106 protein-coding genes and 1 other annotated feature (2 of these 107 running past the window's edge) are annotated in these 115,343 nt (G+C 55.5%); of the genes, 97 read left to right on the plus strand and 9 right to left on the minus strand.

What is annotated here, in order from left to right:
• From AC2TF6_RS07065 to ispG, 10 genes are all read left to right on the plus strand, one after another.
• Positions 1 to 2,059, plus strand: the 3' portion of a protein-coding gene (locus tag AC2TF6_RS07065) for an NEW3 domain-containing protein (protein ID WP_491311606.1). 467 nt of this gene lie to the left of the window's left edge; 2,059 of the gene's 2,526 nt are visible here — the last part of the coding sequence; its start codon lies off the left edge, out of view; its stop codon occupies positions 2,057 to 2,059.
• Between the two features lie 164 nt (positions 2,060 to 2,223).
• Entirely contained in the window at positions 2,224 to 2,970 is a 747-nt protein-coding gene (locus AC2TF6_RS07070; RefSeq protein ID WP_491310468.1) for a creatininase family protein, read from the plus strand.
• A gap of 58 nt (positions 2,971 to 3,028) precedes the next feature.
• Positions 3,029 to 4,540, plus strand: coding sequence for an argininosuccinate lyase (gene argH / locus AC2TF6_RS07075; RefSeq protein WP_218228198.1), 1,512 nt, complete (start codon positions 3,029 to 3,031; stop codon positions 4,538 to 4,540).
• Positions 4,537 to 5,499 (plus strand): N-acetylglucosamine kinase, encoded by a 963-nt coding sequence (locus AC2TF6_RS07080; protein ID WP_491310469.1) that lies wholly within the window; start codon positions 4,537 to 4,539, stop codon positions 5,497 to 5,499. The genes argH and AC2TF6_RS07080 overlap by 4 nt, the downstream gene beginning before the upstream one ends.
• Before the next feature lie 24 nt (positions 5,500 to 5,523).
• Positions 5,524 to 6,261 (plus strand): PIG-L deacetylase family protein, encoded by a 738-nt coding sequence (locus tag AC2TF6_RS07085; RefSeq protein ID WP_491310470.1) that lies wholly within the window; start codon positions 5,524 to 5,526, stop codon positions 6,259 to 6,261.
• 237 nt (positions 6,262 to 6,498) lie between these two features.
• Positions 6,499 to 7,422: a hypothetical protein gene (locus AC2TF6_RS07090; protein WP_491310471.1), complete on the plus strand. Its 924-nt coding sequence runs from the start codon at positions 6,499 to 6,501 to the stop codon at positions 7,420 to 7,422.
• Positions 7,423 to 7,576: 154 nt separating this feature from the next.
• On the plus strand, positions 7,577 to 8,944 hold the full coding sequence (gene tig, locus AC2TF6_RS07095) for a trigger factor (protein ID WP_491310472.1): 1,368 nt from the start codon (positions 7,577 to 7,579) through the stop codon (positions 8,942 to 8,944).
• A 202-nt stretch (positions 8,945 to 9,146) separates the two neighbouring features.
• The gene (gene clpP, locus AC2TF6_RS07100) at positions 9,147 to 9,740 is read left to right on the plus strand and encodes an ATP-dependent Clp endopeptidase proteolytic subunit ClpP (protein WP_009674201.1); all 594 of its coding nucleotides are present in this window, start codon (positions 9,147 to 9,149) and stop codon (positions 9,738 to 9,740) included.
• Between the two features lie 12 nt (positions 9,741 to 9,752).
• Positions 9,753 to 11,018, plus strand: coding sequence for an ATP-dependent protease ATP-binding subunit ClpX (gene clpX, locus AC2TF6_RS07105; RefSeq protein ID WP_491310473.1), 1,266 nt, complete (start codon positions 9,753 to 9,755; stop codon positions 11,016 to 11,018).
• Between the two features lie 147 nt (positions 11,019 to 11,165).
• Complete coding sequence (gene ispG / locus AC2TF6_RS07110; protein ID WP_009674222.1) at positions 11,166 to 12,314, plus strand: flavodoxin-dependent (E)-4-hydroxy-3-methylbut-2-enyl-diphosphate synthase; 1,149 nt, start codon at positions 11,166 to 11,168, stop codon at positions 12,312 to 12,314.
• 185 nt (positions 12,315 to 12,499) lie between these two features.
• On the opposite strand, the gene AC2TF6_RS07115 is transcribed toward ispG, so the two are convergent.
• Positions 12,500 to 13,423 (minus strand): N-acetylmuramoyl-L-alanine amidase, encoded by a 924-nt coding sequence (locus tag AC2TF6_RS07115; protein WP_491310474.1) that lies wholly within the window; start codon positions 13,421 to 13,423, stop codon positions 12,500 to 12,502.
• Positions 13,424 to 13,588: 165 nt separating this feature from the next.
• Here AC2TF6_RS07115 and lonB point away from each other — a divergent pair, with 165 nt between their 5' ends.
• From lonB to AC2TF6_RS07325, 42 genes are all read left to right on the plus strand, one after another.
• Positions 13,589 to 15,313, plus strand: a complete 1,725-nt coding sequence (gene lonB / locus AC2TF6_RS07120; RefSeq protein WP_369994058.1) for an ATP-dependent protease LonB — start codon at positions 13,589 to 13,591, stop codon at positions 15,311 to 15,313.
• A gap of 149 nt (positions 15,314 to 15,462) precedes the next feature.
• Positions 15,463 to 17,802: an endopeptidase La gene (gene lon, locus AC2TF6_RS07125; protein ID WP_491310475.1), complete on the plus strand. Its 2,340-nt coding sequence runs from the start codon at positions 15,463 to 15,465 to the stop codon at positions 17,800 to 17,802.
• A gap of 67 nt (positions 17,803 to 17,869) precedes the next feature.
• On the plus strand, positions 17,870 to 18,508 hold the full coding sequence (yihA, locus tag AC2TF6_RS07130; protein WP_326051077.1) for a ribosome biogenesis GTP-binding protein YihA/YsxC: 639 nt from the start codon (positions 17,870 to 17,872) through the stop codon (positions 18,506 to 18,508).
• A gap of 193 nt (positions 18,509 to 18,701) precedes the next feature.
• The gene (locus AC2TF6_RS07135) at positions 18,702 to 19,394 is read left to right on the plus strand and encodes a hypothetical protein (RefSeq protein WP_491310476.1); all 693 of its coding nucleotides are present in this window, start codon (positions 18,702 to 18,704) and stop codon (positions 19,392 to 19,394) included.
• Positions 19,395 to 19,472: 78 nt separating this feature from the next.
• Positions 19,473 to 19,766, plus strand: a complete 294-nt coding sequence (locus tag AC2TF6_RS07140; RefSeq protein ID WP_317952944.1) for an autorepressor SdpR family transcription factor — start codon at positions 19,473 to 19,475, stop codon at positions 19,764 to 19,766.
• A complete protein-coding gene (locus tag AC2TF6_RS07145; protein WP_491310477.1) occupies positions 19,747 to 20,415 on the plus strand; it encodes an SdpI family protein in 669 nt (222 codons plus the stop codon). The genes AC2TF6_RS07140 and AC2TF6_RS07145 overlap by 20 nt, the downstream gene beginning before the upstream one ends.
• A gap of 304 nt (positions 20,416 to 20,719) precedes the next feature.
• On the plus strand, positions 20,720 to 21,307 hold the full coding sequence (locus tag AC2TF6_RS07150; RefSeq protein WP_009674206.1) for a hypothetical protein: 588 nt from the start codon (positions 20,720 to 20,722) through the stop codon (positions 21,305 to 21,307).
• A 410-nt stretch (positions 21,308 to 21,717) separates the two neighbouring features.
• On the plus strand, positions 21,718 to 22,119 hold the full coding sequence (speD, locus tag AC2TF6_RS07155) for an adenosylmethionine decarboxylase (protein ID WP_016423520.1): 402 nt from the start codon (positions 21,718 to 21,720) through the stop codon (positions 22,117 to 22,119).
• 141 nt (positions 22,120 to 22,260) lie between these two features.
• Positions 22,261 to 22,794 carry a hypothetical protein gene (locus tag AC2TF6_RS07160; protein WP_491310478.1) on the plus strand — a complete coding sequence of 178 codons (534 nt, stop codon included), beginning with the start codon at positions 22,261 to 22,263 and terminating at the stop codon, positions 22,792 to 22,794.
• Positions 22,795 to 22,939: 145 nt separating this feature from the next.
• Complete coding sequence (hemA, locus tag AC2TF6_RS07165) at positions 22,940 to 24,337, plus strand: glutamyl-tRNA reductase (RefSeq protein WP_491310479.1); 1,398 nt, start codon at positions 22,940 to 22,942, stop codon at positions 24,335 to 24,337.
• Positions 24,338 to 24,373: 36 nt separating this feature from the next.
• Complete coding sequence (locus tag AC2TF6_RS07170; protein ID WP_009674204.1) at positions 24,374 to 25,216, plus strand: cytochrome c biogenesis protein; 843 nt, start codon at positions 24,374 to 24,376, stop codon at positions 25,214 to 25,216.
• Entirely contained in the window at positions 25,213 to 25,968 is a 756-nt protein-coding gene (locus tag AC2TF6_RS07175) for a precorrin-2 dehydrogenase/sirohydrochlorin ferrochelatase family protein (protein WP_491310480.1), read from the plus strand. The genes AC2TF6_RS07170 and AC2TF6_RS07175 overlap by 4 nt, the downstream gene beginning before the upstream one ends.
• 81 nt (positions 25,969 to 26,049) lie before the next feature.
• Complete coding sequence (gene hemC, locus AC2TF6_RS07180) at positions 26,050 to 27,000, plus strand: hydroxymethylbilane synthase (protein WP_491310481.1); 951 nt, start codon at positions 26,050 to 26,052, stop codon at positions 26,998 to 27,000.
• A 316-nt stretch (positions 27,001 to 27,316) separates the two neighbouring features.
• On the plus strand, positions 27,317 to 28,879 hold the full coding sequence (gene cobA / locus AC2TF6_RS07185; protein WP_491310482.1) for a uroporphyrinogen-III C-methyltransferase: 1,563 nt from the start codon (positions 27,317 to 27,319) through the stop codon (positions 28,877 to 28,879).
• Positions 28,880 to 28,974: 95 nt separating this feature from the next.
• The gene (hemB, locus tag AC2TF6_RS07190) at positions 28,975 to 29,970 is read left to right on the plus strand and encodes a porphobilinogen synthase (protein ID WP_009674217.1); all 996 of its coding nucleotides are present in this window, start codon (positions 28,975 to 28,977) and stop codon (positions 29,968 to 29,970) included.
• 256 nt (positions 29,971 to 30,226) lie between these two features.
• On the plus strand, positions 30,227 to 31,330 hold the full coding sequence (gene hemE, locus AC2TF6_RS07195; protein WP_491310483.1) for a uroporphyrinogen decarboxylase: 1,104 nt from the start codon (positions 30,227 to 30,229) through the stop codon (positions 31,328 to 31,330).
• A gap of 3 nt (positions 31,331 to 31,333) precedes the next feature.
• Entirely contained in the window at positions 31,334 to 32,278 is a 945-nt protein-coding gene (gene hemH / locus AC2TF6_RS07200; RefSeq protein WP_491310484.1) for a ferrochelatase, read from the plus strand.
• Between the two features lie 98 nt (positions 32,279 to 32,376).
• Entirely contained in the window at positions 32,377 to 33,870 is a 1,494-nt protein-coding gene (gene hemY / locus AC2TF6_RS07205) for a protoporphyrinogen oxidase (protein WP_491310485.1), read from the plus strand.
• Between the two features lie 41 nt (positions 33,871 to 33,911).
• Positions 33,912 to 34,103 (plus strand): 2-oxo acid dehydrogenase subunit E2, encoded by a 192-nt coding sequence (locus tag AC2TF6_RS07210; RefSeq protein ID WP_491310486.1) that lies wholly within the window; start codon positions 33,912 to 33,914, stop codon positions 34,101 to 34,103.
• Positions 34,104 to 34,293: 190 nt separating this feature from the next.
• On the plus strand, positions 34,294 to 35,595 hold the full coding sequence (hemL, locus tag AC2TF6_RS07215) for a glutamate-1-semialdehyde 2,1-aminomutase (protein WP_491310487.1): 1,302 nt from the start codon (positions 34,294 to 34,296) through the stop codon (positions 35,593 to 35,595).
• A 290-nt stretch (positions 35,596 to 35,885) separates the two neighbouring features.
• Complete coding sequence (locus AC2TF6_RS07220; RefSeq protein ID WP_009675069.1) at positions 35,886 to 36,029, plus strand: hypothetical protein; 144 nt, start codon at positions 35,886 to 35,888, stop codon at positions 36,027 to 36,029.
• Positions 35,998 to 36,861, plus strand: coding sequence for an RluA family pseudouridine synthase (locus AC2TF6_RS07225; protein WP_491310488.1), 864 nt, complete (start codon positions 35,998 to 36,000; stop codon positions 36,859 to 36,861). Before AC2TF6_RS07220 ends, AC2TF6_RS07225 begins: the two co-directional genes overlap by 32 nt.
• 102 nt (positions 36,862 to 36,963) lie before the next feature.
• A complete protein-coding gene (locus AC2TF6_RS07230) occupies positions 36,964 to 38,475 on the plus strand; it encodes a LysM peptidoglycan-binding domain-containing protein (RefSeq protein ID WP_491310489.1) in 1,512 nt (503 codons plus the stop codon).
• A 968-nt stretch (positions 38,476 to 39,443) separates the two neighbouring features.
• Positions 39,444 to 40,211, plus strand: coding sequence for a tyrosine-protein phosphatase (locus AC2TF6_RS07235; RefSeq protein WP_491310490.1), 768 nt, complete (start codon positions 39,444 to 39,446; stop codon positions 40,209 to 40,211).
• A 148-nt stretch (positions 40,212 to 40,359) separates the two neighbouring features.
• Positions 40,360 to 41,115, plus strand: coding sequence for a YveK family protein (locus AC2TF6_RS07240; RefSeq protein ID WP_009675062.1), 756 nt, complete (start codon positions 40,360 to 40,362; stop codon positions 41,113 to 41,115).
• The gene (locus AC2TF6_RS07245; RefSeq protein WP_491311607.1) at positions 41,099 to 41,782 is read left to right on the plus strand and encodes a CpsD/CapB family tyrosine-protein kinase; all 684 of its coding nucleotides are present in this window, start codon (positions 41,099 to 41,101) and stop codon (positions 41,780 to 41,782) included. The genes AC2TF6_RS07240 and AC2TF6_RS07245 overlap by 17 nt, the downstream gene beginning before the upstream one ends.
• 84 nt (positions 41,783 to 41,866) lie before the next feature.
• On the plus strand, positions 41,867 to 43,702 hold the full coding sequence (locus tag AC2TF6_RS07250; protein WP_009675059.1) for a polysaccharide biosynthesis protein: 1,836 nt from the start codon (positions 41,867 to 41,869) through the stop codon (positions 43,700 to 43,702).
• A gap of 30 nt (positions 43,703 to 43,732) precedes the next feature.
• Positions 43,733 to 45,085 carry a flippase gene (locus AC2TF6_RS07255; RefSeq protein WP_491310491.1) on the plus strand — a complete coding sequence of 451 codons (1,353 nt, stop codon included), beginning with the start codon at positions 43,733 to 43,735 and terminating at the stop codon, positions 45,083 to 45,085.
• Between the two features lies 1 nt (position 45,086).
• Positions 45,087 to 46,310 carry a polysaccharide pyruvyl transferase family protein gene (locus tag AC2TF6_RS07260; RefSeq protein WP_491310492.1) on the plus strand — a complete coding sequence of 408 codons (1,224 nt, stop codon included), beginning with the start codon at positions 45,087 to 45,089 and terminating at the stop codon, positions 46,308 to 46,310.
• Positions 46,300 to 47,433: a glycosyltransferase family 1 protein gene (locus tag AC2TF6_RS07265; RefSeq protein WP_491310493.1), complete on the plus strand. Its 1,134-nt coding sequence runs from the start codon at positions 46,300 to 46,302 to the stop codon at positions 47,431 to 47,433. Before AC2TF6_RS07260 ends, AC2TF6_RS07265 begins: the two co-directional genes overlap by 11 nt.
• A 49-nt stretch (positions 47,434 to 47,482) precedes the next feature.
• Positions 47,483 to 48,745, plus strand: coding sequence for a hypothetical protein (locus AC2TF6_RS07270; protein ID WP_491310494.1), 1,263 nt, complete (start codon positions 47,483 to 47,485; stop codon positions 48,743 to 48,745).
• Positions 48,657 to 49,259: an acyltransferase gene (locus tag AC2TF6_RS07275; RefSeq protein WP_491310495.1), complete on the plus strand. Its 603-nt coding sequence runs from the start codon at positions 48,657 to 48,659 to the stop codon at positions 49,257 to 49,259. Before AC2TF6_RS07270 ends, AC2TF6_RS07275 begins: the two co-directional genes overlap by 89 nt.
• Complete coding sequence (locus AC2TF6_RS07280) at positions 49,237 to 50,424, plus strand: glycosyltransferase (RefSeq protein WP_217558212.1); 1,188 nt, start codon at positions 49,237 to 49,239, stop codon at positions 50,422 to 50,424. The genes AC2TF6_RS07275 and AC2TF6_RS07280 overlap by 23 nt, the downstream gene beginning before the upstream one ends.
• A 4-nt stretch (positions 50,425 to 50,428) precedes the next feature.
• Positions 50,429 to 51,436, plus strand: coding sequence for an NAD-dependent epimerase (locus AC2TF6_RS07285; RefSeq protein ID WP_491310496.1), 1,008 nt, complete (start codon positions 50,429 to 50,431; stop codon positions 51,434 to 51,436).
• A gap of 36 nt (positions 51,437 to 51,472) precedes the next feature.
• A complete protein-coding gene (locus AC2TF6_RS07290) occupies positions 51,473 to 53,266 on the plus strand; it encodes a sugar transferase (protein WP_491310497.1) in 1,794 nt (597 codons plus the stop codon).
• Positions 53,263 to 53,898, plus strand: coding sequence for an acetyltransferase (locus AC2TF6_RS07295; protein WP_491310498.1), 636 nt, complete (start codon positions 53,263 to 53,265; stop codon positions 53,896 to 53,898). The genes AC2TF6_RS07290 and AC2TF6_RS07295 overlap by 4 nt, the downstream gene beginning before the upstream one ends.
• Positions 53,899 to 54,145: 247 nt before the next feature.
• Complete coding sequence (locus AC2TF6_RS07300; protein WP_491310499.1) at positions 54,146 to 55,384, plus strand: DegT/DnrJ/EryC1/StrS family aminotransferase; 1,239 nt, start codon at positions 54,146 to 54,148, stop codon at positions 55,382 to 55,384.
• Positions 55,385 to 55,422: 38 nt separating this feature from the next.
• A complete protein-coding gene (gene galU / locus AC2TF6_RS07305) occupies positions 55,423 to 56,334 on the plus strand; it encodes a UTP--glucose-1-phosphate uridylyltransferase GalU (RefSeq protein WP_042230487.1) in 912 nt (303 codons plus the stop codon).
• A 1-nt stretch (position 56,335) separates the two neighbouring features.
• Positions 56,336 to 57,688, plus strand: coding sequence for a UDP-glucose 6-dehydrogenase TuaD (gene tuaD, locus AC2TF6_RS07310; protein ID WP_491310500.1), 1,353 nt, complete (start codon positions 56,336 to 56,338; stop codon positions 57,686 to 57,688).
• Positions 57,689 to 57,710: 22 nt separating this feature from the next.
• The gene (locus AC2TF6_RS07315) at positions 57,711 to 58,202 is read left to right on the plus strand and encodes a VanZ family protein (RefSeq protein WP_369993054.1); all 492 of its coding nucleotides are present in this window, start codon (positions 57,711 to 57,713) and stop codon (positions 58,200 to 58,202) included.
• On the plus strand, positions 58,199 to 58,894 hold the full coding sequence (locus AC2TF6_RS07320; protein ID WP_491310501.1) for a hypothetical protein: 696 nt from the start codon (positions 58,199 to 58,201) through the stop codon (positions 58,892 to 58,894). The genes AC2TF6_RS07315 and AC2TF6_RS07320 overlap by 4 nt, the downstream gene beginning before the upstream one ends.
• Positions 58,895 to 58,937: 43 nt before the next feature.
• Positions 58,938 to 59,906 (plus strand): hypothetical protein, encoded by a 969-nt coding sequence (locus AC2TF6_RS07325; RefSeq protein ID WP_491310502.1) that lies wholly within the window; start codon positions 58,938 to 58,940, stop codon positions 59,904 to 59,906.
• A gap of 71 nt (positions 59,907 to 59,977) precedes the next feature.
• On the opposite strand, the gene AC2TF6_RS07330 is transcribed toward AC2TF6_RS07325, so the two are convergent.
• Positions 59,978 to 60,142, minus strand: coding sequence for a YszA family small membrane protein (locus AC2TF6_RS07330; protein ID WP_454233609.1), 165 nt, complete (start codon positions 60,140 to 60,142; stop codon positions 59,978 to 59,980).
• A gap of 498 nt (positions 60,143 to 60,640) precedes the next feature.
• Between AC2TF6_RS07330 and AC2TF6_RS07335 the strand changes: the two genes are divergently transcribed.
• The 3 genes from AC2TF6_RS07335 (at position 60,641) to murC (ending at position 66,158) form a co-directional block, all read left to right on the plus strand.
• On the plus strand, positions 60,641 to 63,307 hold the full coding sequence (locus AC2TF6_RS07335; RefSeq protein WP_491310503.1) for a valine--tRNA ligase: 2,667 nt from the start codon (positions 60,641 to 60,643) through the stop codon (positions 63,305 to 63,307).
• A gap of 80 nt (positions 63,308 to 63,387) precedes the next feature.
• Complete coding sequence (locus AC2TF6_RS07340; RefSeq protein WP_491310504.1) at positions 63,388 to 64,764, plus strand: bifunctional folylpolyglutamate synthase/dihydrofolate synthase; 1,377 nt, start codon at positions 63,388 to 63,390, stop codon at positions 64,762 to 64,764.
• Positions 64,765 to 64,772: 8 nt separating this feature from the next.
• Positions 64,773 to 66,158 (plus strand): UDP-N-acetylmuramate--L-alanine ligase, encoded by a 1,386-nt coding sequence (gene murC, locus AC2TF6_RS07345; RefSeq protein WP_491310505.1) that lies wholly within the window; start codon positions 64,773 to 64,775, stop codon positions 66,156 to 66,158.
• 135 nt (positions 66,159 to 66,293) lie between these two features.
• On the opposite strand, the gene AC2TF6_RS07350 is transcribed toward murC, so the two are convergent.
• Positions 66,294 to 66,611 (minus strand): hypothetical protein, encoded by a 318-nt coding sequence (locus AC2TF6_RS07350; protein ID WP_491310506.1) that lies wholly within the window; start codon positions 66,609 to 66,611, stop codon positions 66,294 to 66,296.
• A gap of 152 nt (positions 66,612 to 66,763) precedes the next feature.
• Here AC2TF6_RS07350 and AC2TF6_RS07355 point away from each other — a divergent pair, with 152 nt between their 5' ends.
• Positions 66,764 to 68,602 (plus strand): SPOR domain-containing protein, encoded by a 1,839-nt coding sequence (locus AC2TF6_RS07355; RefSeq protein WP_491310507.1) that lies wholly within the window; start codon positions 66,764 to 66,766, stop codon positions 68,600 to 68,602.
• Positions 68,603 to 68,669: 67 nt separating this feature from the next.
• Here the strand turns inward: AC2TF6_RS07355 and AC2TF6_RS07360 are convergent, their stop codons facing one another.
• Positions 68,670 to 69,878: an N-acetylmuramoyl-L-alanine amidase gene (locus AC2TF6_RS07360; RefSeq protein WP_491310508.1), complete on the minus strand. Its 1,209-nt coding sequence runs from the start codon at positions 69,876 to 69,878 to the stop codon at positions 68,670 to 68,672.
• 148 nt (positions 69,879 to 70,026) lie between these two features.
• Between AC2TF6_RS07360 and AC2TF6_RS07365 the strand changes: the two genes are divergently transcribed.
• The 18 genes from AC2TF6_RS07365 to obgE all read left to right on the plus strand — a co-directional run bounded on the left by AC2TF6_RS07365 (position 70,027) and on the right by obgE (position 85,376).
• On the plus strand, positions 70,027 to 70,269 hold the full coding sequence (locus AC2TF6_RS07365) for a DUF4321 domain-containing protein (protein ID WP_009672966.1): 243 nt from the start codon (positions 70,027 to 70,029) through the stop codon (positions 70,267 to 70,269).
• 52 nt (positions 70,270 to 70,321) lie between these two features.
• Entirely contained in the window at positions 70,322 to 70,948 is a 627-nt protein-coding gene (locus tag AC2TF6_RS07370; protein ID WP_491310509.1) for a Maf family protein, read from the plus strand.
• A gap of 86 nt (positions 70,949 to 71,034) precedes the next feature.
• On the plus strand, positions 71,035 to 71,490 hold the full coding sequence (locus AC2TF6_RS07375; RefSeq protein WP_491310510.1) for an RrF2 family transcriptional regulator: 456 nt from the start codon (positions 71,035 to 71,037) through the stop codon (positions 71,488 to 71,490).
• Positions 71,491 to 72,344: 854 nt separating this feature from the next.
• Positions 72,345 to 73,034 carry a RadC family protein gene (gene radC, locus AC2TF6_RS07380; RefSeq protein WP_009672984.1) on the plus strand — a complete coding sequence of 230 codons (690 nt, stop codon included), beginning with the start codon at positions 72,345 to 72,347 and terminating at the stop codon, positions 73,032 to 73,034.
• Positions 73,035 to 73,183: 149 nt separating this feature from the next.
• Positions 73,184 to 74,215 carry a rod shape-determining protein gene (locus AC2TF6_RS07385; protein WP_009672964.1) on the plus strand — a complete coding sequence of 344 codons (1,032 nt, stop codon included), beginning with the start codon at positions 73,184 to 73,186 and terminating at the stop codon, positions 74,213 to 74,215.
• Between the two features lie 36 nt (positions 74,216 to 74,251).
• A complete protein-coding gene (gene mreC / locus AC2TF6_RS07390) occupies positions 74,252 to 75,130 on the plus strand; it encodes a rod shape-determining protein MreC (RefSeq protein ID WP_009672970.1) in 879 nt (292 codons plus the stop codon).
• Between the two features lie 2 nt (positions 75,131 to 75,132).
• The gene (gene mreD, locus AC2TF6_RS07395) at positions 75,133 to 75,660 is read left to right on the plus strand and encodes a rod shape-determining protein MreD (RefSeq protein ID WP_491310511.1); all 528 of its coding nucleotides are present in this window, start codon (positions 75,133 to 75,135) and stop codon (positions 75,658 to 75,660) included.
• Positions 75,661 to 75,738: 78 nt separating this feature from the next.
• Entirely contained in the window at positions 75,739 to 76,383 is a 645-nt protein-coding gene (locus AC2TF6_RS07400) for a septum site-determining protein MinC (RefSeq protein ID WP_009672973.1), read from the plus strand.
• Positions 76,384 to 76,446: 63 nt separating this feature from the next.
• Positions 76,447 to 77,241: a septum site-determining protein MinD gene (gene minD, locus AC2TF6_RS07405; RefSeq protein ID WP_009672982.1), complete on the plus strand. Its 795-nt coding sequence runs from the start codon at positions 76,447 to 76,449 to the stop codon at positions 77,239 to 77,241.
• Between the two features lie 7 nt (positions 77,242 to 77,248).
• Positions 77,249 to 78,403, plus strand: a complete 1,155-nt coding sequence (locus tag AC2TF6_RS07410; RefSeq protein WP_491310512.1) for an FtsW/RodA/SpoVE family cell cycle protein — start codon at positions 77,249 to 77,251, stop codon at positions 78,401 to 78,403.
• Between the two features lie 95 nt (positions 78,404 to 78,498).
• Entirely contained in the window at positions 78,499 to 79,434 is a 936-nt protein-coding gene (locus AC2TF6_RS07415) for a peptidoglycan DD-metalloendopeptidase family protein (RefSeq protein WP_491310513.1), read from the plus strand.
• Positions 79,427 to 80,302 (plus strand): site-2 protease family protein, encoded by an 876-nt coding sequence (locus tag AC2TF6_RS07420; protein ID WP_491310514.1) that lies wholly within the window; start codon positions 79,427 to 79,429, stop codon positions 80,300 to 80,302. Before AC2TF6_RS07415 ends, AC2TF6_RS07420 begins: the two co-directional genes overlap by 8 nt.
• A 142-nt stretch (positions 80,303 to 80,444) precedes the next feature.
• Entirely contained in the window at positions 80,445 to 81,608 is a 1,164-nt protein-coding gene (locus tag AC2TF6_RS07425; RefSeq protein ID WP_491310515.1) for an Rne/Rng family ribonuclease, read from the plus strand.
• A gap of 419 nt (positions 81,609 to 82,027) precedes the next feature.
• Positions 82,028 to 82,121: a sequence feature (ribosomal protein L21 leader region), on the plus strand.
• A 13-nt stretch (positions 82,122 to 82,134) separates the two neighbouring features.
• On the plus strand, positions 82,135 to 82,446 hold the full coding sequence (gene rplU / locus AC2TF6_RS07430; RefSeq protein WP_009675460.1) for a 50S ribosomal protein L21: 312 nt from the start codon (positions 82,135 to 82,137) through the stop codon (positions 82,444 to 82,446).
• A gap of 11 nt (positions 82,447 to 82,457) precedes the next feature.
• Positions 82,458 to 82,805: a ribosomal-processing cysteine protease Prp gene (locus tag AC2TF6_RS07435; RefSeq protein ID WP_009675459.1), complete on the plus strand. Its 348-nt coding sequence runs from the start codon at positions 82,458 to 82,460 to the stop codon at positions 82,803 to 82,805.
• A 4-nt stretch (positions 82,806 to 82,809) separates the two neighbouring features.
• Positions 82,810 to 83,121 carry a 50S ribosomal protein L27 gene (rpmA, locus tag AC2TF6_RS07440; protein WP_009675465.1) on the plus strand — a complete coding sequence of 104 codons (312 nt, stop codon included), beginning with the start codon at positions 82,810 to 82,812 and terminating at the stop codon, positions 83,119 to 83,121.
• A gap of 168 nt (positions 83,122 to 83,289) precedes the next feature.
• Positions 83,290 to 84,063: a Spo0B domain-containing protein gene (locus AC2TF6_RS07445; protein ID WP_491310516.1), complete on the plus strand. Its 774-nt coding sequence runs from the start codon at positions 83,290 to 83,292 to the stop codon at positions 84,061 to 84,063.
• A gap of 5 nt (positions 84,064 to 84,068) precedes the next feature.
• Entirely contained in the window at positions 84,069 to 85,376 is a 1,308-nt protein-coding gene (obgE, locus tag AC2TF6_RS07450; RefSeq protein ID WP_491310517.1) for a GTPase ObgE, read from the plus strand.
• 84 nt (positions 85,377 to 85,460) lie between these two features.
• Here obgE and AC2TF6_RS07455 read toward each other — a convergent pair whose 3' ends face one another.
• Positions 85,461 to 86,831 (minus strand): aldehyde dehydrogenase, encoded by a 1,371-nt coding sequence (locus AC2TF6_RS07455; protein ID WP_491310518.1) that lies wholly within the window; start codon positions 86,829 to 86,831, stop codon positions 85,461 to 85,463.
• A gap of 29 nt (positions 86,832 to 86,860) precedes the next feature.
• On the minus strand, positions 86,861 to 87,367 hold the full coding sequence (locus tag AC2TF6_RS07460; protein ID WP_491310519.1) for an NUDIX domain-containing protein: 507 nt from the start codon (positions 87,365 to 87,367) through the stop codon (positions 86,861 to 86,863).
• A 381-nt stretch (positions 87,368 to 87,748) separates the two neighbouring features.
• Between AC2TF6_RS07460 and AC2TF6_RS07465 the strand changes: the two genes are divergently transcribed.
• The 16 genes from AC2TF6_RS07465 (at position 87,749) to yajC (ending at position 105,438) form a co-directional block, all read left to right on the plus strand.
• Entirely contained in the window at positions 87,749 to 88,222 is a 474-nt protein-coding gene (locus AC2TF6_RS07465; protein WP_009675461.1) for an ACT domain-containing protein, read from the plus strand.
• A 54-nt stretch (positions 88,223 to 88,276) separates the two neighbouring features.
• Positions 88,277 to 89,566, plus strand: a complete 1,290-nt coding sequence (locus AC2TF6_RS07470) for a homoserine dehydrogenase (RefSeq protein WP_491310520.1) — start codon at positions 88,277 to 88,279, stop codon at positions 89,564 to 89,566.
• 35 nt (positions 89,567 to 89,601) lie between these two features.
• Positions 89,602 to 90,672, plus strand: a complete 1,071-nt coding sequence (thrC, locus tag AC2TF6_RS07475) for a threonine synthase (RefSeq protein ID WP_491310521.1) — start codon at positions 89,602 to 89,604, stop codon at positions 90,670 to 90,672.
• Positions 90,672 to 91,634 (plus strand): homoserine kinase, encoded by a 963-nt coding sequence (gene thrB, locus AC2TF6_RS07480; protein ID WP_491310522.1) that lies wholly within the window; start codon positions 90,672 to 90,674, stop codon positions 91,632 to 91,634. Before thrC ends, thrB begins: the two co-directional genes overlap by 1 nt.
• A gap of 2 nt (positions 91,635 to 91,636) precedes the next feature.
• Entirely contained in the window at positions 91,637 to 92,578 is a 942-nt protein-coding gene (locus tag AC2TF6_RS07485) for a prephenate dehydratase (RefSeq protein WP_491310523.1), read from the plus strand.
• Positions 92,579 to 92,587: 9 nt separating this feature from the next.
• Positions 92,588 to 93,469: a branched-chain-amino-acid transaminase gene (ilvE, locus tag AC2TF6_RS07490; RefSeq protein ID WP_491310524.1), complete on the plus strand. Its 882-nt coding sequence runs from the start codon at positions 92,588 to 92,590 to the stop codon at positions 93,467 to 93,469.
• A gap of 294 nt (positions 93,470 to 93,763) precedes the next feature.
• Positions 93,764 to 96,544 (plus strand): LysM peptidoglycan-binding domain-containing protein, encoded by a 2,781-nt coding sequence (locus tag AC2TF6_RS07495; protein ID WP_491310525.1) that lies wholly within the window; start codon positions 93,764 to 93,766, stop codon positions 96,542 to 96,544.
• A gap of 216 nt (positions 96,545 to 96,760) precedes the next feature.
• Positions 96,761 to 97,438 carry a BofC C-terminal domain-containing protein gene (locus tag AC2TF6_RS07500; RefSeq protein ID WP_491310526.1) on the plus strand — a complete coding sequence of 226 codons (678 nt, stop codon included), beginning with the start codon at positions 96,761 to 96,763 and terminating at the stop codon, positions 97,436 to 97,438.
• Between the two features lie 197 nt (positions 97,439 to 97,635).
• On the plus strand, positions 97,636 to 98,058 hold the full coding sequence (locus AC2TF6_RS07505; RefSeq protein WP_218228232.1) for an organic hydroperoxide resistance protein: 423 nt from the start codon (positions 97,636 to 97,638) through the stop codon (positions 98,056 to 98,058).
• A gap of 280 nt (positions 98,059 to 98,338) precedes the next feature.
• Positions 98,339 to 98,842 (plus strand): crossover junction endodeoxyribonuclease RuvC, encoded by a 504-nt coding sequence (gene ruvC, locus AC2TF6_RS07510; RefSeq protein ID WP_009671937.1) that lies wholly within the window; start codon positions 98,339 to 98,341, stop codon positions 98,840 to 98,842.
• Complete coding sequence (gene ruvA, locus AC2TF6_RS07515) at positions 98,839 to 99,465, plus strand: Holliday junction branch migration protein RuvA (RefSeq protein ID WP_009671933.1); 627 nt, start codon at positions 98,839 to 98,841, stop codon at positions 99,463 to 99,465. Before ruvC ends, ruvA begins: the two co-directional genes overlap by 4 nt.
• Before the next feature lie 18 nt (positions 99,466 to 99,483).
• Positions 99,484 to 100,491 carry a Holliday junction branch migration DNA helicase RuvB gene (gene ruvB, locus AC2TF6_RS07520; RefSeq protein WP_218228233.1) on the plus strand — a complete coding sequence of 336 codons (1,008 nt, stop codon included), beginning with the start codon at positions 99,484 to 99,486 and terminating at the stop codon, positions 100,489 to 100,491.
• 246 nt (positions 100,492 to 100,737) lie between these two features.
• Positions 100,738 to 102,810 (plus strand): SpoIID/LytB domain-containing protein, encoded by a 2,073-nt coding sequence (locus AC2TF6_RS07525; RefSeq protein WP_491310527.1) that lies wholly within the window; start codon positions 100,738 to 100,740, stop codon positions 102,808 to 102,810.
• A gap of 9 nt (positions 102,811 to 102,819) precedes the next feature.
• Positions 102,820 to 103,941, plus strand: a complete 1,122-nt coding sequence (gene queA / locus AC2TF6_RS07530) for a tRNA preQ1(34) S-adenosylmethionine ribosyltransferase-isomerase QueA (RefSeq protein WP_491310528.1) — start codon at positions 102,820 to 102,822, stop codon at positions 103,939 to 103,941.
• Positions 103,942 to 103,961: 20 nt separating this feature from the next.
• Complete coding sequence (gene tgt / locus AC2TF6_RS07535) at positions 103,962 to 105,098, plus strand: tRNA guanosine(34) transglycosylase Tgt (protein WP_042230423.1); 1,137 nt, start codon at positions 103,962 to 103,964, stop codon at positions 105,096 to 105,098.
• A gap of 19 nt (positions 105,099 to 105,117) precedes the next feature.
• The gene (yajC, locus tag AC2TF6_RS07540; protein WP_491310529.1) at positions 105,118 to 105,438 is read left to right on the plus strand and encodes a preprotein translocase subunit YajC; all 321 of its coding nucleotides are present in this window, start codon (positions 105,118 to 105,120) and stop codon (positions 105,436 to 105,438) included.
• 89 nt (positions 105,439 to 105,527) lie between these two features.
• Here yajC and AC2TF6_RS07545 read toward each other — a convergent pair whose 3' ends face one another.
• Positions 105,528 to 106,373: a phosphatase PAP2 family protein gene (locus tag AC2TF6_RS07545; RefSeq protein ID WP_491310530.1), complete on the minus strand. Its 846-nt coding sequence runs from the start codon at positions 106,371 to 106,373 to the stop codon at positions 105,528 to 105,530.
• Between the two features lie 94 nt (positions 106,374 to 106,467).
• Positions 106,468 to 106,860, minus strand: coding sequence for a TIGR04086 family membrane protein (locus AC2TF6_RS07550; RefSeq protein ID WP_491310531.1), 393 nt, complete (start codon positions 106,858 to 106,860; stop codon positions 106,468 to 106,470).
• A 120-nt stretch (positions 106,861 to 106,980) separates the two neighbouring features.
• Between AC2TF6_RS07550 and AC2TF6_RS07555 the strand changes: the two genes are divergently transcribed.
• Both AC2TF6_RS07555 and AC2TF6_RS07560 read left to right on the plus strand, forming a co-directional pair.
• Entirely contained in the window at positions 106,981 to 108,300 is a 1,320-nt protein-coding gene (locus AC2TF6_RS07555) for an SLC13 family permease (RefSeq protein WP_491310532.1), read from the plus strand.
• Between the two features lie 79 nt (positions 108,301 to 108,379).
• Entirely contained in the window at positions 108,380 to 109,069 is a 690-nt protein-coding gene (locus AC2TF6_RS07560; protein WP_009671932.1) for a DUF421 domain-containing protein, read from the plus strand.
• Positions 109,070 to 109,133: 64 nt separating this feature from the next.
• Here AC2TF6_RS07560 and spoVB read toward each other — a convergent pair whose 3' ends face one another.
• Positions 109,134 to 110,705, minus strand: a complete 1,572-nt coding sequence (gene spoVB, locus AC2TF6_RS07565) for a stage V sporulation protein B (protein WP_491310533.1) — start codon at positions 110,703 to 110,705, stop codon at positions 109,134 to 109,136.
• Positions 110,706 to 110,887: 182 nt separating this feature from the next.
• Between spoVB and AC2TF6_RS07570 the strand changes: the two genes are divergently transcribed.
• The 5 genes from AC2TF6_RS07570 to recJ form a co-directional block, all read left to right on the plus strand.
• Positions 110,888 to 111,586, plus strand: coding sequence for a post-transcriptional regulator (locus AC2TF6_RS07570; protein WP_491310534.1), 699 nt, complete (start codon positions 110,888 to 110,890; stop codon positions 111,584 to 111,586).
• 111 nt (positions 111,587 to 111,697) lie between these two features.
• Positions 111,698 to 112,930 (plus strand): protein translocase subunit SecD, encoded by a 1,233-nt coding sequence (gene secD, locus AC2TF6_RS07575; RefSeq protein ID WP_491310535.1) that lies wholly within the window; start codon positions 111,698 to 111,700, stop codon positions 112,928 to 112,930.
• Positions 112,920 to 113,840, plus strand: coding sequence for a protein translocase subunit SecF (secF, locus tag AC2TF6_RS07580; RefSeq protein ID WP_491310536.1), 921 nt, complete (start codon positions 112,920 to 112,922; stop codon positions 113,838 to 113,840). Before secD ends, secF begins: the two co-directional genes overlap by 11 nt.
• A gap of 91 nt (positions 113,841 to 113,931) precedes the next feature.
• Positions 113,932 to 114,885, plus strand: a complete 954-nt coding sequence (locus AC2TF6_RS07585; protein WP_491310537.1) for a cation diffusion facilitator family transporter — start codon at positions 113,932 to 113,934, stop codon at positions 114,883 to 114,885.
• A gap of 43 nt (positions 114,886 to 114,928) precedes the next feature.
• A protein-coding gene (gene recJ / locus AC2TF6_RS07590) for a single-stranded-DNA-specific exonuclease RecJ (RefSeq protein ID WP_491310538.1) crosses the window boundary here: on the plus strand, positions 114,929 to 115,343 show its 5' end (the start). Its footprint extends 2,048 nt past the window's final position; 415 of the gene's 2,463 nt are visible here — the first part of the coding sequence; it begins with the start codon at positions 114,929 to 114,931; its stop codon lies off the right edge, out of view.

Below are 115,343 nucleotides of genomic sequence, written 5' to 3' on the forward strand. Positions count from 1 at the left end.
CCGCCAGAAACGACCGGACATCTTGATTCCCGCTTTCCTGAACGAAGATTCCACTCACGGTCATCACCGGGCCATCAACGTTCTGACGGTACGGGCGTTCAAAGACGCGGGCAATCCGGCTATTTTCCCGGAGCAGCTTAAAGAAGGCCTCGCCGTATGGCAGCCGAAGAAACTGTACCTGCCGGCCACGGACAAGGATTACGATGTCGCCCTTCCGGTCGGGGACTATAACGAAATTTACGGAGCTTCCTACTCGCAGCTGGGGGAAGAATCGCGTTTTATGCACAAAAGCCAAGGCATGGGCCGCCATGTAGATGAAGGTCCCGGAAACTCCTATTACAAGCTGGCAGGGACCGCCGGGGACAACAAGACAGCCGTTTCAAAAAGCAGCTCGCTCTTCGACGGCATGTCCTTTACGTTCGAAGATCTTGCCAAAGAGCTGGACACCAAAGGCAAAGATAACAAGATCGTTAAAGATCTGAAAACCCTGCAGCAGGATGCCAATGAAGTCATTGCCGCCTATCCTAAATTCGCGAACGTCGCACGCGAGGTTCATGAAATGAAGGCGGACGTGAAGTCAGCGATTGAAAATGTGGAAAAATCCACTTTAGATTCTTCTATTAAAACCGATCTCCTTCATAGGCTGCAGGTGAAAACCGATCAGCTTAACAAAGCGAGCATGGAAGCGGCCTCTCTGACGGTTAAAGTGAAGCCCGTATCGGGCGAGCTTGTAGCCGGACAAACGGCGAAGGTGGCAGTCACCGCACACAGCGGCGGCAGCGTGGATATCTCGGACATCGCGATGAAGCTGAATGTTCCCGAAGGCTGGACAGCCAAGCCGGCGGGCAACGCCGAGTTCAAGAAACTGGGTTACAACCAGACGGTCAAAACCGAGTTCGAAGTGACCGTTCCGGCGAAAGTCGCCGACTTCAACCCGTACGCCCTGCCGCTCATCAGCGCTGATGTTACATACACAGCCTACGGCACGCAGGCAGCGGTCCATGCGGTACCGGACAACGCGGTTGCCGTTCTTCCGGCAACGTCCTTGACCCTCAGCCCGGAAGCGGCCGTGTTCAACACGCTTAAGCCGGACGAAGCCGTACCGGTTAAAGTAACCGCCCGCAATTACGCGCCGGGAGCTTCCAAAACGACCGTTGCGCTGAAAGCTCCGGAAGGCTGGACGGTCGAGCCCGCTTCTCAGGACGTAAGCTTTGCGGCGAAGAACGAAACGAAAGCCATCGAGTTTACCGTAAAAGCGCCGAAGGGCGTGAAACCGGGCAAGGTGGACATTTCCGCCGTGGCCAAAGAAGGCCAGACCGACACAAGCCGGACGGTGCAGGTCATTACGTACCCGCATATCGGCACGACTTATTACGTGAAACCGGCGACTTTAACGATTCAAGCTTTTGACCTTAACGTATCGAAGGATCTTAAGGTCGGCTATGTTTCCAGCGGCTTTGACAATATCGACGCCGTTCTGCGCCAGGTAGGCGTTAACGTGACGAACCTGGATGCGAAAGCGATCCAGTTCGGGGATCTGTCCCAATACGATACGATCGTGCTCGGCATTCGCGCTTACGCGTTCCGTCCGGAACTGATTCCGAGCAACCAGCGTCTGCTTGATTACGCGAAAAACGGCGGCAACCTGGTCGTTCAGTATCACAAGCCGGAAGACAAATGGACGCCGGACCTCGCGCCGTACCCGATCAAAATCGGCCAGCCGCTCATTCAATGGAGGGTAACGGACGAGAATTCGAAGGTAACCATGCTGGCGCCGGATCACAAGATCTTCAATACGCCGAACAAAATTACGGACGCCGACTGGCAGAACTGGATTCAGGACCGTTCGGCCTACAATCCGGCTGAGTGGGGCAAAGAATACACCGAGCTGATTTCCAACGGCGATCCGGGCGAAAAAGAATTTACGGGTACATTCCTCTCCGCCGATTACGGCAAAGGCACGTATACGTACAGCTCGCTTGTCTGGTACCGTGAAATGCCGAGCCTTGTTCCGGGTTCCATCCGGATGTTCGTGAACATGATCAGCTTGAAGCAGTAAGCTTGGCAATTGAACTTATACCGTTCTTTTATTTCAAAAGCCTGATGATTCACTCCTTATTTAAATGAAGAAAGACCGCAGCGGGGGATCTTCCGATCCTCCGTTCTATCGCGGTCGGCTTGATCCGGCAGCAGGAACAAACCAAAGAAACCGGAGGGGACAACATGAAGGCCCTAGATATCCACGGAAGGCATGCCGAGTTCGCTTTCAGGAATGCCGCCTTTGCAGTCGTTCCGCTGGGAAGCTTCGAGTACCACGGTCCGCATTCTCCGCTGGGGACGGATTTTTTTCTCGCCCAAGGCTTCGCGGGACTTATTGACCCGGGGTTAAAACCCCTCGTTTATCCGGCCATTCCTTACACGGCATGTCCGGGCAAAACAGGGGATTATCCCGGCACCATATCCATCGATCCGGCCGTGTTTCACCGGTATTTGAGCGATGTGCTGGAAGGCATCTGCCGTTCGGGATTCAGACGAATCGTGCTGCTCAACGCCCATGACGGCAACATTGGAGCCTCCAGGACGGTTGCCGAGGAAGTAACTTCCCGCTGGAAGGATGCAAGCTTTCTCCTGATCAACTGGTGGCAGCTGGCTGCTGCGGACGCTCCGGAAAAGCTCGGATTTTTTCAAGGGACGACAGGAAGAGGACACGGCGGGCCTTACGAAATGTCCGCTGTCAAAGCGTTCCGTCCCGACCTGGTTCATGTATCGGAAGAAGATGCGGAATTGACTCCGCCTCCTCCGCTTTCCCCGATGCCTTACGTATTGGTGGAAGGCACGCCAGAAGGCTGGGAGGGCTACACGGGCCACATCCGTCAGACTTCTCTTCAAGCGGGCGATTGGATTGTAGGCGAGGTCACGGCCAACATGAACGCCCTCATTGCGAACTGGCTAGGCCGGCCCGCTCCCTGAACCACACCGCTTGCCTGTCATAAACATATAGAAAGTACCACTAGGAGGAATGGACCGCATGAGAAACCGCGAACAGATTTTACAGGAAGAAGGCGCCGTCTTTCCCGGGCTGACCTATACGGAAGCTGTGCTTAAACCCGCTTTCAATGAAGCGAAAGCAAGTCTTCTCGGCCCGATGATGGCAATCAATAAAGCGCACCTGATTATGCTTAAAGACCAGGGGCTCGTTACCGAAGAGGAAGCGTCGCAAATTGCGGACGCGATCCGCGGACTGGATCTGGAAGGGCTGCGTCAAGCCGAGTACACGGGACAGTTCGAGGACCTGTTCTTCCAGGTGGAAAGCGACCTGCTGGAAGCGGCCGGAGACATCGCCGGCAATCTCCATCTGGCCCGCAGCCGCAACGATATGGGCATCTCGATTTACCGGATGGTGCTAAGGGAGAAGCTCCAGACGACGATCCGGGGGGCGCTTGCCCTCAAAAGCCAACTGCTGGCATTCGCCGAGGAACACGCCGAAACGATCATGATCGGCTACACGCACACCCAGCAGGCGCAGCCGACAACGCTCGCTCATTACATCATGGCGGTGGCGGATTCGCTCGACCGCGATGTGCGCCGTCTGCAGGCCGCCTACGCCAACTGCAACCGCAGCAGCATGGGCTCCGCCGCTTTGACCACTTCCGGGTTCAATATCTCCCGGGAGAGAATGCAGGAACTGCTCGGCTTCGACGAGCTGATCTATAACTCCTACGACGCCATCGGCGGGGCCGATTATGTCGGTGAGATTGCGACGGCCGTACAGCTGGCCGCCATTAATCTCGGCCGCTCTTCCCAAGATTTCCTGCTGTGGTGCACACAGGAATTCGGTGTTCTGCGCGTAGCCGACCCATACGTCCAGATTTCGTCGATCATGCCGCAGAAACGCAATCCGGTCTCGTTCGAACACATGCGCTCGCTTCTTTCGAGCTGCGTGGGGAACACCCAGACCGTCCTGACGATGATGCACAACACGCCGTTCGGCGACATCGTCGACACCGAAGACGACATGCAGCCGTACGCGTGGAAAGCTCTGGCTGTCCTCGATCAGATGTACCGCCTCCTATCCTGCGTCATCGGTACGATTCACGTGGACAAGGATGTGCTCCGCAAGCGGACGGAAGGTAGCTTCGCCACGGTGACCGAACTTGCCGATACTCTGGTGCGGACCGACAACCTGTCTTTCCGCAAAGCCCACCACATCGTCAGCGGAGTCGTGAAACGCGCGGTATCCGAAGGGCTGGCCGCCAACGAAATATCGCTGGCTATGGTTAACGAGATTGCCCGTCAGGTGATCGGCCGCGACTTGTCGATTACAGAGGAAGCGTTCCGCAGCTCGCTGGACCCTGTCCATTTCGTCTACATCCGCACCCTGCCCGGAGGACCTGCCCCGGACGAAATCCGCAGCACGATCGCAGACCGCCGCAGCCGTCAGCAGACCCAGGAAGCCTGGCTCCGGGATTCGCAGAGCAAAACGGAAGAGGCGCTGTCGCACCTGGATGCGGCGCTTGAAGGATGGAGCTCCGGTCAATGAAGGGGAGCAGCATTCCGCTGCTTGCCGTAGACGGCGGTGGAACCAAGTGCCTGGCTGTTTTTACCGATAGGCAGGGAAAAATAGAAGGAACCGGCCGGGGAGGTTCCTGCAATTACCAGACGACAGGCACGGAAGCCGCCGTAGATGAGCTGGTGAGGGCCATGAAGATCGCCAGGGAGGAACTCCGCGAGCCTCTCGCTCCGGACGAAACGCTGCGCGTCGAATGCGCGGTCTTCGGGATGGCGGGGCTCGATACCGGCTACGACCGGCAGATCATTGAAGGTCTCGTCCGTGAAGCTCTCTCCAGGGCGGAGATTCAGGCGGACCGGGTCGTCGTGGAGAACGACGGACTTGCCGCGCTGCTCGGAGCGACGGACGGCAAGCCGGGCGTCCTGCTTATCGCGGGCACCGGCTCCATCGTTTACGGCGTCAACGGGCAGGGACGCAGCGCCCGGGCAGGCGGCTGGGGCTACAGGGTCGGGGACGAGGGGAGCGCCTACTGGATCGGCAAACAGGCCCTCACCGCTATCCTGCAGACCCTGGACGGCAGGCAGGGACCGACGATTCTCGCCCGCAGAGTCCTGCCCTATCTCGACCTCCGTTCGGAGGAGGAGCTGTACAACTGGGTGTATTCGGCCGACTACCGGGTAGACACCGTTGCGGAACTGTCGCTGCTTGTCAGCGATTCCGCTCGGGAGGGAGACGCATCCTCCCTGCGTATTCTCGAAGCCGCCGCGGATGAGCTTTTTTACGGGGGGCGAGCCGTTATCGAAAAGCTTGGAATGAAAGACACTTCCTTCACTTTGATCCTCCAGGGAGGGGTTCTCCAGAATAATGAGTTTGTGCGGAGCCGTTTGACGAAAAAATTGCGCGAATTCGCCCCTTCATGTAATCTGGAAGAAATAAAAAAAGAACCGATTTACGGAGTGATCGCCCAGGGACTCAGCCTGCTGCCGTAAATCCGGGGGAGGGTGGGGGACGTTATGAGGAAAACGCTGCTCTTTGTGTTTGCGCATCCGGACGACGAATCGTTTGCCTGCGGAGGCACGATGGCCAAATATGCGGAGCGTGGACATGCTGTCCATCTGGCCTGCGCCACATCCGGCTGCAAGGGCAAAACGGGGGAGTACACGTTTACCTGCAGGGAAGAAATCGCGATGTACCGGGAAGGGGAGCTCCGCCGGGCCGCCGCCGTTCTCGGCGTCGAGCGGGTTCACTTCTACCGTTATCCGGACGGAGGCCTGGCCGAGGTCCGTGAAGATCTCCTGGCCGCCCGCGTGGCCGCGACGATTCTGGACCTGCAGCCTCATCTTGTCGTCACGTTTCCCCCGGACGGAGTAACGGGGCATCCCGATCATATCGCCATCTCCAAGGCGGTGCTGCGGGCGGTCGAGGAATTGGACGCGGACGGCGGGGCGGCGCCCGACCTTTATTACGCGTCCATTCCGAACTATTACGACCACTGCGGGGACTGCGGCCCGTCCGAGTGCTGCCCCATTACGGCACGCGTGAATATTTCGGAATTCCGCAGCCGTAAGGGAGAAGCGCTCCAGGCGCACAAAAGCCAGGTGTATTCCGTGGACCGAGCCTATCCCGGCGTCATGCACGGCGACTATTCGGTGATCGGGCGCTACGAATACTTCACGCTTGTGCGGCGGGGCGGACAGCCAACCGGATTAAACAAATGCGCCGGTGAAATTCCGGTCGTTGAACTGGTCTGATATTCTTTTTATTAAACAGCTCAATAAACGAGGTCAGCTTTCCTTCGACAGGAGGCTGGCTTTTTTTACGTGTCCGGCCTTACGGAAAGACGCCGGGAGCAGCGAGGGCGGGGGGACCCGCCCAAATCCCGTTCTTTGATTTCCTCCCGCTAATCCGGTACACTTTATGGATGATCTTTTGCAGGAGGAACTGCGGGAGAATATTTCAAAATCAGCCGGGACGAGTCCGGCTTCGAGGTGGAACCTTTGACTCATTCCTACGATAATGTAGTTTTATTTCCCAAAACGGCCGCTTCCTACGAGAAGCAGATGACCCAGCTGCTGGAGCAGGAGCGCTATGAAGAGGCGGTCCGCCTGCTTCGTTATCTTCTGCAGTTCGCCAGGGACGACGCGGAGAAACAAGCCCAGTGGAGAGCTCTTCTGCAGTGGCTGGAAACGATGTTCCCGGAAACTCTGTACGACGATGCCGTCATGCAGGAGGGCGGTGAGGAGGAGGAATTTACCGAGGAAGACCTTAAGCGCCAGTCGGTGGCCGGGAAGTCCGCGGAAGGCCGGCAGTATGTCGGGCGTCTGCTGGACATGCTTGAGGACGGTACGGATATGGAGCGTCAGATGATCGCTCTGGAGCAGCTTGCTTTTGCGGAGGACGACCGGATCGACGAGTTTGTAAAAGAGTGGCTCCATACGGCCCCGAGCCATCCGTTCGTCCAGTTCAGAGCCCTGCAGATGCTGAAGCAGCGGGGAGGCAAAGGCCCTGTCGTGCTTGCGCGCGCGCAGAACAAAATGGTGCTCCGCATCGAGGATACGCCCCTGAAGCTCGAAGAATTTCCGGACCGGATACGCGAAATGGTATACCGGGTTCAGCAGATCAGCGAGTCGGAGCAGCCGGACTTCGGTTTTTTCGCCGAGCAGACCTGGCTGGAATTTCTCAAAACGGTGTACGGCACGGAATTGTACACGTCCATGAGCAGCTGCCGGGAAGAAGAGGTGGACGTCTGGGCGAGCGCTTTGCATACCGTTCTTCACGAATCTTTATTCGGGAGCGCGGACAGGGAGCATCTGCGGGAGCAGTACGGAATCACCGCTTCCATGCTGCAGGCGTGGGGCGAAGCTTACGCTTGTCTGCAATCTTTTATCCAGGCTTTGTACACGGGCGGCTAAAATAAAGCCATTCCAGTCATTCGCTTGAAAAAGCAAGGGTTTGTGGTATACTAGAATGGTTATAATGGCCACTAAAAGGCTTACGAGCTTAATTATGAGGTCAGAACGTGAAAAAATACTTGTCAGGGTACATTTTTGGAGGGGAAAGCATAAAATGAAAGCAAGCTGGGAAAAAATAGAGAAGAACACTGCAGTTCTTGATATCGAAGTGGAAGCGGAGCAAGTTGCCGACGCTCTCGACAGAGCTTTTAAGAAAGTCGTAGCCAAAGTAAACGTTCCGGGATTCCGTAAAGGTAAAGTACCGCGGTCCATCTTTGAAAAGCGCTTCGGCATCGAAAGCCTGTACCAGGATGCGCTGGACATCATTCTGCCGGAAGCTTACATGCAGGCCGTTCAAGAAACGGGCATCGAGCCTGTTGACCGTCCTGAAGTGGACGTTGAACAATTCGGCAAAGGCCAAGCTCTGAAATTCAAAGCGAAAGTAGCCGTGAAGCCGGAAGTGGAACTCGGCGACTACAAAGGCATCGCGATTCCTGCAGCGGACAGCGCGGTAACTCCGAAGGAAATCGACGAAGAGCTGGAACGCCTGCAGCAAAGACACGCCGAGCTTGTCGTGGTTGAAGAAGGCGCGGCGGCAAACGGCGACATCACGATCATCGACTTCGAAGGTTTCGTGAACGGCGAAGCGTTTGAAGGCGGCAAAGCGGAGAAGTACTCCCTTGAGCTGGGCTCCAACAGCTTCATCCCTGGTTTCGAAGAGCAAATCGTCGGCATGACCAAGGACGAAGAGAAGGACATCGAAGTGACATTCCCGGAAGAATACCACTCCGAGCAGCTTAAAGGTCAAGCGGCTACTTTCAAAGTGAAGCTGCACGACATCAAGCGCAAAAACCTTCCTGAGCTTGACGACGAGTTCGCTAAAGACGTAAGTGAATTCGACACGCTCGAAGAGTACAAGCAGGACATCGCGAAGAACCTGGAAGAGAAGAAGAAGCAGGATGCTGAAGTTCAGCGCGAAACAGCTGTGGTCGAGAAGGCCGCTGCCAACGCGAACGTTGAAATTCCGGCTTCCATGATCGAAACCGAACTCGACCAAATGGTAAGTGAATTCGAAAGACGTCTGCGCATGCAGGGCATGACGCTGGATCTGTACTTCCAATTCTCCGGCCAGAACGTGGACGTGCTGAAATCTCAAATGAGAGAAGACGCCGATAAACGCGTTCGCAACAACCTGGTTCTCGAAGCGATCGCGATCGCAGAGAAAATCGAAGCGACGGACGAAGACGTGAACGCCGAGCTGGACCGTCTTGCCGAGCAGTACCAGAAATCCGTTGAAGAGCTTCGCTCGATCTTCGAAGCTAACGGCAGCCTGGAAGGCATCAAACAGGATCTGGCTGTTCGCAAAACCGTAGACTTCCTGCTCGCCAACAGCACGGAAGAGAAAGAAAAGCCGGCTAAGAAAGAATCGAAAGCTAAAAAAGCAGCGAAAGAGGAAGCCAAAGAAGAAGAAGCGGCCGAGTAATCGCTTCGCCTTCCCAGGCACTGCACGATCCCGACAAAAGCTGTATAATAGGACACATACAAAGGCACGTAATCCAAAGCGTGCCTTTGTTTTACCCGAAAACAGCCGCGGAAGCGATATTTAGCGGGATTTATCCTAAAAATGACTTTACCTTTTAAACATGGTAAAATGAAAAGTAAGTACCCGCAAAGGAGTTGGTCCAATGAGTCTTATCCCTATGGTTGTGGAGCAAGAAGCCCGTGGTGAGCGTTCCTACGACATCTATTCTCGTCTGCTCAAAGACCGTATTATCTTTATCGGCAGCGCGATTGATGATGATGTGGCTAACCTTGTCATTGCCCAACTGCTGTTTTTACAGTCCCAGGACGCAGAGAAAGACATTCACGTATACATTAATTCTCCGGGTGGCTCGGTAACGGCCGGACTCGGAATTTACGATACGATGCAGCACATCAAGCCGGACGTGTCGACGATTTGCGTAGGCATGGCAGCGAGCATGGGTTCCCTGCTTCTGACGGCCGGTGCACCCGGTAAGCGTTTTGCCTTGCCGAATAGCGAGGTTATGATCCATCAGCCGCTGGGCGGTGTCCGGGGGCAGGCGTCGGACATCAAAATTCACGCCGACTGGATCATCAAAACGAAGCAGAAGCTGAATAATATCTATGTGAAGCATACCGGCCAGCCGTATGATAAAATAGATCGCGATACAGATCGCGATAACTTTATGAGCGCGGAAGATGCGAAGGCGTACGGATTGATCGACGAAGTCATCACTCGAAGCGACCTGAAATCTTAAAGGAGTGATCCAATGTTTAAATTCAACGATGAAAAAGGTCAGTTGAAATGTTCTTTCTGCGGAAAGTCCCAAGATCAAGTCCGTAAACTCGTTGCGGGTCCAGGCGTTTATATCTGCGACGAGTGCATTGAATTGTGCACGGAAATCGTGGAAGAGGAGCTCGGGCACGAGGAAGAGCTGGATCTCAAAGACATTCCGAAGCCGAAAGACATTTGCGGTATTCTCGATCAATATGTAATCGGCCAGGATCAGGCGAAGAAATCCCTGTCCGTTGCCGTTTACAATCACTATAAGCGGATCAACTCCCAAAGCAAGCTGGAAGACGTGGAACTGCAGAAGAGTAACATCATTCTTGTAGGTCCTACGGGAAGCGGGAAAACCCTTCTTGCCCAGACGCTTGCCAAAATTCTCAACGTTCCTTTCGCCATCGCCGATGCGACTTCCCTTACGGAAGCCGGCTACGTGGGCGAGGATGTCGAGAACATTCTCTTGAAGCTGATCCAAGCAGCCGACTACGATGTGGAGAAAGCCGAACGCGGCATTATCTACATCGATGAGATCGATAAAGTAGCCCGCAAGTCCGAGAACCCGTCGATTACACGCGACGTGTCCGGCGAAGGCGTACAGCAGGCCCTTCTGAAAATTCTGGAAGGTACGGTCGCTTCCGTACCGCCGCAAGGCGGACGCAAGCATCCGCATCAGGAATTTATCCAGATCGATACGACGAACATCCTGTTCATCTGCGGCGGCGCGTTTGACGGCCTGGAACAAATCATCAAACGCAGAATCGGGAAGAAAGTCATCGGCTTCAGCTCCGATGGTCTGAAAACCGATTTGAAGCCAGGCGAGTACCTCTCCATGGTACTGCCGGAAGACCTGCTGAAATTCGGACTTATTCCGGAGTTCGTAGGACGTCTGCCGGTTGTCTCCACGCTGGAACCGCTGGACGAAGCCGCTCTCGTTCGTATTCTCACCGAACCGAAGAACGCCCTCGTGAAGCAGTATCAGAAGATGCTGGACATGGATAACGTCAAGCTGGAATTCGATGCGGAATCGCTGGATGCTATCGCTAAAGAAGCCATTAAGCGTAACACCGGCGCCCGCGGTCTTCGTGCTATCATTGAAAGCATTATGCTTGATGTGATGTTCGACGTGCCGTCCCGCACGGATGTAACGAACTGCACCGTTACGAAAGATACGGTTCAGGACAAATTGACCCCTATTCTTTCCTCTGAGGAAGGTCAGGATGTCAACAAGAAGAAAGAAGAAAGCGCCTGATCTCGGTTGAGATAGGAGCTCATACTATAGAGTAACCGACAGCCTCCAAGCTGCCCGGCCTTGGCTGCCCGCTTCATCATTTGAGGCCGGTGCGGCTTTTGCCGGTGCGGCGCGGAGGATGTTTGGTTCATGGGAGAGAAGACACGTATGTTTCACAGAAAAGATACGAGACCGGTTCGTGTCGGAGATTTAACGATCGGCGGCAGCGACGAGGTTATCATTCAAAGTATGTGTACGACGAAAACGGCGGACGTCAAAGCGACTGTAGCCGAAATCCACCGGCTGGAAGAAGCCGGCTGCCAGCTCGTTCGTGTGACCGTCAACAATATGGAAGCGGCGGACGCCGTCAAGGAAATCAAGAAGCAGATTAACATTCCGCTTGTATCCGATATCCATTTCGATCATCGCCTCGCACTGGCGGCCATTGAGAACGGCATCGACAAAGTCCGGATCAACCCGGGTAACATCGGCCGCCGTTCGAAAGTCGAAGCCGTTGTGAAGGCTTGTAAAGAGCGGGGAATTCCGATTAGGATCGGCGTAAACGCGGGTTCTTTGGAAAACCACCTTTTGGAGAAGTACGGATATCCGACGCCTGAAGCGATGGTGGAAAGCGCCTTGTTCCATATCGGCATTTTGGAAGAGCTTGATTTCCACGACATTATCGTGTCCCTGAAGGCGTCCGATGTGCCGATGGCTATCGCCGCGTATACCCAGGCTGCTCAGGCATTTAATTACCCGCTTCACCTCGGCATTACCGAAGCCGGAACACTGTTCTCCGGGACGGTGAAGAGCGCTGCGGGGCTCGGTGCGCTGCTTAGCATGGGCATCGGCTCCACGATGCGGATCTCGCTCAGCGCGGATCCGGTCGAGGAAGTGAAAGTCGCCCGCGAGCTGCTTAAAACGTTCGGCCTCATTACCAATGCGGCGACGCTTATTTCGTGTCCGACCTGCGGACGCCTGGACATCGACCTCTTTTCCATTGCGAACGAAGTCGAGGCCTACATTGCCAACCTCAAGGTGCCGATTAAAGTTTCCGTACTAGGCTGCGCCGTGAACGGACCGGGCGAAGCCCGCGAAGCCGATATCGGAATCGCCGGAGCGAGAGGAGAGGGCTTGCTTTTCCGCTACGGAGAGATGGTCCGCAAGGTACCGGAAGCCGAGCTTCTGAACGAGCTGAAGAAAGAAATCGACATCATTGTCCACGAATTCAACCGTACGGGTGAAATTCCGGGACGCCGCCAGCATCAAGAACGTATCGAGCTCGCTCAAAAGCAAGCTCAAGCTCAGCATTCCTGATGCATAAAGGATTCCCCGGCTAAGGCTGGGTTCAGCCAACCGGCATACTCCGCTTATAAAATCAAAAGTCACGATCCCCTAAGGATCGTGACTTTTTTTGTTGGAGCTTAATCCTGCAAGTTACCGGGGGGACTTTTGTCCTTCACAAAAAATTGGTTTCTCCTGAAGGCGAAGCGGGCTGTCCGTCATTTTGCCGGTGCGGAACCGTTGTTCTGGCTGCTGCCGGGCGCGGGGCCTAAATCTCCATGGGCGATATAAGCGGCAACGGCATCCCGGATCGCCGCTGCGATTTTTTGCTGGCCTTCGGCGCTCGTCATCCGTGCCCGGTCATCCGCATTTGTGATAAACCCGATCTCCACGATGACCGACGGGCTCTGGGCTCTTTTCAGAAGGTAATATGTTTTACCAAGGATGGGGAGATGCCGGGTTCCAGAAATGGCGTTCAACCGTTCTTGGATCTGAGTGGCAAGAAAAAGGGAACCGGCCCTGTTTTGATGCAGCACATAGGGGCCTTTTTTGGAACGGCTGAACGAAGAATTCACATGAAGCGAAATGAGCAGCTTCGGTTTAAGGTCGTTGGCCATCTGCATCCGCTGGGCAAGGTCCCGGATATGACGGCTGCGGTTATTAAGCCATTTGTTGTCGTCGCTTAGAGCGTAGTCCTTGTCTCTGTTCAAAACGACCCGATAGCCGGCTTCCGTCAGCAGCTGATAAGTCTGTTTGGCTACGGCCAGGTTAATGTCTTTTTCGAGCAGATCGCCGTGAACGGCCCCGCCGTCAATGCCTCCGTGTCCGACATCAATCAGCACATCGGGCGGATTTATATGGCTGTTGGTCCTGGAAGCGGATTTGGGAGGCTGCGCGTTGAGTGGGGAGTCGGGTGTCGTCGCCGGTTCCATTATATCGGGCAGCGATTCCGCATGGGCTTTTCCCGTAGTAAGCGATTTTTTGGCGTCGGCTGCAAGATTGGATGCCTGCAAGGCGGTACCGCTGGTATGAGGTTTGGTTTCGGCAAGCCGGTTTTGTGTTCCGCAAGCCACGGCAAGCAAAGAAAGGCCGGTTATGCAAGCGGCCAGACAAGAGCCCGTTACTAAGCGTTTGGTAAACATCCGGTCCATCCTTTCCGGAGAAGGTTAACCGTAGTTTTCTACGACGGCCGTCCTCTCATTCATGATTAGCCGAGAAAACATTTGGACGGCATGATTATTCCTTCACAGGAGGGGAATACTGCCATGTATGAGATCGGACCGGAAAGGACTGAAGATAAAATGGATATGAGCTTTAGTATGATTTTAATGTTGATTCAGGTGTTTTTTGCAGTTGTCATCGGGATGTACTTCTGGAATTTGCTGCGCAACCAGCAGACCAACCGGTCTGCCATCGATAGAGAATCAAAGAAAGAGCTGGAGAAGCTGAGAAAACTCCGATCCGTTTCGCTGACCAAGCCTCTGGCGGAAAAAACGCGGCCTTCCAGTATGCAGGATATCGTCGGGCAGAAGGAAGGGCTTAAGGCGTTAAAAGCCGCTCTGTGCGGTCCCAATCCCCAGCATGTGCTCATATACGGCCCTCCGGGTGTAGGGAAGACGGCCGCGGCTAGGGTCGTCCTGGAAGAAGCGAAGAAAAATCCGCAATCGCCTTTTCGCAATGAAGCGAAATTTACGGAAATCGACGCAACCACGGCCCGTTTCGACGAGCGGGGTATTGCCGATCCGCTGATCGGCTCCGTTCACGACCCCATTTACCAAGGCGCCGGTGCAATGGGCGTTGCCGGAATTCCGCAGCCGAAGCCGGGTGCCGTTACGAAAGCTCACGGCGGTATCCTGTTCATTGATGAAATCGGGGAACTGCATCCGATTCAGATGAATAAATTGCTCAAGGTGCTGGAAGACCGCAAAGTGTTTCTGGAAAGCGCCTATTACAATTCGGAAGACAACAACATTCCGAACTTTATCCATGATATTTTTCAGAACGGGTTGCCTGCGGACTTTCGTCTCGTCGGCGCGACGACGCGCACGCCGAATGAAATTCCTCCGGCCATCCGTTCCCGCTGTATGGAAATCTTCTTCCGTCCGCTCTTACCGGAGGAAATCGGCGAGATTGCGGCCAATGCGCTGGCCAAAATCGGGTTCCCGGCGAACGAATCCGCCATCGATGTCGTCAAACGCTATGCGACCAACGGCCGTGAAGCGGTCAATGTGATTCAGCTGGCGGCCGGACTCGCTCTGACGGATAAGCGCGAAGAAGTGACCGCGGCGGATATCGAGTGGGTCGTCAACAGTTCCCAGATCCAGCCCCGACCGGAACGCAAAATCCCTTCGGAGCCGCAGGTCGGCTTTGTAAACGGGCTTGCGGTATACGGTCCGAATTTGGGCACGCTATTGGAGCTGGAAGTTATCGCAATCCCCGCCGCCCGTCCGGGAAGCGGTTCGTTCAACATCACCGGGGTCGTCGACGAGGAAGAGATGGGCGGCGGTTCCCGCACGCTGCGCCGCAAAAGCATGGCCCGCGGGTCCGTAGAGAATGTGCTGACGGTTCTGAAGCGCATGGGGCTGCGCACATCGGACTATGACCTGCACATTAATTTCCCCGGCGGTACGCCGATTGACGGACCGTCCGCGGGAATCGCCATGGCAACGGCAATCGCATCGGCCCTTCACCAGATACCCGTGGACAACAAGCTCGCCATGACCGGCGAGATGAGCATACACGGGAAAGTGAAGCCGGTCGGCGGCGTTGTCGCCAAGGTGGAGGCCGCCTTCCAGGCGGGTGCGACGCGCGTGCTTATTCCGAAGGAAAACTGGCAGGAGCTTTTCGCGGATCTGCCCGGTGTCGAAGTTATCGCGGTGGAATCGGTCGAAGAAGTGCTTTCGCTTGCCCTCGGCCTCCAGATCGCCAGCAATGTCATTCCGATGCCTGCGGCGGGTGAGCAGATGATGCCGGGCACGATGCCGTTCCTGCATGCGGGGCCGACCGATGGATCGGAATCCGCCAAATCGTAACATTTCCGTCTCCGGGCAGAAGCGGCTTTCGGCAGGGAGAAATTCCTTTCCGGGGGCCGTTTTGTGCCCAATTGGTGTTTTGCAGACAATTTTGTTAAAATGTTATCTACAGCATTAGCCCACCAGTAAAAAAGTGGAGGTGTCGGAACATGGGGCCTAATAAAACGCGGATACGCCGCCTGCCGTTATTGCCTCTCAGGGGACTGCTCGTATATCCGAGCATGGTACTGCATCTGGACGTAGGCCGGGAGAAGTCGGTCAAAGCCTTGGAAAAAGCAATGATCGAAGACAGTATGATCCTGCTCTGTTCCCAGGCCGAAGTGAATATAGAAGAACCTGCCAAGGAAGATATTTACCGGGTGGGGACCATTTCGAAAGTGCGTCAAATGCTCAAGCTTCCGAACGGAACGGTTCGCGTGCTGGTAGAAGGAGTCGTGAGGGCGGAAATTGCCGAGTATATCGCCAACGACGAGTTTTACGAAGTCAACGCGAAAGAGCTTCCCGAAGAAGAAGTGAACGACGCCGAAATCGACGCACTGATGCGTACGGTGCTCAATCAGTTCGAGCACTATATTACGCTGTCCAAAAAAGTAACGCCGGAAACATTGGCTGCGGTATCCGATATTGATGAGCCGGGGCGACTTGCCGATGTCATCTGCAGCCATCTTTCCCTTAAAATCAAAGACAAGCAGGACATTCTCGAAACGGTGGACGTGCGAAGCCGTCTGGAGAAGCTGCTTAGTATTTTGAACAACGAGCGCGAAGTGCTGGAACTGGAACGCAAAATCAGCCAGCGCGTGAAGAAGCAGATGGAGAAGACACAGAAGGAATACTATCTGCGGGAACAGATGAAGGCGATTCAGAAGGAACTCGGCGATAAAGAGGGCCGGGCCGGAGAGATCGAAGAACTCCGCAGCCAGCTTGCCGCTTCGGAAGTGCCTGAGAACGTTCAGGAAAAAATCGAGAAGGAAATCGACCGTCTCGAGAAGATGCCTTCCACATCAGCGGAAGGAAGCGTTATCCGCAATTATATCGATTGGCTGCTTGCTCTCCCGTGGACGAAGAAGACGGAAGACGATCTGGATATCCATAAAGCGGAAGAAATTTTGAACGCCGATCATTACGGACTGGAAAAACCGAAAGAACGCGTGCTGGAATATTTGGCCGTTCAGAAGCTGGTCAAGAAGCTGAAAGGGCCTATCCTCTGTCTCTCGGGTCCTCCGGGAGTAGGTAAAACGTCCATCGCCCGTTCGATCGCGAAATCGATGAACCGCGAGTTCGTCCGTATCTCGCTCGGCGGGGTACGGGACGAGGCCGAAATCCGCGGCCACCGCCGCACGTATGTCGGAGCTATGCCGGGGCGCATTATTCAGGCCATGAAGACGGCGGGCAGTGTGAATCCGGTGTTCCTGCTCGATGAAATCGACAAAATGGCGATGGATTTCCGCGGAGACCCGGCTGCCGCGCTTCTTGAAGTGCTGGACCCGGAACAGAACAACACGTTCAGCGACCACTTCATCGAAGTGCCGTTCGATCTCTCTAACGTGATGTTCATTACGACGGCCAACGCGCTGCACAACATTCCGCGGCCTCTGCTCGACCGGATGGAAGTTCTGTACCTTCCGGGCTACACGGAAATCGAGAAGCTTGAAATCGCCGACAGCTACCTGCTGCCGAAGCAGAAGCGCGATCACGGGCTCGAAGACGGCCAGATGGTGATGAACCGCGATGCTCTTCTTCAGGTGATCCGCGAATATACCCGTGAAGCGGGCGTCCGCAATCTGGAACAGCAGCTTGCCGCGATCTGCCGCAAGACCGCCAAGAAGATCGTCTCCGATCCCGGCCGGACGGTCGAGGTTACGGTGGACACCGTGAAAGACGACCTCGGTCCGCCCAAATTCCGCTATAATATGGCGGAGGAGCAGGATCAGATCGGTGCGGTCACGGGTCTGGCCTGGACGGAAGTGGGCGGCGATACGCTGGTCATCGAAGTCACGGTCATGCCGGGCAGCGGCAAACTGACGCTGACGGGCAAGCTCGGCGACGTGATGAAGGAATCCGCCCAGGCGGCATTCAGCTACACCCGCTCGAGAGCGGAGCAGCTCAAGATCGCGCCGGATTTCCATGAAAAGAATGACATTCATATTCATATTCCGGAAGGCGCGATCCCCAAAGACGGACCGTCGGCAGGGATTACGATGGGAACGGCGCTGATCTCCGCGCTGACGAACATCCCCGTGTCCAGCCAGGTGGCGATGACCGGCGAGATTACGCTGCGCGGCCGCGTCCTTCCTATCGGAGGACTGAAGGAGAAGGCGCTGGCCGCACATCGTGCGGGAATCCGCACCATCCTTCTGCCGAAGGACAACGAGAAAGACATCCGGGATATTCCCGAAAGCGTCCGTAACGATCTTACGTTTATTCCGGTCGCTCATATGGACCAGGTACTGGAACACGCGCTCGTCAAGGAAGTGGATCTGAAGGCTTAAGCCGGTCGGAGATCTTCCTGTCTTCCAAGCGGAGACCGGGCGCATATCGATGAAAAGAGTGTGAAACATGAAGGTCAACCAGGCTGAATTTATTATCAGTGCGGTGGGACCGGGACAATACCCTGAGGATGCCTTGCCGGAGATTGCTTTGGCAGGGCGTTCCAACGTGGGTAAGTCTTCGCTCATCAACCGCATGATTTCCCGTAAAAATCTGGCCAGGACAAGTTCCCAGCCGGGCAAAACGCAAACCCTCAATTATTACCGCATTAATGACGACTTATATTTCGTCGATCTTCCCGGTTACGGCTATGCCAAAGTTTCCAAAACGAAACGTGCCGAATGGGGCAAGTTTATCGAAAATTACTTGCTGAAGCGGGAACCGCTTAAAGCGGTTATGCAGCTGGTCGACCTGCGTCACCCGCCGTCCAAGGACGACCAGGCCATGTATACCTGGCTGAAGCATATGGATGTGCCGGTAATTGTCGTTGCGACCAAAGCGGACAAGGTGCCCAAAGGCAAATGGCAGAAGCACGCCAAGATCATCAAGGACGATCTGGAGTTTGACCGTTCGGGTCCCTTCATTATTTTCTCGTCGGAAACGGGAATGGGGAAGGACGAGCTGTGGGAGATTCTGGAGTCCGCGATCGGTTGGGGACAGCCGCAGCCGGATAGCGAAGCTTTGCCGGAATCGGCTCCTTCTGAATAATATCCGCCGTCTACCGTTAGCTTGCGGGCTGCAGGGCGGGAACCGTCTCTTTACGGAGACGGTTTTTTGCTGTCTGCGGAAAGGGGAAAAGAAGGGGAAGCAATCTCTTGACGAAGAGGAGTAAATCTTGTATTCTTTATTTAGACATTTATCTAAATATCTAATTAAGATTAATAAAGGGTGTGCATCGACCGTGAACCAGACTACTGATTTAAAGCGGCTTCAGGATCACCACATCCGTTTGTCCCAGCTGATGTCTCCGCTCTACCTCCTGATACCGCTCGTCTTCTGGGCGTTTTTCGACTATCAGGGAGTGGGCGTAACCGTAAAACCGGTCCTGCTGGGCGCAGCGGGCTGGATAGCGGCTCTCGCTCTCAGAGGGCCGGTAAGTCTTCTTGCAGCCCGCATGCCCGGAGAAAGAGGGCGCCTGCTTCTCGTATCGTCATCCGGACCCTTGGAAGAACTCGTCCGCCTGGTTACGCTGCTCGCAGCGGGTTTGACGATCGGCTCCGCGGCTTCGATAGGCATTGGCTGGGCCGCTATCGAGATTGTGTATACGCTCGTAACCCTTTTCGCGGTAGCCTCCCTCTCCAAACGCACGGATGAGAAAGCGATGCAGGCCAAAGCCATGCTGGAGGCGCAGGGGACGTACGGGGCCCATCCGGCATGGGGGCTCATCGAGCGGGTCTTCGCCAGCGCTTACCACATCGGCGCTGCCTTGTGCATAGCCCGTTATCCCTGGTCGGCCGTGATTCTGATTCCGCTTCATTCCCTGCTCAACCTGGCCGTACTGGCAGCCGCCAAAAAATCGCTGGCTCAGGCCGAAGCCATCGCCGCTTTTGTCGGAACGACGGTACTTGCGATCGGCTGGCAGCTCTACCTGTAACCCGAAGGCTGCCGCGGCATGATATCTGCCGTTTTCCAATCAGAATTCAAACAAGTTTTTCATGAGGAGGTGAGGGTGGTGAACGATACCTTTAAAGCCCTGTCGGACCCGACGCGGAGACAAATCCTGAAACTGTTGAAAGAAAAGGATTTATCCGCGGGCGAAATCGCCGACCATTTTCAAATGTCCAAACCGAGCATCTCCCATCACCTGAGCGTCATGAAGCAGGCTAAGCTGGTGCTCGACGAACGCAAAGGCCAAAGCATCATCTATTCGCTGAACACGACCGTTATCCAGGATGCACTCGGATGGCTGATGGATTTTACGCATAAAGACGAAGGAGGAAATCAACATGACAAACGCGATTCGTAAAAAGGCACGCTGGACGTGGAAAGACACCTTGCTGCTTATCATTGCCGCCGCGCCCATTCTCTACGCTATAGGGGTCTACGGCAAATTGCCCGAGCTAATGGCAGTCCACTTCGGAACGGGCGGGGAAGCCAACGGCTATCAGAGCAAAGACTCCTTCCTCATTCTGATGTCTGTGCTAAATCTGGCTCTGCCTCTGCTGATGAAGTGGCCCCCGTCTCTCGATCCGAAACGGAATAATTACGAAAAATTCCAAGGGTTTTACGATCTTCTCCGAATTTTAATGACCGTTTTATTAAGCGGTGTCTTTTTCATTATAATCCTGACCAATCTTGGATACGATGTACCCATCAACTTCTGGGTTCCGCTTGGCGTCGGCGCTCTTTGGATGGTGATCGGCAACTATATGGGACGCGCGCGCCCCAACTATACGTTCGGAATCCGGACTCCCTGGACGCTGGCCGACGAGGAAGTATGGCGCCGGACCCACCGCATGGCGGGTCCCATCTGGATGCTGGCGGGAATCGTGTTTATCGGAGTGTCGCTGTTTCCGTCGGTCGTTCCCGCCTGGTTCGGAATTGTCGTTATTTTGCTGAGCGTGCTCGTCCCGACCTTGTATTCGTTCATCAAATACCGGCAGCGAAAAAATTAAATTTTCACCAAAGGTTAATAAGTAGCAAGCGCGGATTCCGCGCTTTTTTTGTTTAATCGGAAGCATGAACGGGTAAAAAGCCGTATGGAAGACTATTTTGAGATGTGTGCATGGAAAGCGATGAGTTTTCAAGGCAATTGGAGACTTTACGGTGCTGATAGCCATTTTTTTCAGGCAGGAGAGCGTTTTTTCCGGTTTTCGCCGGATTTTCATGCATCGTACGCAGGAATATTAAGTCTTGATGTAGTATAATATGAAGTAGGCAAGATCAAAGGCGTTGAAAAAATAGAATTGAGGGATTTCCATGGCACAGAGGTTAGCGACTGAATATGTCAAAACCCGCCTGCAATTAACGGAAGCCGAAATGTCCAAATTTGTCCAAATGTTTGCCGATCAGCAAATCACAGCTCAGGTCAAAGTCATCGAGAACGGAAACCAGGAGTTTGTCTTTCAGGAAGAAGCGGGAGAAGAGATCGTTCTTTCGTTTGAACGCGTCGGTAAGCAGTATATTAGCTCGGGATCCTGCCGTGTAACGAGTCTGCGTTTGACTAATCTTATGCGCAAGGCGATAGCCGAATTCAAAGGTTCAGCCATCGTTAAGCGGATATACGCTACGTTTGTGATGATGTATACCTACGAGAACGGGAAAGTCGTCAAAATCGTCGAGATCAAAGGACAGCATACGAACGTCGTCTATGAGTATCACGATACGCTCGGCCAACTGGAGAACCTTTTCCGCCGGACGGAGATCGAAAGGGAAATCGGCATGATCCAGGATCAGATCAACCATCTGCTGGATATGCGCAACGAAGTTCCCTGCCCTTCGCTCAAGCGTGATATCGACGACCGACTGAAAATGCTGACCCGCCGTTTGTTCGTACTCGAAGCGTAGGATTTGCTCAAACCCGGCAGTAGGCATATTATTTTACGTGCAAGTTAAGCTCTATATACAGAAGCGAAGAGCCTGTCCGCAGGCTCTTTTTTTATTTTTTTGTGAAGAGAAAAAAAATGGATTCGTCCGACCCGCTTTGGCAGACACGAAGCGGCGTACCGTTACATAGTGTATTACGGACAGAATCGCAAGCAGAGCATTCCGAAAATGAATCTTGCGAATGTGAAAAAAACTATTGCATTTCTGTTCAATAGATGTTATTTTTAATTTCGTTGAAAACAATATAGGAACCAGGATTCACTCAGGACATTGAATGTTGCGAGAGATTATTCCCTCGGGAAGTGAATGACGTAGGTCCTAGCGGATGAAATGCGAGAACAATTTTATTCCTAGGAAGGGGGAACCGGAAGATGGAATATTCAACTTTCGGAAGACACGTTGCTGTAGATACTTGGGGAGTAGATTTTGAACTTTTGAACAATGCAGAGTGGCTGCAAGCCCAAATGGTAGACGCAGCTGAAGCGTGTGGAGCAACGGTCATGTCTGTTCAGTCCAAGCAATTTGAGCCACAAGGTGCCACAGTACTAGTACTGCTGTCTGAGAGTCATCTTTCCATTCATACGTATCCTGAGAGAGGTTTTGCCGCGCTGGATTGCTACACTTGCGGTGAAACGGTAGATCCTCAATTGGCTATCGACCACATGATCTCGCTGCTTAAGCCGGAGAAGGTCTATGCCAAGAAACTGGTTCGCGGAATGGGCGAGTTTGAAGTCGAAACGCCGGAAATCAAGCAAGCCGTATTGGCTAAGTAAGTTCGTTGTTTTAGTATACAAGATAAGCGTTTATATAAGTAAGGTAACCACGGAGTCCGCATTCCGTGGTTATTTGTTTGTCAGGCCTCTCATACAATGGTACGGGTCTTCTTAACCGGGACCCGGAAGGAGAGAGGTGCCGTGCGAAGCCAAATCAAATCGAAGCTCATCCTGTTTGCGCTGGCAGCCGGGCTGGTTGCCTGGCCGCTTACCGGCTTATATGGCTATGTGACGAAAGGCTCGGATAAGCCGGATGCGGAGCGTCTTTTGTTCCAGGTTTCTTTGTTCCAGATCGAGCTGCTGAACCGTTTTCTGCAGGATGCCGCACGTTCGGCCGATACGCGGGAACTCGATTCGCTTAAACAGGCGCTGTACACGGCCAGTTATACGCACGAGAGACTCGTACTTGCGGAAGGGAGCGAGAAGCTGCATACGCTGGGCAGTTTGCCTCAACTGATGCAATACATACTGAGGCTGCAAATAGGCGGAGAGCGCGCCCTGAAAGCGGATGAGCAGGGTGTCCTGCAGGAATCCGCCAAGCTCTACGGGCAGCTTTACGAGGCCTACGGGAAGCTTATGACCTCCTCGGGGAGCGTCGTTACTTCGCAAAGCGAAGCCGTGTCGAAAAATGATGAAGCATTAAGAGAACTGCTTGAAAAAAAGCTGCTCCAATAATCGGTATATCTACAAGAAACATAGACCACACTAGGCATAGCGGCTTCCGGCAGCATTCAAAATTTAGTCAAAATATTTGTCGGTTACGACGGTCGGCTATGTTATAATAATTATTGTTAGCTGCAAAGAAAGGTAGGTGTGCCCCATGCATATTGTCGTCGTCGGATTAAATTACCGGACAGCTCCCGTCGCGATTCGCGAGAAGTTTACTTTTACGCAGGAAGAGTTGTCGCAAGCGCTCGTGGAGCTGAGGCAGACAAAAAGCATACTGGAATGTGTTGTCGTGGCCACTTGCAACCGTACTGAAATCTACGCCGTGGTCGATCGTGTACACATTTGCGGGCACTACATTCGCAAGTTTATGGAAGAGTGGTTTGAGATTCCGCGGACGGAATTCAATAACCATCTGTATATATATGAACATGACCGGGCCATTGAGCATTTGTTCCGTGTCGCAAGCGGTCTTGACTCGATGATTATCGGCGAAACGCAGATTTTGGGGCAAGTGAAGGACGCATTTTTGGAAGCCCAGCGCCTTGGAGCCACGGGCACGATATTTAATACGCTGTTCAAACAGGCCGTAACGATGGCCAAGCGCGCTCACTCGGAGACTTCGATCGGAGAAAACCCGGTTTCCGTCAGCTATGCCGCCGTTGAGCTGGGCAAGCGGATTTTCGGAAGCTACGAGGGTAAGAAAATTCTGATCGTGGGCGCGGGCAAGATGAGCGAGCTGACGGTGAAGCACCTGTACGCAAGCGGCGCCGAACGGGTTGACGTCGTCAACCGCACATATGAGCGGGCTTTGGAGCTGGCCGGCAAGTTCAACGGCCACGCGTATCCGATGGAGCAGCTTTACGAACGGCTGGCCGAAGCGGATATCGTCATTTCGTCCACGGGATCGAGCGATTACGTGCTGACGAAGAAGCAGCTCCAATCCGTGCTGCCCAAGCGGAAGTCCCGTCCGTTATTTATGATGGACATTGCGGTTCCGCGCGACCTTGATCCGGACATCAGCGATCTTCCGGATGTTTTCCTGTACGACATCGACGATCTGGAGGCTATCGTGGACAGCCATCTCAAGGAACGGAAGAAAGAAGCTGTCAAAATCGAGGAAATGATCGGCGCCGAGATTGCGGCTTTCGACCAGTGGACGAAGACGCTCGGAGTGAGCCCGGTTATTCACGCGCTCCAGGCCAAAGCGAATATGGTGCATCAGGAAACGATGGAAAGCTTGTTCAAAAAGCTGCCGGACCTGGATGAGCGCGAGATGAAAGTGATCCGGAAATTAACCAAAAGCATTGTTAACCAGATGCTGAGAGACCCGATTCTGGCTATTAAAGAAATGGCTGCGGAGAAGAAGGGCGACGAGGCGCTTGAAATGTTTACTAAAATGTTCGCTTTAGAGGAACTTATGGCGGAGCAGGCACAAGCCGAAGCTTTGGAACAAACCAAAGCGGAAGCGGTCCAGACGGCTGCCCAGAAGCATGCCAAAGAAGAGCTGACCGGCGGTTTTACGATGCAGCCGGCGCTTGCACGCTCCTGATTCCCGGTTCTCCGAGATAGAGGAAGGAGAAATGCCGTGTTCACTCGCAGCTTTCTGTACGATGCGATAATTTATTTATATGCCCTGAGCCTGCTGTTTTACTTCTCTGATGTTGCGCGCGCGAATCGGAGTGCGAAACGGATGGGTACGGGGCTGCTTTCTTTTGTATGGGTTTTGCAGACGGCCTATCTGGGCTACAATTTATATGAACACCTGGGACGATGGGTGTTCTCCATGTTTGAGACACTCTTTTTATTTTCCTGGGTGCTCGTTACGGTATCGCTCATTATGAGCCGGTTTTTCCGGATTGAACTTGTGGTCTTTTTCGTCAATTTATTCGGGCTTGCCGTATTGGCCTTAAATTTCTTCAGCGATTCCAATGTCTCTCCCATGATTGATTCCTGGAACGTCAACGACGAGCTGCTGTTCATTCACGTATCTCTCGCTGTCGGCAGTTACGCGGCCTATACGATCTCAGCCATTTTCTCGGGCATGTATTTGTTCCTGCACCGTAAGCTAAAGCAGAAGAGCTGGACGAATACGATGAAAAGGCTCCCTTCCCTGGAAAAAATCGAACGTTACACGTATGTGAGCGTCGTTATCGGAACACCGCTGCTCATGCTGGCGCTGGCTCTGGGAGTCGTGTGGGTGCTTATCGAAAAGAACGTCAACGTGCTGTTCGACTCGAAAGTCATCAATTCGCTGCTGGTGCTTTGCGCGTACGGGTTCTACCTGTTCCAGCATCATTCGCTAAGCATGTCGGGTCCGAAGCTGGCGAAGTGGAATTTGGCGGCTTTTGTCATCGTGCTGCTGAATTTTATCCTCTCCAACGTGTTTTCCGGGTTTCATAACTGGCAGCAGACGGGGGTTGGAGGATGAAGGAATATCCGGCGATGCTGAGGCTCGAAGGCAAGCGCTGCCTCGTTGTAGGCGGCGGAGCCGTAGCCGAAAGAAAAATCGCTTCCCTGCTGGAAGCGGGCGCGCTCGTTACGGTGATCAGCCCTGAGGCTGCCGCGGCCGTCGAGAAATGGGCGGAAACCGGCCGGATAACCTGGCTCCGCGAGCGCTACGGAGAAGCGGGCTATTCTTACACAAAAGATAGAGAAGGTTCGGATAAGGACAGGCAGGGAACGGAGGCCTCCTTATATTCGGACCTCTCTCCATATCTTATTGTTTTTGCGGCGACGGACAATCCGCAGGTCAACGAGCGGGTTCGGGCCGATGCCGACAAGGCGGGTAAACTGGTCAGCGTGGCGGACAAGCCCGACAGCGGAAGTCTGGTCGTGCCGGCCGCGGTAAGGCGCGGCAAACTTACACTGGCCGTATCGACGTTCGGAGCAAGTCCCGCGCTGTCTGCTAAAATCGGCCGGGAGCTGCAGGAGAGGTACGGACCGGAGTACGAGATCTACCTCGACTTTCTGGCGGAGCTGAGAGAGCTCGCCCGCAGCCGGGTCGGCGATATGCCTCTGCGGCATGAGCTGCTCCGAGAGCTTCCGCACTGGCGTGTCCTGGACCGTGTCGCCGCCGGTACATACGAAGCGTGGAGAGCCTCTCTGCTGAGCAGGCTGCAGGCGGCGCAGGATTCGGAAGAGATTTTTGCCGCGATATGGATGGAAGCGGATCGGCAATAGAGCCGGCACCCGTTTACGGGACCGGCATTGGAATTAAGGTAACATCTTCATGGCTTCATAGAAGAAACGGAGGAATTACGTATGCGTACGATCGTTGTGGGCACCCGTCAGAGCGCACTGGCCCTCACTCAAACGAATCAGGTTATCGACGAATTAAAGGAACTGAGCCGGCAATACGGCATAGAATGCGAGTTTGAACTTCGCAAGATTGTGACTAAAGGGGACCGGATTCTGGACGTAACGCTGTCCAAGGTTGGAGGCAAAGGACTGTTTGTCAAAGAAATCGAGCAGGCGATGATGGACAAAGAAATCGACATTGCCGTACACAGCATGAAGGACATGCCGTTCGAGCTTCCCGAAGGGCTCATGGTCGGCGCGGTGCCTAAGCGCCAGGACCCGCGTGATGTGCTCATCACGAAAGGGGAGAAGTCGCTGGACGAGCTGCCCCAGGGCGCGCTCGTCGGCACGAGCTCGCTGCGGCGCTCCAGCCAGCTGCAGCACAGCCGCCCGGACCTGCGCATCCAGCCGGTCCGCGGCAACATCGATTCGAGGCTGCGCAAGCTCGAATCGGAAGGTTTCGATGCGATCGTACTGGCCGCTGCCGGTATGCACCGGATCGGCTGGCAGGATCGCATCAGCGCCTACGTTCCGCCCGAAGTGTGCGTGCCTGCCGTTGGGCAGGGCGCGCTGTGCATCGAATGCCGGGCGGACGACGAATTCGTCTTGAATCTGCTGAGCAAGATTCAAGATGACGATACGGCGCTCGCGGTCAGAGCCGAGCGCAGTTTCCTCGGCAGACTCAACGGAGGCTGCCAGGTGCCTCTCGGCGCCTACGCGACCGTTGAGCGTACCGGCGGCACGGAGCTGTCGCTGACGGCGATGGTCGGCTCGCCGGACGGTGCCGAGCTGCTGAAGGAAACGCTGCGGGGCAGCGATCCGGAAGCGCTCGGCAGAGAAGCCGCGGAGAAGCTTATCGCCCGCGGCGCGGACCGCATTCTGGCCGAAGCGTACGAGAGCGGCCAGATCGAATAGTTGTACGGCGGCTTAGCGAGTGGCGTCGGCGGGTGTATATCTGCCGGGCCGTATAGCTCCGTACGCGCGTGATTTAACCCCCGGCCGCCGTGGATATGACGTCTGCTGCGAGCTTGGTCGGCGCGGTTTTGCTACTACAAATAGAGGCCGTCTGAGAAATGCGGCGGCTTTTGCGGAATAGCGGCTTAGGGATAGAGGTACGAACAGCAATAGCGGGAGAAAGCTTCCGATTGAGAAGCGGCAGAAGGACCACGGGAGAAAGAAAAGGTGGCCTTCTCCCGCAAGGGGATGGAAGCAGCTGAGAGGGAGTGGGCGAGTGGAGAGAGGGAAAGTTTATTTAGTCGGCGCAGGACCCGGCGATCCGAAGTTAATTACGGTTCGGGGACTCCAGGCGATTGAGCGGGCCGACGTGATTGTCTACGACAGGCTGGCGAGCCCCAGGCTGCTCAAACACCGCAAACCGGATGCGGAGCTGGTGTTTGTAGGAAAGCTCCCGGATAAACATATGATGAAGCAGGAAGACATTAACCGTCTGCTCGTTGATCTGGCCCTCCAGGGCAAGATCGTGACCCGTCTGAAAGGCGGCGACCCGAGCGTATTCGGCCGTGTCGGGGAAGAAGCCGAGCTTCTGGCCGATCATGAAGTTCCGTTCGAAATCATTCCCGGTATTACTTCCGCCATAGCGGTTCCCGCTTATGCAGGCATCCCCGTCACACACCGGGATTTCACTTCTTCGGTCGCCATCGTAACCGGGCATGAATATCCGAACAAGACTTATACGAAGCTCGATTGGGAGCATCTGGCCAAAGGAATCGGCACGCTCGTGTTCCTGATGGGCGTAGCGAATCTGGAGCAGATCAGCGAGCAGCTGATCCGGTACGGAAAGCCTGCCGACCTGCCGGTCGCGCTGATCCGCTGGGGCACATGGACGGAGCAGCAGACGCTTATCGGCACGTTGTCCGACATCAGCGCCAAGGCGAAGGAAGCCGGTTTCAAGTCACCGGCCGTCATTATCATCGGCGAAGTGGTCAAACTGCGCGAGAAGCTGGCCTGGTTTGAGAAAAAGCCGCTGTTCGGCAAACGCGTGCTCGTTACGCGGGCGCGCAGCCAAGCCAGCGAGCTCGTTGCGATGATCGAGGAGCTTGGAGGGGAGCCGGTCGAATTTCCGGTGATCAAGCTCCAGCCGCCGAGCAGCCCGGATGCGCAGCGTCTGCTGGACGAAGCGCTCCGCGGACTCGCGGATTACAATTGGGTCGTGTTTACGAGCACGAACGGGGTGGAGTTCTTCTTCCGCCGCATGCGGGAGCTGCGCCTTGATATACGCGGTCTGGCCGGCGTGCGGATCGCGGCAGTCGGACCCAAGACCGCGGAAGCTCTGGAATCCCGGGGGCTGCTCGTCGAGACGCTTCCCGGGGAGTTCCATGCGGACGAGCTGCTTGCGGAGCTGGGAAAAGCGGTCCGCTCGGGAGAGCGCGCATTGCTGCCCACCGCGGACATCGCCCGCAACGCACTTCCACAGGGCTTGCGTTCGCTCGGTCTCGAAGTTAACGAAGTGGACGTTTACGAGAACGTACCCGAAGTCGAAGGCGGCGAAGACGTGGTCCGGCTGCTGGAGGAAGGGCAGGTTCACATCACGACGTTCACGAGCTCCTCGACGGTCACGAATCTGATCGGAGCGCTTCAGAAGCTCGGGGTCCAAGACCCCGTATCCCTGCTGAAAAACACGGAGATCGCCTGCATAGGTCCGAAGACGGAAGCGACGCTGGCTCATTACGAGCTGGCGGCCGCCTATATGCCGCCGGAAGCGACCATCGCGTCCCTCGTGGAAAGCATTGCCGCAGGCCGGGCCGTTAAAACAGGAGAGCCTGCGGGCTCTTGACTCTACTAAACTTTTCGTTATGCGGCGGGAGCGGCCGTGCTCGAAGTTTCGGGGGCCGCTGCCCTGCCGGCATGGATTAAAAGGAGGAAGTTATCATGAGTTTCCCATTAGTGCGCCACCGCCGTCTGCGCGGTTCGGCTGCAATCCGCAACCTTGTGCGTGAAAACGCGTTGTCCGTTAACGATCTGATTCAGCCGGTTTTCGTGGAGGCCGGTCATAATATCAAATCCGAAATTCCTTCTATGCCGGGCGTTTACCATTTTTCTCTGGACCGTCTGGAAGAAGAAATCCGCGAGATTTCCGAGCTGGGTATCCAAGGTATTCTTCTGTTCGGTGTTCCCGAGACGAAAGACGCGGTCGGAACGTCGGCTTTTCATGAGGAGGGTATCGTCCAGCAGGCATCGCGCCTGATCAAGAAGATCAACCCGAATCTGCTCATTATTGCGGATACCTGCCTATGCCAGTTCACGGATACCGGTCACTGCGGCGTTGTGCATCATAACCCGGAAACGGGCTGCACGGATATCGCCAACGACGAATCGCTGGAGCTGCTCGTTAAAACAGCCGTTTCCCAGGCGAAGGCGGGCGCGGACATTATCGCTCCGTCCAATATGATGGACGGCTATGTGCATGCCATCCGGGCGGGACTGGATGCGGAAGGTTTGGAACATGTGCCGATTATGGCTTACTCGGTCAAATATTCTTCCGCTTACTACGGTCCGTTCCGTGAAGCGGTGGATTCGGCGCCTCAGTTCGGGGACCGCAAAACCTACCAGATGGATTCGGCGAACTCCCGCGAAGCTCTCCGCGAAGCCGAGAGCGACGTTCTGGAAGGCGCGGATTTCCTGATGGTCAAACCTGCGCTTGCATACATGGACATTCTGCAGCTGCTCAAGCAGAACTTCGATCTTCCGCTCGTCGCTTACAACGTAAGCGCGGAATATTCGATGGTAAAGGCTGCGGCCCAGAACGGCTGGATCAATGAAAAAGAAATCGTGCTGGAGACGCTGCTTGGCTTTAAGCGTGCGGGAGCCGATATTATTTTGACCTACCATGCCAAGGATGCGGCGCGCTGGCTGAAAAACGTTTAACCGAGGTACACCGTACCTTCTTTCTCCGCAGGAGCCCGGCCGGGAAACTGCGGAGCGTTTTTTATCCGGGTAAAAAGGTCGGGAGCCGGCAGACGCAGCCGTTTACATTCGAAACGGTACCTCCGGGAAATGCGATTTCAATTCTCCTTAATGAAGGGAAGAGCACGGAGGAAAGCCCGCAGCCGGCGGCTTTGTCAAACATTTGTCGGAAGTCGGAGCGCGGTTCCGGTTGTGACCGGGGTATAATTAGGGCATAATGGTAACAAATCATGACAGGGTCAGGAGAAGGTGTCTTGTGATAAATAATGACCGTTTTATTCGAGCCTGCCGCAAGCAGGAAGTAGACCGGCTGCCCGTGTGGTATATGCGTCAAGCCGGACGCTATGATCCCGAATACCGCAAGATCAAAGAAAAATACTCGCTGCTTGAAATATGCGAACAGCCGGAACTGGCTGCTGAAGTCACGTTGATGCCGGTAAAGAAGCTCGGTGTGGATGCGGCTATTTTGTATTCCGATATTATGAATCCCGTAGCGTCGCTCGGCATTCAATTCGATATTGTTAAAGACGTGGGGCCGGTGATCGAGAATCCGATCCGTTCCCGTGAAGATGTGATGAAGCTGAAGCCGATCGACGTGGAAGGCGACTTGTCCCATGTCATCGAAACGATCCGGATTTTGGACCGCGAGCTGACGGTTCCGCTCATTACGTTTGCCGGAGCGCCTTTCACCATTGCAAGCTACTTGATAGAAGGCCGTCCTTCGAAAAGCTACATTCGCACGAAAGAACTCATGTACGGAAATCCGGAAGTATGGCACGCGCTGATGGATAAGCTCGGAGACATGGTCATTACATATTTGCGGGCTCATATCGCGGCAGGCGCGAAAGCGGTTCAACTGTTCGATTCCTGGGTCGGCGCGCTTGCACCGGAAGATTTCCGGGTGTTCGTCCTGCCTACGATCCAGCGGATTTTCCGCGAACTCGGCGATCTGAAGCAGCCTAAGATTTATTTCCCGGGCGTGAGCTCGGGCGAACTGCTTCCTCTGCTTGGCGACCTCCAGGCGGATGTGATCGGCCTCGATTGGCGCGTATCCATTCCGGAAGGACGGAGAAGAACCGGAGGACGCTTTGCCGTCCAGGGAAATCTCGATCCTTACCTACTTACGGCGCCCATGTCGGTCATTCAGGAACATGCGAAGCGCATTATCGATCAGGGGATCACGGAGCCGGGTTATATTTTCAACCTGGGTCACGGCCTGTTCCCGGAAGCGTCTCTGGATAAATTAAAGGAACTCACTGATTTCATACATGCCTATTCTGCCGAGGCGCTGGCCGGGCGGAACGCGGGCAAGGGGGTCTGAACCATGAGCAGGAAGAAAGTCGGCGTACTGGTGATGTCTTACGGCACTCCTCAGAGCATGGAGGATATCGAAGCTTACTACACGCATATCCGGCGGGGCAACAAGCCGAGTCCGGAACAGCTGCATGAGCTGACCAGCCGTTACGAAGCGATTGTCGGAGGTGTTTTTCCGCTGCGGGAAAATACGGACAATCAGGTGGCGGGTCTGCAAAATGCGCTGGCTTCCGAGCATGACGACGTGGAATTCGTCTGTTTCCAAGGCTTGAAGCACGCACATCCGTTCATCGAAGACGGCATTGAGCAAATGGCTCAGAGCGGAATTACCGAAGGAGTGGGCATCGTTCTCGCTCCTCACTATTCGACGATGAGCATCGGCAGCTACAACAAGCGCGCACGCGAAAAGGCGGCCGAGCACGGCATTGCCATGACGTTTGTCGACAGCTACCATCTGCATCCGAAGCTGCTTCAAGCTCTGACCGAGCGGGTGGAACGCGCGCTGGGCAAGTTCGGAGAGGAGAACCGTTCCTCCGTCCGCGTCCTGTTCTCGGCGCACAGCCTGCCGGAGAAAATTCTTGAGCTGGGCGATCCGTACCCGGAGCAGCTGCTTGAAACTTCGCGCGCGATCGCGGACAAAGCCGGCATCGAGAACTGGCAGTTTGCGTGGCAGAGCGCGGGGCAAACGGCTACCCCTTGGCTTGGCCCGGACATCCTGGATGTACTGAGTACTCTAGCGAAGGAAGACGTGAAGCGCGTACTCGTGTGCCCGATCGGATTCGTTTCGGATCACCTGGAAGTGCTGTACGATCTGGATATAGAGGCGCAGCAACTCGCCAAGGAAATCGGCCTGCACCTTGAACGTACGGATTCGCTTAATACCGACCCGCTGTATATGCAGACGCTCAGCGATGCCGTATGGAAGCAGTACGGCGAACTGACGAAACAAGCTTAGAGCAAGACGACAAGGGAGCGCAGACATTCGGATGCGCCTCTTTGCGATTTTATAATCCGGTCGGCCTTAAGATGCCGTCCGGGCGGAAAGGACGTTGCATGATGAACGAGGCCCGTAAAGTAATCGTTGTCGGAGGAGGCATCACCGGTCTCACCGCCGCTTATTACGTGAATAAGCGATTGAAGGAGGCCGGATGTACGGCGGATGTTACCCTGGTTGAAGGAGCGGAAAAGCTCGGAGGCAGAATCCATACCCTGCGTAAAGAAGGATTCGTCATCGAGAAGGGCCCGGATTCTTTCCTGGCCCGGAAGCTTCCGATCATTGAGCTGAGCCGCGAGCTCGGGCTGGAAGGGGAGCTCACGGGTACGAACCCGGAGGCGAAGAAGACCTACATCCTGCGGGACGGCACCCTGCACCCGATGCCTGCGGGACTGGTGCTCGGCATTCCGACGGACATCGAACCGTTTATGAGAACGGGTCTCGTTTCCGCGAAAGGCAAGGCGCGTGCGATGATGGATCTCGTGCTGCCCAAGAAGGAAGACGACAGCGACGAATCTCTCGGCCATTTCCTTCACCGGAGACTGGGCAAAGAAGTGCTGGACCAGATCGTCGAACCGCTGCTGGCGGGCATCTATGCAGGCGATACGTATGCGCTCAGCCTGCAGTCGACCTTTCCCCAGTTCGGCGAAATGGAGCAGCAGTACCGGAGTCTGATCTATGGCATGATATCGAATCGCAAGAAATCCCAGCAGGAGGCTTTGAATTTGCCTGCTCCCGGCCGCAACTCCACCTTCCTGACCTACAAGAACGGCCTGCAGACGCTGGTTGAGCGGCTGGAGGAAGTACTGCGGGAGGAAGGGGTTACAATCCGGACGGGCACGAAAGTGACGGAACTCCGCAAGGAAGGGGACCGCTACGAAGTCGGATACGAAGGCGGACAGCGGGAAACGGCCGACAGCGTCATCCTGACCCTGCCGACCTATCACTCCGCCGAGCTGCTCGGCGATCACCCGGCCGTCGACAAGCTGAAGGCGATCAATTACGTGTCGGTTGCGAACGTAGTGATCGCTTACCGGGAACAAGACGCGAACGTCAAATTCGACGGATCGGGCTTCCTTATCCCGAGATCCGAAGGACGCTCGATCACGGCATGCACCTGGACGTCCACCAAGTGGCTTCATACGGCGCCGGAAGGTCACGTCCTGCTTCGCTGCTATGTCGGCCGCTCGGGTGAGGAAGACTGGGTGCATCTTACGGACGAAGAAATCGTGGCAAAAGTCCGCAAAGATGTTGCGGAACTGATGGGCATCACGGCGGAGCCTCTGTTCTACGAAGTGACCCGCCTGTACCGGTCGATGCCGCAGTATCCGGTCGGCCATCTGGATCATGTCCGGGAGCTGCGTAGCGATCTCTCCGTGCGTATGCCGGGCGTGTACGTGACGGGCGCGGGCTTCCACGGCGTGGGTCTGCCGGACTGCATCCGGCAGGGACGGGAAGCGGCATTCGAGGCCGCGGATCGCTTGACGGGCGCAGCTGACGGATCGGCGGCGAAAGCTTCGGCGGAAGGCACGAAGACGGCTGCGAAGGTCTAGTCGCGGAAACTAGTGCCGAGGGCGATGGGGCAAAAGCAAAAGTGATCGCGAGTGCCTTGGTTAAATCCAAGCATACGACACCTCACGTGACGCTTATGGACGAAGTCGACGTCGCGCAGTTCGCTCCGCTCCGCATTAAAACGAAACCGTTTGCCGATAAGAAGCAAATGCTGACTAATCTCAAAGCGAACGCGCGCGGCGCGGCGGCAGCGAATGCCGTGTGCCTCTCTTAAAGCAATCGCATGCGGAAGCGTGTATAATAGAAACAACTGACAAGCAGAAGCCGGACCGCCTTTGTTCGTTTGAAGCGTTCCGGCTTTTGTCAAGACGGGAGGCGGCGGGCCGCGGTTTAACCGCATCCGCCTGACGGTGCCCGCCCGATTAAGTTTACTGATAACTGAAACCAGGAGGTATCCGGCTATTATGGAACTGAATCACAAACGCAACGATACGAAGTCCGCGGCTGCTTTTGCTGAAGCTAAACAAGTGATCCCCGGAGGGGTGAACAGCCCGGTCCGCGCTTTTAAATCGGTCGGTCTGACTCCGGTGTATATGGAGCGCGCAAGCGGCTCGCGGGTGTACGACATTGACGGGAACGAATATATCGACTATATCGGTTCCTGGGGACCTCTTATTCTCGGACATGCCCATCCCGAAGTGATCGAAGCCGTGAAATCGACGGCGGAAAAAGGAACGAGCTTCGGAGCGCCTACGCTGATCGAGACGGAAATGGCTAAGCTGGTCGCGGAGCGCGTTCCTTCCATCGATATCGTGCGCATGGTGAATTCCGGTACGGAAGCGACGATGAGCGCGCTGCGTCTGGCTCGCGGTTTCACCAGTCGCAACAAGATTTTGAAATTCGAGGGAAGCTATCACGGCCATGCCGATGCGCTTCTGATCAAAGCGGGCTCGGGTGTAGCGACGCTTGGCCTGCCGGACAGTCCGGGCGTGCCGGAATCGGTCGCGCAAAATACGCTGACGGTTCCCTACAACGATTTGGAGACCGTCAAGGTAGTGTTTGAAAAATTCGGCGAAGATATCGCCGCTGTCATCGTTGAACCGATTGCGGGCAACATGGGCGTCGTGCCCCCTCTGCCCGGTTTCCTGGAAGGACTGCGCGAGGTGACTTCCAAATTCGGCGCTTTGCTTATTTTCGACGAAGTGATGACCGGCTTCCGCGTCCATATTAACTGTGCGCAGGGATTGTACGGCGTGACGCCGGATCTGACCTGTCTGGGCAAAGTAATCGGCGGCGGGCTGCCCGTCGGCGCTTACGGCGGACGCAAGGACATCATGGAGCAGATCGCTCCAAGCGGTCCGATTTATCAGGCGGGTACGCTGTCGGGAAATCCGCTCGCGATGGCGGCGGGGTATACCACCCTTAAGCTGCTCGGACAGCCGGGCGTCTATGAGGAACTCGAACGCAAATCCGCCCGGTTGGCGGAAGGGTTTCTGGCCAATGCCAAGGAAATCGGTGTGCCCAGCACGCTGAACCGTGTCGGGTCGATGGTGTGCCCGTTCTTCACGGAGCAGAAGGTAGTCAATTACGACACGGCCAAAACGTCCGATCTGTCCGTATTCAACCGGTACTTCGGCCATCTGCTGGATCTGGGTGTCTCGGTAGCCCCGTCCCAGTTCGAGGGGATGTTCGTTTCGGCCGCCCACACGGATGAAGACATCGAAGCGACCATCGAGGCGAACCGCGAAGCTTTGAAACGGTTGTAGGCTTTAGCCGGCTGTTTTGCATGGTGTTTGTCCTGTTGTACGATGAATCCCCGGTCTGTCAGGACCGGGGATTTTTTTGTGCGTATTGGTGCGGACGCAAGGAACGGCGATTGGGCTTGCATCCGGCTGCGCGAGATAGCCTCGCGAGACAGCCTGCATCTCCTGCCGTGAAGCGGGCCGATGGCGTTAATACAAACGAGGGCCTGTTCCGGGCCTGCTTGTTTTCTTTTAAAAGGCGGAGATGATAAAATGGGAAAGACTTTCGATGACGAACGGAGCTGTTTATTCGTATGAAACGCTATTATTTCTTCGATTTTCCGATTGATCTGATCTTTATCGTGTTCGTATTTGTCGTGCTGCTTGCTGCTTTGGCAGTCGTGCTGCGGAAGGGAGGGCGCTATCGTGACGGGCAGAAGAAAAGGGGAATGGATTGAGCTGACGCTGCCGGGCGATGCGTGTGCATGGGAAGAGGTCCACGCGGTACTGCCGGTTCCGCTTAAGCTGTGGCGCAAGCTGGAACGCGAAGGCGGAATCCGCCGGCAGGGGAAGAAAGTTCTGCTGAAGGTATTTCCCGATGAGCCTTCACCCGTGCCCGGGGAATGGACCGACCTGCAAGTCTTGTTCGAGGACGACTACCTGCTTGTCGTTAACAAACCGGCGGGGATGGCGGTTCATCCATCGGAGCCGGGGCAGCGAGGGACACTGGCGAACGCGGTGGCCGGCTATTACGAATCCACGGGCCAAAGCTGCGGCGTCCGCCACATTCACCGGCTGGATCAGGATACAAGCGGAGCCGTGCTGTATGCGAAGTACGAGCTGCCGCACCTTCTGCTCGATGAAGCGATGCGAGAGAAAGCGATCGGGCGCATGTACGCGGCCGTCTGCGGCGGACTGCCGGCGCCTCCGGCCGGAACGATTTCAGCCCCGATCGGAAAAGACCGTCATCACCGGGCGCGCCGCCGGGTGTCTCCCGGAGGGGATGCGGCGGTGACCCATTACCGTACGGTAGAGAGCTTCAGAGACGCGGCCCTGCTGGAGCTGCGCCTCGAAACCGGGCGGACGCACCAGATCCGCGTACATATGAGCCATATCGGCCATCCGCTGCTCGGAGATGCGCTGTACGGCGGACGGATGAACGCTTTCGGAAGGCAGGCGCTGCACGGCGCACGCCTTCTATTCCGTCACCCGGTCACCGGCGAGGAGCTGGCTGTCGATGCTCCTTATCCGGATGATTTCCGGGAGCTTCTTGCGGCATTGAACGACTAAATGCGAAAATGCAGTCATGCCGTCCTCCTTCTATCATATACATAGTAAAGAACGGAGTCCCGCGATAAGGCGCAGCTTTACTAGAGGACAACCGAAGGGAGGATGGCAACGTTGACGGAAGAGCAGAACGGTCTGCGATTCGACATCTACGAACGCGTACATTTGGCGGATGGAGCCGCCAGCATACGGGATTTGGACGATGTGGAACTGATTCCCCGCATAGAGGTGATTCCCCAGCAGGAACAAGCTTTGTTGAAAGGCAGCCTGCTGCTGAACGGAAGCTATCTGGATGAGCAGGAAACGAAACGGTCGCTGGAGCATTCCATTCCGGTGGAGATTACGCTGCCGCTCAGCCGGGTGCATCGGATCGAGGATATTTTGGTCGATATCGAAACGTTTGATGTGGACGTACTGAATTCACGGAGCTTGAATGTGACCGGGGTTCTTTCTCTGCACGGGGTGGAGATGGCTTATGAAGCCGGCGGCTGGAGCGAAGAGGACGATGAGGTTGTTTTCGTGCATGAAACGGCTTCCGCCCCGCAAAATGCTCCGGCAGAGCAGTGGAGGGAACCTGCCGGTGGAGCCGAAGAACTCGAACTTCGCCAGCAGACGGAATATGCGGCTGCGGCGGACGGGCAGGCGAGGCTGCAGCCGCCGACGACATCGGCCCAGCCCCAGCCCCAGTATCAGGCCCAGCCTCAGGCTCCGGTTTATCCGGGCAGCGCGCACAAGGCCGATAACCCGTGGCTGCGCGAGACGCGGACAGAGCAGCCCGAGGTCCAGGCTGCGGCGCCGTCCGGGCCGGCGCCAAGCGCCTGGGACCGGCTGGCCGCGCCGAAGTCCCCTCCGCCGCAGGCGGATTCGTCCGCTTCGTATGCGGACCGGTCTTTCGGCGAGCTGACGATGAACCAGCTCTCGTCCGAGCGCTCTTACCGCAGCGCGGGCGAGGAAGAGGCGCAGGAGCAGCGCACGCCGTCTGCGGCTGCGGGGCAGCAGCCGCTTGCCCAGGCGGCGGACCCTGCTTCGGCTTCCCCGGCGGAGCAGGAGGCGGCCGGTCAGGCGGAGCGGGAGGAACCGGCTCCGGCCTTCGGCGTCGAGGCGGAAGTTATCGAGCCCGAGAGAGAGCAGGTGATTGCTTCCGCTCCCGCCGAGGAGAGCTTAGAGGTATTCGCCAATGAAGAGCCTGCCGTGCAGGAAGAAACGAAGGAACTGAAGGTGGCGTTCGGAAGCAAGAAGCAGCAGGACTCGCCGTCGTCCGGAGGTTCCGGTCTTCAGTCGCTCTTTGCAAACGGTGCAGGCAGCGGTGCATCTTCTTACGAACGGACCGAAAAGGATGAGCGGGAATACGCCTCGGCCGCGGGTTCGGAAGAATCCAAAGCGGATGCCTTGGAGTGGAAAAAACTTTTTATCCAAACGGAAAAAGAGGATCAGCAGTTCCGCAAAGTGACGATGTGCATCGTTCAGAAGGAAGATTCACTGGATCTTATCGCCAAACGGTATGAGATCAATCCGAGGGAGCTTCAGCTCTACAACCGGCTGGAGGATCAGGAAGTCAGCCCCGGCCAAATCCTGTATATCCCCGGGAAAGCCGTGTTTACTTCCTCTGACCAATAATCCGGCAAGCAATCCGGCAAGTTCCGATAAGTTCCGATCGCACAGATGAACAGAATAATTGGGGTTGAAAGAGAAGCCGCCGCGCGCGGCTTTTTTCTTTTGGCCGGCGGGAAGCCGGGCGGGCTTTTGGACACTAAAAGGAAAGTACAGGAGAACCCCCTAAAAATTTGAATGGAAACGCTTGCAAAAAACAGCTCTTGAGACCGTGTCGGATTGGGCTGAAAGAAGGAAGGCGCACGCCTCCTTGTGTCCAAAGTCACTGACCGGAGGCAAATATAACCTGAACCGGCCGAAAAACGGCGGTTTCCGCGGGGTTGAGTCTTCACGGGAGAGCCCAATGTCGACTTTTCCGCATGCAAAGCTCATGCCGGACGGGAATTTAGTAGCGGTATTGCCCGGAAGACTGGGACGAAAAAACGAGTTTTGTCCCGGTTTTCGGAAGAGGTAGGTACAGGCCGGGACTATTCCAAGTAAAATTGTGGGAATTAAATCCGGTTCCTTTTCAGCCCCTAAATCCATCCCTAAGACCTAGGTTAGTTACCCCGTCCCACCCTTAAATCCGAAATTGAGCCGAACGGCTTTCCCTGGGACCTGTCTTTGGTATCAACTGTTAAAAATTCGTTTACGACCCCCCGAAAGCCCGCGGAGCCAGTCTTTTAAAAGCATTAGGGGGCTTCTCGGGTGGAAAAAAAGCATGAACGGACTGTGACCTTGTAGAGATAAAGGTCTGATTCGTTGTACCTTGCAAGCGGCAGAAGAAAGCATTTTAACCGTAAAATACTGCTTAATAATTATAAATAACTGGAAAAAGAGATAAATAAAAACAAAAACAAACAGGAAATCCAGCTCATACTTCGCTTTGTAAAATAAGCAAGAGTAACTACATGAATTTATAACTATACACCCTCATGCAATCCATACGTTTTGTGACATAATTTTAGTAACATTCGGATCTGGAGGGAAAATGAATGATCGATATCCATACACACATCCTTCACGGTCTGGATGATGGGCCAGGCAGCCTGGAGCAATCACTCGAAATGGCGCGAATGGCGGTGTCGAATGGAATATCGACGGTTTTCGCTACGCCTCATCACCGGACGAGCCGCTATTTCACCCCCTCCGCAGACATTGAAGAAGCGGTAGCCGGGCTGAATGCGTCCTTATTGGAGCATGGCATTCCGCTTCACGTTAAAAGCGGCCAGGAGATCCGCGTTACCCCGAATCTGATCAATGACTGGTATGAGGATACTTTGCTCACGCTTGGGGGAACCCGTTATCTGCTGATTGAATGTCCCGCTTACTCCCTTCCTGCGGAGCTGGCCGAGATCTGCCATGAATGTTCGGTTTTGGGACTCGTGCCCGTAATTGCGCACCCCGAGAGGAATGCGGAGGTTGCGGGAGATCCGGACAAGCTGCTGCAGCTTGCGGAATGGGGAGCGGTATTTCAGCTCACCTCGGATTCCATCCTGGGCACATTCGGCTCGAAAGTACAGTCGCTCGCCTATGAGCTTTGCTCCCGCCGGTTGATTCATCTGGTTGCGTCGGATGCGCACGATCTGGTCCGCAGGCCGTTCAGGCTGAGTGAAGCCTATGAGAAGATAGAGGCGAAGATAGGCGGGGATTACGCGGAATACTGCCGCCGGAACGCCATCCGGGTAGCGAACGATCTTCCTTTGGAAAAAAGGGAGCCGGTCGCAGGCAGGCCCCGAAGGATTTTTGCGATGTTCCGCTGAATGTCGCACCTCTGTGCTTTAAGGTTACAAAGCGGCAATTAACCATTGTTTTAATGCGGTGAAGCATGTAGAAAAGCAGCTTGCTGTTCGCAGGCCCTCATCGGGCCGCGTCATACGGGTACCAAAGGAAAGCGAGGGATTCAGTTCGGTGAGTATAGATTTTGAAATTAAACGGTATTTGGCTGTCCTCCGTAAAAGGCTCTGGCTTATTCTGCTGATCGTGGCGGCGGGCTGTCTGATTACCGGCGTCGTAAGCAAATATTACTTAAAGCCCGTTTACCAGGCTTCCACGAAGCTGATCGTCAACTCCCCAGCGGATAACCAGGGAATGCTGCGGCTCGATATGAATGCGATCAACACGAATATTTCCCTGATCCACACTTACAAAGAAATTATCAAAACGCCGGCGATTATGGATCTTGTCGTCAAGGAACATCCGGAATACGGAGTTACCTCCGACGATCTTATGCGGCGTATCCAGTTCAGTTCGGTCAGCGATACGCAGATTTTTACGCTGAGCCTTGAAGATGCTTCCTACTCCAAAGCGGCTCAGATGATTAACACGGTGGCGCAGATGTTCCAGAAGCAGATTCCGAACATTATGAAAATCGACAACGTCTTCGTGCTCCATGAGGCGGACCCGGCCAAAACGCCGGCGCCGGTCAAGCCGAATGTGCCGCTTAACGTGGCCATCAGCTTCCTGGCTTCGCTCATGTTCGCGATCGGACTCGTTTTCGCACTCGAATATTTTGACGATACCCTGAAAACGGAGGAAGACGTGGAACACTATCTCGGCCTTCCGACCCTTGTAGCGGTCCCTGAAATACGGGCCGGAGATATGAAACCCAAACGCACCCCGATCGGGAAGAAAGTAGGTGAAGCATCCGGTGTCCCTATCCAATAAGCAGAGACCGATTATCGCTCACAGCAATCCCATGTCGCCGATATCCGAAACGTACCGCACGCTGCGGACGAACATTCAGTACTCCGGGGTGGATGGAGAAATCCGAACGCTGATGGTCACCTCCGCAAGTCCCTGGGAAGGGAAGTCCACGACCATCGACAACTTGGCCGTCGTGTACGCCCAAACGGACAAAAAGGTGCTGCTGATCGACGCGGACCTGCGCAAACCGACGGCTCACCGCACGTTCGGCCTCTCGAACCGCACCGGATTGACGGATGTGTTGACGCGCCAGGCCGAAGTGGAGGAAGCGCTCAAGGAGACGGATATCCCGGGCCTGTACGTCATGACCTGCGGCACCGTACCGCCTAACCCGTCCGAGATTCTCGGTTCCCGACGGATGACGGATCTGCTGGAGCGGCTCAAACAGGAGTTCGACGTGATTCTGATCGATACGCCTCCCGTCCTAGCCGTCAGTGACGCTCAGGTCGTGGCGACCCAGTGCGACGGCGTCGTGCTCGTCGTTAACGCGGGCGGAGTCAAACGCGAGCTGGTGCAGAAAGCGCGGGACAGCCTGCAGTTCGTCCATGCAAGGATACTGGGCGTCGTGCTGAACAAAGTCGCCCGCAAGGACGCCAAGATGAACACGTATTACGATTACAGCAGCTGATTTGCTTGGGAAACGGCGGCTGCATCCATTTAGATTCATCATCCTTTTATCAAAATGGTTTCCAACACTAAGGGAGGGGAAAAGATGAGTTATTCTAAACGGACGCCCATGCTTGTCCTGATTGACATGATTATCGTATGGGCGAGCATTTATCTGACTTTCCTGGCGCATTTCCGGGGCGGCATCCCGCAGGAAGTCATGAGTGTCATTATGCTCTACACACTGGTATCCGGTATCTCGCTGGCGTGCGCGATGTTCTACTTCCAGCTCTATAACCGGATCTGGCAGTATGCCAGCGTCGGTGAAATGGTAGCGATCGCCAAAGCGGTCATCGTCTCCTGTCTGATCTCGTATGCGGTGACGTCGTTCCTATCCGCCGGTGAGATCACGCTGTACATGTTCCTCCAGAATCTGAACGGCATCCTGCTTATGCTGGGCGGTTCAAGGTTTGTCTGGCGCGTGTTCTGCGACAATTTTTACGGCAGCTCAAGGTCCCGGGGCGGCAAGCCCGCCCAGCGGACGCTTGTCGTCGGGGCCGGGAGCTGCGGAGTCATGTTCGTGAAAGAGCTTGCGCACAACGACAGCTTCATGATGAAGCCGGTCGCCTTCGTGGATGACGATCCCTACAAACAGAAGCTTCAGCTTCACGGCATACCGGTCATGGGAAACCGCCTTGATATTCCCCGGATCGTGGAAGAGCAGCGGATCGACGATATTATCATCGCGCTGCCTTCGGTGTCGAAGACGCAGATTTCGGACATTATCAATATTTGCAAAACGACGAAAGCCCGTCTGAAAATCATTCCGCACATCCAGGAATACATCCAGGGTAAAATGGCGGCCAACCAGATGCGCGACGTGCAGGTGGAAGACCTGCTGGGGCGCGATCCCATCCAGACGGACTTACAAAATATCGCCGATTACGTACAGAACAAAATCGTGCTGGTCACCGGCGCGGGCGGGTCTATCGGCTCCGAGCTCTGCCGCCAGGTAGCCCCGTTCAAACCGGCCCGGCTGCTCCTTCTCGGCCACGGCGAGAACAGCATTTACGGCATTGAGATGGAAATGCGCCGGCTGTTCCCGAATCTTCCGATCGAAACCGTGATCGCCGATGTGCAGGACCGGACCCGCATTGCGGACGTGTTCCGCGAATTCGGCCCGCAGGTCGTCTTCCACGCCGCAGCGCACAAGCACGTGCCGCTCATGGAGCGCAACCCGTCGGAGGCGATCAAGAATAACGTATTCGGCAGCAAAAACGTAGCGGAATGCGCGGACGAATTCGGCGCGGAGCGTTTCGTGCTGATTTCCACGGACAAAGCCGTCAACCCGACGAGCATTATGGGGACGACCAAACGGATCGCGGAAATGTTTATTCAGAGTCTGGATAAGCACAGCAAGACGAAATTTGTGGCCGTCCGCTTCGGGAATGTACTGGGCAGCCGGGGCAGCGTGATCCCGAGATTCAAGGACCAAATCGCCCGGGGAGGCCCGGTGACGGTGACCCACCCCGAGATGGTGCGCTATTTTATGACCATTCCGGAGGCGGTGCAGCTCGTGATTCAGGCCGGAGCTTTCGCCAAAGGCGGCGAAGTGTTCATTCTCGACATGGGCAAACCCGTTAAAATCGTCGATCTGGCGACCGACCTTATCCGGCTTTCCGGCTATGAACCGAACGTCGATATCGATATCGAATTTTCCGGTATCCGCGCGGGCGAGAAGCTGTACGAGGAGCTGCTGACCAGCGAGGAAGGCATGTCTTCCACGATGCACGACCGGATATTTATCGGGAAGCCGATGAATATCAACCGGACCGAGCTGGAGTTCGAAATGCGCCGGCTTGAACGCGTGCTCGGCAGCGATCCCGAAGAAATCCGCGCGCTGCTTCAGCATCTGGTGCCGACCTACCGCAATGTTTCTTAAAACTCAAGCAGGAATGGAATTGAAACCGGGATGAGTATGAATACAACCGCGAAACCACTTACACAGCGTTCTTTATCGAAAATGCTGATGAAAAGCAGCTCGCTGTCCTTCCTGGTCAACGTGGGGGGAATCGGCATCGCGCTGATTCTGCAAATCCTGTTGGCCAGACAACTGGGCGCCGTCAGCTATGGCTACTATTCGTTCGTCACCACGGTAGTGACGTTCCTTGTTTTCCCGACGAAGCTCGGGTTCGACACCGCCATCGTCCGCTACGTTGCGTCCTACCGGGCGCACGGGCAGTGGGCGGAGGTGAAAGGCCTGCTCCGCCGGGCGAATCAGATCACGGCGGGACTGTCGCTGGCCGTAACGGTCATTTCGCTCCTCGTCGTGCTTCTGATGAGCGGAACCATGAACGGCGAACTGCTCTACACCTACATAGCCGGCCTGCTCGGCATACCGGTGATGGCCCTGGCCCTGCTCCGCCAAAGCTCCCTTCAGGCGCTGAAGGAGATGCTGCACGCGCAGCTGCCGGAGAAAATCATCCGCCCGGTCGTGTTCATCGCGCTGCTGTTTCTCTACAACGCCATCGCAGACACGAAAGCCGGAGCGGGAGAAGCCATGCTGCTCTTCCTGGCCGCCATGGCCGTGTCCTACGCCATAGGCGCATGGGTGCTGAAGCGCAGGCTGACTCCGAAGATCCAAGGAGCGGACACCGCCTACAACACCCGCGAGTGGGTGAACGTCTCCCTGTCGCTTATGTTCGTCTCGGGCATGTACCTCGTGCTGGGCCAGCTTAACGTGCTGATGCTCGGCTGGATGGAGGGGACGACCGAGGCGGGGATTTACGGGGCGGCCATCCGGATCGCGACGCTCGTTTCGTTCGGTCTGACGGCTATCAACATGACGGCGGCTCCTTTCATCTCGGAGTCCTACGCCAAGAAGGACGACAAGCAGCTCCAGCATGTGCTCAGCCTGAGCAATTTGGCGGGATTCCTGTTTGCGGGCGTCATCTATGTCGCCTTCCTGTTTCTGAACGATCCCATTCTCGGCCTGTTCGGAGAAGAGTTCAAACGGGGATCGCTGGCGCTGCTGATTTTGTCCACCGGCCAGCTCGTCTCCGCTTTCAGCGGGCAGACGGGCACGCTGATGACGATGACGGGGCAGCAGAAAACACTGGGCCGGATTTTGGCCGGTTCCGCCGTGCTGAACATCGTGCTGAACCTTGCCCTGATCCCCGCCTTCGGCATGCTGGGGGCCGCTATTACGAATCTGCTCTGCACCGTCTGCTGGAAAACAGCCATGGTGATCGTTATCCGGCGCAAGCTTAATATCTCGATCGGGATGTTTGCCTGGATAACCGCCAACAAAAAGCGAGGGAACTAACGTGAAACATATATTGCTTGCGGGCGTGCCCCATTCGACGAACCTGGGAGACGGTCTAATCGCGTTGACCGTCAACCAATTGATCCGCACCTGCGGGGAATATACCGTCACCAACTTTGATTTGACGGCCGGTCTGTACAGAGAGACTCCGGCCCGCAGCGGTTCCGTTCAGCGAACGGATGGAGGACCCGCTCTAACCCGCGACTACAAGCTGAACGAAGTCAGCGTGAAAAAAAAGCTGACGCCGGATTTTCTGCGCTACATGAAATCGTACTCGGTCCATAAGCGCAAAGACGCCGTGCTCGGCGAGCAGATCCGCGAACTTGTCACGCAGGCGGATGCGGTGCTGATCGGCGGAGGACATTTGTTTATCGACACGTACTTGTCGTTTCCCATCGCCATGCGCCGACTGGTCCGGGAAGTGAAGAGACAGGGCAAGCCGCTTCACGTCGTGTTCGTCGGCATGAGAGGGCCTTGGAGCTTTCTGGCCCGGAAGTGGTTTACCGATATTTTGCATTACGCCAAAACGATTTCAGTCCGCGACGAAGATTCGCTGGCTTATTTACTTTCCATTGCCCCGTCTCTGGCCCACAAAGCCGTGGCTTTATCCGATCCGGCGCTCGTTACCCTGGAAGCATTTCCGGGAAGGCATGCAGCCGGGGGCGCAAAGTCCTCTTCCGTCCATACCGTCGGGCTCGGCATCATGGACCCCAACGAAATGAGGCGGCATTCCCCTTACGTATGGGAACGGGACGATTGCGCCGATTGGTGGTACAGTCTGGCGAAAGGGGCGACCGACGGCGGCAGCCGCGTCCGGGTCTTTACGAACGGGGCGGACACCGACAACGCCTTCGTGGAACGTTACGTCAAACCGCGGCTGGCCGGAATGCCCGGCGTGGAATTCGCCCCTTATCCGGGCGATGTCGGGGATCTGGTCGAGAGCATCCGGGACTGCGATACGGTAATCGCCCAGCGCCTGCATGCGTGCATCCCGGCCATCTCCTTCGGCAAGCCGACCTACGGCATTGCCTGGGACAAAAAGCTCGCGAGCATTTTTAAAGATCTGGGCCTCTCCGGGCACGTGCTTGATTTCCGTACGGATCCCAAAGCAGTGCTTGCCGGGCTTGTCCCGGAGAAGAACCGTCACGAAGGCTCCGTACGGATCGTCAACCAGAAAAAACGGGAGCTTGTTACTTACGTCGGGAGGATTCTGCATGAAGCCTAAAACGAAAATTCTTCACGTCGTCGGAAAAATGCATCCCGGCGGGATCGAAACGCTATTGATGAACCTGTACCGGACGATAGACCGGGACAAGTATGAGTTTCATTTTGCCGTACAATTTGAGGAAAAAGGATTTTACGATGACGAGATCATCGAGCTGGGAGGCCGTATTTTCAGACAGCCCCATCCGAAAAAAGGGCTGCGCGCCTTCCGCCGTGCTTTCCTCGCCAACTTGAAGGAACACGGGCCGTATCAGGTCGTGCACAGCCACATCTACCAGTTCAGCGGCTACGTGCTGAAGCTTGCCGGAGAGATGAACGTGCCGGTCCGAATCAGCCACAGCCACAACACGCACGACAGCAAGCGGGAATCGTGGCTGCGTAGCCTCTACCGCAAGTACATGCGGGGACTGATCCGCAGCAACTCCACGACGATGCTCGGCTGCTCCCGCTCCGCCTGCGAAGCGCTTTTCGGGCCCGACTGCTGGCGGGACGAGCGGGTCGTCGTGTTCCCGAACTCGATCCAGGTCCAGCCCTACGGGCAGCTGGAGAGAGACCGCTCGGCTTACCGCAGAGCGGTCGGGGTCACGGACCCTCATGTGCCCGTGATCGGGCACATCGGAAGATTCAGCGAGCAGAAGAACCACCGGTTTCTGCTCGAGATCTTTGCCCGCTTCCTGCGGATCCGTCCGGACGCCCGGCTTGTGCTGATCGGGGACGGACCGCTGCGCAGCGAGATGGAAGCCCGGGTCCGCGAGCTGGGAATCGCGGACCATGTGCACCTGCTTGGGGTGCGCAAGAACATCCCCGAGCTGATCGGAGCCTTCGACCTGTTCCTGCTGCCTTCGCTGTACGAAGGACTCGGCATCGTGGTCATCGAGGCGCAGGCTGCGGGCGTTCCGTGCCTCATCTCCGATCAGGTGCCCGCAGAAGCGGACCTGAACCTGGGGCTGGTCAGCCGGCTGTCCCTGAACGAATCGGCCGATACGTGGGCCGGGGCGATCCGGGAGAAAACCGCCGGATCGCGGCTGGACTGGCCCGTCCGGCTGGAGGCGCTGCAGGAGTGCGGATACGACATTCAGACAAGTGTGCGGAGACTGGAGCGGATGTACGCTGCGGCGCCATAGCCCCGCAACCGGGCTGCCGAAGGGAGCGCCTCCCCTTCGGAACCTGTTCGTGATCGGATATGTACTCCTTATGCTGCTTCTGGAAAAAGGAATTTTTCTGCTGGATGAGCGCATGGGAATCATTTCTTTTTTCGTGCTGCTTCTGCCGCTTTTCTGCATGATCCGTTGGCCGGATCAGCCGTTCCTGCTGTATATCGGCTTTTGCGTGATGCTGATCGGGAAGTTCGTTTATGCGCTTACGGCGACTCCCTTGGCCGGACCCGACGAAAATCATTATTACGAGCAGGTCGTCACGTACCTGGGACTGGGTGATTTTCTGCATTACGCCTTTGAGCATATTTCGACTTATCTGTTCAATTCATCGGCATACCCGATTTTCGGGCTGATGTATATGCCGTTCTTTAAATTTCTCGACGTGTCCGATCCGCTTGTCATCATTACGTACAATTCGGTGATGCTGATCTGGATCGCTTATCTGATCTATGCGCTGAACCGATCGTTTTTCGGCTATGAGCAGGCAAACCGCCGAATGTATGAAGGCTGGATCATTCTGGGGCTGTTCGTCAGCCCGTCGTTCATGATAATGACTTCGCTTTTTGCAAAAGACGTCACCTGCGTGGCGCTCGGCCTGTACTGCACGCATCTGCTGCTGAAGCGGAAGTATGTTTTGTTCCTGCTCGTGATGTTGTACGCAACCGGCCTGCGCGATTATGCCATCGTGTACACGCTTTGCTTTTACCTGCTGTTTACGAAAAGATTCAAAACCGCGGTCGCCATGCTGGTCGTATCGGCCGGCGTGCTCGCCGTCAAAATCGGCGGACTGGGCATCGTCAATGCGGTATTGCTGACGGCCTTCCTGTTCCTGAGCCCCAATCCCGTTAATCCGGAAAATTGGGAAACGAACGTGATGTACCGTTCCATGGAAGCCGTCGCGATGCTCGTGGCGCTTGCTTTTGCGGTGCTGATGTTTATCCGATATAAAGAGACGAGGGCGTTTTACGGAATTGTCGTGGTGCTGCTCTTCGCTTATGCCTGCACGCTGGTGCTCGTCGGCTACATGACCGTAACGGGACGCGATCTGGAATACGGCGTCGGCACGATCGGGGATAACATGGTGCGCAAGAAGCTGCCCATTCTGCCCCTGTTGTATATGTTTCAAGCTTATACGGCAGGCTGGACGCTGAAATGGCTAAAGTCTATCCGCGACAAAAGGAGAGGAATTCATGAGAGGCCGAGACCGGTTTCACAAATTCAAAACGGTGCTGGACATCGTCATCCGCATTCTCCGTCTCTTCCCGAGGCCGGCGCTTAAATACGCCTGGACGCTGACCGATCTTCTGCCGGACACGGCGGGAGTGGCGATGCGGTACTGTCTGCTGAAGTGCCTGACGCTGAGCTGCGGGGACAATGTCTTCGTCGGCCGGTCGGTGGAGATCAAATACTGGGAGCGCCTGCGGATCGGCAGCAATGTCAGCATCCACAAGCAGTGCTACCTGGACGCGTGCGGCGAGATTCAGATCGACGACGAAGTGTCCATCGCGCACCAGAGCTCGCTGATCTCCTTCCAGCACAGCTGGGAGAACGAGTCTCTTCCCATCCGCGACAATCCGGTCGTCTGTTCCAAAATCCACATTCACCGGGATGTCTGGATCGGCTGCGGATGCAGGGTCTTGGCGGGCGCAAGCATCGGGAGCCGTTCTATCGTCGCTGCGGGAGCGGTCGTAACCAGACCGGTTCCCTCCATGACAGTGGCGGCGGGTGTGCCGGCCAAAATCATTAAGTCAATCAGAAAAGAGGGTCACTATGAACGTTCTGTGGGCACATGATCATACGTTTTACTTTACGGATTCGGGGAAATTTTACTCAAGCGGCAAGCTGCCTTACGCCGTATGGGAGAGGTATCTTTCCGTATTCGACTCTCTCACGGTCGTGTCCCGGGGCAAGAGAATGACCTCCGCCCATGAAATGGAGAAGAAAAGCTTGTCGAGCGGAGCGGGCGTCAACTTTATCGTCCTGCCCTCCCTCAGCAATCCCGTTAATAAAATTACGAAAAAAGGCTACGTCGAGCGCGTGCTGACGGAAGCGGTCATGAAAGCGGACGCGGTGATCGCCCGGCTGCCGAGCGAAATCGGCTCCGAAGCGATCGCCATTGCCAAGAAGCTGGGCAAACCGTTTGCGGTCGAAGTTGTAGCCTGCGCCTGGGACGGTTTGTGGAACTACGGCAGCGTGCAGGGCAAGCTGTACGCACCGATCGCCACGTGGAAAACGAAGTCCGACGTCAAGGAAGCCCCCTATGCCATCTACGTCACGGAGCAGTTTTTGCAGAAAAGGTACCCGTGCCCGAGCGGCCGCACCCAATCGTGCTCGAACGTCGAGCTTCCCGAAATGGGCGAGGACGTGCTGCAAAGAAGGCTGGAGCGGATCCGCAGCATGAAAACGCCGGTCACGATCGGTTTGATCGGTTCGTTAAACGGCAAAACTAAGGGCATCGACACCGCCCTGAATGCCCTGGCGCGGATCAAAAGCCAGCTGCCCCCGTTCAAGTTCCGCATTCTGGGGGACGGGGACAAGTCGCGATGGATCGCGATGGCGGGCAGCCTCGGGCTGCAGGAGAACGTCCAGTTCGACGGCGTCCTTCCAAGCGGAAGCGCGGTGTTCGGCTGGCTGGACAGCGTGGACATCTACATCCAGCCGAGCTTCCAGGAAGGACTTCCCCGGGCCACAATCGAAGCGATGGGAAGGGGCTGTCCCGTCATCGGCTCGACGGCCGGAGGCATTCCCGAGCTTCTCGATCCGGGCTGCCTGTTCAAGCCGGGCCAGGATAAACAATTGGCCGCTCTGCTTACGGGAACGGTTATCAACCGGGACTGGATGCTGGAGCAGGCGAGCCGCAATTTTGCCAAAGCGGCTAATTTCACCAAAACGAAGCTGGACCGCGACCGAAGCGAGTTCTGGCAGTCTTTTCATCAATATGTAAGCAGGGGAGTGTAGGCAGGTGTCCATTCTGATCACCGGATCAGCCGGTTTTATCGGCTATCATTTGGCTTTAAGGCTGCTGGAAAGCGGGGCGAAGGTAGTCGGTTACGATAATCTCAACGATTACTATGCCGTAACGCTGAAACAAGACAGGCTGAAGCAGCTTCAAAATTACCCGAATTATCATCATTATACGGCCGATTTATGCGACCACGAGCAGCTTAACCGGGTGTTCGGCGAGCATGAAATCCGGGTGGCCGTCAATCTGGCCGCTCAAGCGGGCGTAAGGTACAGCCTCCAGAACCCGAGGGCTTACGCCGATTCGAATCTGACCGGATTTTTGAACGTCCTGGAAGCGTGCCGGACCTACAAAATCGACCATCTCATCTACGCGTCCTCCAGCTCGGTATACGGCGCCAATACCAAAATGCCGTTCTCGACGGACGACCCGGTGGACCATCCCGTCAGCCTGTATGCGGCTACCAAAAAAGCGAATGAGCTGATGGCTCATTCTTACAGCCACCTGTACGGAATACCGGTGACGGGGCTGCGCTTCTTTACGGTATACGGACCGTGGGGGCGCCCGGATATGGCGTATTTCTCTTTTACCCGCAACATTCTCGAGGGCAAGCCCATTCAAGTGTTCAATGAAGGAAAAATGCGGCGCGACTTTACGTATATCGACGACATCGTCGAAGGTATTGTGAGGCTGCTGGACCGCCCGCCCGCGCCGAATAAGGACTGGGATAGGGAAAATCCCGACCCGAGCACGAGCTATGCGCCTTATAAAGTGTACAACATCGGCAACAATTCGCCGGTGGAGCTCATGACCTTTATCCGGACGCTGGAAGAGAGCCTGGGTACGAAGGCGGACATCGAGATGAGGCCCATGCAGCCGGGTGACGTACAGGCGACTTTCGCGGACATTGACGCTCTTCAGAGAGATGTCGGATTCCGCCCGTCGACGCCTATTTCGGAAGGGCTCCGCAAGTTCGCCGACTGGTATGTCGGGTATTACGGGGCTTAAAGCAAACGCATCTTAGACGGAAAGGGGAGGCTTCGCTTGAGCAAAATCGCCCATATTTGTACGTCGGCTATCTCTCACAAAATTTTGGCGGACAAAATGTCCGTCCTGCAGCAGGCCGGGCATGAAGTCCATCTGATTTCATCCTCGGAAGGCTACGATGAGCAGGCGATGAAGAACAGCGGACTCAAACTGAAGTTCGTGCAGATGAACCGCAAAATACGTCCTGTGGAAGATGTGCGTTCGATCCTCCGGATGAGAAGGCTTATCAAGCGCGAAGGCTATGACATCGTCCATACCCATACGGCCAAGGCTGGGATTATCGGACGAGCCGCCGCCTGGCTGGCCCGCACTCCGGTCATTATGCACACGAGCCACGGCCTGCCGTTCTATGAAGGCCAGTCAAAGACGGCTTATACGATTTACCGGACACTTGAAAAAATCGGCACGTACTTCTGCGATGCGCTTGCTTCCCAGAACCGGGAAGACATGGCGAAGCTTCAGTCGTTGAACGCGGGCAAGATCGTGTACTACGAAGGCAACGGCGTCGACCTGGACAAGCTGGACAAGGCGGCCGGCAGTATCAGCCGGGAAGAGCTGGAGACGTTAAAGGCGACTTACGGCGTCCCGCAAAATAAGACCGTTCTGCTCATGGGAGCGAGAATGGAGCCGGTGAAGGATCATCATTTTCTGCTGGACGCGCTCGCCCTGTTGAAAAGCCAGGGGGTCACGGATTTCGTGTGTCTGCTAGCCGGCAAAGGTCCGCTGGAAAAGCAAATTCTCGAACGGATCGCCGAGCTCGGCCTGCAAAAAGAAGTGCTGCTGATCGGGCACCGTTCCGACCTGTATGCCTTTCTGAAAATGGCCGACATCGTCGTGCTGACTTCCGAGAAAGAAGGAATTCCGCGTTTTCTGATGGAAGCGATGGCTTTTTCCAAACCCGTGGTCGCAAGCGATGTGCTCGGTACGCGGGAGCTGGTCCGGCATGAGGACACGGGCTTGCTCGTTCCTTACAAAAATACGGGGGCGCTCGCCAAATCCTTCCGCACCCTCATCGAGAACAAAGCGTACGGCACCTTGCTGGGACAAGGCGGACGGCGCAGAATCGAACAGGAATTTACCGAGCAGATTGTCGTCAAAAGGCTGGAAACGATGTACAAAGAGCTCCGTGCGGGAGAAAGAGAAAAGGGCCGCATCGGAAGATGGCTTGGGCATACCGTCCTGCGTACGGCGGATCTTGCTATCGCACTGCCTCTGGTGCTCCTGCTGCTTCCGGTCTATGCGGTCGTCGGGCTTCTTGTCCGCATGAAGCTGGGTTCGCCGGTGCTGTTCAAGCAGAAGCGGCCGGGACGATTCGGACAGCCGTTCCACGTCTACAAGTACCGGACGATGACAGACAAGAGAGATTCATCCGGGAATCTGCTTCCGGACGAAGTTAGGCTGACCGCTTTCGGCAAGCTTCTGCGCAAGCTAAGCCTGGACGAAATTCCGCAGCTTTTGAACGTGATCAAGGGCGATATGAGCCTTGTCGGCCCCCGGCCGCTGCTTATGGAATATCTGGAGTTGTATACCGACGAGCAGAAGCGGCGCCACTGGGTACGCCCCGGGATTACGGGGTGGGCGCAGGTGAACGGACGGAACGCGATTTCGTGGGAAGACAAGTTCAAACTCGACGTGTGGTATGTCGACAACCGGTCCTTCCGCCTCTATGTCAAAATTCTTCTGCTGACCGCCGTTAAAGTCGTCCGCAGGGAAGGCGTGTCGCAGGAAGGGCAGGCCACGACGACCAAGTACACCGGAAGCGCCGCATCCGGTATCGGAAGCCCGTCGTGAGGAGACTTCTCCTGATCGGCGACGGGGGCCACGCCAAGGTCGTGCGCGACATTGCGCGGGCCGGCGGGCAGTACGAGCTTGCCGCCGTGCTCGACGACCGCTATGCGGTCCCGGCCGCCGGGGCGGACGGCCTGCCCCGCGGACCGGTTGGGCTGGCGGACCGCATGCTCGCGGAAGACGAAGACCTGCACGTCTTCGTCGCCATCGGCAGCTGCGCGATCCGCCGCAGGGTCGCCGAATCGCTCGGCGCGGAGCCCGGCCGCTTCGCGCTGCTGATCCATCCCCGCGCCGTCGTGAGCAGGGACGCGAGCCTGGCGCCCGGCACAGCCGTGATGCCGGGCGCGGTCGTCAACGCGGGGGCCCGGATCGGCGCCCACGCGATCGTCAACACCGGCGCCGTCGTGGAGCACGACTGCGTGATCGGCGACTACGCGCATGTGTCGCCGAACGCGGCCCTGGCCGGCGGTGTCGCCGTGGGAGCGGGGGCGCACATCGGCATCGGGGCCTCCGTGATCCAGGGGCTCGCCGTCGGCGAGTGGAGCACGCTGGGCGCCGGAGCGGTGGCGGTGCGCGATATCCCCGCCGGATGCACGGCCGCGGGCGTGCCTGCCCGGGTGATTCGGCAGGCATGAGCGGCTGAAAGGTGCGTTGATTCACCCGTCCGGGGCGGCGAGCGAGCTGCCCGGCAATCAGCCGATATGCGGGTGACCAACGTCGTGCTGCACCGCGGCGTGCGCCGGGAACTGAGCTGCGCTCGGTGTTACCCGGATTTAGCGAAATGATTCGTATTTCATTCAATAAATCGTAATCCCTCAGGTACATAAACACGCTCTTATTCCATTTGACCGAATGACCGGATCAATCAAAGGAGGACCGAATATGGCTGCTCAACTTCAAACTCATGCTTCACCGGCCCGCGCCGCACAGCTTCAAACAGGGGCCGCCCCCGGAACAGTGGATGGTCTGCCGGGAACCGGCCGGAGCCGTATTCTCCTGTCTCCTCCGCATATCGGCGAGGAGGAGCAGAAGTTCGTCCGCGAAGCGTTCGAGACGAACTGGATCGCTCCGCTCGGACCGAACGTGGACGCGTTCGAAGCCGAGCTGGCGGCCTACACCGGCTCGAAGGGAGCCGTGGCCCTCAGCTCCGGCACCGCCGGTATCCACGAGGCGCTGCGTCTCCTTGGCGTAGGCCCGGGCGACCGCGTCCTGTGCTCCTCGCTCACGTTCGTCGCCAGCGTCAATCCGATCGTGTACCAAGGCGCGGAGCCTGTGCTGATCGACTCGGACGAAGCGACCTGGAACATGTCGCCGGCCGCATTGGAGCGGGCTCTCGCCGAGTCGAAGCGGGAAGGACGGCTGCCCAAAGCGGCGGTCGTCGTCAACCTCTACGGCCAGAGCGCGGACATGGTGCCTCTCCTGGAACTGCTCGACGCCTACGGCGTTCCCGTTGTCGAGGATGCGGCCGAGTCGCTCGGCGCGACCTGTTCCGGCAAGTCGAGCGGAACGCTTGGACGTTTCGGCGTCTACTCGTTCAACGGCAATAAGATCATCACGACTTCCGGCGGAGGCATGCTGGTGTCGGACGATCTGGAAGCCTTGGAGAAAGCCCGCTTCTGGGCCACGCAGGCAAGAGATCAGGCTCCCCATTACCAGCACAGCGAGGTCGGCTACAACTACCGGATGAGCAACATTCTCGCCGGTGTCGGTCGCGGGCAGCTGCGTGTGCTGGATGAACGCGTGAACGCCCGCCGGGCCGTGTTCGACCGGTACCGCGAGGCGCTTGGCGGCATCGAAGGCATCGCGTTTATGCCCGAGGCGCCATACGGCCGCTCCACGCGCTGGCTGACCGCATTGACGGTCGATCCGGCCGCGGCAGGCATCACGACGGAAGAGCTTATCGCGCGCCTGGCCGTGGAGAATGTGGAGTCCCGGCCGGTCTGGAAGCCGATGCATCTGCAGCCGCTGTACGGCAAGTGCGCTTACTACTCGCACGAAGAGGGAACAAGCGTGTCCGACCGCCTCTTCGAACAAGGGTTGTGCCTGCCTTCCGGTTCCAGCCTCAGCGAATCGGATCAGGATTTTGTCATCGGCATTCTGCTTCATGCTTTGAACGCTTAGAGCCACCCGCAGTTAACGACCATAAGGAGGAATGAATCATGAAAGTGCGTAAAGCGATAATTCCGGCGGCAGGTCTCGGCACCCGGTTTCTGCCAGCTACGAAAGCCCAACCGAAGGAAATGCTCCCGATCGTGGACAAACCGACGATCCAATACATTATCGAGGAAGCCATTTCGTCCGGCATCGAAGATATTCTGATTATCAGCGGACGGGGCAAGCGCGCGATTGAAGATCATTTCGACAAGTCGTTCGAACTGGAAGAAACCCTGGACAAAAAGGGTAAACACGGAGAACTTAAACAAATTCAGGCCATCTCCGACATGGCGAATATTCATTATATCCGGCAAAAAGAACCGAAAGGCCTCGGTCACGCCATCTGGTGCGCCCGCAGCTTCGTCGGCAACGAACCGTTCGCCGTTCTGCTCGGCGACGATATCGTGCAATCCGAGGAGCCCTGCCTGAAGCAATTGCTCCGCATTCATTCCCGCTACTCCTCGTCCGTCGTGGGCGTGCAGCGGGTCAGCGACGAAGACGTTTCCAAGTACGGTGTCATCGCGCCGAGAGGCTCCTCCATCGAACCGGATGTCTTTTTCCTGGAAACGCTCGTGGAAAAGCCTTCGCGCAAAGCGGCTCCTTCCAATTATGCGATTATGGGACGCTACGTGCTGACTCCGGAAATTTTTGAAATTCTGGAAAATCAGGCGCCGGGAGCGGGCGGCGAAATCCAGCTGACGGACGCGATCCGCAGGCTGAACGAGCAGAAGCCCGTTGTCGCCTACAACTTCTCGGGCGTCCGTTACGATGTGGGGGACAAATTCGGCTTCATTAAAGCCACCCTCGACTTCGCTCTGCAGCGCGAGGATTTAAAGCAGGATTTGCTGGGATACATTCAATCGGTTCACGAGCAGCACGCTGCGCTTCACAATCCTATCAGTAAGGTGGCGAAGTAGAATGGAAAAAATTACAGTAGTCGGCAGTGGTTATGTAGGGCTTGTTTCCGGAACTTGCTTTTCTGAAATCGGCAACCGGGTCATCTGCTGCGACGTCGATCCGTTCAAAATCGCGATGCTGCGCAAAGGCGAGATTCCGATTTACGAGCCGGGTCTCAAAGAACTGGTGAAAAAAAACGTCGATGCCGACCGTCTGTTTTTTACTTCCGAAATCGGCGACGCCATCGAAGCGTCGGACATCATTTATATCGCGGTCGGCACACCGATGGGCGATAACGGCGAAGCCGATATGCGCTATGTGCACGAGGTTGCCCGAACGATCGGCCAGCATTTGAATAGCTACAAAATTATCGTGAACAAAAGCACGGTTCCCGTCGGAACCGGTGAGCAGGTCCAGCAGATTATTATGGAAAACCGGAAAAACCGCTTTGTCCAGTTCGACGTCGTTTCCAATCCCGAGTTTTTAAGGGAAGGTTCGGCCATCGAGGACTGCATGAACATGGAGCGCGCCGTCATCGGCGCCACGAGCGACAAGGCGGCCAAGCGGATCGCCGATCTTCACGCCCCTTTCCGCACCCGCATTTTCCAGACGAATCTGGAGAGCGCGGAAATGATCAAATATGCGGCCAATGCTTTTCTGGCCACCAAAATTTCTTTTATCAACGGAATCGCCAACGTTTGCGAACGTGTCGGCGCCGACATCACCTCCGTTGCCGCAGGCATGGGTCTGGACAGCCGAATCGGCGCGAAGTTTCTGCAGGCGGGCATCGGTTACGGGGGAAGCTGCTTCCCCAAAGATACTTTTGCGCTTTCTTATATCGCCGAAGAAGCGGGATTCGATTTCTCCTTGCTGAAATCGGTTATCGCAGCCAACGACGAACAGCGCTTTGTTGTCGTGGACAAGTTGAAACAGGCTCTGGGTTGTCTGGAAGGCAAAAAGATCGGCGTACTCGGACTTGCCTTCAAGCCGAACACCGACGATATGCGCTACGCCCCTTCCTTGACCATCATTCCGGAACTGGTCCGGCTCGGCGCCTCTGTACGCGCCTACGATCCTATCGCGATGCAGGCCGCGCGCAATCAGATCGCCGAGTATTACGAAGATTTCGAGACGCTTGAAGAAGCATTGGAAGGCTGCGATGCCTGCCTCATTTTGACGGAATGGAGCGAGATCGTCGAAATGGATCTGACCCGGGTGAAACAACTGCTGACGGCTCCGATTATCGTGGACGGGCGCAACTGTTTCTCCGTCCGGGAAATGAAAGAGCGGGAGTTCGTCTATTATTCCGTCGGGCGTCCCGCCGTCACAACCGGCAGCGCAAATGCCAGTGCGGCCAAAACTGTCTCGCTCTAAGCTTTTATGGATTTTGCCTGTATTGCTGTGGACGCTGCTCGTCTTCCATTGGTCTCATCAATCGTTTCGCGAGCAGAGCATACAGCCTTTATTGCATAAACTTTTCACAAAGGAGGAGATTCATGCCTATATCCCGCAGGTGACGGTGCGCTACCATCATACGATTATTCGGGCGCAGTCCGATCCGATGCGGTTCATCGAATTTATTTTCCGTAAAACAGCCCATCTGGTTGTTTATGCCGTACTTGCCGCACTTGCGTATCAAGCTCTTTCTCTCTGGGGGAGCCGGCGGAGGAAGCGGGCACTCTTTTCCCTGCTGTATGTCGTCGCGATCGCGATGGGGGATGAATGGGTTCAATCGGCCGCAGCCATGCGTACCAGCGCAATACAGGATGTTGTCTTAGATACAGCCGGAGGCTTGGCGGGACTATCAGCAGCCGTGTGGGCGGCGCCTTGGGGGATTCGGCTTTGGCGGACAAGCATCCGGATTAAAAGGCGGGAGGCCGGGAGATGAACAAACGACGCCGCTTGTTCCTTTGGGTGGGGACAGGCATCCTTATAGCGGGAATGGCCGGGAGTTTTGCGGCCGTCCGGATTTCGGATGAAATGATCCGGACGGCGGCCTCCTTAAGTATTGGGGAGGCCGCCGACGAAGCTGACGCTGCGGGCAAGGAAGCGCCGGAAGGCCGCCCGGTTCCGGGTGGCGGGGCGCCGGCTTCGCCCGGTGCGGATGGACAGGACGGCTCCCGTCCGCAGGAAGCTTTCCCGGCCGTAAAGGCCGCGCCGGGCAGCGGGAAAGCTCCTGCGTCTGCGGCGCCGTCCGCCCGGCCGGACCCGGGGCAGGCCGGACATCAGGCAGCCGGATCGGCGGAGGAGGGCAGCGACGGACGCGGCAGCGGAAGCGCGAAAAGCCGCCCCAAAGACCCGGCAGCCATACCGGCGGAACGGGCCGAGCGCCTAAGCGGGGAGATTTCCTGGTCGGATCGGATGAAGATTACATCCGTTCTGCTGAAGCGGCTGCAGGCAAGCGACATCAAGCAGCTAAGCCTCCTGATGAAGGACGGCGTGTCACGCGAGGAAAAGAAAAAGGCGAAAGCGATCATCATGGCCAAGCTGAGCGAAAGCGAGTATAACGAGCTGATCACCATTGCAAGCAAATATGGCTTGAGCAAAGGCAAGTCGTATCAGCAATCCGTTAACGAGTGAGCTGCGGTTTTGTCAGAACGCCCGCCAAGAGGAGAGTGAGATTGTGAAAAAGTTAAATAAAGCGCTCGTGGCCGCACTGCTGCTGGCTCTGCTGTCCCCGGCTTTCCAGCCGGGCCAGGCTAATGCGCAAGCGGCGGTGAATCAGAACGCCCGCGCGAGTTTTGATCAGCTTGCCAACAATGTATGGGGCTTCCTGAATGAATATCTGCTCCCGATTCTTACGGGCGGCAATCAGAAGTTTCCTGTCCCTAAGCCTGAACCTAAGCCAGACCCGAGGCCTGTCCCGACGCCGGTTCCAACACCTGTTCCAACACCTGTTCCGGATTCCGGTAACGGGAAGGGCCAGAACAACGGCGGCGGTCAAGGCAACGGAAACGGCCAGGACAAAGGCCAGGACAAAGGCCAGGACAAGAACACCGACAAAGGCAACCAGGCCGGCGGTAACGGTAATGGTAACGGGCAAGATAAAGGCAACAACGGAAACAACGGAAACAACGGAAACAATGGAAACCAAGGCAACGGCCAAGGGAATGGCCAGGGCAATGGTAACAACGGCAACGGCAACAACGGCAATGGTAACAACGGCAACGGCAACAACGGTAACGGTAACAACGGTAATGGCAACAACGGTAATGGCAACAACGGCAACGGCCAAGGAAACAACGGCAATGGTAACGGCAATGGTGGCAAGGACCGCGATGACCGTTACGATTCCATCAACAAAGAAACGATTCGGAAGCTGAATGCGCTGAAATCGGCGTGCCAGCGTGACCTCGTTTCTTACGCGATGCAGTTTTCCCGGGCTACGACAACGCACCAGAAATCTACTCTTTATAAGGAAGCTTCCGAGCGCTTCGCTCAGTGCGTGTCCGATTTCAGGGATATTGTGGGCAGTGCCCAGAATGCGCTTCAGAATGAAGGATTCAGCACCGACATTATCAATCAGTATCAGCGTGAGTACGATCTTCAGATGGAAACAGGCCGCATGCTGCTTGACACCATTGTGAAGTAAGGAAGGTACGGCCGGTGACGCATCCAGCGTTGCCGGTTTTTTCCGTCTTGTTTTTTGCAAACCTACTATTATTAATAGACGTCCAGAAGAAAACCGAGATAGGCGAGAAAAAGAACGAACAAGAGAATGACATCGAGGCCGTTGGGAAAAATCAGCGTGCGGACAAATTGAATGCAGATGAGCGGGAAAAGCACGCCCCGAACGGTGTTCCGGGTATTCCACCACCATTTTTGCATGAGTATCCCCCTCAAATAATAAAAATTTCCGTTACCAGTTTATGCGGGCGCCCCCTTGGATATGATGAGTAGTAACCCTTTTCGTATTGAAAAGATTGACGTTTTTGGTCCGTTTGGTTTATCATAAAGTGTAATTTAACGGTTTGCTTTACAAACATTTTTCATTACGTTGAATCGACGTGGATGGGGAGTAGTAGACGGCGAGCCCTTCAGAGAGTGGAATTGCAGCGCTGGAAGGTTCCACAGGGAGATAAAAGGCCGTTCGAAGTCGCCCCGGAGTTGTTTGCGTGAGCACTTATCCGCTTTAAGGCGGTAAAGTCTAGCGTGAACCGGCCCGCACCGTTATATGCGTCTCAAGTGTCACGTTCCGCTCGTTTCGGGAGCAGGCGTGAAATGAAGGTGGTACCACGGAAGCACATCCTTTCGTCCTTTGCGGCGAAGGGATTTTTTTGTTAGCTGGAGCAGCTGCGCAAGGTACTTGAATGGAGGAAATGGACTATGGCAGAAACAAGCGATAAAAACTCGGTATCCATGCCGACAACCTACGATCCCTCGCAAAGCGAGAAAAAATGGTACGATTACTGGATTTCTAACGGATTTTTCCGTGCCGGGCAGCGTCCGGACGCGGAAACCTATACGATTGTAATCCCGCCGCCGAACGTAACGGGGTTACTGCACCTGGGCCACGCGCTCGATTTTACGCTGCAGGATATTCTGGTGCGCACGAAGCGGATGCAGGGCTATGACGCGCTCTGGCTTCCGGGCTCCGACCACGCGGGTATCGCCACACAAACCAAGGTGGAGCAGAAGCTGCGAGAAGAAGGGCTTTCCCGCTACGACCTCGGACGGGAGAAGTTCCTGGAGAAAGTGTGGGAATGGAAAGACCTCTACGCCGAAACCATCCGCGAGCAGTGGGCGAAAATGGGCTTTTCCCTCGATTATTCGCGTGAACGGTTTACGCTCGACGAAGGTTTGTCCAAAGCCGTGCGCGAAGTTTTCGTGAGCCTGTACAACAAGGGCCTGATTTACCGCGGCAAATATATCATCAACTGGGACCCGAAAGCGCGGACCGCTTTGTCCGACATCGAGGTTGAATATAAAGAAATCCAGGGCAGCTTGTACCACCTGGTGTATCCGCTCAAAGACGGAAGCGGCTCCATTACGGTAGCGACTACCCGTCCGGAAACGATGCTCGGCGATACGGCCGTTGCCGTTCATCCGGAAGACGAGCGTTACAAGCATATGATCGGAAAAATGCTCGTGCTGCCGGTGGTCGGCCGTGAAATTCCGGTTATCGCCGACGAGTACGTCGAGAAAGATTTCGGAAGCGGCGCGGTTAAAATTACACCGGCGCACGATCCGAACGACTTCGAAGTGGGCAAGCGCCACGACCTGCCGCAAATTCTCGTGATGGACGAATCCGGCACGATGAATGCCAACGCGGGCCCTTACCAGGGGCTGGACCGTGCGGACTGCCGCAAGAAAATCGTCGCCGACCTGCAGGAGCAGGGGGTCCTCGTCAAAATCGAGGAACACGTCCACCAGGTCGGACACAGCGAGCGCAGCGGCGCCGTTGTAGAGCCTTACTTGTCCACGCAGTGGTTCGTGAAAATGCAGCCGCTTGCCGAACGCGCCATTGAAGCGCAGAAGAACGGCTCCGGCGTCAACTTCGTTCCGGACCGTTTCGAGAAGATCTACCTGCAGTGGATCGAAAATGTACGCGACTGGTGCATTTCCCGCCAGCTTTGGTGGGGACACCGCATTCCGGCGTGGTACTGCGCGGACTGCGGCGAGGTGACCGTCGCTCAGCAGGACGCTCATGCCTGCGGGCACTGCGGAAGCGAAAATATCCGTCAGGACGAAGACGTCCTCGATACCTGGTTCTCCTCCGCGCTTTGGCCGTTCTCGACACTCGGCTGGCCGGAGCAGACCGAAGATCTGCAGCGCTACTATCCGACGAATGTCCTTGTCACTGGCTATGACATTATTTATTTCTGGGTAGCCCGCATGATTTTCAGCGGCCTGGAATTTACGGATCAAGTTCCGTTCAAGGACGTGCTGCTGCACGGTCTCATTCGCGACTCGGAAGGCCGCAAAATGTCCAAATCGCTGGGCAACGGTGTCGATCCTCTGGAAATTATCGAGAAATACGGCGCGGATGCGATGCGGTATATGCTCTCGACTTCGAGCACGCCGGGACAGGATTTGCGCTTCCGCATCGAGCGCGTGGAGCAGACACGCAACTTCGCGAACAAGATCTGGAATGCTTCGCGTTTTGCGCTGATGAATCTCGAAGGATTCACGGCTGCGGACATCGACCTGAGCGGCAAGCTCGGAACGGCCGATCGCTGGATTCTGCACCGTCTGAACGAAACGGCACGCGATGTAACGCGTCTGATCGACCAATACGAATTCGGCGAAACCGGCCGTCTGCTGTATAACTTCATTTGGGACGATCTGTGCGACTGGTATATCGAATTCAGCAAGCTCTCCCTGTATGGGGAGGATGAAGCGGCCAAGAAAACGACGAAATCCGTTCTGGCCTATGTGCTTGACCGGACGCAGCGCCTGATTCACCCGTTTATGCCGTTTATTTCGGAAGAAATCTGGCAGCATCTGCCTCACGAAGGCGATACGATCACATTGGCCGCCTGGCCGGTGTACGATGCGCAGTTCGAAGCGCCGGAAGCGGTGCGCGAAATGGAACTGCTCATGGACATTATCCGCGCCGTGCGCAACATTCGTGCGGAAGTGAACGTTCCGATGAGCAAGAAGATCGAGCTGCTCGTCAAGCCATCCGGCCAGGACGTGGAGACGATTCTTTCCCGCAACGAAGAGTACCTCCGCCGTTTCTGCAGCACCTCGGAGCTGAGCATTTCCGCGGAACTCGCGTCGCCCGATAAGGCGATGACGGCTGTCGTGACGGGAGCGGAGCTGTTCCTGCCGCTCGCGGGACTTATTGATATCGCTCAGGAAGTGGCCCGTCTGGAGAAAGAAATGCAGACGCTCATCGGGGAAGTGACCCGGATCGAGAAGAAGCTTTCCAACGAAGGTTTTATCGCCAAAGCTCCAGCCAAGGTCATAGAAGAAGAGAAAGCGAAAATGGCCGACTACGCGGATAAGCGCGACAAAGTCGTTGCCCGTCTGGCCGAACTGAAAGCCTAAGCCTGCATTAATATCGCGGTGCACCCCGTCCGGTTTGACGAGGAGCACCGCGATTCACATCAATCAAAGGGATGATAGTCATGGAACAACACACAGAAGCGGCTTCCCCGTTCAAGACTTATACCGAAGCAGTGAACTGGATCACCGGACTCGTGCCGGTCGGCATCAAACCCGGACTCAAACGAATGGACCTGTTGATGGAAAAACTCGGTCATCCTCACCGGAGACTGAAGTTCATACACGTCGGCGGCACGAACGGCAAAGGCTCGACCTGCGCCTTCCTGACGAAGGTGCTTATCCGCAGCGGATACGATGTCGGAACCTTCACGTCCCCATATCTCGAAAAGTTTACGAACCGTATACAGTATAACGGTCAAGATATTGAAGAAGAGGCTCTCCTGCTTCTGGCGAACCGTCTGAAGCCGATCGCCGACGAACTGGCGGAGACCGAACTGGGTTCCCCGACGATGTTCGAAATTTGCACGGCGCTGGCGCTCTTGTATTTCGGCACTGTCACGTTCCCGGATTATGTCGTCCTGGAAGTGGGGCTCGGCGGCCGTCTCGACTGCACCAACATCGTGTCGCCGGTCATTTCCGTTATCACGAACATCGGCCACGATCATATGGATATTCTCGGCGATACGTTGGAGCAGGTGGCGCTTGAGAAGGCGGGCATCATCAAGCCCGGCGTGCCCCTGGTTACGACCGTGGAACAGCCCGAGCTTGCGGAACTGTTTATCCGGGACGCCAAGAGCAAACGCACGACCGTTTATCTCCTGGGCAAGCAGTTTACTTACGAGCCCGTATCGACGGAGCTGGACGACCAGAAGCTGAACTTCACGGGACCGTTCCGTTCGATCGAGAACGTGCCGGTCTCCCTCAACGGGGCGCACCAGCTGAAAAATGCCGCCGCGGCATTGATGACGCTCGAAGTCCTGCGCCAGTATAACGCGCTCATCGTGGACGACGAAGATCTTTTCGCCGCCATGAGCGAAACGCAGTGGCCCGGCCGCCTTGAAATGGTTTCCGACAATCCGCGGATTCTGCTGGACGGAGCCCATAATCCCGAGGGGGCGCAGACGCTGGCCGCCGCCCTGAAAGACACGTATTCCTATAAGAAACTGCATTTGATGGCCGGCATGTTGTCCACGAAGAATCAACCCGGCTATTTCAGGCATATACTACCAATGGTGGATACGCTTATCCTTACGGAACCGGATTTTCATAAAAAAGAAAGTGCGTCCCGTCTGGCCGACCGGGCCCGGGAGACCCTCCGGGAACTGGACGTGAACCGGGATATCGATATCGTGGTGGAACCGGATTGGAAGAAAGCCCTGGAACAATTGAAGCAGCGAACGGGACAGGATGATCTGGCGGTCGTATCCGGCACGCTCTACTTGATTTCTGATGTTCGTTCTTGGCTCTTATACACGACCGACTCTGAAAAAGGATGGTGAGAACGACATTGAATACCCCAGAACACGTACATTTTATCGGCATCGGCGGCTACGGTATGAGTGCGATCGCCAAAGTGATGCTGGAAATGGGCTACCAGGTGTCCGGCTCCGATCTGGCCCAGCAGGAACTGACGGAAAAGCTGAGGGCCAAAGGCGCCCGCGTCTATATCGGGCATGAAGCCCAGAACGTGAACGGAGCGGACCTCGTGGTCTACTCCACGGCGTTGTCCAAGGACAATGTGGAAATGGTCGCGGCCGGAGAGCAGAACATTCCGGTCATTCACCGCTCGCAAATGCTGGCGAGATTGATGAATGAGCGCAAAGGGATCGCGGTAGCCGGAGCGCACGGCAAAACGACCACCTCTTCCATGATCGCGCTTGTGATGGAGCGCTGCGGAACCGACCCGACGTATATCATCGGCGGCGAGATCATGAACATCGGCTCGAATGCCAAAGCGGGCAAAGGCGACTACGTCGTAGCCGAAGCGGACGAGAGCGACGGCACTTTCCTGCAGTATCATCCGACGCTCGCCCTTGTGAATAACATTGAAGCGGATCATCTGGAAAACTATGACGGAGATTTCGAGAATCTGAAAAAAGCCTATGCCCAGTTCCTCAGCCAGGTGAGAGAAGACGGCAAGGCGATCATCTGTCTCGATGACGAATATTTGCGGGGCATGCTTCCGCAGATCAAAAGCGAGACCCTTACTTACGCCATCGACCGGGATGCCGACTATGTGGCGACGGACATCGAGCTGGGCGACCGGAAAGTGTCCTTCAGCGTCCGCCGCGGCGGCGAGACGCTCGGCAAGCTGCGCTTGTCGGTTCCGGGCCGGCACAACGTATACAATGCGATGGCTACGCTGATTACGTGTCTGGAATCGGGCCTTACCTTTGACCAGATCGCGGAGGCGATCGAGGAGTTCCGCGGCGCCAAACGGAGGTTTCAGGTGCTGGGCGAAGTGAACGACATTCTCGTAATCGACGATTACGCCCATCATCCTACGGAAATCGAGGCGACGATCTCTGCGGCCAAAGCGACCGGCAAGCATCTTATCGCGGTGTTCCAGCCCCAGCGCTATACGCGTACGTTTTACTTATTCGAACAGTTCAGCCATGCGTTCAAAGAGGCGGACGAGGTGCTGATCACCGACATCTACTCACCCGCGGGGGAGAAGCAGATCGAAGGCATCAGCTCCGAGAAGCTCGTCGAACTGATCCGCAAGAACAGCAATCCGAACGTCACCTACATTCCGACCCGCGGCGAAGCGGAAGTCTATTTGACGGACCGCGTTAAACCGGGTGATCTCGTCATCACGATGGGAGCCGGAGACATTTGGAAAACGGCGGACGGTCTCGCCAAAACGCTTCGCGCCCGCTATGAGGCGGAATAAAGAAGTTTTTTCAACATAACATAACAAAATAGACTGCACGCCGCAGTACGAAAACCTTCCTCAGCCTGCGCTGACGGGAGGTTTTTTTATGGGGAAAATAAGAGTATGCCGGGAAGCGCTTCGGGAGTTAAACGCCTAGTTGCTTTTCTTTCTCAGGCTCCCTAGTTCCGTAAAATCATTGGTTATCCCGATCAGCTCCTGCGTTTTGGTTTTTACTAGAACGTATGTAGGGTAAGACGTGATTTTAAATTTATCCATAGGCGGATTGTAAGAGATCACGTCAATACCGAGCCCTTTAAACTGCTCCTCCGTCAAAGGAACATGGGGATTAAATACGTATAGAGTAGTGGATTGGTTAGAGTTTGTCAGGTTTGACGTAAAAGCGATAAAGCCCAAGACAGCGAGTATACTTGCAAGCAGCGGCAAAGAGTTTCTTTTGTTGTTCAGGGTCATGATTCGGCTACCTCCGTTTATTCACTTCACACGTATACCATATACCAATATTTAGTGAAACTCCACTCTAGTAAAATTTACAGAGGCCCGGACATATTTTTCCGCTTCCGTTCATAGGCTGATAGCAGAACGCGGATAAGGAGATGGGTCGTATGAATAAAGCGAGAATTTCTTACCGTATAGACGGAAACGACCGGACAAACCGTAAAGAAGATAAATCGGGCGGCAAAATTATTCCTTTAACGAAAGAAGAGTTTTCGGTTTCGGAAGCTCTTTGGAGAGACGCGGAGGCGGATCGAGCGAAAAAAGCCCGGCAAAACCGGAGGGACACGGAAGCGGGATCCCGGAACCGGGAAGGACTGAATGAATATACGGCCGACTTCGGTACATGGCAGAGTCCTTATGATGCCGAAACGGAACGGATCGCCAAGCTTATCCGGGAATCCGAACCGGGTTACCGGGGAGATTCCGGTTATTTTGAGAGCACGATTAACGAACGCTTCAGGGAAGAAAAAGAAAGAAGACAGGAATACGAGGATTTGGACCGGACCGCGTATATGGAACGCAGAGACGAAGAAGCAGCCGCACGGCAGTTGAGGGACTTTGAGGGGCCCTCCGAGCAGGAGGACGAATATACGGATGACCGGTTTCGGGAGAATCCGGCCGCAGGGCGCGGCAATTCAGGTGAACGGGAACGCGAGGAACGCTATCCGCTTCCGCCAAACCTCGGCTGGCCGGAGGATCCCAGCGGCTTTATCGATCACGGGACGGCCTCCCTGCCCGGCTATAACAGCCTGCGCGCCGCTGAAGAAGACGAGCGGGAGGATGCCGGCTATGCGCGTCCCGTAAACGGCGGCGTACCGGTGCCGGATACGAGGGAGAGAAGGACGTCTGGAGAGAGGGATTACTATGAACGGCAGCTTGCGCAAGCGCCTCCTCCCGGGCAGAACCGGAGCAGGAACCGGAACGAGTACGCGTACTATGAGGACGAGCCGCCGGGATACCGCAGGGAACCCGTCTACGAGGATCCGTATAACCGCCTTCATTGGGAGGAACCCGAAAAGTCGGGCGTGCGCATTTCCCGGTCCGACCGCGGAGGCTTGCTGCGCATCGCCACATCGGTTGCGGGAGCGATGGTAACCGGGGCGGCCTTCGGCTATTTTGTCCTTTCCATGTTCTCGGGAGGGGCGGAGAAACCCATCACGATCGACGCGGGTCCGGCCGCGACCGCCCAGGCCCAGCCGAGCCCCGGGGCTGTCACGCCGCTGAAGCCGGATGCCTCCGCCCCGGCCGCTTCGGCTCCGTCCGCGGGCACGGCCGCCGTCGCTGCCCCGCCGGTCGGAGGGCCGACTGCGGCGGCCTCCATCCCGGCGCGCTCCTACACCGTGCTGCAGAACGGCATCTTCAGCACGCCGCAGAGCGCGGAGACCGCCCGCGCCGACGCGCGGGGCAAAGGCGCCGCGGCGGTAGCGGAACCCGGCACGAAGACGACGGTGTACGTCGGATTGGCCGGGAGCAAGGAGGACGCCGCGAAGCTGAAAGCCGCCCTTGCCGCCAAGAAAATCGAAGTCTTCGCGAAGCCGCTCGATCTTCCCGCTGTCGGCAAGGTGTACTGGAAGAGCGGCAGCGCCCAGCCGCTCGCGGATTATCTCGCGCAGGGCGCGAAGGTCGCCGGCACGGCCGGCAGCCTCTCCGCCGCGAAGATAGCGGAGGCTTCGCCGGGCGCGATCGACGCGGCTTCGCTGCAGCCGCTCGACGCCGCCGCCAAGGCGTGGGCGGCTCTGCAGCCGGCGGTAGCCGCGGGAATCCCCGACGCGGCCAAGCCGCAGGTCGAGGAGATGAACGCGGCTCTCGCCAAGGCGGTCGCGAAGCTCGGCGAGTACGGCAAGTCGCCGTCCGCCCCGCTTCTGGCCGAAGCCCAGGAGGCGCTGATGCAGTACGTCGTCGCCGAGAAGCGCCTGATGCAGCAGCTGACGGCCGCATCGGCGTAGGCGTAGGCGCAAACCGCCGCTCCATCACGCAAAAACACGGCCTGCGAATTCGCAGGCCGTGTTGGTTTTAGGGCTGAAGCTTGGAATAACGGTCCATCATGACGGCAATTTCCGCCCGGGTTATGTAACGGTTCGGTTTGAATTCCGTCGGGCTTGTCCCGTCGACGATACCGGCCTTCGTCAGCGTATAGACGGCTCCGGCGCACCACATGGAGGCCGGAACATCGGAGAAAACGTCCTGCCCGGCCGGCGGCGTTAGAGCCGGTGTGCCTTTCATTTCGCGAAGCCGCTGAAGAATGGCGGATACCTCGCCGCGGGTGATCGCTTGGTTCGGTCGTACGGTAAGATCCGCGTAGCCGTCGAGAAGTCCGAGGCGGACGGCTTTTGTCATCACCGGATAGGACCACTGGGTGGATTTCAAATCGCTGAAAGCGGGTGCGGGTGCGGAATTTCCCGTCCCGAGCAGGCCGTCGAAACCGAAGACGCGGTCCATCACGGTTACGAATTCCGCGCGTGTCAGCGCCCGGTTAGGCTCGAAATTGTTTCCGATGCCTTCCATCCAGCCTTTGTCTTTGATGCGCAGGATGGCTTCGCGTGCCCAGTGCCCGGCAGTATCCGGGAAAACCGGCGGCTGGTAAGAGACGACCCCGTCGGCGATCGCTTTTGCCATTTTGGTGCGGAACGCCGGATCGGCCAGTAAATCCGCTTCTTTTTTGTTGCTCAAAAAGCCGGTTTCGACAAGGATGCTCGGGATTTTTCCTTTGCGGACGACATAAACCGCGCTCGGCACCAGGCCTTGATCCTTCAATCCGGTTTGAGACAGAACGGAGCTTAACACCTTTTGAGCCAGCAGCTTGCTGGAAGGTGTAAGGGCTTCCATTTCCGGACTGGCGGGATAATCGTCCTGGGGATAGCGGCTGTCGTAATACAGCACTTGCGATCCGTTTGCGGTCGAGCTCGGATTTGAATTGGCATGCACGGATACGAAAACGTCCGCGTTCTGGGCATTTGTAAATTGAACTCGCTCGTCAAGGGACAAATAACGGTCGTCCGACCGGGTCATCACGACTTCGACGCCCTTCTTCTTAAGCTCGTCGCGGAGCTTCAGAGAAACGTCGAGGTTGACCGTTTTTTCATTGAGACCGTTTACACCGATGGCTCCCGGATCTTTCCCGCCGTGACCGGGATCGACGACAACCTTGTAGGCCATCGCCTCGTAAGGAAAGACCAGCAGAAGCGCGAGGGTCAGCCCTGCTAATTTTGTAGTTTTTTTCATCGTGTTTTCCCCTCCCGTTTCCAATTGTACAGGTACTTTCCAGGTTAGTAAGCCGGAAATATGTTACAATTTGTTGTTTTTTCGGATTGATGCGAAACCTGCCGCTCCGTATAATAAGGGAGAAACAAGGGAAGAGAGAGGATAACGGATGAAGAAAAACGGCTTCACCCTCGTTCTGTTTTTAGTGATCGGTCTTGTCGTCGGCATCATTGTTGGACAACTGCTTGCACCGGTCAAAGCATTGGCGTTCCTGACCAAAACGACGGATATCGTCTGGCAGCCCAAAGCGGACCTGCAGGTCATCCAGTACGATATCCTTTTGCAGATTAAACTGAATTTGTGCAGCATTATAGGCCTCGCGGCCGCTTTCTGGCTGTACCGCAAGGTGTAGTCCGTGAGAAGACGAAAGTAAATTTTGAAGAGAAAAGTGGAGGCATATTGCTATGAGCCAATCCGGAAGCGCGCCCTATGAGCAGGGCATTAAACTGATTCTCGCATCTTCTTCGCCAAGACGGCAGGAGCTGCTGAAAGGGATGGGGCTGGATTTTAAAATTATCGCCAGCGATGCGGATGAAACCGTGGAGGAGAGCCTGAGTCCCCGGGAGATCGTCGAGACGCTTGCCGTGCGCAAAGCGGAGGCGGTATCGGCCTCTTTACCGGGTTCATACGCCCCGGACAGAACCGTCATCATCGGGTCCGACACGATTGTGGTCCTAGGCGGGGAAGTGCTCGGCAAGCCTAAGGACGAGCGGGACGCTCTCCGCATGCTGTCCGCTTTGCAGGGCCAAACTCACGAGGTATTCAGCGGAGTCGCCTGCCTGAGCGCGGACCGCAGGAACGTTTCGGTGAGCCACCGCCGGACGAAAGTCACGATGAAAGCGATGGACGAGCAGCGGATTCTCCGGTATATCGGGACGGGCGAGCCTTCGGATAAGGCGGGGGCATACGCGATTCAAGGGATCGGAGCCACATTGATCGAGGGAATAGAAGGCGACTATTTCAATGTCGTCGGTCTTCCGGTGTCTCTTCTGAGCGAGATGCTCGAGCCTTTCGGCATCCGCGTCATCTAAGCAGATGTCCCCGGCCCTGAACCGTTTTCATTAAGAGCCGATTCTGCTACAATAGAGAGAACATCAGGAGAAAGGAGGGCTATGTCATGAACAGCGAGTTTACGATTGCCGTGCACAGTCTGGTGCTTCTTGCCCATTTACCGGAACACATGGCTTCGAGCGATGATATTGCTTCCAACGTTTGCACCCATTCCGCGCGCATCCGCAAAATTATGGGCTGTCTGCGCAAAGCCGGATTTGTTCGCACGAAGGAAGGATGCGGTGGCGGATTTATTCTCAATCACGACCCGGATGAGATTACGCTCGGCGACATTTATCAGCTAACTTCGCTCGGCACCCTCAAACCGAACTGGTGTTCGGGAAACCGGGGAAATGAATGTCTTGTTTCTGCGAACATGCAGAATGTGATGGACAACATGCTGGATGGAGCCGAACAGAATATGATTCAATATTTGAAAGGCGTGACGATCGGCAGCATGCTCCGTACCTTGAACAAGACGGAGAAGAAAACCGCCGATGCCGAGAAGAATCTGATTTCCTGAAGCGGCGCCTGCCTTTGCTAAGCGTTCAAGGACATGCAGGCGCCCTCTTTATTGTAACGATACATGAGGAAAGACACCCGGTGCTGCGGGGGCGGCGCGGACTAAGCTTTCACAAGGCGCGATTTCTCCCGTCAGGAGACGCTTTGCCGGTCCGTCCGCCTGTCTTCTTGGGCCTTGGACGCCGCCGCTTTCCTTGCCGTTTCCTCAATCGCCGAGTCGGTTAAATGGCTAAGCTTGATTTTACCCTTTCATGCACCTCGATTTCTTTCCGCTTTCGGGCCCTTGCGCTCTTGCTTTTTTACTCTCCCATTCCCTTTCCTTCTTCATGAGTTTACTGCTTGCCGCTTGTCTCTCCCGCATTCCGTTTTAATTTTCCTTCTCCGCTGACGCATCTTGTTTTCCGCTCCGTTCTTTCCTTTACTGCTGCCTTCCCTAGTACACCGCTTTTTAATTCTGCTGTTAGAAAAATCCTTCTAAGCCCATCTCCAGAACCGGAAACCCGTCTTAAGAATTTTTACCTGCGAGTCATCTTTTGTATTTTTTGTCGAGGTATGCAGACTTTTTTGGGACCTGTATCGTCCTATTTAACAGTCCCTCTGACCTTTGTATGGTTTAGTGCGGTTTTATATGATGACCGCATAGGTATAAACGAATGATCTCTGCCGATTTTCCCAGGCATTTCCGTTCGGGTCACCCCGCTTTTATTGTTTGGGGATGCTCCAGTTGAACCGGGCCGCAGAGTGGCCGAATGAAGACGGCAAAAGCCCGGCAGACGGCGCTTTTCGGACGTTCGACGCCGGTTTTAAAGGAAATGTTGGAAATTGGCCTAAGAACATACCGGAAGAGGGGAATATATGATATCATCAATTGTCACCTTGCGTGAAATTCCGCCGGAAGAGAGACCCCGCGAAAGAATGATGCAGCTCGGGGCTTCATCGCTCAGCAGTGCCGAACTGCTGGCTATCCTGGTTCGTACGGGAACATATTCCGAGTCTGCTTTGGCGCTCGCACAGCGGATTCTTTCCGAAACGGGAGGACTCCGGGGGTTAGTCGAAGCCAGCCGGGAAGAGCTTGTCCGAATCAAGGGGATAGGCGACGCCAAGGCGCTCCAGGTTATGGCCGGAATCGAGTTGGGAAGACGGATTTCCCGGACCCGCACGGAAGAAATCACGACGGTGCGCTCTCCGTTTGATGTTTTCGATCTGCTTAAGGACGAACTGCGCTATTTGCAGAAAGAACACTTTGTTTGTTTGTTCCTCAATACGAAAAACCACATCATCGGACGCGAAACGCTGTCCATCGGAAGTTTGAACGCCTCCATTGTGCATCCGCGCGAAGTTTTCCGCGCCGCGATTCAGCGCAGCAGCGCCTCCATCGTTTGTGTACATAACCACCCCAGCGGGGATCCAACGCCAAGTCCACAGGACATTGAACTTACGCACAGGCTGACAGAAGCCGGTGATATCATAGGGATCGAAGTCCTCGATCATATTGTCATCGGAGATGACCGCTATGTCAGTTTGAAGGAGCATGGTCATATGTAATATAATAAAGATTATGTTCGTGGAAAGACCCCTAATTTCGACAATGACTACGAAAACTATGACGAAACAATAAACCGTCGGTATTTTTCTGCTGCCATTTAAGCAGTTAATCAGAGAGAAGATGGATTTTGGGAAGGAGCCGTTTTATTATGTTCGGAGGTTTTACAAAGGATTTAGGTATCGATTTGGGTACTGCCAATACATTGGTGTATTTGAAGGGCAAAGGAATTATCGTGAGGGAGCCGTCGGTAGTCGCCATCCGTACGGATACGAAAACCATTGAGGCCGTCGGCGATAACGCGAAGAAAATGATTGGACGTACGCCGGGCAACATCCGCGCCATTCGTCCCATGAAAGACGGCGTAATCGCGGATTTCGAAACGACCGCCACGATGATCCGTTATTTCTTACGTCAGGCACAGAAGGATCGTTTCATGTTCCAGCGCCATCCGAATGTCATGGTATGCGTACCGTCCGGCATTACGGCGGTCGAGAAGCGCGCCGTGGAAGACGCGACCAAGCAGGCAGGCGCACGTGACGCTTATACGATCGAAGAGCCGTTCGCGGCCGCAATCGGCGCGGATCTTCCGGTCTGGGAACCGACGGGAAGCATGGTTGTGGACATCGGCGGCGGTACGACCGAAGTGGCCGTTATTTCCCTCGGGGGAATCGTGACGAGCCGTTCCATCCGCATCGCGGGCGATGAGATGGACGAAGCCATCACCCAGTACATCAAACGTACCTATAACCTGATGATCGGCGAGCGCACGGCCGAAACGCTGAAAATGGAAGTGGGCTCCGCCCTGCCGATGGAACAGCCGGAGTTTCTTGAAATCCGCGGCCGCGATCTCGTGACAGGTCTTCCGAAGACGATTTCCGTCACTTCCGACGAAATTACGGAAGCGTTGACCGACACCGTGAACGCCATTATCGATGCGGTTAAAGTGACGCTGGAGAAATGTCCTCCCGAGCTGGCCGCCGACATTATGGACCGCGGGATCGTGTTGACGGGCGGGGGAGCCCTTCTGCGCAATCTCGATAAACTGCTTGCAGGCGAAACCGGGATGCCGGTTATCGTCGCGGACAATCCGCTTGATTGTGTAGCCATCGGGACCGGCCGCGCCCTGGACCACATCCATCTGTTCAAAGGTGCCAAATCCGGCGCCAAATACAGACGCTAGTCTGACACTGTGCCGACGTGAGAAGGTGTTGAATTGTTGAAATTCATGGGGAACAAGAGGCTGATGGTTCTGCTTGTGGGTCTCATTTGTTTTTTCATTCTGATGGGACTTACACTTAGCGGACGGACGAAATTTTACTGGCCGGAAAAATTTCTGAAAGATTCGATCGCCTGGACGCAGAGCGTATTTTACAGACCGGCAGCGGGCGTGGCGGGCTTCTTTGAAGACGTCGGCAAGCTTAAAACCATCTATGACGAGAATCAGATCTTGAAAAAAAGACTGACCGACTACGCACTCGCTACCCAGCAGCTGAACGCGCTTGAAGATGAGAACAAACGGTATAAAGAAGCTCTGGGGTTCACGGAGCGCCAGAAACAAGTGTCCAATTATAAATACCGGATTGCCGACGTGATCGCGGCAAGTCCCGACCCTTATAACGGGACCATCACCGTAAATCTGGGTGAGAAAGACGGCATCAAGCCCAATATGGCCGTTATTAACGTGGACGGTCTTCTCGGCCGGGTGCTCACCGTAACGGAATTCACCTCCAATGTGCAGCTTCTTACGGATTTGAGCGATACCAACAACAAGGCGCCCGCTATTTCCGCAACCGTCAAAGGCAAGGAGTACAAATCCGCCGAAGGCCAAGGTTCTTACGGGATCATTGAGTCGTACGACAAAGAAAAGGGCCTGCTCGTGATGAACAAAATCGATCAGAACGACAAGCTTGCGGTCGGCGACACCGTCATTACCTCCGATATCGGCAAAGTATTCCCGAGCGGTATTCCGGTAGGTACGGTCGTTTCCCGCGAGCCCGGGGATTTCGGGATTACCCAGAAAGCGATGATCAAACCTTTCGCTGACTTCAGACATATCCGGGAAGTCTTTATCATCGAAATACCCGAGGTGAAATAGCCATGGTACGCAACTCGCTCTGGCTCATTCTGTTCTCGCTGCTCATATTGGAAGGATCGCTCATTCATTGGCTGATTCCGGATTCTTGGCAGCAAAGCGTCCGGATTTCTTCCAATTTCATGCTGATCATTATTTTGTATATCGGACTTTATTTAAACCGGCATTCTGCCCTGCTGTATGGCCTCGGTTTCGGGCTGCTTCACGATTTCGTCTATTTCGGACACATACTCGGCGTCTACTCCTTCGGATTCGGATTGGTCGGCTACATAGCGGGGCTTCTTCCCCGCAGGCAGACGAACCTTATTTTCATGACTTTGATGACGATGGGAGTCGGCGTTCTTATTTTCGAGATTATCAAATTCGGAATCAACCGTTTATTTAACATCGTAACGGTGAATTTTCAGTTTGCGTTTACCCATATTATGCTGCCGAGCGTGCTGCTCAACATGCTGTTCGCCCTGGCGGTATACATTCCGATGCGCAAGCTTATGGAAGCCCTCCAAGGCCAAGGATCCAGAGCGGAACATTAATTTTGACCGTTCTTTTTCACCCGGCAGGAAAACCCGGACAGCAGGCCGAATTGTATGGGGTGGGAGGTTGGAACGTTTATGACGACGGCAGGTAAACATCATGTGATTATAAAAGGAGTCAAAGACGGCCTGAACTTTCTTCTCGACGATTCATGCGAGCTTGCGACTGTCCTGGAAGAACTGCGGCACAAGGTGGAGAGCACCCACGACCGCATTCTGACCGGACCTATCGTGCGTGTTCAAGTCAGACTCGGTAAGCGCAGCGTCAGTGACGAGGAGAAGGAAGAAATCCGCGCCATCATCGGACAGAAGGGCAACCTGCTCATTCAGTCCATTGAATCCGATGAACCGGAGCCGCTTGTCGGAACGGCTGCTCCCATTACCATGCTTAAAGGGATGGTCCGGTCGGGACAGACACTTAAACATGAAGGCAATCTGCTGTACATGGGGGATGTCAATCCCGGAGGCACTATACTGTGCACCGGCAGCATCTACATCATGGGTTCCTTGCGGGGAATGGCACATGCGGGTGTGGACGGGGACGAGGCTGCGATCGTTGCGGCATCCCATATGCGTCCCACTCAACTGCGCATTGCCGGCGTAATCAGCCGGCCTCCGGATGAATGGGGATTCCAGGAGGCATTTATGGAATACGCCTATATCAAAGACGGGCGTATGGAAATTGATAAATTGAACGGTCTGCACCGTATGGTGCTTGCTTAATAGCCGGATGGCCTTTTGCAAGCCGGCAGCACGCCATTATCGTAACGCTGAGGAGTGAATACCATGGGAGAGGCAATCGTTATCACTTCCGGAAAAGGCGGCGTCGGCAAAACGACCACGTCGGCCAATGTGGGGACAGCACTCGCTCTGCAGGGCAAGAAAGTATGTATGGTCGATACCGACATCGGACTGCGCAACCTGGATGTGGTTATGGGGCTGGAGAACCGGATCATTTATGACCTGGTTGACGTTGTGGAGGGACGCTGCAGGCTTCCTCAAGCGCTGATCAAGGACAAGAGGTTCGAAGAACTGTATCTGCTCCCGGCCGCACAAACCAAAGACAAGCATGCCGTTTCCCCGGAGAGCGTCAAGGATATCGTGCTGGAATTGAAAAAAGATTTCGATTTCGTCATCATCGACTGCCCTGCCGGAATCGAGCAGGGCTTCCGCAATGCGGTGGCCGGAGCCGACAAAGCGATTGTCGTTACGACCCCCGAGAATGCGGCCGTCCGGGATGCGGATCGGATTATCGGTCTGCTGGAGAACGAGAAAATCCATGCTCCGAAACTGATTATTAACCGTATTCGCCAGAACATGGTCAAAAAAGGCGAAATGCTCGATATCGACGAGATCTGCTCCGTACTGGCCATCGACCTTCTTGGAATCGTGCCGGATGACGAACATGTCATTAAGGCGGCGAATTCCGGAGAACCGACCGTGATGAATCCGACTTCACGGGCAGCCATCGCTTACCGCAATGTCGCACGACGCATACTGGGTGAATCGGTCCCGCTTATGCCGCTTGACGAAAAGCCGGGTATGCTGGCTAAATTGAAAAAGTTTTTTAAATTAGGATGAGTGCGATATGCTTGCCAAATTAAAAAAATTAGATTTGACCATCATTTTTTTGTTGATGGTGTTTATGGCCATTAGTTCTCTGCTTGTTTACAGCGCGGATATTGATGATCCCACGATTTCGGTGAGCTGGAGCAAAATGATCATCAGCTATATGATTGCTTTGATCGCCTTGATGGGAGCCAGTTTTCTGGATTACCGGCTTCTTGTCCGATTTGCTATTTATCCGTATGCGATTAGTGTCATCCTCCTTGTAGTCGTTTTGAAATTCGATCAGAAAATCAACGGAGCAAGCGGTTGGTTTCAGCTGCCGGGCGGGTTCTCGTTTCAGCCCGCGGAGTTAATTAAAGTCGCTCTGATTATTGCTTTAGCGGCGTGGCTTCATAAACGAAGGGGAGAAGATCTCAGGCTTTTACAAGATATAGTTCCTATGGGGCTTATCACGCTTCTTCCTTTCGGTTTGGTTTTTATCCAGCCTGACTTAGGAAACGCCATCATTCTTATCGGAATTTTGATTGGTATGGTCTGGATCGGGAATATCAAGTATTCCCACGCGCTATTTGCTTTCATTGTGTTGGGCGGAGGGTTGTTTGCTTTTTTCTACTTTTATTCGATGTATCCGAAAGAAATCAGCGGTTATCTGGTCGAACACTTTCATTTTAAAGACCACTGGTTTCAAAGGATCAATACATTTTTGGACCCTTCACAAGCAAGCCGGGATGAACGTTACCAGATGGAAAACTCGCTCCGCGCTATCGGTTCGGGCGGGCTAACGGGTGAAGGTTACTTGAACGGAAGCTCTATCCACTCCAACTTTATCCCTTACGCTTATTCGGATTCGATTTTTGTAGTGGTAGGTGAGGAATTCGGCTTCCGGGGAGCTGCCGTTCTCCTGATGCTTTACTTTTTCCTCATCTACAGGATGATTCTGATCGCGATTCAAAGCAAAAACCGAAGCGGCTCTTATCTGGTAGTCGGTGTCGTAGCCATGTATGTGTTCCAGATATTTGAGAATATCGGCATGTTGATAGGCTTGATGCCTCTGACAGGTATCACGCTTCCGTTTATCAGTTACGGCGGAAGTTCCTTGTTAATCAACATGCTCAGTATCGGTATGGTGCTGAGCGTTAAAATCCACGATATTGCCATAGAAGACGATAAATAAACAGGCCCATGAGGCCTGTTTTTTGTATGCTCATATTTCGTACAAGCCGCACATATGCTGTAGTAAACAAGCCCCGCCTCACAGGAGGTTAAGTCATGGAGAACAAGCATAACGTGCGCCAGCGCAGACTGGAAAAAATCAGGAAGCTGCAGGAGAGTCCCCCTGGTAAAGCTCCTCGGCACCGGCAGTCAAGAGAACTTTTGCCCTTCGGGAATCCGGCTTCGGAGGCGGAACCGGCGCCTGACATGCTGCCTTTAGTCCGCCGGGGTCAAGAGTTTGACGACAGATGGAACGACCCCGAATATGTATGGAAGCAAAAAATGCAGCGCGAGCTTCAGCTTCCCGGCGCTTACTATGCCCGGAGACCCGGCGCTATGGATCCGGAAGATGGGGACGGGGGCGGATACCACCCTCGTATTCCTTACCGTATCCGGTTTCTGCGGCAGCTGGTCGCAAGTGCCATGCTGTTCGGTCTTATCTGGGGCATGTTTCAGCTTCAGCATCCCTTGATTGAACGTGGGAAAGGGATTGTCGCGACGGCCCTGCGTGAGCCGCTCGATTTTCAGCAGTTGTCGGCCTGGTATCAGAAAACGTTTGCCGGGGCGCCTTCCTTTATTCCGGCTTTTCATTCGGATGAAGAAAATCCGGCTGTAAAAGCGGATGCCCAGAAACGCTCCTATTTTGTACCTCTAAAGGGAAAAATCCACCAAACCTACACGGCTGACAAGCCTTTCGTAAGCGTGGCGGCCGAACCCCATACCCCCGTGTACGCACTTGATGCGGGACAAGTCACCTTTGCGGGTCCAAAAGACGAGACAGGCTACACGATCATCATCCGCCATCCGGGGGGCCTGCAGTCCGAGTACGGGCAGATCGAGCAGTCCCGCGTCGAGGTCAACGACTGGATCAAAGGGGGCGAAGCGATCGGTCAAGTGTCCAGAGACAGCAAGAGCGACAAAGGGCTTCTCTATTTTGCCGTCCAAAAGGAAAGCCGTTACGTCGATCCGGCGAGTGTGATCCCGTTTGAATAACCGGCTGCAGGTACGTTTCCGCTTTCATCCCCTTTTTACAATGGTGATGCTGCTTTCACTGGCGACCGGACATTTTTTGGAATCGGCCACGTTGTTTGGCATCGTTTTTCTCCATGAGCTCGGCCATTTCGGAGCCGCGGCCGCTTTCGGCTGGAGGGTGCGGGAGGTTCGCCTGCTGCCGTTCGGAGGCGTACTTGTCGTCGACGAGCTGGCATCCGTTCCTCTGCGGGAAGAAATGATCGTCGCGCTGGCGGGACCACTCCAGCATCTCTGGCTGATCGCTCTCGGCTTCCTCTGCCGCTTTCTCGAAGCGGGGGACCCGGAATGGTGGTCCTATTTTATCGAAATCAACGCGGTTATCGCCTTGTTTAATCTGCTGCCGATTTTGCCGCTTGACGGGGGAAAACTGCTGCAGGGGTTGCTCAGCCTGGGCTTGCCTTACCAGCGCACCCTGGTGTGCACAGTCTGGGTGTCTATCGTACTCGGATTGATGATGACCGTTATCGCCATTTGGCCAGCGGGGACGGGACAGATTCACATGAACGTTCTTATCGTCGGCTTGTTTCTTCTCTATCAAAATTGGGTGAGCCGCAGACATCTGCCTTTTTATTTTCTCCGGTTTTTGATGAACCGCGAAGTGAATGCGGAGCGCCTCATGCAGAAGGGAACGCAAGCAAGGCCGATTGCGGTCGCAAGGCAGCGGAAGGTCGGAGAAGTGGTGAAGCTTTTTATGCGTGAAAAATATCATCCCGTCTACGTGATGGGCAGCCGGGGAACGATCGAAGGGATCCTCCCGGAGCAGCAGGTGGTCGATACTTATTTGACGCACCAAAACCGTTCGTGCACGGTTTCCGAATTGCTGCCTTGAAGGGCGGAAACGGATCGGCTGCAGTTTCCTAACCTGTTCACCCCGGTGTGCGGGGTTTCGGTGTCTCGCTCACTTTCCTGCTTTTATTCAGTAAAGTGCGAAACTTCTCTCCTTCATGTACAATAATGATGGGGTGAACGCCATGAAACAACTGATCGTAAGCTGCGAGGCGGCTTCGCTTCAGGCGGCTCTGCTCGAAGATCGCAAGCTCGTGGAATACGAGGCTCAGCATCCTAGCGAGACGCAGCGTGCCGGAAGCATCTACATCGGCCGTGTCGTAAACGTACTGCCTGGCATGCAGGCCGCATTTGTAGATATTGGATTGGATAAGAACGCTTTTTTATACATAGATGACGTGCTGCCTGTCAACATGCAGAAGCAGCCTAAGACGAAACCGCCTATCGGAGAACTTCTTCAGCCGGGCCAGCGTGTGCTTGTTCAGGTCGTCAAAGAACCGGAAGGATCCAAAGGGGCGCGTGTCACGACCCATTATTCCATTCCGGGCCGCTGGCTGGTGTACATGCCCGGGGCGGGGTACACGGCCGTCTCCCGCAAAATCGAAGCGGAAGACGAGAAAGTCCGCCTGAAGCAGGTGGCGGACAGCCTCCGCTGCGGAGAAGAAGGACTCATCCTCCGCACGGTTTCCGAGGGGCGCAGCGATGAGGAACTGCGCCGCGACCTGCTCGATCTCCGCGAGCTGTGGACGGTGATCGAGCAGAGGGCGGAGGCCGGCGCCGCGCCGGCGTGCATCTACCAGGATCTCGAGCTGCTCCCGCGCCTTGCGCGGGATGTGATCACGGAGGACGTGCTCGAGATCTGGGTGGACGACGAAGCCGTCCGCGCGGAGCTGCAGGGGCTGCTGCGGCAGCGCAGCCCGGAGCTTGCGGCGCGCGTCCGCCTGGACGGCGGCGATGTCCCGCTCTTCGAGCGGTTCGGCATCGCCGAAGAGCTTTCCCGCTCGCAGCGGCGCAAAGTGTGGCTGCCGAGCGGAGGCTATCTCGTCATCGACCCGACGGAGGCGCTGACGGTCATTGACGTGAACACGGGAAGGTTCACAGGGACTTCGTCCCTGGAGCAGACCGTGTTCCGCACGAACATGGAAGCGGCCGCCGAGATCCCGCGGCTGCTGCGGCTGCGCAATTTGCGCGGCATCATCATTGTCGATTTCATCGACATGGAGCAATCCGCGCACCGCGACCGCGTGCTGGAGTGCATGGCGGAGGCGGTCAAGAAGGACCGCTCCAAAACGATACTCCTCGGCTGGACGAAGCTTGGCCTGCTGGAAATAACGCGCAAACGCAAATAGGAATCCGCAGCATTGATCCTCTCGTGTACGCGACATATCGGCTGCCGGGCCTGAAGGCTGCACGATGTACAAGCACTCTGTACAAGTATTCTGTACAAGCAAGCAACACCATCTAACGTTAAGTCTTTAGCATGACAACGGCCGTTATCCGGAGCTCTTAAACCGGATTGATCCGGTAATCGGCACGGCATGCGGCACAGGCACGGATAAAAACCGGACAGCGGGAAACTTTCGCTGTCCGGTTTGTTTTACGTACGGCTCAAGCTTCCGGCATCGAACGCAACATTCCAAGACTTTGCCGATCAGAGATATAATCAGTCAGGGAGATAACAAGAGAGCATCGCCGTCCTGAGCTGTTGAATAAAACGTTGCAAAGGATGAACCCTTTTGCTATACTACTATGAGTGCGTTGCTTTAGGCATGCGCTGTAACCGCACGGATCGGGTTTGTGAAGCACGGGCAGAGGCTCTGCCGCTGAACGTCACCTGGATATTGGCGAGTCTGAGACATGAGGAGGTGCAACGAAATGTACGCAATTATTGAAACAGGCGGCAAGCAATACAAAGTACAACAAGGCGATGTTCTTTACATCGAGAAGTTGGAAGCCGGCGCAGGCGATGTGGTCACTTTTGACCGTGTTCTGGTTGTTTCTGGCGACAACGGTCTTCAAGTAGGAGCTCCAGTCGTAGAAGGTGCTAAAGTTTCCGGCAAAGTCGAGAAACAAGGCAAAGGACGCAAAATCATCGTTTACAAGTACAAGGCGAAAAAGAACTACCGTCGTAAGCAAGGTCATCGTCAACCGTACACGAAAGTCGTAATCGAGAAAATCGAAGCTTAAGAGGCCATCAGATGATCCACGTTACGGTTTCAAGACGGTCTGAACAAGACCCGACGATAGAAGCGTACCAAGTCGAAGGCCATGCGGAATTCGACGTTCCCGGCAAAGACCTTGTCTGCGCCGCGGTATCGGCCATTACGGTCGGGACGGTCAATTCGATCGAAGCGCTAACCGGGGTTGTACCGGGTACAGAGATGGAGAAAGGTTGGCTTGACGTTATCCTTCCTCTTGATTCGGAACCGGCACAGATGGCTCAGGTTCAGCTGATCATCGAGTCTATGATCGTGATGCTTCATACTATTGCAAGTTCCTACAGTGACTATATAGCAATTCATACAGCCTATAATGAAGGAGGTTGACACCATGTTGAAATTGGATCTTCAGCTGTTCGCATCCAAGAAGGGTGTAGGTTCCACAAAGAACGGTCGTGACAGCATTGCAAAACGCCTTGGCGTTAAGCGTGCAGACGGTCAAACCGTTACCGCAGGCAGCATTCTCGTGCGTCAGCGCGGAACGAAAATTCACCCGGGCAACAATGTGGGCATCGGTTCCGATGACACACTGTTTGCTAAAGTGGAAGGCGTTGTTAAGTTCGAGCGTTGGGGTCGTGAGCGCAAGAAAGTTAGCGTCTACCCGGTAGAAACCGCTCCAGTAGCGGCTACTGTAGAAGCATAAGTTAAAAATTCATGCATGTACAGCCCTGGCGACGTAATGTTTGCTGGGGCTTTCTTGCTTTTTAGAGGCATCCAACCGGAACCTTCAGCCATTTATGCACGGATGCGTTTTGGGACCGGAAATGGTATAATGTGCTAATGGGAAGTCGGAAACGGAGCGTATGCGTACATGGGGAACAGGTTGTGGATACCGGCAGCCTTGCTGGGTCTGCTCGGTTTGATAATGCTGGCTGCCGCGCCTTTGACGGCAGGACTTCGTCTGGCTGCGGGGGCCGTTACCGCCGCAAGTTTTGCAGCGGTTCTGTACATCCGGCACCGGATGAAGCTTAAGGAAGCGGAAGAAGAGCGTGCGCGGATTCAGCAGCTTGCTCAGCAGGAGATGCTTCTGACGATCAATCATCTTCGGCACGATTGGATGAACGATATCCAGGTGCTTCTTGGATATATTCAATTGAAGAAATACGATCATCTTCACGGGGTGGTTGCCGGTGTGATGGGAAAGCTCCAGCATGAGAGCTTTATGGCCAAGCTGGGCGATCCGGGTCTGATCGTGTTTCTGCTCACCGCGAAAGCGGAAGGCAGGCACATGAAGCTGGAGGTCGAGCTTGACCAGGAGGTCAACATCCGTAAGCTGGCGCTGGACGGCGACGCCGTCTGCAAGTTGATTCCCGAGCTTATCGAAGGTTTCAAACAAGCGTCTGCTGGAGAAAATGAAGAAGGCGGCATACTCAGCATGCAGCTCGTTCCCGAAGAGGATTCGCTGCTGCTCGATTTTGTATATCAGGGACCGTATAACCGGAGCCTTCTGGAAGAGGCTTTGTCGCTCGCATTGGAATCGGGGACAGGCCGTGCCTTGGCTGCGGTTGTGGAACAGAATGACTATCAGGAACAGGAGGCGGCCCTCGCCCTGCGGCTGCCTTACCGGACATCAGTTGAGGTGTGATGCACATGTTTGTAGATAAAGCGAAGATTTATGTAAAAGGCGGCGATGGAGGCGACGGTCTTGTCGCGTTCCGCCGCGAGAAATATGTACCCGAAGGCGGCCCTGGCGGCGGTGACGGAGGCGATGGCGGCGATGTGATCTTCCGCGTAGACGAAGGACTCCGGACGCTGGTCGATTTCCGTTACCAGAAGCATTTCAAAGCCAAACGCGGCGAGAAAGGCCGCAACAAATGCCAGCACGGAGCCAATGCGGACGATATGGTCGTTCGCGTTCCTCCCGGCACGCTTGTCATTGATGACGACACCGGCGAGATTGTTGCCGACCTGACGCGTCATCAGCAGGAAGTGGTCGTTGGGAAGGGCGGACGCGGCGGACGCGGCAATATGCGCTTCGCAACGGCCAAGAATACCGCTCCGGAAATCGCGGAGAACGGCGAGGAAGGCCAGGAACGCTGGGTGGTTCTCGAGCTTAAAGTGATGGCCGACGTGGGCCTCGTCGGATTCCCGAGCGTGGGCAAGTCGACGCTGCTATCCGTCGTGTCGGCGGCGACTCCGAAGATCGGCGCCTACCACTTTACGACGATTACGCCGAACCTGGGCGTCGTCGATCTCGGCGAAGGCCGAAGCTTCGTCATGGCCGATCTGCCGGGTCTTATTGAAGGCGCCAGCCAAGGCGTCGGGCTCGGCCACGAGTTTCTGCGCCATGTGGAGCGGACGCGCATCATCGTGCACGTGGTCGATATGGCAGGCACAGAGGGCCGCGACCCGTATGAGGACTGGAAGAAGATCAATGAGGAAATCAAGCTGTACAACGCCAAGCTGGAAGAACGTCCTCAGGTGGTAGTCGCCAACAAGATGGACATTCCGGAGGCCGAAGAAAACTTGGCCGCATTCCGGAAACAATTGGAGGAAGACGGCAAATCCGCCCAAATCTTCGCCATCTCGGCCGTCACCAAGGAAGGCATTCAGCCCCTCTTGTACCGCGTAGGCGATATGCTGGACGCGATTCCCGACGCTCCGCTTCTTGAAGAAGTGCAGGAAGTCGAAGAACGCAAAGTGTATCGGATGGAGAAAAAGAACGAATATGACAACGATTTCGTTATTCGCCGCGAGAACGATATATTCGTTGTAGAGAGCCCGAGCATCGAGAAACTGATGAAACGGACCAACTTTACCACGGAAGAAGGCGTGCTTCGCTTTGCCCGAATTCTGCGGAATATGGGTATCGATAAAGCGCTTCGTGAACGCGGCGCAGTCGACGGCCAGACGATCCGTCTGAACGATTATGAATTCGAATTTGTAGAAAAATCTTAATGGAAAACCCCCTTGCCGGCAGGCATGGGGGTTTTTGGCGTTGTGCTATTTATTCAAACGTTCAGATCGTTCAGCTTGTTCGGGTTATTTATAAACGCTTCTTAATCTTTTCAAAGCGTTTTTGGCGTTCGGATAGCGGAAAGGCAGGTCGAAGCGGCTCGTCTGCTTCAGCACGCTTTTGCGGTGAGTGAACGCCTCGAAGCTCGCTTTACCGTGATACCCGCCCATCCCGCTGTTCCCGACGCCTCCGAAAGGGAGGTACGGCGTGGCGATATGGAGGATCGTATCGTTGATGCAGCCTCCGCCGAACGAAATCGAGTGGATGATCCTCTGCTGGATTTCTTCGCTTTCGGAGAAAGCGTACAGGGCGAGCGGCTTCGGTCGGGCGTTTACTTCCCGGATCACGTCCTCCAGATTGCGGTAGGTGAGGACCGGAAGAAGCGGACCGAAAATTTCCTCCTGCATAACCGGGTCCTCCCAGCCGACTTCGCCGATAAAAGCGGGCTCGATCTTAAGAGACCGCTCGTCCGTTCTTCCGCCGTATACCAGCTGTCCGGCTTCCATCAGGCTCTTAAGCCGGTTGTAGTGGCTGGCATTAATGATGTTCGGGTACGGACTGCCGTCCGCAAGCGGATCGCCATAGAAGGCGTCTACCACTTCCTTCATCTGCTTCAGCAAATCGTCCTTCACGCTCTCATGGACGTATAAGTAATCCGGAGCGATGCAGGTCTGTCCCGCATTCAGCGTTTTGCCCCACGCGATGCGCTTGGCCGCGTGCTTGATGTTGGCGTCGGCATGCACGATGCAAGGGCTTTTGCCGCCCAGTTCCAGCGTGACAGGAGTCAGATGCTTGGCGGCCGCTTCCATGACGATCCGTCCGACCCCGACGCTTCCCGTGAAAAAAATCGTATCGAACTTCTCCGCGAGCAAGGCATTGCTCGTTTCGACGCCGCCTTCGATAACAGCCACATAGGCTTCGTCGAAGGTCCGACCGAGAAGCCGGGCGAGCAGGGCGGAAGTATGCGGCGCAAGCTCGGAGGGCTTCAGGACCGCGCAGTTTCCTGCGGACATGGCCCCGATCAGGGGCGAGATTGCCAGCTGGAACGGATAGTTCCACGGCGAGATAAGAAGCGCAATGCCGTAAGGCTCCGCATAAATGCGGCTCTGCGATCCGATATGCGTAAGGGGCGTTTTAACCCGCCGCGGCTTGCTCCAGCGCTTGAGATGTTTAAGCACATGGTTGATTTCTTCAAGCAGAATGCCGATTTCCGTAGCGAAGGCTTCAAAGTCGGATTTTCCGAGATCAAGCCTCAGCGCTTCCATAATCGCGTCCTCATGATCCCGGATCATGGCTTTTAACCGGCGCAGCTGTTCCGTGCGGTAGTTCAGCGGTTTGGTCGCACCTGTTGCGAAAAAGTTTCTCTGTTTGTCCAGAAGCGCGTGTATCCGATTCAAGGGGCTTCGTCCTTTCCGAGTCTGCTGACTCAGGTTCTTTCGGGATCTTGGAGCGGGGTCCAGCTCACTTCGGGAATACCGGAGGAGCCGGGAACAGCCGTTCCGATCCATGTATGGGGAGTGTCTCCGTAAGACAAATAATGTTCAAGCGCATAGCGGAAAATAAACGGAAGCTCCCGGTTCAGAATCTCGGTGCGGGGAATCCAGTGCAGATCGCCCTCGGAGGTCCGGATTCGGGGAGATACATCCGTGTGTCCGACATAAATAAACTGCTGCCGGATATCTTGATCTTTTAACCTTATTAGAATGTACTGCAAACGGAGTCCCGAAATTTCGTCCTCGCGTATTCCGGTTTCTTCCTCGATTTCACGCAGGCATGCTGCCCGGGGGCGGGCCATTTCAAAGGTTTCCAGATGGCCGCCTACGGCCGCCCACATACCGGGCGAGAGCGTCCTTTTCATGGATCGTTTCATCATAAGCAGATCGCCTTGGGCGTTGAACAAAAGAGCCGCGGATATTAATCGCAACGTGATCAAAACGTGTCGCCTCCTTGCTGATTTTCAGCTTACCATAGGGGGAGAAGGACAAGCAAACCCCCGCCCGGAAAGCATTTTGACGCGTTCCGTATCTGAGCGGCGCTTTCTTTTTTCAAACGGATGACAGAAAAACCGATAATAAGAGGAGGCCTGAAATTTTTCCGGCTATAACGAAGAACTAACGCAGATCATCTTGCAAAATCAGCGCCTGCGTGCCCGGTCGGATCGAAGCTGCGGCGGGGAAGTTTCTCATTTTGAAACCGGTGAAAGCAGGGCGAAAAGGAAGGATGCCATTTTCCTATTGCCGAAATTTGTAGAGTTGAAGTATAATGTCCTCTATATAAGAACAAACGTCTTTCTGGAAAGGACGGACTTTCTGTGATGGAACCTAAACAGGCCGCCGGTTGGAGCGAGTCCGGCTTTTATCTCGTAAACGAGCAGATTTTGCCCGAAGGCATTCTGAAAACGGTGCAGGCCAAAGAACTGCTGGCCCGGGGAGAAGTAAAAACGATCCACGAGGCGGTTGAGCAGGTAGGATTGAGCCGGAGCGCATTTTATAAGTACAAAGACGGCGTATTTCCCCTGAACAAGCTGGACAAAGAGCGCATTGTCACCATCTCCATGAATTTGGAGCACCGCTCGGGCATTTTGTCCCGGGTGCTGGCGCTTATTGCCGGACAGGAAGGGAATGTGCTGACGATCAATCAGAGCATTCCGCTGCAGGGAATGGCGAACGTGGTCATTTCCGTGGAAACGTCCCTAATGGGCGATAAAGCGAAAGAACTGGTTCAATTGCTGGAATCGCAGGACGGGGTCAAAAAAGCCGCCGTGATCGGACAGGGAAGCTCGATTTAACGTAAAGCTAGAAAACAGAAAAAGAACAGCACGTATACGGGAGGAATTGTGACTATGAAAAAACCTATTAAAATCGGCTTGCTGGGACTCGGAACCGTCGGAACGGGTGTCGTCCGGATTGTGGAAGGCCACCGGGAAGATCTCGAGAAGCAGACGGGCTCCACTATCGTAGTGGAGAAGGTGCTGGTGCAGGATTTGAGCAAACTGCGCTCCGTTACCGTCGACCGGGACAAACTTACCGACCAGCCTTGGGATATTATCCGCAACCCTGAAATCGACGTTGTCGTCGAAGTGATGGGCGGCGTTCAGGACACGAAAGCGTACATTCTGGAAGCGCTGGAGCAAGGAAAGCACATCGTGACCGCGAACAAGGATCTGATGGCCATGCACGGTCCCGAGATTCTTGCCAAAGCCGCCGAAAAAGGCTGCGATGTATTCTATGAAGCAAGCGTGGCCGGGGGAATCCCGATTATTCGTACGCTGGTGGAGGGCTTCTCTTCGGACCGGATTACGAAAATCATGGGGATTGTTAACGGAACGACGAACTATATCCTGACCAAAATGAGCCAGGAAGGCGCCGCCTATGCGGACGTGCTCAAAGAAGCGCAGATACTGGGCTATGCCGAGGCCGATCCGACTTCCGACGTGGAAGGGCTGGACGCCGCCCGTAAAATGACCATTCTCTCTACGCTGGGCTTCCATTCGGAAGTGGCGCTGACCGACGTGAAGGTCAAAGGGATCTCCAAGGTCAGCAAAGAAGACATCCAGTACGGCAAAAAGCTCGGCTACGAAGTGAAGCTTCTCGGCATTGCGGAAAAGCATGACGAGCATATTTCCGTATCGGTCGAGCCGACGATGGTCAAAACGTCGCATCCGCTCGCTTCAGTCAACGGAGTGTTCAATGCCGTGTACGTGTACGGCGAAGCCGTAGGCGAGACGATGTTCTATGGGCCGGGTGCCGGTGAAATGCCGACCGCGACTTCCGTCGTGGCGGATCTCGTGGCTGTCGTACGCAACCTGAACCTGGGTGTAAACGGCCAGCACAGCACGGCGCCTTACTTGGAGAAGAAACTGAAAACGGACGAGCAAATTTCTTCGAAATATTTCGTGCTTCTCCACGTGGAGGACAAAGCGGGCGTTCTTGCGCAAATCACGCAAATTTTCGCCAAGCACGAAGTCAGTCTGGAGTCCGTGTTCCAGCATCCGAACGAGCACAATCCGAAAGCGGAAATCATTATCATTACCCACGACGCCAGCCAGGCCGGCATGAATAAAGTTCTGGCCGAATTCGAAAGCCTGGATGTCATCCAGACGATCCAGAGCGTTTACCGCGTCGAAGGCTAAATTTTATATTTAAAGAAAAGAGGCTGCAGAAGAAAATGAGATATATGGGCTTGCTGCATCAATATAAATCTTACCTCCCGGTTACGGAAAAAACCCCGCTGCTTACCCTGCACGAGGGAAACACTCCGCTTATCCGCGCGGAAAAATTGTCCGAGGAACTGGGGCTCGACCTTTACGTTAAATATGAAGGGCTGAACCCGACGGGTTCGTTCAAAGACCGCGGCATGGTGATGGCCGTGGCCAAAGCGATGGAGGAGGGCAGCTCCACGATCATGTGCGCTTCCACCGGCAATACGTCGGCGGCCGCTGCCGCCTACGCCGCTCGCGGCGGGCTGAACTGCATCGTGCTTATTCCGAACAACAACATCGCGCTCGGTAAGCTGGCGCAGGCCATCATTTACGGGGCGAAAGTGATCGCCATAGAAGGGAATTTCGACCGGGCGCTGGAGATCGTCCGCGAAATTACGGCGAAGCAGCCGATTACGCTCGTCAATTCCGTCAATCCCTACCGGATTGAAGGCCAGAAGACCGCCGCTTTCGAGGTGTGCGATCAGCTCGGAAAAGCGCCGGATTATCTGGCGATTCCGGTCGGCAATGCGGGCAACATCACGGCGTACTGGAAAGGCTTTAAGGAGTATCAGGCGGCAGGCAAATCTTCTTCCCTTCCTAAAATGATCGGATTTGAAGCGGAAGGCGCCATGGCGATCGTCAAGGGAGAGCCGATCCTCAATCCGGAAACCGTGGCGACCGCCATCCGGATCGGAAACCCGGCCAGCTGGGACGGAGCCGTAAACGCGGCCAGCGAATCCGGCGGGCAGATCAACTATGTCACGGATGACGAAATTTTGGCGGCTTACCGCAAGCTTGCTTCGCAGGAAGGCATCTTTGCCGAGCCGGCATCGGCGGCATCCCTTGCTGGCGTCATCAAGCTGAAGCGGGAAGGACACTTCCGGCAAGGACAATCCGTCGTGTGCGTGCTGACCGGCAACGGCCTTAAAGATCCGCACAACGCCATTCAGAGCGTAAAAGCCGAGCCGCTCGTCGTGGAAGATTCGGAAGCGGCCGTGATGGACGCGATCCGGCAGTTGGAGCAGGTGGGCAGCTAATGGCTCCCGCTGCGGTACGCGTCCGCGTTCCGGCCAGCACCGCCAATCTGGGACCGGGCTTCGATGCGCTCGGCATGGCCCTTGATTTGTACGCCCGGATTGAGATGAGTGAAGCGGACCGGACACAGATCGAACTTTTCGGAAGCAACATGCAGGGAATTCCGACGGACAAGACGAACCTGATCTATAAAGTGGCCCGCACCTTGTACGACCACGCGGGTCTGCCCATGCCGGAGCTGAGTATCCGCATGGACAGCGACATTCCGCTCACGCGCGGCCTGGGCAGCAGCGCCTCCGCCATCGTCGGAGCGCTTGCCGCGGCAAATGCGCTGAGCGGAGCGGACCTTCCGCCGGACGAGCTTTTCCAGATCGCCTCCGGTATGGAAAAGCACCCCGACAACGTCGGCGCCTCGCTGTTCGGCGGCATTATCGCGGCCTACTGGGACGGCCATGAGGCGAAGCACGTGCGCATCGAGCCGCACGAGCGCCTGGAGGCGCTGGTCGCCGTGCCGGCGTTCCAGCTCTCCACGGAGCATGCGCGCCGCGTGCTGCCGGATCAGGTGCCGATGAAAGACGCCGTCTTCAACATCGGCCACTCGTCTCTGCTCGTCGCGGCACTTGCCTCCGGCGAGCTGGGCATGATCCGGCACGCGATGAAGGATGCGCTGCATCAGCCGTATCGCGCGGCTCTCGTTCCCGGGATGGAGAAGATTCTCCGGGAAGCGGCCGATCACGGCGCGCTGGGAGCTGCGCTCAGCGGCGCGGGACCTACTCTTATCGCATTCGCCGATAAGAGTGAGGGAAGGCAGGAGGAACTGGAAGCGTTCCTCCGGGAAACGTTCCGCGCCGAAGGAATCGAGGCGGAAACGAGATGGCTGAAGCCATCCCGCGAAGGCGTCCGCGTCTGGAAGCTGGCGGGCGGGGAACCGTCCTTCGAGGAATTTGCGGGAGGAGCGGAATAGCGATGGCGAAGAAGCAACGGATTGCGATGCTGGGACCGGGCACCTTCTCGGAAGAGAGCGTGCACCATTTCCTCGGGAGGGACCGGTACGAATATGTGCCGTTCAAGCTTATCTCCGATGTATTCCTGGCGACCGCTTCGGGAGAAACGGATTACAGCGTCATTCCGATCGAGAATACGATTGAGGGTTCCGTTACCCTGCATATTGATTGGCTCGTCCACGAGGTGGATTTGCCGATGCAGGTGGAATGGGTTTATCCTATAGATATGAACCTGATCGGTCTGCCTGGCAGTGCCCATCGGGCGGCCGATGACAAGAACGGCTTGGCGAGACTGGAGAACGGGGAATTGGCAAGCTCCCCGCCCGTCTCTTGGTCGAGCATTACCAAAGTGCTGTCCCATTCGGTCGCGCTTGCCCAATGCCGCAAGTTTCTGCGTACATACATGCCGCAGGCCGAGATCGAGCAGACGGGTTCCAACGGGGAGAGCGTCCGCCTTGTCAGCGAGCTGGGAGATCCGAACGTGGTGGCGATCGGGACGACAAACGCCGCCGGCATGTACGGAATGGAGCTTCTCGCGTCGAAAATACAGGATAACCCCGACAATTCGACCCGTTTTATTTTGATCGGGCGTGAAAAGCTTGACTTGCCGGTCTCCGGCCATACAAAGACGACCATTCTGGTCACACCGCCCGAGGATTATCCGGGAGCGCTGCACCAGGTGCTGTCGGCCTTCGCCTGGCGCCGGATCAACTTGTCGAGGCTGGAATCCAGGCCGACGAAACGCAAGCTCGGCAAGTACTATTTTTATATCGATGTAGAAGGCTCACTGGAATCGGTTCTCGTCCGCGCCGCATTTGAAGAAATCGAAGCGATTGGCTGCCAGGTGCGGATTATGGGCTGCTACCCGACGTACCAGTACGAAACCCAAACCCCGGAGGTGTAAGAACGAATTATGGCACAGCAGTGGATTTACCTGGATGGAAGCTTCGTTACCAAGGAAGAAGCCAAAGTATCCGTCTACGATCACGGTTTTTTGTACGGGGATGGAATTTTTGAAGGCATCCGCATTTACGGCGGCAACATATTTAAATGCAAGGAGCATCTCGACCGCCTTTACGATTCGGCCAAATCGATTATGCTCAACATTCCATTGAGCCATCAAGAAATGCAGGACGCGCTGGTGGAGACGATCCGCCGCAACGAGCTTCGTGACGGGTACATCCGTCTCGTCGTTTCCCGCGGTCCCGGCGACCTCGGACTCGATCCGCGCCGTTCCCCGAAAGCCAGCGTCATCATTATCGTCGAGCAGCTGTCGATTTATCCGGAAGAAGCTTACATCAACGGTCTCAAAACCGTATCGGTCTCAAGCCGCCGCAACATTCCCGACGCGGTCAATCCGAAAATAAAATCGCTCAACTACTTGAATAACATTCTCGTCAAAATCCAGTCCAACCTGGCCGGCGTAGGCGAAGCGATCATGCTGAATTCGCAGGGATATGTAGCCGAAGGTTCTTCGGATAACATTTTTATCGTCAAAAGAGGCGTCGTATTCACACCGCCTTGCTACATCGGTGCGCTGGAAGGCATCACGCGCGCGGCGATCATCGAGATTTGCGAGCGCAAGGGCTATACCTTGAAGGAAGAGCCGTTTACCCTTCATGACGTGTATGTGGCCGATGAAGTGTTCTTTACGGGCACAGCCGCCGAAGTTATCGCGGTTCGCGAAGTGGACGGCCGTATTATCGGGGAAGGCAAAGCCGGCCCGATTACGACGAAACTTTTGCAGGAATTCCGCAGCATAGTGACTGTCGACGGGGTTAAAGTTTACGAATAGGCCGTCACGTACGGTTCGTTTCATTTCATGACCGGTGCCGACTTTTTATCGGTTGGACCGTTTTTTGCCAAAACGACTCATTAAACTCTCAGAAAACCGTTTCCGGGGAAGGGGCACTTCCTGCGGCAGCGGTTTTTTTTATGCCCGGAATTGCTGTATTTGCGCCTGTCCTCCGGAATTTTCCGTGGCTTTTTTTCGTCCGGGGATGTCAAATGCCCATGGGTCTGCATAAGATGTAATGTCAATCGGATTGGGGAAGACGGATATGTACTTAGAAGAAGGAGGTAAGACCCGTTGAAAATCCATATGGTTAAAAAAGGGGATTCGCTGCATAAAATCGCCCAAAAATACAACGTCGATCTCGATAAAGTGATCGAAGCGAATCCTCACATCGCGAACCCGCACCAAATCAACGTCGGCGAAAAGGTGAAAATTCCGGGAACGCCGACGAAACCCCATCACCATGAAGGGCAGCATCATGAAGGACAGCATCATGAAGGGCACCATCACGAAGGTCAGCATCATGAAGGGTATCATCATGAAGGGCACCATCACGAAGGTCCCCATCATGAAGGGCACCATCATGAAGGGCACCATCACGAAGGGCACCATCATGAAGGGCAGCATCACGAAGGGCAGCATCATGAAGGGCACCATCATGAAGGGCACCATCATGAAGGGCACCATCACGAAGGGCACCATCATGAGGGGCACCATCATGAAGGGCAGCATCATCTGGTAAAGCACATTGTGCAGCAGGGAGATACGCTGTGGAAGCTCTCGAAGGCATGGGGAATTCCGCTGAAGGAAATGATTGAGGCCAACACCCAACTGAAAAACCCGAGCGTACTGATGACCGGTGAAACCGTCTATATTCCGAAAAAGGGTCACAAAAAGCAAGAAGGCGTTCAAGGGTATCAGCCTCATCACGGAGGGACAGCTCACGGCAAGAAGAATACTGCCCCGATCCAGCCGGCAGTCCCAGCACCCGAAGTAGTGGAGCAAAAGCCGGAAGCCGTTCAAATTCCCGAATTACCGGAAATTAACCAAATAACGAAGATAACGGAAATTAACTTAAATCTGGCGAAGGTGACAGAGCACAAAGAGGAAGTGAAGATCGAACTTCCCGTACAGCCTATGCCTCAGGTACAGCTGCCGGTTATCGAGCAGCCTCCCGTGCAGCCGGCTCCGCAGCCGCCGGTGCCTGAATACCAGCTGCCCCAACTGGTGCTGCCGCAGATCGAGCTGCCGTCTTATACACCGCAGCCTCCGCCCCAGCACCCTTGCGAGCCCGTTGTTCCGGCTCCTTATCCCGCTTATGTAAAAGAGGCGGAGGCTTTTCCGGACTGTGGAGGTTATCCGGAAATCCTTCCGATGATTCAGCCATGCCCTCCTTATGCGCCTTTTGTGTCTCCATACGGGCATCATCATGATATGTGGAAAAAAGAACCATGTGGATGCGACGGTGAACTGCCTGTCCCGTATGGCCATCACGGAGCATACGAAGGAGGCTGGGGACATCCGCAGACACTGCCGTATCCGAATGTGGAGATTCCCCAGGGCATTCCGTCCTATCAGGCAATGGTCGCTGCCGAAGAAGAATTCATCCAGCCGACCGGGCATATTCAGGTACAGCCCTACCCGTCCCAGCCGTGGTTTCCGAACCAGCCCGGTTTGTACGGGGGCGCGGGAGCCGGCCCGGATTTGAATACCCCTTACACGGACGGAGCCTATTGTCCGGAAAAACCGGTATTCGGACAGCATCCGGGCTGCCCCGAGCCATACGCGCCATTCGGCCATGGGGGCTTTGAGCATGGAGGTCACGGTCACGTAGGCGGATGGCCGCAGAGCTACGAGCAAGGAGGCGTCTGGCCGCAGGGCTTCGCGTCCCCGCAGGAGGCGGAGCAAGCCGTGTATGCGGCTGGCGGCTACGAGCATGGGGGCGCTTGGCCGCAGGGCTATGCGCCACAGCAGCATCCGGAGCATGGCCAGTATGCGCCCGGAGGCTACGAGCATGGGGGCGCTTGGCCGCAGGGCTATGCGCAGCAGCAGCCGGAGCAAGCCATGTATGCGGCTGGCGGCTCCGAGCATGGCCAATACATGCCCGGAGGCTCCGAGCATGGAGGCGCCTGGCCGCAGGGATATGCGCCGCAGCAGCAGCCGGAGCAAGCCATGTATGCGCCCGGAGGCTACGAGCATGGGGGCGCTTGGCCGCAGGGCTATGCACCGCAGCAGCAGCCGGAGCAAGCCGTGTATGCGGCTGGCGGATCCGAGCATGGGGGCGCCTGGCCGCAAGGCTTTGCGCCGCAGCAGCAGCCGGATCATGGCCCATACATGCCCGGAGGCTACGAGCATGGAGGCGCCTGGCCGCAAGGCTATGCGCCGCAGCAGCATCCGGAGCATGGCCAATACATGCCCGGAGGCTACGAGCATGGAGGCTATGAGCATGGAGGCGGATGGCCGCAAGGCTTTGCGCCGCAGCCTTACGGGCCGCAGGCTTTTACGGCCGGTCTGGCGTCTATCCCTCCAATGACGGGCAAGAAAGATTGCGGCTGCGGCTGCGGGGGAGCCAAGAAAGGGCACGGTCGGGCACCGGAAGCGGCTAACTTCCAAGCATTCCCGTCCGGCTTCGCTCCTTACGCCGATGGCGCGCAGCAATCGCCGTACACGCCGTTTACAAGTTACGGCCAGCCAGATTGGGAACGGATCTGCCCGCCCGCGTTTCTTGCCCCGTACGGCTACGGGAGCGAGCAGGAAGGAGCGGTGAATCCCTACGTCCAGTTTCCCCAGCCCGCTTACGCCGTTTCGGGTCCGCAGGGTCAGGAGGGCGCTAACCGTATAGAGGGCCTCCGGGAATCCGCACAGGGAACCGGAGAAAACGAAGCCCGGATTCATCTGGTCGATGAGGAAGAGGAACTGGGCTCCTTCTTCGAACCTGAGGCCAGGGCCAAGAAAACGTCCGCTCCCAAGAAGGCCAAAATTTCCAAGAGCTCCGCACGCACGGTCATCCGCAAAGCGGGCCGCAGTGCGCCCAAACAGGCGGTTAGTGCAAATGTTCCTTGGATGAATGTTTAAGACCTTTGCTCACAGGCTTTGTTGTATCAAGCAATAGTGAGCTTCCGCTCCGGCGATTCCTTCTGGGACGCCGGAGTTTTTCTTTTATGCCTACAACGATTAGGTCTTGGAATTTCCGGCCCGCAGCCTCGCATCCAGCCCGCTGGAAATACATGTATAAGCTTTTCGGCGGGGGGAACAATAAGGGAAAACAGAGGATAGAAGGGGATTGCCGTGATGGTTTTCAACTTGCTGAAGCAATTGAAGAAAAAAATCCGTCTTAAACGCAAACGGCTGATATTCGGCAGTTACGTTCTGCTTGCCGCAGCCGCATACTTGCTGGTTGCCTATGAATTCCCCAAACCGGCTTACCGGGAAGCCAGCGCACCGCTCGGACAAGCTGCCGCGCCGGAAATCGATCAGGTTCTGAAAGCGCAGCAGGAACAAACGCTGCGGCAAATCCGCTCTGAAGGCGGTCAGCGGCTGACTTATATACAGCGCTCGTATGTATGCGGAGAGGAACAGCAGGAGCTGGGGCTGAAATCCGCGGAGGAGATTACGGCTTTGAACGGAGAACATCCCGACTGGATTTTAAGCTTGAATTCCGGGGGAAGTGTCATCTTTACCCAGCATATCGACGATTTGTCGCCGAAATGCAAACAGAGCGCTTACTTCGGCGTAGACGAGAGCGGTAACTTGTCTTTGTTTGACGGACTGCCGGCCAATGATAAAGTGATCCGTACTTTTTTCCAGCTCAATATCCAATACCTCGAAAGCACCCTGCCCAAAGAAACGGTCCATCAGCTTCACGAAGGAATACGGGTGTCGGATGTGGCGGAGTTCAACAGTGTCTTGTCCACATTCAGCGATTATGCCGTACAGGAGAGCGAAAAGGCGATGTCGCCCAATTACTAAAGCTTTTACGGGACAGGCCGGCATTTTCAACAAATTCTTTAAAAAGGCTCCGCTCTAAAGGTGGATCTTTTTTTACGAATATATATTTTGTAAAATTATATTGTACACAATGTAATAGTGTGTTATTATTCGGTTATACAACGAAGCGCCTTCTGCGGCGCCTCCACTTCAAACTTTTAAAGGGATGGTGTTTGACCATGGAACATTTATACACAGCGGTTGCAACGGCTCAAGGCGGACGGAACGGGAAAGTAACTTCGGATGACGGCGTGCTGAACTTGGAGGTCAAAATGCCGAAAGAGCTGGGCGGTCCGGGCGGAGCGGTTACGAATCCCGAGCAGCTTTTTGCGGCGGGTTATGCGGCCTGCTTCGACAGCGCCCTGAACCTTGTGATGCGGCAAAAACAGATCCGTTCCGAAACACAGGTGACGGCTCACGTCACGATCGGTAAGGACGAAGAGGACGGGGGCTTCAAGCTGGCTGTCGAACTCAAAGTGAGCATTCCCGGGGTGGAAATGGGAACGGCTAACGAGCTGGTCGCCGCCGCACACCATGTCTGCCCTTACTCGAAGGCTACAAGGGACAATATCGACGTGTTTATCGATGTTGTCCAAGCGTAAATGAACAGCGAAACGAGACGGCTTCCGCGAGGGAGCCGTTTTTATTGTTGCAAGCGCGGCAGGGTACTTGCGGGACTTCCGTTTAGTTCAGGATTGGACCGAAGATGTTCCTGAACCCACCTGTAATTCAGCCGGTGGACAGACCGCGAACAAGACGGTGAATATTTGCGGCTTGTCCCGCCTTTAAACACGCTATCCCTTTCGGCGAGAATTTGCTATAATGGAAATCGATACATATGTTCGCTTTTTGGGGCATACAGGGGATGGGAGAGAACTTCTTTTGCGTATTCTGGGAATCGACCCGGGCATTGCGATCGTCGGTTTCGGGTTTATCGACAAGACCGGCAGCAAACTAACGCCCGTTCAGTACGGCTGTATACAAACCGAAGCCCATACCGATCCGGGTCTTCGGCTGAAGCAGGTTTACGATGCGGCCTGCCAGCTCATAGACAAATATAAACCCGACGCGATGGCCGTCGAGAAGCTGTTCTTCAACCGGAACGTCACGACGGCCTTTACCGTCGGCCAGGCGCGCGGCGTGATTATACTTGCAGCCGTTCAGCGCGGAATACCCGTCGGCGAATACACGCCACTCCAGGTTAAGCAGGCCGTTGTCGGCTATGGCAAAGCGGAGAAAATCCAAGTGCAGGAGATGGTCCGCATGTTTCTTAAGCTGTCCGCGATACCGAAGCCGGATGACGTGGCCGATGCGCTCGCCGTAGCGATCTGCCACGCGCATTCATCCACGCTGCACGATAAAATCAAAGAGGTTACCAAACGATGATTGATTTCTTAAGAGGCAAACTAGCTGCGCGTGAAACGGAATACGTCGTTCTCGACGTGAACGGAGTCGGCTACCGCGTTTTTTGCGCCAACCCGTACGCGTTCGGATTGAAAGAAGACGCCGATGTCACGCTGTATACTCACTACCATGTGCGCGAAGACGCACACCTGCTGTTCGGCTTCCCGACAAGGGAGGAGCAGATGCTGTTCCGGCAGCTTATCGATGTCAGCGGCATCGGTCCCAAAGTCGCGCTCGGCATTCTTGCCGGAGGCCGCCCGGAAACGGTAGTCGCGGCTATCCAGCAGGAGAATATCGCTTTCCTTACAAAGCTGCCCGGTATCGGCAAGAAAACCGCACAGCGGCTTATTTTCGATTTGAAAGAAAAGCTGGGCGCACTGCCGGTTACGGAGCGCGATCTGGCTGTATCGTTCGGCTTAGTGGACCCGTCGGATGAATTCGGTACCCAGGGAGTCTGGGGCGAAGTCAAGCAGGGTCTGCTCGCGCTCGGCTACACGGAAGCGGAAGCGGACCGCGCGTGGTCCCGCATCCAGCCGAAAGTCAAGGATACCGATCCTGCCGATGTCATCATGAAACAAGCCCTCCAGGCTTTGTTTCAAATGTAAGTTTTGGGGGAGATGACGATGGAAGACCGCATTATATCCGCGAATTTGATGATGGAAGACGAAATCGTGGAATTTTCCCTGCGCCCCCGGTACCTGGCGGAATATATCGGACAGACGCAGGCGAAGGAAAATCTTAAGATTTATATCGAAGCGGCCAAAATGCGCAAAGAGGCGCTTGACCACGTTTTGCTTTACGGACCTCCGGGGCTCGGAAAAACGACCCTGTCGAATATCATCGCCAACGAGCTTGGCGTCAATATCCGCACGACGAGCGGCCCCGCTATCGAGCGGCCCGGCGACCTCGCTGCGATTCTGACGAATCTGCAGGAAGGCGACGTGCTGTTCATCGACGAAATCCACCGCCTCCACCGGACGGTGGAGGAAGTGCTGTATCCGGCGATGGAGGATTTTGCGCTCGATATTATCATCGGCAAGGGGCCGAGCGCGCGTTCCGTACGGCTGGATCTGCCGCCCTTCACGCTGATCGGCGCGACGACTCGCGCAGGGCTGCTGTCGGCTCCGCTGCGGGACCGCTTCGGCGTAATCAGCCGGCTGGAGTTCTACACCGTCGACGAGCTGTCGTATATCGTCAGCCGCACCTGCGACATCCTCCAGGTGCAGATCGTCGGAGAGGCGTCGCGTGAAATCGGGATGCGCTCCAGGGGCACGCCGCGTATCGCGAACCGGCTGCTGAAACGGGTCCGCGATTTCGCCCAGGTCAAAGGAGACGGGATCATTACCGTCGATCTGGCCCGCGAATCGCTCCGGCACATTCAGGTGGACGATCTCGGCCTTGACGAGATCGACCACAAAATGCTGAGAGCGATCATTACTTCGTTCCGTGGAGGTCCGGTAGGACTCGATACGATCGCAGCCACCATCGGCGAGGAAAGCCAGACCATCGAGGACGTGTATGAGCCCTATTTGCTGCAAATCGGCTTTTTGCAGCGGACTCCTCGCGGACGGATGGTCACGCATCAGGCGTACAGCCATTTGGGGCTGCCGATTCCGGAGCAAAATTCTTAACTAATCTTATGCCATTTTTCCGATCAGGTTTTTTCCAGCCTCCGATAGCTGCTTCCGTGCAGCTTCGGGGACTTGAAAAAGCCTTTTTTAATGCCGATATAAAGAATGGAGCAGAGAATCGAGCTTGGGCTTATTTGGAATTCTCACAACTTATCGTTGAAAGCTGCGTCTAATAGTTGATAGAATACTAGAGTTGGATTCATTTACCAGACCCATATCCCAAAACGGAAAGGATTGTTTGCACCTATGAAAAACAGCCGGATAAGCTGGAAAGTGGTCACGGCCGTCTTGCTGGCGCTGGTGCTGGCAGCGGGATTGTTCGGCAGCGCCGCGCTCCCGCTACAAGCAGCGGTTCCGAAACTCGATACGATTCGGGTCGGCCTTTTTATCGAACATGAAAGTTACCGCACCTCCGAGCAGGTGGTCACCCTCTCATCGGACAAAGGCTTTAAGCTGGGAGTGCGCACCCCCGCCGGGGTTGTGAACCTTGCGGCGGAGGGCGGCGCGACCCTGAAAGCCTCCCTGGACTCTTACGGGGTCCGCGTGCTGGAAACGGCGAACTGGAATGAAGCGAAGGCGGCTTACGACAAGCTCCAGAGCTCGCCTTCCGACCGCGCTTACATCATCAGCCGCTCCAAAAAAGGAGCCGCCGTGTATCAGGTATACTACGGCAGCTACGCGGCGAAAGAAACGGCGAGTACGGCAAAAGCCAAAGCGGTCAAAGCGACCGGCTCCGCGCAAGCGGTTCTGTCCGGACCTCTGCATTGGTCTGCCGGCACGTACGCCACGGCCGCCGAAGCGGAGAAGCAGGCCGAGGCCGTCTCTCGTGCGGGAGCGGACGCCGACGTCGTTCTGACGCCGGATGCTTCGGGACAAGCCGGGTACAGTGTATGGGTAGGCGGCGAGGCGGACGAGGCCGGGCTGGCCGCCGTCAAAGCTGCTTTGCCGGGTGTAGCCCTGCAGCCGGCCGATACGGCATCGGCGTATCTGATCAAACGGGCGGACGCCACAGCCGCTGCAGCGGCGGTTCCCCATTATTTCTCGGGTGCAGGCTCGCAGAAAACCTGGATCGACGGCAACGGTGCCGGAATCAAAGTAACCGAAAAGTCGAATCAGGTCTACCGGGGCAGCATGGAAGTCAGCCGCTACAACGGCAAATTCGCACTCGTTAACGAGCTTCCGTTCGAAGAGTACTTGTACTCCGTGGTCAGCTCCGAGATGGACGGCAGCTTTCCGCTGGAAGCGTTGAAAGCCCAGGCGGTCGCCGCGCGTACGTTTGCGATTAAAAAAGGAATGAAATACGGCATCGCGCACCTCAGCGATTCGACGACCGACCAGGCTTACAGGGGAATGCTCCGCGAAGCCGAGATCGTCCGTCAGGCGGTCGATGCGACTAAAGGTGAAGTGCTGGTGGACAAGTCGGGGATTATCGGAGATCCTTTGTACTCCTCCAATTCCGGCGGGCAGACCGCCGACGCTTCCGAAATCTGGGGCAATGCGGTTCCCTATCTGAAAAGCGTAGCCAGCCCCGACGAGGGAGCGGCTAAAGGCAAACCTGTCTGGTACCGGGTTGCTCTGCTTTCCGGAGAGACCGGCTATGTCAGCGGCACTTACCTGAAGAAAACGGGCGAGAAGAGCGCGGCCGGTCTTGAAATAGCCGCATCCACGCAAGGAGGCGTAAATGTCCGCACGTTGCCGAGCACGGACAGTGCCAGCTCCCCGGCAGTCGCCCAGCTTAAGGACAAGGAGCGTGTCACCCTGCTGGAACAGGTAACGGAGTCAAATTCCTACAGCTGGTTCAGGGTGTACGACCGCGCCCAGATGGAGAAGCTGCTCGCAGGCGCGGGAGTGAAGCTGAACGGACCGCTCCAGTCTCTGGAGGTAAGCAAAAGAGGCCCGTCCGGACGCGCTACCGAGCTGAAAGCAAACGGGGAAGTGGTGAAGGTCAAATACCCGAACGACCTGCGAAATGTTTTGGGCGGCCTGCCCAGTACCCTGTTTGAAATTGAGGAACCGGGAAGGTATACTATAGTTGGTGCAGACGGTAAACCGGCCGCTCAAACGGCGGGTTCTGTCCAGGTTATCGGGGGAACCCAGGCCAAACCGCAAAAAGCGGGGGCCGACCTGTTCGTCATGGGAGCGGACAGCCAGGTGCGCAGCGTCGCATCGGGCGCGGCCGGCTTCGTGATCCGCGGGACAGGCAACGGGCACGGACTCGGCATGTCCCAATGGGGAGCCAGAGGTCTGGCGGAACAGGGGAAAACCTACACCGAAATTTTACAAACTTACTATACCGGAGTTTGGACGACTAAGGAATGAGAGACATAAATGGACGTACAAGATTTTGATTACGATTTGCCGGAAGAATTGATTGCCCAGACTCCGCTCCTGGAACGGACGCAGTCCAGGCTGATGACGCTCGACAAGCAGTCGGGCGCCATCGCTCATCATACGTTTGAACAGTTGGCCGATTATTTGAAAGCCGGGGATCTGCTCGTGATGAATGACACGCGAGTCATTCCAGCCCGGCTTTTTGGCGTGAAGGCGGACACGGGGGCCAAAGCGGAGCTTCTGCTCCTCAAGCCGCTGGGCGAGGACCGCTGGGAAGCTTTGGCCCGTCCCGGCAAGCGGATTAAAACCGGCACCGAGCTGCTGTTCGGTGTACAGCCGGAGACGGCTGCGGACGGTACGCCGGTCGTTCCGAAGCAGGCTCCGCTTTCGGCGGTGGTCGAAGCCGAAGGCGAGATGGGAGCGCGCACCGTTCGCTTCCGTTACGAAGGTATTTTTAACGAGATCCTGGATAAGCTGGGAGAAATGCCGCTGCCTCCTTATATTAAGGAACAGCTGCCCGAGAAGGAGCGCTATCAGACGGTCTATGCCCGCCATGCGGGTTCCGCTGCCGCTCCGACCGCCGGCCTGCATTTTACCGGCGATTTTCTCGACAAGCTGAAAAGCCGGGGCATCCGTCTGGCCTTCGTGACTCTTCACGTCGGGCTTGGGACGTTCCGTCCCGTATCCGCCGACAAGGTGGATGAGCATGAGATGCATGCCGAGTACTATGAACTTCCGCAGGAAACGGCGGACCTCATCAACGAGACTACCGCCGCAGGCGGCCGCATCGTCGCGGTCGGCACGACCTCGACGAGAACGCTGGAAACTGCGGCCCGCCAGTCGCGGTCGGCATCGGAAGCGCAAGGCGGCTCCGTCCATACGGACAGCGGGAAGCCTTACATTCGCGCTTGCAGCGGGTGGACCAGCATTTTCATTTATCCGGGCGTGGAGTTTCAGCTTGTCGATGCGATGCTGACGAATTTCCACCTGCCTAAATCGACGCTGCTGATGCTGATTTCCGCCATGGCCGGCCGGGAGAGCATTTTGAACGCTTACCGCGAAGCCGTGGAGCGGAAGTACCGCTTTTTCAGCTTCGGCGACGCGATGTTTATTTATTGAATCCAGAAGGGAAGACAACTATGGCTGCGGTTACTTATGAACATATCAAGACCTGCAAGCAGACCGGGGCAAGGCTCGGTCGCGTGCATACCCCGCACGGTGTGATCGAAACGCCGGCTTTCATGCCGGTAGGCACCCAGGCGACGGTAAAAACGATGAGCCCGGAAGAACTGAAAGCGATGGACGCTCACATTATTTTGAGCAACACGTACCATCTCTTCCTCCGGCCGGGCCATGAGCTTGTGAAAAAAGCAGGCGGCCTTCATAAATTTATGAACTGGGACCGACCGATTTTGACGGACAGCGGGGGCTTTCAAGTATTCAGCCTGAGCGATATCCGTAAAATTACGGAAGAAGGCGTGCAGTTTCGTTCCCACCTGAACGGGGACAAACTCTTTATCTCGCCGGAGAAAGCCATGGAAATCCAGAACGCGCTCGGCTCCGATATTATGATGGCCTTCGACGAATGTCCTCCCTACCCGGCGACCTACGAGTATGTGAAAGACTCCCTGGAGCGTACGACCCGATGGGCGGAACGCTGCCTGAAGAGTCATGCCCGTCCGGGCGATCAGGGACTGTTCGCCATCGTGCAGGGCGGCATGTACGCCGATTTGCGCAAGCAGAGCGCGGAGCAGTTGACTTCCATGGATTTCCCGGGGTATGCTATTGGAGGATTGAGCGTAGGCGAGCCTAAGCACCTCATGTATGAGATGCTGGAATGCACGACACCGCTGCTTCCGACCGGGAAGCCCCGCTACCTGATGGGAGTGGGTTCACCCGACGCACTGATCGAAGGCGCTATCCGCGGCGTGGATATGTTCGACTGCGTACTGCCGACACGGATTGCCCGCAACGGCACCGTGATGACGAGCGCCGGACGTCTCGTTATCCGCAACGCGAAACACGCCGACGATCTCGGGCCGCTTGATCCAGAGTGCAGCTGCTACACGTGCACGAACTACAGCCGCGCCTATATCCGTCACCTGATCAAGGCTGACGAGACCTTCGGCATCCGGTTGACGACGTACCACAATCTGCACTTTTTGCTTGAACTGATGAGGGGTGTCAGACAAGCCATCCGCGAAGATCGCCTCGGCGATTTCCGGGACGAGTTTTTTACAAAGTATGGTCTTCACGACAACGACAAAGGTTTTTAACTGAAGGAGGATCTCCACGATGTCCAATCTGGCCGCAGCAGCCAATGCTAGTCCGTACGGAAGCTTAGTGACGTACATTCCGCTTATTCTGATGTTCCTGGTTCTTTATTTCCTGCTGATCCGCCCGCAGCAGAAGCGGACGAAAACCCGCAACATGATGCTGGCTAACTTGAAGAAAAACGACAAGATCGTTACTATCGGAGGCCTGCACGGCACGATCCTGGAGATTACCGATGACATCATCGTTCTGCGCGTTAACGATGCGACCAAAATGACATTCGACCGTTCCGCGATTAACACCGTTGTCACGAGCAGCGCGGTTGCAGAAGAGAAAAAATAAGAGCGAATCACATACAAAAAAGGCGAGTTCCTCGACCGGCCGGTCTAAGGAACTCGCCTTTTTTACGTATCCGCAACTTATTTCACCAATTATTCGCTGACTTCCTGCTTCTGGAGCCTGCGCTGCGGCAGAAGAACTCTGCTGAAGAACGGACGCTCTTCGCTGATGCTCAGGCCGAGACGGGCCGCGAACACACCGAGAAGGACACCGCCGCACATGTCGGTCAGCCAGTGGATTCCCAGGTAGAAGATCGAGAAGATAATCACGACGCAGCTGAGGAGGGAAAACCATTTCCAAAGGCGGTTCCGGGAACGGCTGGCGAGCAGCGCCATGGAAACGGAAATGGAGGTGTGCAGGCTCGGGAAACAGTTGTCGAGCCCGGACAAAGGCCGGTATTCCGCTTCGAATTTAGGAAACACTTCCAAGATCAGCAGCTTTACGTTGGGATGGAACGCCCACACTTCCTGGACGGGGAAGAACAAGTAAAACGGAATGGCGATGATGTAATTGATTATGACCGTATAGCAAAGCGCATAAAAAAGACGGTATTTCTTCTGGTACGTATAAATCAGAATCGATACGATCATAAGACAGGGAAATACGATCACATAAAAAATACTGGTAACCATCGTAATGGTGTTGTTATAGAACAAGTGCTGGAAACCTGCTACGAAGTCTCCTTCCAGCCCGTGTATTTTTGCCGTGAAATCGGCTGTGTAGTGCATTTTGGATTCAATCCAAAGCTCGACTTTGTTGAAAAAGAGAATAGCCATGACCGCCGCAAAATGAAAGAAAAACTTCCGCTTTGTGAAAAAGTCCTGTACGAATGCTCCTGCGACAAGAAACGGGTTTTTCCGTAAAGACAAGTACAGGAGAACGTAGATGGAAATCACAATATATACGGTTGCGTGGGTCATGGATTGTAACGGATACATTGCATTTCCCCCTAAAATTCAAAAAGGTATTAAGAGAACTAAGATATTATATCATAGTGGGAGTAGTAGGTGTGCAATTTCAGGGGTCGCTCCATTATTTACTGCTGGAATTAACGCCGATCACACCGCCGAGCGCGCCGGCAACAAAAGCGAATCCGGCCAGGGTGAGCGTTTTCAGATCGAATGCGGTATCAACCGCAAGGAAGCCGATAGTCCAGACGATCAGCGCATAGAAAATGCCCAGCATACCGCCGTAATACCAGCCTTTGCGGCCCGCGCGTTTACCCGCAACCCACCCTCCTACAAAAACGGAAATCCCGTGTGTGATATAAGCCAGGGTGGAAAGCGAAGACTCCTGTGTACGGCTGAGAAGCAGAATGAGCGACGTGAATATAGTTCCCGCAACCAGCATAATGAACGCATAGAGAAGGCCAGAAAGAAATGGTGAAGATAGACGGACTTGGCTCACCTTATTAATCGGAATCATGACATAATCCTCCCTTTCCCTTAAGAACATTTCGGTATCATCATTCTATGGGCTTGTTCATAAGAATAGTACAGGTTCCGCTTGTACAGCGGCTCCGTGGGAAAGGGGGATGGGAACAAGATGCATGAAGCCGTGCAGAATGCCGGCTGGCAGGCCGCAGCGGCTGCAGTTTTCGCCCTGATGGCGGTAGGTTTGAGTCTGAAATTTGTCCGCTGCCGTGCCTGGTTTCCGCTGGCGGGAGCAGCTGTTTTATTGGCGGCCGGAATTGCGGGTCCCCCAGCCGCCGTGATAGAGGCCGTCCCGTGGAGGGCGCTCGCGCTTGCGCTGACCATGGGAATAATCGCCGCCGTAATCGAAGAAGCGGGATGGCTCCAACTGACGGCGGTAAGATTTTACCGGCTAACTTCGGCGAATCCGCAAAAGATGCTGGCCATGTCCATGATGCTGGCCGCCGCCGCGTCGGCACTTCTGGACGCATTAACCGCCATGGCGGCTCTTCTGCCGCTTCTCCTGGCTTTTACGAGAGCCTGGAAAATACCGCCTTCTCCGTTCGTAATCGGCCTGATGCTGGCCTGCAACCTCGGAGGCGGCCTCTCCGTTGCCGGAACGATGCCAGCCCGGCTGATCGGGACTGCAGGCGAACTTGGCCTGACGGGCGTCTGGCTCGTGCTGGGTCCCCTCCATGCCGTTCTTCTGGTTCTCGCTTATCTGATGATCCGGACGGTGTATGCCGATAAGCTGAAGGTAGGCACGGAAAGACTTCGGGAGCTCCAAACCGCGGCTTCCGGCATGGATGGAAACAAGGGAGATATCCGCAATCCGGCCATCGCCCTGGGTTTGATCCTGCTGGCATATATTTGTGCCGATCTGTCGGGTCTTGACCTGATTTGGATTTCCGGAGCGGGAGCAGCCCTATTGTTCCGATCGGTAATTAAACGACGGGGAAGCCTCAAAAGTTTCGCGGCCGGCTTTGTCCCGCTCCTGGCGCTGACTGCCGGCTGGCTTCTTATCGCCGGCGCTTTCGTCCAGACAGGCGTGCTTGACGACGCGGCCGGGTGGCTGATGAAGGCAAGCTCGGGAGACGATCAGCGGGCCGTGCTGGCCGTTCTCTGGATGTCCGCCGTCGGCGCGGCCTTTTCGGACGGGACGGCCTGGACCGCATTTTCCGTTCCTGTTGTTCAAATTGTGAGTGAACAATTGCAGGCTGTCTCTCCGGATCATGCGGGAAGGCTCTGGTATGTCCTGCTTTCGGGCATCCACTTAGGCGCCAATGCGACCAGCTTCAGTTCTTTTTCCAGTCTTCTGGCCTTCGGAGTCGCTGTCTCGCGGAAAAACGGGCTGACCTTCCGGGAATATGCACGGATCGGCGTGCCGTTTTCTCTATTCTCACTTACCCTGGCGTCCCTGTATTTAGTCGGATTCTGGTTTGGCAACAATTGAGGGACTTCGGGGCCGCATGAAGGGGAAGAGGGGCGGTCAGACTACCAGGTAAACTCCGAGAACCTTCCGGGAGGATACCATGGAACTGCTGACGATTTTTTTACGCACCGTTATGATTTATTTTGTCGTTTTCGTCATGCTCCGTATTATGGGGAAACGCGAAATCGGCAAGCTTTCGGTTTTCGATCTGGTGATTTCGATTATGATTGCCGAAATCGCCGTATTCGTACTGGAAGACATACGCATGCCCATGGCTAACGGAATGGTGCCGATGATTACGCTCGTGCTCATTCAACTGCTGATGGCATTCATTACGCTCAAAAGCCAGCGTTTCCGCACGTTATTCGAAGGCCGTCCCAGCGTCCTGATCGAACACGGGAAGCTTAACCGCGAAGAAATGCGCAAACAGCGCTACAATCTCGATGATCTGATGATGCAGCTGAGACAGCACAAGGTTATGAACGTGGCCGATGTCGAATTCGCCATCTTAGAGCCATCCGGTAAGCTGAGTGTGGTCGAAAAGTATCATCCCAGCCGCAAGCCAGAAATGGGACCGGTCGAGAGCGGGCGCATCCGTTATGCTGGGCTGCCCGTAGCTCTGGTCATGGACGGCAAAGTCCAGGAAGATAATCTGCAAAAAGTGGGCCAGACCCGTTTCTGGCTCAAGAGCGAGCTTAAGAAGAAGGGAATAGCCGATTTCAAGGAAGTTTTCTTCTGTTCCGTCGATCACCGGGGTTATTTGTATGTGGATAAAAAGGACCGGGTTTAAACGATGAAAAAGCCGGACTGCACAAGAATCTGTGCGTACCGGCTTTTCCGTATGCGGCGGCGGATCAAGGTTTGCGAATGATTTTCCGCCCGAGTGTAAGCAATCGGGACAAGTCCGATCTGTTAACGATTTTGAGTACCGTTACGGCCGCCAGATAGGCCGTTAAGGCGGCAACCGAGGCGAGGAGGAAACTGACACCGGCGGGCAGGCTGCCGATGGACCGGTAAACGGCGTAGCAGCATAAGGAGGCGATGCCCATGGCGGCGGACACTTTGGCCACATCGCTGCCGCGCAGTGTAAACTTCAGATGCCGCAGCACACTTAGCCCGTGGAGGAAGGTGACCAGCACGATGTTCACGCAGCTGGCCATAACGGCGCCGAGTATGCCGAATTCCGGTTTGCTCGCCAGCCATACGATCAGCAGAAGCTTGACGAGGGAGCCGATCAGCGTGTTGATGAGCGCGCTGCCGGGTTTGTCCAGCGCCTGCAGCGCGGCTTGAAGAGGAGCCTGCAGGTAGATGAAAATCGCGACCGGCGCCAGCATTTTAAGCATGACTGCGATATCCTTCTGCCCGTACATGAGCAGACAAAGAGGGTCGGCCAGCACATACATGATGACGGCGAAGGGAGCGCCCGTAACAAGCGCCAGGCGCAGCGACTGATGCATGCGTTTGTGAATGGTCTTCAGATCTTTGCGCGCCGCCGCCTCGCTGAGCGACGGAACGAGCGAAACCGAAAGCGAGGAAGTCAAGGCGCTCGGCAGCAGGATGATCGGAATGATCATCCCTTGGAGGGCGCCGTACTGCGCGGTCGCGAGTGCGGTGGCGATACCGGCGGCCGCAAGACTGTGCGCGATGAGAATGGATTCGAGCAGGTAGGAGCCTGCCCCCACGAGGCGGCTGGCTGTAATCGGCAGGGAAAGCGTCAGCAGACGGCGCAGTTGGGTCATCCGGCCCTGCGCGGCGCTTGTGCCGATCTGCGCTTTGTGCACGGGCATGTTATTCTTGCGCTGCAGCTTGTAATGGATGAGAAGCACGAGCATGCCCGCGACTTCGCCGATGGTGACGCCGATCATGGCGCCGGCGGCCGCCCATGGAATGCCGTAGGGAAGCAGGGCGAAGGAGCAGAGAAGAACCATGACGATGCGCACCAGCGTCTCTATGGTCTGGGAAGTCGCCGTGGGGATCATGTCCTGCTTTCCCTGAAAATAGCCCCGGAGAACCGAGGATACGGCGATAATCGGTATAATCGGGCTCATGCAGAGAAAAGTAAAATAGACGCGCTCGTCCGTCAGCAGATGGGAGGTTATCCAGCGCGCCCCCAGTATGCAGACTGCGGTAAAGATCCCCGATATGCTCACGGAAAGCGTGAGGGCGAGCTTAAGAATGCGCGCCGAACGGCGGTAGTTGCGCTCGGCTTCCGCTTCGGCCACGAGTTTGGATACGGCGAGGGGAATGCCTCCCGTTACAATCGTAAGAATAACGATCAGGAACGGCCAGCCCATCTGATAGAGGCCGACACCTTCGGCGCCGATTACCCGGGGAAGCGTAATCCGCGGAATGAAACCGAGGATCCGGTTTACGATGCCTGCGGCCAGCAAAATCATCGTCCCTTTTAGAAAAGACTGCTTGGTCAACGTTCACTCCCTCTTCCGTAACGGGTTCTACTAGAGGATATGCGGGCAATGGCAAAGCTCATGCCAAACTTTTTGGGGATAGGGGCCGGGCGATGCAGGAAAACCCGTTTTTGTAAGCGAATATAGCAAGTAAGGAACAGAACGTGTACGTTGCCGTTACAGCAGCTAAGGGGGGAATAAATATGAATTCGGAAACGGACAAATTGGAGACGGCATCTGCCGCGGCAGCGGAGCAATCCGAGGCACCGGAAGACGCCAAAGAAAAAACGGAAGCCCCGCTGTTGCCGGAAGGACTTCTTGAAGCGGAAGCGCTGGCCGAAGCGGAGTCCCTGGAAACGATGCCGGAACCCGAAGAGATAGAAGAAGAGAAGGAAGCGGGTGTCCTGGACGGACGGCCGGAAAGCCGCGGAACGCTGCATGAATCCGGGCGTGAAGCCGAAACAGACGAGGCGCCAGAAACGTCAACGGTTGTGGAAATCAGCTCCATGGATGAAACGGCGGCTGCTGCCGAACCCGTGCAAGCGGTCGTGATCGATCCTGCCGATTCGTTTGAAGTGGAAGCGGAGCCGGCATTCGACATGGCGGTCGAAGGGGAAGCTAATATCCCAGTTGTGCCAGGCACGGAAGAGGAACCCGAACCCGAGCGTCTCACCGACCGGGAACTCAACGAAATGATCGAAGGCTTATGCCTCAGCAAAGCGGAGGAGTTCCAGATGATCGGTTACGAGCATGTTACGGGGGAAGAAATCTGGGAGTGCATAAACGACAGGTATAAGAAGAAAGGTCTGCCGCCTCTTCATCAGGTTGTCAACGATATTTTGTCGCTTAAACCTAATCAGTTTATGAATTATTTGACGTTAAGCATGTATCGAAGGTCCTGATCGGCTTTTCGGGCCTTTTTTTGTTTGGTGTGGTAAAAAACGTCAAATTGACTCGTTTTTCACGTGTGGGTATAATAGGAATATTGAGTTGGGAAGGGAGATTATCAAGGCATGAATGTAAAACGGATCTCGGCGTTTTTCATAACCGTCATTGTCACGCTGGCCGTGATCGTAACGACGAGTCCCGGGCTTCTTGGCAAAATCAAGCTCGGTTTGGATTTAAAAGGAGGGTTTGAGATCCTCTACGTGGCTGAGCCGTTTACGGCCGGTCAGAAAGTAACCCCCGCAACTTTGAAGAAAGCGGCGGAAAGCATCGCGCAGCGCGCGGACAAGCTCGGCGTAGCGGAGCCGGAAGTTCTCGCCGAAGGCGAAAACCGCATCCGTGTGCGTCTGGCAGGCGTCCAGAACGAAGACGAAGTACGCCAGAAAATCGGCAAACCGTCTTCCCTTACGTTCCGCGATCCCGATGGCAACAACATGCTGATCGGTACCGATTTTGTCGAAGGCGGAGCCTCGGTCGGTTACGATCAAACGAACCAGCCGGTGGTACAAATTAAGCTGAAAGATCGCAGCAAATTTAAAGATGTTACTACAAAAATGGTAGGAAAGCCTCTGTCGATTTTTCTCGATGAGGAAAAGCTGTCCTCGCCCATGGTTAACACCCCGATCGACAGTGACGTAGCTACGATTACAGGCAGTTTCAAGTTCGAAGAAGCGCAAAAGCTGGCCGACACGATCAACCTCGGTGCCCTCCCTCTGAAATTGACGGAGAAATATACGCAGGTAGTCGGCGCTTCCCTTGGACAAATGTCTCTGGAGCAAACGATCCGCGCGGGGATTATCGCATCCGTTATCATTCTGGTCTTTATGATTCTCCTTTACCGTCTGCCGGGTATTATTGCGGCCTTTACGCTTATCACGTATACTTGGCTGCTTCTCGTGCTGTTTGACTGGATCAACGCGACATTGACCCTTCCAGGGATTGCGGCACTTGTGCTCGGGATCGGGATGGCGGTCGACGCCAACATCATTACGTACGAACGGATCAAAGAAGAAATCCGCAGCGGCAAGAGCATTCCGTCTTCGCTTAAAGCGGGCTCCAAAGCATCTTTCCGTACGATTATGGATGCGAACATTACGAACATCATTTCAAGCCTTGTTCTCTATTATATCGGCAACGGGGCTATCAAAGGCTTTGCTTTGACCACGATGCTCAGTATTGTCGTGAGTATCTTGACGAACGTGTTCTTCTCGAGATTCCTCATTCACCTGCTCATTAAGGGCAATGTGTTTAAAAAGCCCGGTTATTTTGGCGTGAAGGAGGCGGAAATCCGTGAACTATAGTAACAAATTCAACTTTGTCAAACACAGGAATATTTTCTTCGCAATCTCCGGTATATTCATACTGGCCGGTATCGTAACGCTCCTGCTGTTCCAAATGAACTACGGCGTCGACTTTAAAGCAGGTACTTCCATCGACGTTTCGGTAGGACAAGCGATCACCAAAGAGAAGGCACAGGAGATTTACAAAGGCGCGGGCTTCGATCAGACGGTCACGATCGGCGGAGCCAACGGCGACCGCGTTTCCACCCGTTTCGATGAAATTCTGGGCAAAGATCAGGTCGATAAAATCAAGGCGGCTTTCGAAGCCCCTTATAAAGATAAGGTGTCCATGGAAGTGAACACCGTATCGCCCGACATTGCCAAGGAACTTGCCATTAAAGCGATCATCGGTATTCTCATCGCGAGTGTCGCGATCAGCATCTATGTGAGTATCCGGTTTGAATGGAGATTCGCGGTAGCCGCCATTATTTCCATTCTTCACGATGCGTTTATCGTCGTCGCGATGTTTGCCATCTTCCGTTTCGAGGTCGACTTGCCGTTCGTAGCCGCCGTACTGACTACCGTCGGTTACTCGATTAACGACAAGATCGTTATCTTCGACCGGATTCGTGAAAACCTTCGTTTCGCCAAGCTGAAAACTCCGGAAGATCTGGAGAAGCTTGTTCATGACAGCACATGGCAAACGATGGCCCGGAACATCAACACGGTTCTTACCGTATTGATCGCGGCTGTCTGCCTCTTTATTTTCGGCAGCGAATCTATTAAATTATTCGCCTTGGCGAAAATCATCGGTCTGACAAGCGGCGCATACTCTTCCATCTGTATCGCGAGCCCGCTGTGGTACCTGCTCAAAAGAAACTCGCTCGGCAACAAGCGCAAAGCCGCTCCTGCCGCAGCCGCAAAAGAATAAGCTCACTGCCGCGTGAATTCTTGTTCCCGCGGCTTTTCCTTGACATGAGATAGAAGCGTCACCCAGCAAACTATTCATTAGGAGAGTCGACATGTCAGACGAACGATTTCAGAAAGCCGAAGTCGCCGCGTGGATTGGAATAGGTGGCAACATCGGTCTTACGGTTCTTAAAGGTGTGGTCGGCGTGATGGCGGGAAGCCGGAGCCTCTTGGCGGACGCCGTGCATTCCGCTTCGGATACAGCGGGTTCATTCGCTTCGCTGCGGAGTCTGAAAGCGCCGGGAACTCCCGTCGACCATGGCCGCTCCTACGGTCGTGACAAAGCGGAATCTATAGCCGCGATTCTAATTGCGGTCATTATGACGATCATTTCCGTGGAAATCAGTATGAACGCGGTGAAGGATATGGTTTCCGGCGTACATAACGCGCCCGAGAGCTACGCGCTTATTGCCGTTATCGCTTCCCTTGTTTGCAAAGAAGTCATGTTCCGGTACAATTACTGGGTCGGGAAAAAGCTCGGCTCACGCGATCTCGTGACCGGCACCTGGGAACACCGTTCCGGCGTGTATTCCTCGATTATGGCGCTGGCCGGGGTAGGAGGCGCTCTGATCGGTGAAAAAATGGGCTGGGGGTTTATGTACTACCTGGACCCGGCAGCGGCCGTCGCCGTCACCCTTCTTATCGTTAAAAACAGCTACGGAGTTATTACCGACGCGCTGCAGAAAACGATGGACCGTGCCCTGCATCAGGAAGATGCGCGGGATATGATCGACGCCGTACAAGGCGTAAAGGGCGTCATTTCCGTAGAAGACCTCCGAGCCCGGGAACACGGGCATTATGTCATTGTGGAGCTCAGAATCAGCGTGAATCCGCGCATTTCCGTTCTGGAAGGCGACGATATTGCAAGATCGGTCAAGTACCAGCTCATGAAAAAATTTATACACCTTTCGGATGTCACGATTCACGTATTCCCTTACGATTCGGGTTATCCTTACAAACACAGTATTGATGCCGCTGCAAATGACAGCGCGCAGATGCTTCATTAACGAATGAGCAAAAAAATGATTATGCAAGTTTAGGAGGAACAACGTGCTGGAATCCAAAGCAAGATGGCGGTTGGACGCTGGAAACGAGGCCGTTGCCGGGCAGCTTTGCGATGCTCTCGGGATCGATCCGCTGCTTGCCAGGCTGCTTGTGCTGCGCGGAGTTAACAGCGTTCCCGAAGCCGAACAGTTTCTCAGCGGAGGAAGCGGTCATTTTCACGACCCTTTCCTGATGGAAGGCATGGAAACGGCGGTTAGCCGGATCCGATCCGCCCTCAGCAGCGGAGAAAAAATTCGTGTCTACGGCGACTACGATGCGGACGGGGTCAGCTCGACGGCGCTTATGGCTCACCTGCTCCGAGGTTTGGGCGCCAATTTCGACACCTACATTCCGCATCGAGTCAAAGAAGGCTACGGTTTGAATAAAGGGGCCGTTGATCTCGCCAAAGAGCAAGGAGTAT

Source organism: Paenibacillus sp. JNUCC 35 (assembly GCF_058269095.1).

What these genes read in the sequence shown, in the direction of transcription:
- AC2TF6_RS07070 (WP_491310468.1), top strand. Translation starts at nt 2,224, where the DNA reads ATGAAGGCCCTAGATATCCACGGAAGGCATGCCGAGTTCGCTTTCAGG.
- argH (WP_218228198.1), top strand. Translation starts at nt 3,029, where the DNA reads ATGAGAAACCGCGAACAGATTTTACAGGAAGAAGGCGCCGTCTTTCCC.
- AC2TF6_RS07080 (WP_491310469.1), top strand. Translation starts at nt 4,537, where the DNA reads ATGAAGGGGAGCAGCATTCCGCTGCTTGCCGTAGACGGCGGTGGAACC.
- AC2TF6_RS07085 (WP_491310470.1), top strand. Translation starts at nt 5,524, where the DNA reads ATGAGGAAAACGCTGCTCTTTGTGTTTGCGCATCCGGACGACGAATCG.
- tig (WP_491310472.1), top strand. Translation starts at nt 7,577, where the DNA reads ATGAAAGCAAGCTGGGAAAAAATAGAGAAGAACACTGCAGTTCTTGAT.
- clpP (WP_009674201.1), top strand. Translation starts at nt 9,147, where the DNA reads ATGAGTCTTATCCCTATGGTTGTGGAGCAAGAAGCCCGTGGTGAGCGT.
- clpX (WP_491310473.1), top strand. Translation starts at nt 9,753, where the DNA reads ATGTTTAAATTCAACGATGAAAAAGGTCAGTTGAAATGTTCTTTCTGC.
- ispG (WP_009674222.1), top strand. Translation starts at nt 11,166, where the DNA reads ATGTTTCACAGAAAAGATACGAGACCGGTTCGTGTCGGAGATTTAACG.
- AC2TF6_RS07115 (WP_491310474.1), bottom strand. Translation starts at nt 13,423, where the DNA reads ATGTTTACCAAACGCTTAGTAACGGGCTCTTGTCTGGCCGCTTGCATA.
- lonB (WP_369994058.1), top strand. Translation starts at nt 13,589, where the DNA reads ATGAGCTTTAGTATGATTTTAATGTTGATTCAGGTGTTTTTTGCAGTT.
- lon (WP_491310475.1), top strand. Translation starts at nt 15,463, where the DNA reads ATGGGGCCTAATAAAACGCGGATACGCCGCCTGCCGTTATTGCCTCTC.
- yihA (WP_326051077.1), top strand. Translation starts at nt 17,870, where the DNA reads ATGAAGGTCAACCAGGCTGAATTTATTATCAGTGCGGTGGGACCGGGA.
- AC2TF6_RS07145 (WP_491310477.1), top strand. Translation starts at nt 19,747, where the DNA reads ATGACAAACGCGATTCGTAAAAAGGCACGCTGGACGTGGAAAGACACC.
- AC2TF6_RS07150 (WP_009674206.1), top strand. Translation starts at nt 20,720, where the DNA reads ATGGCACAGAGGTTAGCGACTGAATATGTCAAAACCCGCCTGCAATTA.
- speD (WP_016423520.1), top strand. Translation starts at nt 21,718, where the DNA reads ATGGAATATTCAACTTTCGGAAGACACGTTGCTGTAGATACTTGGGGA.
- hemA (WP_491310479.1), top strand. Translation starts at nt 22,940, where the DNA reads ATGCATATTGTCGTCGTCGGATTAAATTACCGGACAGCTCCCGTCGCG.
- AC2TF6_RS07175 (WP_491310480.1), top strand. Translation starts at nt 25,213, where the DNA reads ATGAAGGAATATCCGGCGATGCTGAGGCTCGAAGGCAAGCGCTGCCTC.
- hemC (WP_491310481.1), top strand. Translation starts at nt 26,050, where the DNA reads ATGCGTACGATCGTTGTGGGCACCCGTCAGAGCGCACTGGCCCTCACT.
- hemB (WP_009674217.1), top strand. Translation starts at nt 28,975, where the DNA reads ATGAGTTTCCCATTAGTGCGCCACCGCCGTCTGCGCGGTTCGGCTGCA.
- hemE (WP_491310483.1), top strand. Translation starts at nt 30,227, where the DNA reads ATGGTAACAAATCATGACAGGGTCAGGAGAAGGTGTCTTGTGATAAAT.
- hemH (WP_491310484.1), top strand. Translation starts at nt 31,334, where the DNA reads ATGAGCAGGAAGAAAGTCGGCGTACTGGTGATGTCTTACGGCACTCCT.
- hemY (WP_491310485.1), top strand. Translation starts at nt 32,377, where the DNA reads ATGATGAACGAGGCCCGTAAAGTAATCGTTGTCGGAGGAGGCATCACC.
- hemL (WP_491310487.1), top strand. Translation starts at nt 34,294, where the DNA reads ATGGAACTGAATCACAAACGCAACGATACGAAGTCCGCGGCTGCTTTT.
- AC2TF6_RS07220 (WP_009675069.1), top strand. Translation starts at nt 35,886, where the DNA reads ATGAAACGCTATTATTTCTTCGATTTTCCGATTGATCTGATCTTTATC.
- AC2TF6_RS07230 (WP_491310489.1), top strand. Translation starts at nt 36,964, where the DNA reads ATGGCAACGTTGACGGAAGAGCAGAACGGTCTGCGATTCGACATCTAC.
- AC2TF6_RS07235 (WP_491310490.1), top strand. Translation starts at nt 39,444, where the DNA reads ATGATCGATATCCATACACACATCCTTCACGGTCTGGATGATGGGCCA.
- AC2TF6_RS07250 (WP_009675059.1), top strand. Translation starts at nt 41,867, where the DNA reads ATGAGTTATTCTAAACGGACGCCCATGCTTGTCCTGATTGACATGATT.
- AC2TF6_RS07255 (WP_491310491.1), top strand. Translation starts at nt 43,733, where the DNA reads ATGAGTATGAATACAACCGCGAAACCACTTACACAGCGTTCTTTATCG.
- AC2TF6_RS07265 (WP_491310493.1), top strand. Translation starts at nt 46,300, where the DNA reads ATGAAGCCTAAAACGAAAATTCTTCACGTCGTCGGAAAAATGCATCCC.
- AC2TF6_RS07275 (WP_491310495.1), top strand. Translation starts at nt 48,657, where the DNA reads ATGAGAGGCCGAGACCGGTTTCACAAATTCAAAACGGTGCTGGACATC.
- AC2TF6_RS07280 (WP_217558212.1), top strand. Translation starts at nt 49,237, where the DNA reads ATGAACGTTCTGTGGGCACATGATCATACGTTTTACTTTACGGATTCG.
- AC2TF6_RS07300 (WP_491310499.1), top strand. Translation starts at nt 54,146, where the DNA reads ATGGCTGCTCAACTTCAAACTCATGCTTCACCGGCCCGCGCCGCACAG.
- galU (WP_042230487.1), top strand. Translation starts at nt 55,423, where the DNA reads ATGAAAGTGCGTAAAGCGATAATTCCGGCGGCAGGTCTCGGCACCCGG.
- tuaD (WP_491310500.1), top strand. Translation starts at nt 56,336, where the DNA reads ATGGAAAAAATTACAGTAGTCGGCAGTGGTTATGTAGGGCTTGTTTCC.
- AC2TF6_RS07320 (WP_491310501.1), top strand. Translation starts at nt 58,199, where the DNA reads ATGAACAAACGACGCCGCTTGTTCCTTTGGGTGGGGACAGGCATCCTT.
- AC2TF6_RS07330 (WP_454233609.1), bottom strand. Translation starts at nt 60,142, where the DNA reads ATGCAAAAATGGTGGTGGAATACCCGGAACACCGTTCGGGGCGTGCTT.
- AC2TF6_RS07335 (WP_491310503.1), top strand. Translation starts at nt 60,641, where the DNA reads ATGGCAGAAACAAGCGATAAAAACTCGGTATCCATGCCGACAACCTAC.
- AC2TF6_RS07340 (WP_491310504.1), top strand. Translation starts at nt 63,388, where the DNA reads ATGGAACAACACACAGAAGCGGCTTCCCCGTTCAAGACTTATACCGAA.
- AC2TF6_RS07350 (WP_491310506.1), bottom strand. Translation starts at nt 66,611, where the DNA reads ATGACCCTGAACAACAAAAGAAACTCTTTGCCGCTGCTTGCAAGTATA.
- AC2TF6_RS07355 (WP_491310507.1), top strand. Translation starts at nt 66,764, where the DNA reads ATGAATAAAGCGAGAATTTCTTACCGTATAGACGGAAACGACCGGACA.
- AC2TF6_RS07360 (WP_491310508.1), bottom strand. Translation starts at nt 69,878, where the DNA reads ATGAAAAAAACTACAAAATTAGCAGGGCTGACCCTCGCGCTTCTGCTG.
- AC2TF6_RS07365 (WP_009672966.1), top strand. Translation starts at nt 70,027, where the DNA reads ATGAAGAAAAACGGCTTCACCCTCGTTCTGTTTTTAGTGATCGGTCTT.
- AC2TF6_RS07370 (WP_491310509.1), top strand. Translation starts at nt 70,322, where the DNA reads ATGAGCCAATCCGGAAGCGCGCCCTATGAGCAGGGCATTAAACTGATT.
- AC2TF6_RS07375 (WP_491310510.1), top strand. Translation starts at nt 71,035, where the DNA reads ATGAACAGCGAGTTTACGATTGCCGTGCACAGTCTGGTGCTTCTTGCC.
- radC (WP_009672984.1), top strand. Translation starts at nt 72,345, where the DNA reads ATGATATCATCAATTGTCACCTTGCGTGAAATTCCGCCGGAAGAGAGA.
- AC2TF6_RS07385 (WP_009672964.1), top strand. Translation starts at nt 73,184, where the DNA reads ATGTTCGGAGGTTTTACAAAGGATTTAGGTATCGATTTGGGTACTGCC.
- mreD (WP_491310511.1), top strand. Translation starts at nt 75,133, where the DNA reads ATGGTACGCAACTCGCTCTGGCTCATTCTGTTCTCGCTGCTCATATTG.
- AC2TF6_RS07400 (WP_009672973.1), top strand. Translation starts at nt 75,739, where the DNA reads ATGACGACGGCAGGTAAACATCATGTGATTATAAAAGGAGTCAAAGAC.
- minD (WP_009672982.1), top strand. Translation starts at nt 76,447, where the DNA reads ATGGGAGAGGCAATCGTTATCACTTCCGGAAAAGGCGGCGTCGGCAAA.
- AC2TF6_RS07410 (WP_491310512.1), top strand. Translation starts at nt 77,249, where the DNA reads ATGCTTGCCAAATTAAAAAAATTAGATTTGACCATCATTTTTTTGTTG.
- AC2TF6_RS07415 (WP_491310513.1), top strand. Translation starts at nt 78,499, where the DNA reads ATGGAGAACAAGCATAACGTGCGCCAGCGCAGACTGGAAAAAATCAGG.
- AC2TF6_RS07425 (WP_491310515.1), top strand. Translation starts at nt 80,445, where the DNA reads ATGAAACAACTGATCGTAAGCTGCGAGGCGGCTTCGCTTCAGGCGGCT.
- rplU (WP_009675460.1), top strand. Translation starts at nt 82,135, where the DNA reads ATGTACGCAATTATTGAAACAGGCGGCAAGCAATACAAAGTACAACAA.
- AC2TF6_RS07435 (WP_009675459.1), top strand. Translation starts at nt 82,458, where the DNA reads ATGATCCACGTTACGGTTTCAAGACGGTCTGAACAAGACCCGACGATA.
- rpmA (WP_009675465.1), top strand. Translation starts at nt 82,810, where the DNA reads ATGTTGAAATTGGATCTTCAGCTGTTCGCATCCAAGAAGGGTGTAGGT.
- AC2TF6_RS07445 (WP_491310516.1), top strand. Translation starts at nt 83,290, where the DNA reads ATGGGGAACAGGTTGTGGATACCGGCAGCCTTGCTGGGTCTGCTCGGT.
- obgE (WP_491310517.1), top strand. Translation starts at nt 84,069, where the DNA reads ATGTTTGTAGATAAAGCGAAGATTTATGTAAAAGGCGGCGATGGAGGC.
- AC2TF6_RS07465 (WP_009675461.1), top strand. Translation starts at nt 87,749, where the DNA reads ATGGAACCTAAACAGGCCGCCGGTTGGAGCGAGTCCGGCTTTTATCTC.
- AC2TF6_RS07470 (WP_491310520.1), top strand. Translation starts at nt 88,277, where the DNA reads ATGAAAAAACCTATTAAAATCGGCTTGCTGGGACTCGGAACCGTCGGA.
- thrC (WP_491310521.1), top strand. Translation starts at nt 89,602, where the DNA reads ATGAGATATATGGGCTTGCTGCATCAATATAAATCTTACCTCCCGGTT.
- thrB (WP_491310522.1), top strand. Translation starts at nt 90,672, where the DNA reads ATGGCTCCCGCTGCGGTACGCGTCCGCGTTCCGGCCAGCACCGCCAAT.
- AC2TF6_RS07485 (WP_491310523.1), top strand. Translation starts at nt 91,637, where the DNA reads ATGGCGAAGAAGCAACGGATTGCGATGCTGGGACCGGGCACCTTCTCG.
- ilvE (WP_491310524.1), top strand. Translation starts at nt 92,588, where the DNA reads ATGGCACAGCAGTGGATTTACCTGGATGGAAGCTTCGTTACCAAGGAA.
- AC2TF6_RS07500 (WP_491310526.1), top strand. Translation starts at nt 96,761, where the DNA reads ATGGTTTTCAACTTGCTGAAGCAATTGAAGAAAAAAATCCGTCTTAAA.
- AC2TF6_RS07505 (WP_218228232.1), top strand. Translation starts at nt 97,636, where the DNA reads ATGGAACATTTATACACAGCGGTTGCAACGGCTCAAGGCGGACGGAAC.
- ruvA (WP_009671933.1), top strand. Translation starts at nt 98,839, where the DNA reads ATGATTGATTTCTTAAGAGGCAAACTAGCTGCGCGTGAAACGGAATAC.
- ruvB (WP_218228233.1), top strand. Translation starts at nt 99,484, where the DNA reads ATGGAAGACCGCATTATATCCGCGAATTTGATGATGGAAGACGAAATC.
- AC2TF6_RS07525 (WP_491310527.1), top strand. Translation starts at nt 100,738, where the DNA reads ATGAAAAACAGCCGGATAAGCTGGAAAGTGGTCACGGCCGTCTTGCTG.
- queA (WP_491310528.1), top strand. Translation starts at nt 102,820, where the DNA reads ATGGACGTACAAGATTTTGATTACGATTTGCCGGAAGAATTGATTGCC.
- tgt (WP_042230423.1), top strand. Translation starts at nt 103,962, where the DNA reads ATGGCTGCGGTTACTTATGAACATATCAAGACCTGCAAGCAGACCGGG.
- yajC (WP_491310529.1), top strand. Translation starts at nt 105,118, where the DNA reads ATGTCCAATCTGGCCGCAGCAGCCAATGCTAGTCCGTACGGAAGCTTA.
- AC2TF6_RS07545 (WP_491310530.1), bottom strand. Translation starts at nt 106,373, where the DNA reads ATGTATCCGTTACAATCCATGACCCACGCAACCGTATATATTGTGATT.
- AC2TF6_RS07550 (WP_491310531.1), bottom strand. Translation starts at nt 106,860, where the DNA reads ATGATTCCGATTAATAAGGTGAGCCAAGTCCGTCTATCTTCACCATTT.
- AC2TF6_RS07555 (WP_491310532.1), top strand. Translation starts at nt 106,981, where the DNA reads ATGCATGAAGCCGTGCAGAATGCCGGCTGGCAGGCCGCAGCGGCTGCA.
- AC2TF6_RS07560 (WP_009671932.1), top strand. Translation starts at nt 108,380, where the DNA reads ATGGAACTGCTGACGATTTTTTTACGCACCGTTATGATTTATTTTGTC.
- AC2TF6_RS07570 (WP_491310534.1), top strand. Translation starts at nt 110,888, where the DNA reads ATGAATTCGGAAACGGACAAATTGGAGACGGCATCTGCCGCGGCAGCG.
- secD (WP_491310535.1), top strand. Translation starts at nt 111,698, where the DNA reads ATGAATGTAAAACGGATCTCGGCGTTTTTCATAACCGTCATTGTCACG.
- AC2TF6_RS07585 (WP_491310537.1), top strand. Translation starts at nt 113,932, where the DNA reads ATGTCAGACGAACGATTTCAGAAAGCCGAAGTCGCCGCGTGGATTGGA.